The following is a 112223-nucleotide window of genomic DNA, read 5'->3' as shown; positions in this document are numbered from 1 at the left end:
TGACGTTAGCAATGATCAGGTGGTTGTTGGAGACGTAACTAACCCTCGTGGTCTCTACCAAGGCGGAGATTTTAAAGGGGTTACAGCTAAGTTGGACTACTTGAAAGAATTGGGTGTGGATTCTATCTGGTTGACACCAATTGTTGAAAATATTCCACAGAATGTTGGTAGCGCTACAGATGGAGAATACTACGCCTATCATGGCTACTGGGCATCAAATTTTGAAGAACTAAATCCACATTTGGGAAGTTTAGACGATTTCCACGAATTGATTGATGCCGCAGCCGAAAAAGGAATCAATATCATTGTTGACGTGGTGCTGAATCATGCTGGCTATGGCACAGAAGAAACCTTTGCGGGCATGGTACGGACCAAGGAAGAAGATAAGCAGGGAGATGACCAATTAGGCTCATTATCTGGATTACCAGACTTCAAGACAGAAGAAGCTACAGTACGCAATCAGTTGGTTGCTTGGCAGGCATCTTGGTTGGAACGCTCAACAACTGCTAAAGGTAATTCAATCTATGGTTTCCGTGTCGATACAGTCAAACATGTTGATGACACCACATGGCAACATTTCAAAAATGAATTGGTGGATAGAGATCCTGACTTCCACTTAATTGGAGAAACATGGGGAGCTAACTATAAAGATACTAAGGGTGACTTGGGTATCGGTACTATGGACAGCTTGTTGGACTTTGGCTTCAAGGATATCGCGAAGTATTTGGTCAATGGTCAACTGAAAGCAGCTGGAAAAGAGCTAGAAGAGCGTAGCAAGGTTCTGACTAGCGCAGCTTCTCTGGGTCAATTCTTGGGCAGTCATGACTAAGATGGTTTCCTTTACAGTCTCGGTGGCGCAGAAAAAGAAGGAAATCTGGATAAACTGAAATTGGCTGCTAGTCTCTTGATTACTGCTAAAGGTCAGCCTGTCATCTACTACGGTGAAGAATTAGGCCAATCTGGACAAAACAACTGGCCTGTTTATGACAACCGGTACGATTTCGATTGGAGTAAGGTAGAGACAAGTGACATAGAGGACCATTACCAAAAATTGTTGGCTTTCCGTAATGGAAATTCAACAATGCTCTCACGTGGTGATACAACAACACTTGCTGGAAATGATAGCCAAGGTTGGCTTATCAGCAAACGCAGTTACCAAGATCAAGCTGCCTATCTTGTCTTCTCAACCAATACCGAGAGCAAGGAAATGGCGATTGAAGTATCTGGGAAAGATGTGGTTGTAACAGATGCATACACAGGAAAATCTTATCAAGCTATCGAGAAAGACGGTAAATGGGTCGTTCAAGTAGAACTTCCAACTATCGGTCAAGGTGGTACCATGCTCCTTCAGACAGAAGCAGGTGACATCGTCAATGCAAGTGTGCAAGGAGAAACTGAAGAACCAATTGAAGCAGGCTACTTCCGTGTTCACTTTAAAACTCTACCATCTGATAATTTATCTAGCTTAGGTTTATGGACATGGGATGATGTCGAAAAACCATCACCAGAAGTTGGTGCATGGCCAACAGGAGCGACTAATTTCAGTACTGCTAAGCAGGATGATTATGGCTATTATCTTGATATCAAGATGAAAGATGAAACAGCCAGCAAAATCAGTCTTCTGATTAATAATACATCTGGGGAAAATATAACCGGCGATAAAGTTATTGAGCGAATTAGCACCAAGATGAATGAAGCTTGGTTTGATGAGAATTATCAACTCAGCCTCTATCAACCACTTAAAGAAGGATATATTCGGATTAATTATTTCCGTACAGATGGCGATTATGACCAAAAAGGCCTCTGGATCTGGGGTGATGTGACTGACGTTACCTTGGGTGATTGGCCAGATGGTATTGATTTTGAAAACCAAGGTAAATATGGTGCCTATATCGATGTCAAATTGACAGATTTACCAAGTTCAATTGGCTTCCTGCTACTGGATGAAAGCAAGTCAGGAGATGATGCAAAGATTCAGCAGAAAGATTATAGCTTTACAGATTTGAAAAATCAGACACAAATCTTCCTTAAAGATGATGATCCAACAATCTACACAAATCCTTATTTTGTGAACAACGTCCGTGTAACAGGCGTTTCCCATGTTAGCCTAACAGCTCTAGAAGCAGCATTTACAACGCTTGAAGGCGCTGATAAGGAAAGTATTTTAGAGAAATTATCTGTCACAGATAAAAATGGCCAGACAGTGACTGTGACGGACCTTGTCTTGGATGCCACCAGCAACAAGGTGCGAGTCCTCGGGGATTTCAACCAAGAAAATGCTGGCTACACCCTCAAATATGGCAATGATAGCTTCACAACAACTATGAGCTGGCAATTGAAGGATGAGCTCTATGCTTATGATGGAGAACTTGGTGCGCGTGTGAGTCAGGCTGGTAGTGTCGTTGATATGACTCTCTGGTCTCCAAGTGCAGACGTTGTAGCAGTTGTTCTTTATGATAAGGATGATCAGTCTAAAGTGGTCGGTAAATTAGCCATGACCAAGGGCGATAAAGGACAATGGGATCTTGAATTGAACAGTCAATCAGATCTTGGTATCACAGATTATCGTGGTTACTATTACCATTATGAAATTACTCGTGGGGATCAATCTGTTCTTGTTTTAGATCCATATGCTAAGTCTTTAGCGGAGTGGAATAGTGATTTAGCAGATACTGATCCATCTTATCGTATTGCCAAAGCGGCGATTGTGGATCCATCAGAAGTTGGTCCAAGCGATTTGGATTATGCTACTATTCCTAATTTCAATCAGCGTGAAGATGCGATTATATATGAAGCACATGTTCGTGACTTCACATCAGATCCTGCAATTTCGGATGAATTGACTGCTCAGTTTGGTACCTTTGCAGCCTTTGCAGAGCGTCTCAGCTACCTCAAGGAATTGGGTGTGACTCATATTCAATTATTGCCTGTTATGAGCTACTATTTTGTCAATGAATTGATAAATGGAAAGAGGATGGATGAGTACGCGTCAAGCAACAGTAACTACAACTGGGGTTATGATCCACAGAGCTACTTTGCCTTTACAGGTATGTATTCTACAGATCCGACAGATCCAATGAAACGCATCGAAGAGTTCAAAAACCTGGTCAATGAAATTCACAAACAAGGCATGGGTGTGATTTTGGATGTGGTGTATAACCACACTTCTAAGACTTTCTTATTTGAAGATTTAGAGCCAAACTATTATCACTTCATGGAGGCAGATGGTACAGCTAAATCTAGCTTTGGTGGGGGTCGTCTCGGAACCACTCACTACATGAGCCGTCGTGTCCTTGTTGATTCTATCAAGTATCTTGTGGACGAGTTTAAGGTAGATGGTTTCCGTTTCGATATGATGGGGGACCATGATGCCGAAGCAATTGAGCTAGCCTTTACTGAAGCTCAAAAACTCAATCCAAACATCATTATGCTTGGTGAAGGTTGGAGAACCTTTACAGGTGATGCCAATCAGCCTGTTCAGCCAGCAGACCAAGACTGGATGAGTTCAACAGATACTGTTGCGGTATTCTCAGATGAAATTCGCAATACACTTAAATCTGGTTATCCAAACGAAGGTCAGCCAGCCTTTATTACAGGCGGTGCTAAGAGTGTAGAATCTGTCTTTAATAACATCAAGGCACAACCAGGAAACTTCTTGGCAGATGATCCAGGTGATGTGATCCAATATATTGCTGCGCATGATAACTTGACCCTCTTTGATATCATTGCTCAGTCCATCAAGAAGGACCCATCAATCGCTGAAAATTACACTGAAATTCACCAACGTCAACGTTTGGGTAATTTGCTAGTTTTGACTTCTCAAGGGACACCGTTTATCCATTCTGGTCAGGAGTATGGACGGACCAAACAGTTCCGTCACCCTGATTATCAGTACCCTGTAGCAGAAGATCAAGTGCCGAACAAAGCTCATTTGTTGACAAATGCTGATGGTACACCATTTGATTACCCATACTACATTCATGATTCTTATGATTCATCTGATGCGGTCAATAAGTTTGACTGGACCAAAGCGACAGATGAGACCCTCTATCCAGAGAATACCCGTACTCAGGCCTTTACAAAAGGATTGATTGCCTTGCGTAAATCTACAGATGCCTTCCGTTTGGGAACAAAAGACCAAGTCGATCAAAAGGTTAGCTTGATTTCAATACCAGGTCAGAACGGTATTGCTACAAACGATGTGGTTATTGCCTATCAAACCATTGCAAGCAACGGTGATCGCTATGCTGTCTTTGTCAATGCTGACAGTAAGGAACGTAGTTTTGTTCTTTCAGATATTTACAAAGACTTACTGAAGGGTCAAGTACTGGTTGATGGTGAACGTGCAGGTGTAGAAGCATTGTCTGATTTAGTGGGTGTTGAATTGACTGATAGTGCAGTTGTTCTTGCACCTTTGACTGCAACCGTGATTCGTTTGCCTTATATCATCACAAAAGTTCCAGATACAGCACCTAAAGAACGTACAGAAGAATCTGTCCTTCCGATTGTAGAGGAAGTTCGCTATGATGCAACTCTTACAAAAGGTCAATCTTATGTGCTTCAAGAAGGTAAGGCAGGTAAGAGAGTCTTGGTTTATAAAGATGTCTTGGTTGACGGCAAGGTAGTAGCAACAAAACTGTTATCTGAAACAGTAGTAGATGGTGAGGCACGGATTGTTGTTAAGGGTAGTATGGAGGCTAATGATGTGGTAGAAAAACCAAGTCTTTCTACTCCAACAGCTCAAGCGTCTGAACAAACCACAAGTGCATCAAACAAAGAAAGCCTACCAGCTACAGGTGACCGACAAAGTGATTTGGCACTTCTAGGTCTCGGACTTGCTGGACTTGGTTTGACAATTGCTGCACAAGGAAGAAACAAAAAATCAGAAGAATAGTATTCTTCGGTCGTAACAATAGTTTTACACTTTTTGGGAAAAGTTCAAAATGTAGCAAAATTATTGAGATAGACCACATTATAAAACGCATAGAATCAAAGGTTCAAGTGACATACTGATTTTATGCGTTTTTTTATTGAAGAATTTACTTGGATTTTAGATTTCAAAAATTGTAATTTGTTTCATACATTTATTGATTCTGCTCCTCTCAAAAAATTTCGTCATATAGAAACAAGAATATTCTGACAGACATAGAAAACGCTTTATGGTATAATGAAAACATGACTTTATAAAAGGAGAAAAACATGTCAAATCTTTCAGTTAACGCCATCCGTTTCCTTGGTATTGATGCCATTGAGAAATCTAAATCAGGCCACCCAGGAATCGTTATGGGTGCAGCTCCTATGGCCTATAGCTTGTTTACAAAAGAACTTCATATCAACCCAGCACAACCTAACTGGATCAATCGCGACCGATTTATCTTGTCAGCAGGACATGGCTCTATGCTTCTTTACGGACTGCTTCATCTATCGGGATTTGAAGATGTTAGTATGGATGAGATCAAAAACTTCCGTCAATGGGGCTCTAAAACACCTGGTCACCCGGAATTTGGTCACACAGCCGGTGTAGATGCTACAACTGGTCCTTTGGGGCAAGGGATTGCTTCAGCAGTTGGTTTTGCTCAAGCAGAACGTTATCTCGCTGCTAAATATAACCGCGATGGCTTCCCAATCTTTGATCACTATACTTATGTGATTTGCGGTGATGGGGACTTGATGGAAGGTGTTTCCTCAGAGGCTGCTTCTTATGCTGGACTCCAAAAATTAGAAAAACTCATCGTTCTCTATGATTCAAATGACATCAACTTGGATGGTGAAACGAAGGATGCCTTTACAGAAAGTGTTCGTGCACGTTACGATGCATATGGTTGGCATACAGACCTCGTAACAGATGGTACAGATGTAGATGCCATCTTTGCAGCTATTGAAAAAGCAAAAGCTGCTGGTAAACCATCACTTATCGAAATCAAGACAGTTATTGGTTACGGTTCGCCAAGTAAAGCTGGAAGCAATGCGGCTCACGGTGCTCCTCTTGGTCCAGAAGAGGCAGAAGCAACTCGTAAGGCACTTGATTGGAACTATGCTCCATTTGAAATTCCAGCTGAAGTCTATGCGGACTTCAAAGCTAATGTAGCTGACCGTGGAGCAGCTGCGTATGATGCTTGGGCGAAATTGGTGGAAGACTACAAAGTAGCACATCCAGAATTGGCTGCAGAAGTAACAGCTATCTTGGAAGGTCGTGAATTGGCTGAGTTGACAGAATCAGATTTTCCTGTCTATGAAAATGGTTTCTCACAAGCAACTCGTAATTCATCACAAGATGCGATAAATGCAGCAGCGGCTGTATTACCAAATTTCTTTGGTGGTTCAGCTGACTTGGCACACTCAAATATGACTGTCATTAAAGGGGAAGGACTTCAAGACTCTGCTAATCCTCTGAATCGTAATATCCAATTCGGTGTGCGTGAATTTGCTATGGGTACTATCTTGAATGGTATGGCAGCACACGGTGGGCTTCGCGTTTTCGGTGGGACCTTCTTCGTTTTCTCAGACTATGTGAAGGCAGCAGTTCGTTTGTCAGCCCTTCAAGGTCTTCCTGTGACTTATGTCTTCACGCATGACTCAATTGCAGTTGGTGAAGATGGCCCAACTCACGAGCCAATCGAGCACTTGGCAGGGCTTCGTGCCATGCCAAACCTCAATGTCTTCCGCCCAGCAGATGCGCGTGAAACCCAAGCTGCTTGGTACTTGGCCTTGACTAGCAAGTCCACTCCGACAGCCCTTGTTCTCACTCGTCAAAACTTGACAGTTGAAGAAGGAACAGCCTTTGACAAGGTTGCCAAAGGTGCTTACGTGGTCTATGAAGCAGCAGGCTTTGATACCATCCTTCTTGCATCTGGTTCAGAAGTGAACTTGGCTGTAAAAGCTGCCAAAGAACTAGAAGCAGCAGGCACTAAGGTTCGTGTGGTTTCTGTGCCATCTACTGAGCTCTTCGATGCACAAGATGCAGCTTATAAGGAAGAAATTCTTCCAAATACCATCCGTCGTCGCTTGGCCATTGAAATGGGTGCAACTCAAAGTTGGTACAAGTATGTCGGTCTTGATGGTAAAGTTCTTGGAATCGACACCTTCGGTGCATCAGCTCCAGCCCAAACAGTTATTGACAACTATGGCTTCACAGTAGAAAATGTTGTGAAATTGGTTGGCGAATTGTAATAAACAGTGTAGAGACAGCCTTTCAGGGCTGTTTTCTGTTATAATAATTTTATGAACTATACCTTAGAAGAAAAAGAATATTTTATGAAACAGGCCTTTGCAGAGGCTGAAAAATCACTGGAAAAGGATGAAATTCCTATTGGCTGTGTCATCGTTAAGGATGGACAGATTATTGGTCGTGGGCACAATGCGCGTGAGGAACTCAATCAAGCCATCATGCACGCCGAAGTCATGGCCATCCAAGAAGCCAATCGAGTGGAAGGCAATTGGCGACTGCTGGATACGACCCTTTTTGTTACAATAGAACCCTGTGTCATGTGTAGTGGTGCTATTGGTCTCGCACGCATTCCAAGGGTGATTTATGGAGCCACCAATCAAAAGTTTGGTGCTGCTGGGAGTCTTTATGATATTTTAGCGGACGTCCGTCTGAATCATCGAGTAGAGGTGGAAAAGGGAATATTAGAAGAGGAGTGTGCCCAAATGATGCAAGATTTTTTCAGACAACGTAGGGAGAAGCAACAAGCTGATAAGCTGGCTACTAAATCCCAAGTGGATCAATCCTAATCGACTCTCCACTTGCACTCTAGCCAAATTGTGTTATAATAATATTCGGAGCAACATTCGTGCGTGAAGCGGGTCAGGGGAGGAATCCAGCAGCCCTAAGCGAATTCGAGTGTGTGCTCTTTTTGCGTATAGTCTAAAAACCCTTTGAAATCAAGCTTTTGGAGGGTTTTCTTTGGCTTATTTTTAGAAATAGGGGCAAAATAGGAGCAGTCAAATCAAACCACGTACGAAAGTGGCCAAGCTACAATAACCCAACCCATAACAAAAAGAATAAAAGTCAGGTACTGTCAGGGGGTAGGCGGTTTGAAGTATTCTTTGGCCCTTATTGTTCGAATTCTTTTTCATGGTCACATAACATGTTGTGTTTGAATTAATAACAGATGGCTCTGTTTTTCGAATATTATTAAGAAAACTTTTGGACTGCTCTGCTATTCTATTGAAAAAGAAGGAGGAAAGTCTATGTTTGTATTTGCCTTTCCAGGTATGGGGAAAACGACTCTTGCTAAGAAATATAGCAGAGTGGTGGACTTAGAGATGTCCGATATAAAATACGATAATAGTAGTGTACAGCATTTGAGTAAGGAAGAACAAAAATCAACGAAGCGTCCTTTAAAGGATAAGCGCTATAAAACAATCTATGTGGATAAAGCATTTAGTCTCCACGAGGATGGAAAAGTTGTTTTAGTAGCACTGAATTTTTTAGCCAGAATGCTAGTTGCAATGATAGTACGTGGTGGGGTCTTGTTTCATATTTTCATTCCACATCCGTTTTTAAAAGAGGAATATCGGCAACGCTATATTTCTAGAGGAAACAACCAACGCTTTATCTTTGAGGTTATGTTTATTTGGTACATCGCTTTGATTCCACTGTATATGCTAGCTAAGCTATTTCCCTACTGGATTACTGTAACACACGCTGGAGAGACCCTAGAGGATTATTGTAAACGCGAAAATTTCATAGAATTTTTAAGAAAACCCAAAATTACGCAAACCATTTCATGAAAATGAATGAAAATTGATAAATTCCTTGAAAAATACCTGATAAAGCGTTATCATATTATGGTATACAAATGGAGGAAAAACATGACACATATTACATTTGATTATTCAAAAGTCTTAGGCCAATTTGTTGGTGCACAAGAAGTTGACTATATGCAACCACAGGTTACATTGGCTGACCAAATGCTTCGTCAAGGTACAGGTCCTGGTAGCGACTTTATTGGCTGGTTGGATTTGCCAGAAAACTATGACAAAGAAGAATTTGCTCGTATCAAGAAAGCAGCAACTAAGATCCAAAATGAAAGTGAAGTTTTGGTGGTTATTGGTATCGGTGGTTCATACCTTGGTGCCAAAGCAGCGATTGACTTTTTAAGCAATTCTTTTGCTAATTTGCAAACTCGTGAAGAACGCAAAGCGCCACAAATCCTTTACGCTGGAAATTCTATCTCATCAAGCTACCTTGCTGACTTGGTTGACTACGTGGCGGATAAAGATTTCTCTGTTAACGTGATTTCTAAATCAGGTACAACAACAGAGCCTGCGATTGCTTTCCGTGTCTTTAAAGAATTGCTTGTGAAAAAATACGGTCAAGAAGAAGCTAATAACCGTATCTATGCTACAACAGATAAAGCCAAAGGTGCTGTAAAAGTGGAAGCAGATGCAAATGGTTGGGAAACTTTTGTTGTTCCAGATAACGTCGGTGGACGCTTCTCAGTATTGACAGCAGTTGGACTTTTGCCAATCGCAGCATCTGGTGCAGATATTGATGCTCTTATGGAAGGTGCAAATGCTGCCCGTACGACATTCACATCTGATAAAATTGCTGAAAACCAAGCATATCAATATGCTGCAGTGCGTAACATTCTTTACAGAAAAGGTTATGTAACAGAAATCTTAGCTAACTACGAACCATCGCTTCAATACTTCAGTGAATGGTGGAAACAGTTGGCTGGTGAATCAGAAGGTAAGGATCAAAAAGGTATCAATCCAACATCTGCTAACTTCTCAACAGACTTGCACTCTCTTGGACAATTTATCCAAGAAGGAAACCGCAACATCTTTGAAACAGTTGTTCGTGTTGACAAACCTAGAAAAAATATTCTTATCCCTGAAATGGAAGAAGACCTTGATGGTCTTGGCTACTTGCAAGGAAAAGACGTTGACTTTGTAAACAAAAAAGCAACAGATGGTGTGCTTCTTGCTCACACAGATGGTGGCGTACCAAACATGTTTGTGACTCTTCCACAACAAGATGAGTTCACACTTGGTTACACCTTCTACTTCTTTGAATTGGCTATTGCTATCTCTGGTTACCTCAATGCTATCAACCCATTTGACCAACCAGGTGTAGAAGCCTACAAGAAAAATATGTTTGCTCTTCTTGGTAAACCAGGATTTGAAGAACTTGGTGCAGAATTGAACGCACGTTTGTAAGAAAACCGAACTGATCGGAAACGGTCAGTTTTTCTTTACTTATTAAATGTGGTAGAATAGAGTCTATGAAAAATGAATTTTTTGTAGTGGGTGATGTCCATGGAGAGTTTGAGCTCCTACTAGATATTTTAAAGAAATGGGATGAAGAGCGACAAACGCTAATTTTTCTGGGAGATTTGATTGACCGTGGAGAAAATTCAAAGGCCTGTTTAGAACTGGTTTGGCAGTTGGTTCGCGAAAAGGAAGCTATCTGTCTGACAGGTAACCATGAACGTATGTTTTTAGCTTGGTTGCGGGATCCCTTGGAACGCTATGATCATTACCGGAGGAATGGTGGCGATACGACCATTAATTCTCTTCTTGGGCGTCCCTTGGATACACCTGTGGATGGCTTAATCGATGCCAATGCGGTGATGGAACAATACGAAGAATTGATCAACTTTGTCAAAACATGCCCTTACCATGTAGAAACCGAGCACTATATTTTCGTTCATGCGGGTGTGGATCTGACCTTGCCTGATTGGCGAAAAACTAGTAATCATGATAAGGTTTGGTTACGCACCCCTTTCCATGAGGCTGAAAATACCACAGGAAAAATGATTGTCTTTGGACATACACCTGTGTATAACCTCTTTCAAACTCAACTTCGCATTAGTCAAATTTGGACTAGCCCAGATGGTAAAATTGGGATTGATGGCGGAGCTGTTTACGGCGGAGTTCTCCATGGAATTGTACTGGATGATACTGGTCTGGTAAAAGATAATATTATAGGTGCTATATATCCAAGGAAACATACGAGTGATTAAGAAAACAAAATTTCCCCAAATTTTCTGAAAATTTTGATATAATAGAAAAAATATTATTTTTAGATTGGAATCATTATGACTGCACAAAAAATGACTGCACAAGAAATCATTGCCTTTATCGCTAATGCGGTGAAAAAAACAACTGTGAAAGTAACTTTTGAAGGGGAATTGGCTGGTCCTGTTCCTGCAGAAGTGACAAAACTTGGCAATGTCCTCTTCGGTGACTGGAAAGACGTCGAGCCACTTTTGACAAACTTGACTGAAAATGTAGACTACGTGGTTGAGCAAGACGGCCGCAATTCAGCTGTGCCCTTGTTGGACAAACGGAACATCAATGCTCGTATTGAACCAGGTGCAATTATTCGCGACCAAGTGACGATTGGCGATAATGCCGTTATCATGATGGGTGCCATTATCAACATCGGTGCAGAAATCGGTCCAGGAACTATGATTGATATGGGTGCTATTCTCGGTGGCCGTGCAACGGTTGGTAAGAACAGCCACATCGGTGCAGGTGCGGTCCTTGCTGGTGTCATCGAGCCAGCTTCTGCAGATCCAGTTCGTGTTGGTGACAATGTCTTGGTTGGTGCCAATGCTGTTGTTATCGAAGGTGTGCAAATCGGTAGTGGCTCTGTTGTCGCAGCGGGTGCCATTGTGACCCAAGATGTACCTGAAAACGTTGTGGTTGCAGGTGTACCAGCCCGCATCATCAAGGAAATCGATGAGCAAACCCAACAAAAAACAGCCTTGGAAGAGGCTTTGCGGACACTCTAAGAGGTAGCTATGCTAGATTTAATTGCAACACGGCGGGCCCTCCACCAGATTCCAGAGCTGGGCATGGAGGAGTTCAAGACCCATGCCTTTCTTATGGAAACTATAGAGGGGTTGCTTCAAGACTGCTCTTTTTCCCAAGTTCGCACGTGGGAGACGGGTATCTTGGTTTATCTGACAGGATCTGCTCCTCAAAAAACGATTGGTTGGCGGACGGATATTGACGGTCTGCCAATTGTGGAGGAAACGGGCCTGGACTTCAAGTCCCTCCAACCAGACCGGATGCACGCCTGCGGACATGATTTCCACATGACCATTGCCTTGGGGCTTTTGGAGAAAATGGCAGAGCAGCAACCGAAAAATAACCTACTCTTCTTGTTTCAGCCTGCAGAGGAAAATCTAGCAGGTGGCATGCTTATGTATGAAGCGGGAGCTTTTGGGGATTGGTTACCAGATGAATTTTATGGGCTCCATGTCCGACCAGATCTCAAAGTTGGTCAAATGGCCACCAACCGTGCGACCCTCTTTGCTGGGACCTGTGAGGTCAAGATACGGTTTACAGGAAAGGGTGGTCACGCAGCATTTCCCCATACCGCCAATGACGCCTTGGTGGCAGCCAGCTACTTTGTGACCCAAGTTCAGTCAGTGGTGAGTCGAAATGTCGACCCAATCGAGGGAGCTGTGGTGACCTTCGGCTCCATGCACGCGGGAACGACCAACAACGTTATTACCGAAACAGCCTTTTTGCATGGCACCATTCGGGCCTTGACCCAGAGTATGAGCCTCTTGGTGCAAAAACGAGTGCGTGAAATAGCAGAAGGAATTGCTCTGTCCTTTGGAGTAGACTTGGAGATCGAACTTAATCCTAGCGGTTATCTGCCTGTGGAGAACAATCCTCAGTTGGCGGATGAACTAATGACTTATTTTGAACAGGTTGATGGTGTGGAAATGATTGACTGTCCACCTGCCATGACGGGTGAAGACTTTGGCTACCTGCTCAACAAGGTTCCAGGTGTTATGTTCTGGCTGGGTGTGGATACGCCTTATCCCCTTCACAATCCTCGTCTCAGTCCCAAAGAGGAAGTGCTTCCCTTTGCTGTGGATAAGTTGAGCGATTTTTTGAAAACGAAAGCAAATTAGACTGGGTTTTCCAGTCTTTTTCTGAAAGAAAAGGAGTTTCTGTGGATAAAAAAGAAATTCGGAAAGAAGTGCTAGGGACTTTGCAAGGACTAACGAGTAGTCAACGAGCAAGATGGAGTCAGCAACTAACAGAAAGGCTCCTTTCTTCTGACACCTATAAGTGCTCAAAGTCGCTTGGGACCTACCTTTCTATGGGACATGAGTTCGATACTAGTTACTTGATTGAACAGGCTCAAAAGGATGGAAAATGCATTTTCATTCCTAAAACCTATTCACAAGGACGCATGGATTTTGTAGAATATAATCCTGATGATTTGGTTAAAACAAGGTTTGGAGTTTGGGAACCTGGGACTTATTCACAATCTGTGGATAAGTCTGTGATTAACTGGATTCATGTCCCTGGATTGGCATGGAATCAAGTAGGGTTTCGGGTTGGCTATGGGGCAGGGTTTTATGACCGCTACTTGTCAGATTATCAGGGGGAGACGGTATCGACCTTGAGCTCTTTCCAGTTATATGATTTTGAACACCAGACATTTGATATCCCAGTAAAGGAGTTGTTGATTTTTGAAGAATCTTTTTGATAAGCGCTACCCTGTGACCAATGGCTTGTTGGCAGTTACGGCTCTTGTTTTTCTATTTATACAAATATTTCGCTTTGGGCAGACCACTACAGCCTATACGATTTTTGAATTCGGTGGTATGTATGGTGAAGTAGTGCGTTATGATCCGACTCAGTTGTGGCGCTTGGTTTCACCTGTTTTTGTCCACATTGGTTGGGAGCATTTTCTATTCAATGGTATTACTTTACTTGGTTTAGGTTATCAATTAGAAGGGCTTTTTGGGTCCCGGAGGTTCTTTCTTCTCTATCTATTATCTGGTATTATGGGGAACCTTTTTGTTCTCTTCTTTACACCAGATGTGGTTGGCGCAGGTGCGTCGACCTCGCTCTTTGGCTTATTTGCAGCCATGGCCCTTTTGAGAAAATTTAGCCGTAGCCCTTATTTACAAGTTCTTGGCCAACGTTACATGCTTCTTCTAGGACTGAACTTGGTATTAGGCCTTTTTACCCCATCCATTAGCATGGCGGGACATATTGGAGGAGCGATTGGTGGTTGTTTAGTCGTTATTTTTTTACCGCCGCTTACAGAGAAAAATTTATTTACTGGGAAACAGGTTTTTTACAGTTTCATTGGTTATTTGGGTTTGTTTGCTTTGCTACTGGGCGTATTCTATTTCATGTAAAAAAAACTAGCGGATGCTAGTTTTTAAGAGAAGTCGTTAGAATTGTTTTCTGACGGCTTTTTCATTTGAAGATAAAGAATTGTAACTATCCAATCTTTTTCAGGAATTTTTGCTGAGCTGTTGGAATAGATTAATGAAGAAGAAGTAGATAATGACGACTAAGAATAGCTGTAGAGAGAAGACACGTTGGACTCCTTCGGTCAAATTTTGGCTACTATTTGCAAGGACAGAAGCAATAGCTGTTCCTAAAGCACCTGCAAATTGTTGCATCATTTGAAAAATAGCTGTGGCATCTGCTTTCTTTTCTTGAGGCAATGTGGATACTGAAACGACCAGGGTATTGTTAAATGCCATGTTTCTTCCAAAGGTGAATACAATATAGGTTGCTGCCAAACTGAAGAGTGTCAATGTTACAGTGAATAAGGCCATGATAGAAAGAGCTATGGTAAATAATTTATTCCCAATATATAGTGAAGGTTTTGGTCCTTTTAAATCATAGAATGTGCCAAAAACAGGGGCTAGGATGGCTCCCAAAAGAGTACCTGGCAGTAATGAGAATCCTGCTAGAGTGGAACTTGCCCCTTCGCTACAATTAAAAAGTTTGGGATAATAAAGTTTGAACCTAAATTAGCAAATTGATAAATAAAGAAGGGAATTAAACCAAGCCAAACGGTTGGTACTTTCAAGACACGAATATCAAGAAATGGTTTAGGGATAGTCAGACTTCGATGGATAAATGCGGCCAAGCTAAGGATGAATACAGTTAAATATATCCAATTTATTTTACCTTCTTCTAGACTTGTAATTGCTAGAAGCGACGTAATTAGCGCAAGAGCTAACAGTATGAAGGACGAAATATCAAAAGGACGTTTCTCACTTTTTTGGCTATTTTCTATGTAGAGATGGTTTAGAACAAAACAGATAAGAGGGACGGGTAGGATAAAGATGAAAATCTATTGCCAGGGAAGGCGTGCAATCATAAAACCGCCATAGGTAGGGCCGAAAGCAGGTGCTAAACTCATAATCAGACCGCCGATCCCCATATAGGTTCCAATTTTTTGAGGAGGAATTCGGTCTAAAATGAGAATGAACATCAATGCCATTCCAATCCCAGTTCCTAATCCTTGTAAGGCGCGTCCTACGATCATGATGGAGAAGCTAGGGGTTGCAAATGCCAAGATTGTGTCCGATGTGAACAGAATGAGAGAGGCATTTAAAATAGTTTTTTCTTTAACATTTTGCTGCAAAGTAGCACTGACAGTCATTGATATTGCAACAGCTAAAAGGTAGATGGTTGTAATCCATTGGAGACTTGACAGTGGCAAGTGATAAACTTTTTGTTTGGTAGGAATGTCACATTCATACTCGTTTCTGAAAGAATACCTGAAAATCCTAGCAGAGCGGTGGCAACAATGGACATGGTTGTGTTTCTGGAAACAGTGTCATTCATTGGGAGAATCCTTCCGTTTCTATTCATTAAAAAAGGGTAGCACGAAGTTGGCTACCACCTTTGCAATCCAATAGTGTTGACTATTTGGAATTTGACGTTATTTTTTTGGTTTATCTAACTGTTTACCTAATTCAATGAGGTATTGTTTCAAGTCATCTTTAACCTGAGGATGTTGCAAAGCATAATCGATAGTTGTTTTGATGAAACCGAACTTGTCACCAACATCGTATCGGTTACCTTTAAATTCGCGGGCAAATACACGTTGCGTTTTGTTTAGTGTATCAATGGCATCAGTCAGTTGAATCTCATTACCTGCACCTGGTTTTTGGTTTTCTAAAATTCCAAAAATTTCAGGTGTAAGTAAGTAACGACCGATGATAGCAAGATCAGAAGGAGCATCTTCAGGTTTTGGTTTTTCCACAAATGTATCTACGCTGTATAGACCATTGATGCCTTCTCCTTGAGGGGCAATGACACCGTAGGCAGAAACTTCTTCATGAGGGACACGCATAACAGCAATCGTTGAAGCATGTATTTGTTCGTAGTCGTTCATCAATTGCTTGGTCAATGGTACAGCTTTTGTATCTGTGATGTCCATTACGTCATCACCCAGCATAACGACAAATGGTTCGTTCCCTACAAATGCTTTGGCTTGAAGAACTGCATCTCCGAGTCCACGTGGGTGGCTTTGACGAATGAAGTGGAGACGAATCCCTGTTGTTTCATCAACAAGTTTCAACAAATCATTCTTACCTTTTTCTTTAAGGTTGAATTCCAATTCAAAATTTGAATCGAAATGATCCTCGATAGAACGTTTTGATTTACCAGTTACAACTAAGATATCTTCAATACCAGAACGAAGTGCTTCTTCAACGATAAATTGAATAGTAGGTTTGTCCACAATCGGTAGCATTTCTTTGGCGAGTGCTTTTGTTGCTGGAAGGAAACGTGTTCCCAATCCTGCAGCAGGGATGACTGCTTTTCTAACTTTTTTCATAGTTCATATATTCCTTTGTGCAATTATTTTCAACTAAAAGAATTAGTGCCATTCATTTTCATGGCGGAACTCACCGGTCATGATTTCCTTAATGGCATCCTCAATATTAGCTCCTTGGTAGATGACCTTGTAGATCGCTTGAGTTATTGGCATATAGACACCTAGTTCTTGTGCTAATTCATAGGCAGCTTTGGTTGTCGAAATTCCTTCGATAACCATCCCCATATTGCGCTCAACGTCCTCCAGTTTTTCGCCACGACCGAGCTGGTCACCGGCTCTCCAGTTACGTGAATGGACAGATGTACCGGTAACAATTAAATCACCGACACCAGAAAGGCCACTATAAGTTAAAGGATTAGCCCCCATAGCAACGCCAAGACGTGTGATTTCAGTTAAACCACGGGCGATAATGGCTGCCTTGGCATTGTCTCCATAGCCCAAACCATGTAAGGCACCCGCACCAACTGCGATAATGTTTTTCAGAGCACCTGCTGTTTCTACACCAATGACATCATTATTAGTATAAAGGCGGAAGTAACGATTACTAAATAGGTTTTGAACGTAGGTTGCTACCTTCATATCTTTTGATGCGGCAGAAATCAGTGTTAAATCACGAACGATTGTTTCTTCTGCATGGCTAGGACCTGATACAACTACGATTTCGGAACGAAGTTGTGCTGGAATTTCTTCTTCTAAAACCTCAGACAAACGTTTGTGACTATCAGGTTCCAATCCTTTAGAGGCATGCATGATAACGACTTTGTGTTTGAGCACTTGCGCAACTTGTTTCGCCACCAGTCGAGTTACCTTGGTTGGGACAACAAAAAGAACAGCATCAACTCCGTCAAGAGTCTCTGATAGGTCTTTGTATGCCTTAATTTTTTCATCTAGAACAATATTTTTAAAATATCGAGTATTCGTATGTTTTTCATTGATTTCATCAATTTGTTCGGAAATATTTCCCCAAATACGTACCTCATGTCCATTATCGTTTAAGACTTGAGAGAGAGCTGTTCCCCATGATCCAGGACCAAGAACGGCAATTTTTTGTTTTTCCATGACCTCTCCTTGCATAGATTGTTACTAATATTATATCACAAGTAGGTATATTCTCACAGAAAAATCATTGGCTGACTTTAATTCAATTGTTGTGCAATTATGGTGGTTCATTTGGGAGAGCCTCAAACAGGAGGGATGGTAATATGAGGTGGAAGAGAGTGAGGAATGTACGGAAAATGAAGAACGAATTACTTCTAGAAAGTCAAATTGTATTGCAATAAATTGGAATTAGAGGAAGACATAACCGAGTCCTATTTTAAACGTAGTATAAAAAATAGATTTTGATAAAGGTTGTTAAAGCCAGTATAAACGAAATGGAAGAATATAAAATATAAATCTTTTTTTTGCTGTTTTTCAGTTCTATGGGATCACTTTTTCAAATTAATGAAAAAAAGAGAGCAGTAGACTTGACATTAGTTCTCTTAGGAACTATAATAATCAGCGTGCTAACAAAAAAAGGAGGGTTCTTGATGTCACATATGGCAGACTTACGACATGTTTTTCATCAGTTAGAATACTTGAGTGAAAAGATTGCAAAACACTATGGTGTTGAGCATTTGGCTGGTCCGCAGGGTCATGTCTTACACTTTTTAGGTGATCATATGGATAAGGAAATTTTTGTAAAGGATATTGAAACTGAATTGAAAATATCTAAGTCTGTCGCCAGTAACTTGGTTAAGCGTATGGAAAAAAATGGCTTTGTTCAAATCATTCCATCTGTGGTAGATAAGCGTTTTAAGCAAGTTGTTTTGACACCATTGGGTCAAGAGAAGTTGCAACCATTAAGGGACTGGCACCAAGAAATGTCGGAATCACTTTTTACGGGAATCCCTCGGGAAGATTTCCAATCAATGATTCGGCTGATTCATCAGCTGAAGGAGAATATTAAACAGTATAAGGAGAATAATGATGTTTAAAAATGCAATTCTACGCTACAAGTGGCATGCATTGACATCGCTTGTGCTAACATCCATTGTTGTTATTACAACACTTTTGCAACCAAGTTATCTCAAAGATGTCTTGACGGCAGTTTTGTTAAATGATCAAGATGAGATTTTTCGGGTTGGGAAAATTCTTTTAGTGATTGCCGGAATTGGTTTGCTTGCTGGACTCGCAAATACAATTATTGCAGCAAAAATTGCCCAAGGAGTATCTGCGGATATTCGAGAAAATACCTTCCGAAAAATTCAAAGTTTTTCATATGCAAATATCGAAGAGTTTAATGCTGGTAATTTAGTTGTCCGAATGACAAATGATGTTACGCAAATTCAAAACCTGACCATGATGCTTTTCACTATTTTATTACGCGTGCCGTTGCTATTTATCGGGGCATTTATTATGGCTGTAAGAACCCTACCAGAACTTTGGTGGATGATCATTGTCATGGTGATTTTGATTGTAGCCATTATGGCCATTGTGATGGGACAAATGGGACCACGTTTTGGAAAATTTCAAACTTTGATGGATCGTATGAATAGCATTGTCAAGGAAAATCTTCGTGGTATTCGGGTGGTAAAATCATTTGTTCAAGAAAAAAATCAATACGATAAATTCAAAGAAGTTTCTAATGAACTTCTGGATTTAAATATTTTTATTGGATATGGTTTTTCAATTCTACAACCATTGATGATGTTTATTTCCTACATGGCTATCTTTGCATCTCTCTATCTTGTTTCAGGGATGGTAGATACAAATTTAGAAGTGGTTGGGGGATTCACTTCATTTATGAGTTACCTGATGCAAATCATGTTCGCAATCGTTATGACGAGCTTTATGGGAATGCAGGCATCTCGTGCAGCTATTTCGATTAAACGGATTGCGGAAGTCTTAAATACCGAACCAGCTATGACCTTTGTAGATGTTCCAGACGAAGAATTAAATGGAAGTATTGTTTTTGATAATGTAACATTTACGTATCCACATGATACAGAGCCGACATTAAAAAATATTTCATTTGAGATTGAGCCAGGACAGATGGTTGGCGTCGTTGGTGCTACAGGTGCAGGTAAATCAACTTTAGCACAACTGATTGCTCGTCTCTTTGATCCACAAGAAGGGAGAATCTTTATTGGTGGTCGTGATGTTAAGGAAGTCAATAAAAATACCCTTCGCAATACGGTCTCGATTGTATTACAAAAGGCTATTCTTTTCTCTGGAACAATTGCGGACAACCTGCGACAGGGTGCTCCAGGAGCAGACTTACTCCGCTTAGAACGCGCAGCGGGGATTGCTCAAGCAAAAGAATTTATAGATCGCCTAGATGAAACCTATGAAAGTAAAGTCGAGGAACGGGGGAATAACTTCTCTGGGGGTCAAAAACAAAGGATTTCGATTGCACGTGGTGTGATTGGTGAGCCGAAGGTACTTGTTTTGGATGATTCGACTTCAGCCTTAGACGCCAAATCTGAGAAGTTGGTTCAAGAGGCTTTAAACCATGAATTAAAAGCGACAACAACGGTCATTGTTGCACAGAAAATTTCATCAGTGATTAAAGCAGATAAAATCCTTGTACTTGACGAAGGACGTCTAATTGGGGAAGGGACCCACGCTGAACTGGTAGCAAATAATGCTGTTTACCGCGAAATATATGAAACTCAGAAAGGGAGAGAAGAATAGATGAAGACTTTACGTTTTTTCTGGTTTTATTTTAAACGCTATAAATTGTCTTTTGCTGTTATTTTTCTGGCAATCGTGGCAGCTACTTATTTACAAGTAAAAAGTCCGGTTTTGCTTGGGGATGCGATTGCAGAGATGGGCAAAATAGGTCAAAGCTATGCTGTTGCTAAGCAAATGGGACAAATTGGTTTTGAAGCGGACTACTCAGATTTTAATAGTATTATGTCCAAACTCTTTCTAGCCTATGCTATGACAGTTATTGCCAACTTAATTTACAGTTTGCTCTTTACTCGTATTATTGCCGACTCTACTAGCCGTATGAGAAAGGGTCTTTTTGGAAAATTAGAACGATTGACTATTGCGTTTTTTGATCGCCATAAAGATGGTGATATCCTTTCTCGCTTTACCTCTGATTTGGATAATATTCAAAATACTTTCAACCAATCATTGACACAGGTTATGACCAACGTAGCCTTATACATTGGTTTGATTATCATGATGTTCCGACAGGATGTTCGATTGGCTTTAGTGACGATAGCTTCAACACCAGTTGCCTTACTTGCTTTAATAGTAATCATTCGTTTGGCACGAAAATATACCAATCTTCAGCAAGTTGCAGTTTCCAAATTAAATGCCTACATGGATGAAAAAATTTCTGGTCAAAAAGCGATTATCGTCCAAGGTGTCCAAGAAGAAACCATTGATGGCTTTTTAGAGCTTAATGAGGAAGTTCGTCGTACCACCTTTAAAGGTAGATTATTTGGGGGTATCTTATTCCCATTTATGAACGGGATGAGCTTGGTTAACACTGCGATTGTTATTTTTGTAGGTTCAACTATAGTCCTTAATGATAGTTCGTTAGAGGCGGCCGCTGCACTAGGTTTGGTTGTTACCTTTGTTCAATATTCTCAACAGTATTATCAACCAATGTTGCAGATTGCTTCAAGTTGGGCAGAGCTACAGTTGGCTTTCACTGGTGCTCACCGGGTTCAAGAAATGTTTGATGAGACCGAAGAGGTTCGCCCTCAAAATGCACCCTTGTTTACCGAATTAAAGGAAGGTGTTGAGATTAAGAATATCGATTTTGGTTATTTACCAGGTCAAAAAGTGCTCAATAAAGTTTCTATCTCGGCACCTAAAGGGAAAATGATAGCCGTTGTTGGTCCAACAGGGTCAGGTAAGACAACAATCATGAACCTTATTAATCGTTTTTATGATGTAAATAGTGGAAGCGTAGAGTTTGACGGCCGTGATATTCGTGAATATGATTTGGATAGTTTGCGAAATAAAGTCGGTATTGTATTGCAGGAATCAGTGCTTTTCTCTGGTACTATTGCGGATAATATTCGATTTGGTAATGATGATATTTCACAAGAAATGGTTGAAACTGCCGCACGTGCTACCCACATTCATGATTTCATTATGAGTTTGCCAGAAGGGTATGACACTTATGTAACGGATGATGAAAATGTATTTTCAACAGGTCAGAAACAGTTGATTTCCATTGCCCGTACATTGTTGACAGATCCACAAGTATTGATTCTGGATGAAGCAACGTCTAACGTTGATACCGTGACTGAAGCTAAAATTCAAAAAGCTATGGAGGCCATTATTGCAGGACGGACCAGCTTCGTCATTGCCCACCGTCTTAAAACCATTCTAAATGCAGATGAAATCATTGTATTAAAAGATGGTCAAGTCATTGAACAAGGAAACCATAGTGAGTTACTCAAACTCAATGGCTTCTATGCTGAACTCTATCATAACCAGTTTGTGTTTGAATAATATATAGAAAAATAAACAGCCAAGATAAGCAGACCACAATCCTTAAACGTTTAGGACGTGGTTTATCTTGGCTGTTTTTGTGGTAGGCTTACTGCTCAATATGGTTGGTTTTGGTTTGATTGAGCCAAGCGTAGGCGATACCGATAAAGAGACCGGCTCCGAGCCAATTTCCAAAAAAGACCACAATCCATTGACGAAGGATATTGCTCATATTGAAAGCTTCGACATTGCTTCGAGTAGCGTTAAAAGCTAGGAGCATGAAAGATGCGAAATTGGCGACCAGATGCTCATTGATGAGGAAAACGAACATAAAAATGGAGGAAATGATGACAAAGAACTTAGCAGACTGTTCTTTGATGAGCATGAAACCAAGGATTGCCATATTTACAAACATATTAGCCGTGATTCCTTCAATAAAATTGCTCCAGTCAGATTTTCCAAGTTTGATGGTAACGGCATTGACGACAAAGCTCTTATCAGAGAGATTGAGGTAGGAGAAGGACTGATTGAAGAGCCAGGCTAGAATAGTAGCGCCTACAAAGTTAAAGAAAGTACAGTATAGCAGCATCTGTGTCACTTTTTTCCAGGTAATTTGCTTATAGTAGGTACCAGTTGTGAGATACATCATGTTAGATGTGGCTAATTCACCACCAAAAATAAGAACAAAAACCAGCCCAATAGCAAAGATGAAGGTAAAGACAAAGCGCGACAAACTTGGAAATTGACTGGCAATAACGTCTGCTCCGATAATACCGACAGCTGTTGACATAGTCAGGTAGGCTCCTGCATACATAGAACGCAAGGCATAGCGGCCTAGACTTTCGTCAAAAAGGGCTTCTTTTTTTGAAACTGCAGCTGAAATTTTTTCTTGAAACGGTGACATAGGAACTCCTTGTGAAATAATTGTCAATGTTTTGTTTGAAAAATATAGTGGGAAGAGTTCTTCCCACTATATGTGAACGATTAGTGAGCGGATGCACCAGAATCTGCATCTGTCGTTGTGGAAGTAGCAGAGGTACTACCAGCATCTGATGCACCAGAGGTTGCGTCAACATGTGCAGGAGCTGCGGCAGTTCCCGAACCACCAACCAAGCGTTGACCAGTAGCTTCAAGATACCAATCTAGCCATGGTTTGAAATTAAAGATAATTTCATTGATACCAGCGTAGGATCCGTCAGGATAGTACATAGCTTGGTAGTTGTGGGTGTTGATAATTTCAGCAGGGGTACCGGGTACAATGGTACGAACATATTCCTGGTTACCATTACGCAAGGTACCGACAACCCATTCAACATTCTTCATGCGGGCAGGAGGTAGCGTACCGTGGACAGTTGACAGGCGATTTCCTACTTGAGCAGGTACCCGTTTACCCAACATGGTATCAGGTTCTTGGTGCTTATTGTTGTAGTAGAGGAACTGGTTATTATCATCTGCATAGGTCAATTCAAATGGCATCGCATTGAGGAACATATTGAGCTGGTTAACAGTCAACAGACCTTTGTCCAGTTTAACATAGGTGTCTCCCTCAACTGCGTTAACCAATTTAGAAGCCTTTTCTAGCCAATCTGGATCATCGGGATCCACACCAGTGATGGTTGTTGCGATTGGTTTGGTACAGTCTAAATCTTCTGGTGCGATTGGTTTTGGTTTTTTCAATTTAGATACAACACCGACATACTTGTTTAGATACAACACCGACATACTTGATAAAGTTGTCTAGACAGCTTTCTAAGAATTTCACGGTGCCTTCATTGATGATATTGCCCTTATCGTCAAAAGCTTCTTTGGCCTTACCAAGGAGGAATTCATTACCTGGTAGTGTGTAAGCATTGACGCCTGGTGCATCTAAAATTTTCCGTAGGTGAACTTGGGCACGAGAAGTTCCTTGATCGTAGTAAGATGCCCCGACAATCATAACTGGTTTATTTTCGAATGGGTGCAAATTAAAGCTGAACCATTCCAGAGTACTCTTAAGGGCAGGGGTAATGGTATGATTGTGCTCAGGGGTAGCAATAATGACCCCGTCAGCACGGGTGATTTTGTTGTAAAGGTATTGAATTGCAAAACAATCAGACTGGTCTTCGTCCTGATTGAACATTGGAACATCTTTGATTTCCAAAAGTTCTAGTTCAAACTTCACTTTAAAGTGGCGTTGAATGAATTGCAATAGCATGCGGTTATAAGATTGTTCTGCATTTGATCCAACAATTCCGACAAATTTCATAGTATATTCCTCTCTTACAGGTTTTCCCAATCGAAGTTTTCAGCTTCTTTTTGGAGTATTTTTTTTGCGTTAGACAGCTTGTTAGTCATAGTGACAAAGAGGCGGAAGTCATCAAAGATGGCATCCAGTTTTTGACTAGTTTCTAAATCAATGAGCTCCCCATTGGCATCAAAGGCTTGCAAGGAATGTGACAATAAAAATTCATCTGGTAAGACAGTGGCCTTGAGTTCAGGAGCGTTGAGAATTTGACGTAACTGTAGTTGGGCACGAGAGGAACCAAGTGTTCCATAAGAAGCACCAGTTATCATAACTGGTTTGTTTAAGAGTGGATAGACACCGTATGATACCCAAGCAAGGGCATTCATAAGGACAGCTGGAATAGAGTGGTCATATTCGGGAGTTCCGATGATGACTCCGTCAGCAGCCTCAATTTTTGCGACCAATTCTTTGACAATTTCTGGTAATTCTCGATTGGCTGGTTTATTGAAGATTGGGAGTTCCTTGATTTCAACCAGTTCGATATCTGCCTTATCAGCGAAGTGTTGTTCAATGTACTGCAAGAGTTTGCGGTTGGTTGAGCGAGCGGAGTTTGTTCCGACCAGTCCTAGAAGTTTCATAGCGTCTTTTCTCTTTCCTAAATTTGGTATCTTTATCATACCCATTTATCCAATAAAATGCAAGCGTTCTCTGAAAATGTGATAAAATTTATTAAAAAATTCACGAGTTCTTTTGGTATAATATTAGTATGCAGAAAATATTCTATCTAGTATTTGGTTTTGTTAGTTTGATGGTTGGTGTTATTGGGATTGTTTTGCCGATAGTTCCGACAACCCCTCTTTTACTTTTAGCTGGTTTTTGCTTTGCGAGAAGTTCAAAAAGGTTTGAAAAATGGCTACGTAATACAAAAATTTATCAATTTTACGTATCTGATTACGTTGAGACCAAATCCATTTCCCGCAAACGAAAAAAGAAAATCATCTGGCAAATTTACTTACTCATGGCAATTTCTATCTGGCTGGCTCCTATTTTATTGGTCAAAATGGGACTGGGACTATTAACAATCTTCATCACTTACTATTTGTTTTGGGTCATACCGGAGAAATAAAGTCAGATTTGAGGGTTGAACATCGTCCTCAAGGATGGAAAAGTGATTGTGCAAGGCAACCATAGCCAGCTTCTCAAGCTCAACGGCCTCTACGCCGAACTCTACCACAACCAGTTTGTGTTTGAATAAAGTTGAAAACCCCAGCCACTAGGTTGGAGTTTTGCTTTTAGCCTGCGAATAAATTATAATAGAGAGCGTATTATGCATGAAGAAATTGAAGGGAAACTACTATGAAAATCCGTGGATTCGAACTGGTCAGCCAGTTTACAGATGAAAACTTATTGCCAAAACGTGAGACAGCTCATGCAGCAGGTTATGACCTGAAAGCTGCGGAGAGGGTCAGCTTGGAGCCAGGCGAGATTAAGCTGGTTCCAACAGGTGTAAAGGCCTATATGCAGGCCAACGAGGTCCTCTATCTCTACGACCGCTCGTCCAATCCTCGCAAGAAAGGCTTGGTTCTGATTAACTCGGTTGGAGTTATCGACGGCGACTACTACGGCAATCCAGCCAATGAAGGTCATATCTTTGCCCAGATGCGAAACATCACAGAAGAAACCGTTGTGGTGGAAGCTGGCGAGCGAATCGTACAGGCTGTTTTTGCCCCCTTCCTTTTGGCTGACGGCGACCAGGCCGACGGCGTTCGGACAGGTGGATTTGGCTCGACAGGGAAATAGACTACTATGCAGATTCTCTTTGTGCGGCATTCCGAGCCCAATTACAGTATGTTTGACTAGCATGATAATCTCCGGCTGTATGCAGGTTTTGGATGGGATTTGGCTCCTTTAACTGAAAAGGGGCGGACTTTAGCTCAGGAAATTGCTAGTAATCCTATCTTTTCCCAAGCTCAAGTAGTCGTCGCTTCAAGCGTCACAAGGGCCTTGGAAACTGCGACCTACGTTGCTCAAGCCCAGCAACTACCTCTTCGGTCGAACCCTTTTTTCATGAGTGGCGACCAGATATGACGGGGCAAAATGCCAGTCAAGATGAGGCTGTCTTGGCTCATCGATTATTTTTGGAAAATGGCGGAGCGGTTCCCGAGTCTTCTCCTGCTCGCTATGAGACTGCTGCGGAAATGAAAGAGCGATTTTTACAGGCCCCTGAAAAATACCAAGCCTATGACCGACTTGTTATCGTCTGTCACGATATGCTGACACGCCAGTTTGTTCCCAAAGTAACTTTAGCCTACTGCGAAATCCTAGAATACACTCTATAGGAGGAAATCATCATCGCTAAGAAAAAAACAACCTTTGTCTGCCAAAATTGTGAATACCATTCGCCCAAGTATCTGGGCCGTTGCCCCAACTGTGGCTCCTGGTCTAGCTTTGTCGAGGAAGTTGAAGTCGCTGAAGTCAAGAACGAGCGGGTTAGCCTGACAGGTGAGAAGACCCGTCCCATGAAACTCAATGAAGTTTCCTCCATTCAAGTGGCTCGCACTAAGACCAACATGGAGGAGTTCAACCGAGTCCTCGGTGGCGGTGTGGTGCCAGGGAGTCTGGTCCTGATCGGAGGCGATCCAGGGATTGGCAAATCCACCCTACTCTTGCAGGTTTCGACCCAGCTTTCGACCATTGGTACCGTCCTCTATGTGTCCGGGGAAGAGTCTGCCCAGCAGATTAAGTTGCGGGCGGAACGTTTGGGCGACATCGACAGCGAGTTCTATCTCTATGCGGAGACCAATATGCAGAGCATTCGGACCGAGATTGAAAAGATTAAGCCAGATTTCCTGATTATCGACTCTATCCAAACCATTATGAGTCCTGACATTTCTAGCGTACAAGGTTCTGTCAGTCAGGTCCGTGAAGTGACCAATGAACTTATGCAAATTGCCAAGACCAACAACATCGCAACCTTTATCGTGGGTCACATGACCAAGGAAGGAACCCTGGCTGGACCTCGGACCTTGGAGCATATGGTAGACACCGTTCTTTATTTTGAAGGCGAGCGGCAGCATACCTTTCGTATCTTGCGGGCGGTCAAAAACCGCTTTGGCTCCACCAACGAAATCGGCATTTTTGAAATGCAGTCACAGGGTTTGGTCGAAGTCCTCAATCCTAGTGAGGTCTTTCTGGAAGAGCGTTTGGACGGGGCGACAGGCTCTGCTATTGTCGTGACCATGGAGGGCACCCGCCCTATCCTTGCCGAAGTGCAGGCTCTGGTGACCCCGAGCATGTTTGGCAATGCCAAGCGGACCACGACAGGCTTGGACTTCAACCGTGCCAGCTTAATTATGGCGGTTTTGGAAAAACGGGCAGGCCTGCTCCTCCAAAACCAAGATGCCTACCTTAAGTCAGCTGGCGGTGTCAAACTGGATGAGCCAGCTATTGACCTGGCGGTCGCAGTTGCCCTTGCCTCCAGTTACAAAGATAAGCCAACCAACCCACAAGAGTGCTTTATAGGGGAGATTGGCCTGACAGGTGAAATCCGCCGTGTCAATCGGATTGAGCAACGGATTAACGAAGCCGCTAAATTGGGCTTTACCAAGGTCTATGCTCCTAAAAATTCCCTGACCGGTATCAAGGTGCCCAAGGAAATTACGGTTATCGGCGTGACAACAATTGGCGAAGTTCTGCAAAAAGTGTTTAACTAATAAAAATATTCGGGAGTAACAGATTGTCGCTCCTTTTTTTGCGACAAATACAAAAGAATGTGTTAAGCTAGAAGTAGTTATTGTCTGAAGATTTTAGAAATTCTCATTGATATAGGAGGAATTATGTCATATTTTGAACATTTTATGCAAGCTAATAAAGCGTATGTTGATTTACATGGAGATTATCACTTACCATTGCGTCCAAAGACTAGTGTGGCCATTGTAACTTGTATGGATTCACGTTTGCACGTAGCGCAGGCACTTGGTTTGGCACTAGGGGACGCGCACATTCTGCGGAATGCGGGTGGGCGAGTGACGGATGACATGATTCGTTCTTTAGTCATTTCCCAGCAACAAATGGGAACGCGTGAGATTGTTGTCCTACATCATACGGATTGTGGAGCTCAGACCTTTACGAATGAAGACTTTGCACGCCATATTCATAAGGAATTAGGTGTAGATGTAACTGGACAGGATTTCTTACCATTTACAGATGTAGAAGACAGCGTTCGTGAGGATATGGAATTGCTTCGTAAATCTCCACTAATTCCAGAGGATGTTGTTATCAACGGTGCTGTATATAACGTGGATACAGGTGTGATGACAGAAGTTAAATAATGCAGAGGGAATCTGGTTGCTCGGATTCCTTTATTTTTTTGTAAATATACTTGACACTTCTCCTGTTTAGCTGTAGAATTGTGTTACAGAAATAATACAACTGGAGTTAAAAATGATTTGGTTTGTTTTAGCTTGTTTTTGGTTTATTATAGCTATCTTGTGGTTAACAGGAACTTTTCGTAAAAAATAGGAGGCAACTATGTCAGACAATCGAATGAAATACACTATTGATAGTAATATGCAATTTCCTTTAGTAGAGATCGCTTTGGAAGCTGGTGAGTCAGCTTATATCCAGCAGGGAAGTATGGTTTACCACACGCCAAGCGTAACACTGAATACTAAGCTCAATGCGCGCAGTGGTTCTGGTTTTGGTAAACTCATGGGAGCTATCGGTCGTTCCATGGTATCAGGGGAATCCATGTTTATCACCCAAGCAGTTTCGAATAGTAATGACGGAAAAATAGCTTTGGCTCCTTCTACTCCTGGACAGGTCATTGCCTTAGAACTTGGAGCTCAACAATATCGCCTAAATGATGGTGCATTTCTTGCTCTTGATGGTTCTGCTCAGTATAAGATGGAACGTCAAAGTGTAGGTAAAGCTTTCTTTGGTGGTCAGGGTGGTCTCTTTGTTATGACCACTGACGGTTACGGTACTCTTTTAGCAAATGCCTTTGGTTCAATTAAGAAAATTGAGTTAACAGGTGGTAGTATTACAATTGATAATGCGCATGTCGTTGCTTGGAGCCGAGAGCTAGATTACAATATCCATATGGAAAATGGTTTCTTGCAATCAATTGGTACAGGTGAAGGGATTGTCAATACATTCTCGGGTTACGGTGAAATCTATGTACAAAGTTTGAATATTGAAACCTTTGCTCAAATTATCGGTAACCATATTGTCCGTACAGGTGGCGACGGTGGTGGTGGTAGCACATCACTTCTTGATGCGATTTTTTAAGAAGTTAATACTGAAATATCCAACATAAAAGTAAGTCCCTCGTGTAAAGCAAGGGATTTTTCTTTATTCATTTCTACCACTTACCTCCAATTTGTAACCACTTACTGAAATGTCCTTGTATTCCCCGAATTGCCTGTTATAATAGGAGTATCAAAAGTAAAGGAGGGTTTATGAAAGTTAGGATTGAATTTGATGACAGCTTAGATCAGGTTGAAGTAATCATTAGAGCGAGTCAACTTGCACCTGAAATAGAGCAAATCCAACAAGTTTTAGGACGATTGAATCGCCCCAGCTTAGTATTTTATAAGGGAACGAGTGAATTTTTCTTAAAACTGGAAGACCTGCTCTTTTTTGAAACGGATGGAAATAAGACGATTGGTCATACCAGAGATGATGCCTATGAAGTCAAGATGAAACTACATGAATTGGAAGACTGCCTTCCAGCGTATTTTTGTCGGGTTGCTAAATCAACGATTGCCAATGCTAGAGCTGTGTATTCATTGGATAAGTCTTTTTCAGGAACAAGTCGAATTTCCTTTCATAAAACCCATAAGGAAGTTCATGTGTCACGGCATTATTATCATTTGTTAAAAGAAAAATTACAAGAAGTGAGGTAGGGAGATGAAACGTCTTATTATAGGATACTTGGTTATAGGTTTGGCAGTCTTAGTACTGATAAGAGATACTTTAGGCTTTAATCTATCAATGCCTTTCTGGACAACTGTTTGGTATGTCATTACAGTTGTTACTGGATTTCATCGTCTGGTAAAATTGGATTGGCGTTCAAGTATTTTTTGCTTCGGCCTAGCATTTATCGCAGCAAATTCAGTTTATGAATGGGTTGGTTTTGGTACTTGGAATATGGTTCTTTCTCTAGGGTTGCTCTGCTTGGGATTGAACTTGATTTTTAAGCCAAAGAAAAAAAGAGCAATGAATGATGGACAAGAATTTGGTTCAGGAGTGATTGACGATAAGGGGCGTGATAAAGCTTTTGGTTCCTCGACTCGTTATATCCATGAGGAGAATTTTATTCATGACAGTGTTGATGTAGCTTTTGGCTCTAGTACTATTTATTTTGACCAAGCAGTGATTTTAGGAGATAAAGCCAGTTTTGAAATTAATGCAGCCTTCTCTTCACTGACATTATATTTGCCAGCTAACTGGCAAGCAATTGTGAAATTAGATAGTGCCTTATCAACCACCAATAATTATGCAAGCGAACCGGGTGAGAAAATCCTTCACATTACAGGTGATTTGGCTTTTTCAACCCTAACGATTTACTCAACGAAAGGTTAAGATGCTAGAGGAAAGTCAAATTTGGCTTCTCTGCAGAATAAATAGTCGGAATATTCTGGAAAATATTCAAAAAAAAGGGATTATCATGAAAAAGATTTTGAAAAACTCAACCTACTTATGGATATTGGCATCAGACATGTTGTCCAACTTTGGGGACGTGGTCTATTATCTGGCCTTTATGAACTATATTGCTCGTCCCAAACAGCCGGCTAGCGATGGCTATCGTAACCTTTTCGGAAACCTTCCCTAGCTTTATGGGGCTCTTTACAGGCTATCTGGCAGACTAAACGGTCAACAAGATTGGCACTATTAAGCTGACCCTCCTCTTCCGTGTCCTTCTTTACCTCATCCTTGGATTCTGTATGGGTTTTGAGCCGGCCCTTTGGATTGTCGTGGTGGCATCGGTTTTCAATGTTATTGCAGACTTTGCTGGCTTTTATGAAAACGGCCTCTATACACCTCTGGGATTGCGTGTAGCGCCAAAAGAAGAGAGGGAACAAGAGAGTATTCTGCTTTTCGTCAAACTGTAACGAATACGCTCAATATGGCCTTTCAAGCGCTCTCTGCCATTCTAGTTGGCCTACTTTCCTATCAGCATCTTGCCTTCTTAAACGCCGGCACATTTTTGGTGGCATTTCTTATCATGCAGTTTCTAACACCGATTTTTCGCAATCTTCTGACGGAGCAACCATCGAAAATAGCAGAGCTGCCAAGCCAGACAGAGAAGAAAGCGAAAGGGCCGGGGATTTTTGCTTCTTTCAAACAAGCGGTTTGGGAGCTGCGCAAGATACCTGAGTTTCGCCTGGTCTTGATTACCAGCCCTATTATCAATGCCTGTGGGGCAATACTTTATCCAATGTTAGTCTTGTTAATTAGCGAGGATCCTAACTTGGTAGTAATAAATATTGAAACAAGCCTTGCAACCATTTTATTTATCTTCTTTGCGGGAAATATTTTGGGGTCCTCTTTGGTCTTTACCTTGTTCAAAAAGACCAGCATGGTTACGCTTGAAGTGGCAGCTACTTTTTCTCTATTGGGGGTATTTGTAGGGATGTTGACTCACCAATTGCCTCTCAACCTATTCTTTTTAGCGACTATGGGAATTGGTTCCGGAGCAAGTGGTCCAAAATTTAATGCAAAATTTGTCAATTCCATGCCAGAGGAGCAGTTGGGAACTATAGGAGGTGGTGTTTCCACCTACTTTATGTCGGGTCAAGCTCTATTTCGGCTGGTTGTATCTGGTTTAGTCTTGCTATTATCAGTTGATCAGATTAGCTGGATTTTCTTGAGTGTAAGTGGCTTTTTAGCCTTATATGTTATCTACTGGCTTATCAGAAATCAAAAAACACCTCAAAATCAGTCTGTATAGGCCGATTTTTCTGTTTTCTTACTCAGATCTGTGCTATAATGTTCTTGATTGTTACTCTGCGAAAATCAAATTCAGGCATAGTTGACTTGATGAGGGACAAGCCCTAGTTGAGCTTGTCAGACTGCTACTTGAAAAGAAAAAGTAGCGGGTTAATCTACACCATGGTTGACAGAGTGGGAAAGAATTCGACTAGAAGCAGTCTCTTGACTCCCAATTGTAAGTTTGGGCTTCTATGATCGTTTACTTGTTTATAGGTGACCGGCTGAACCAGTTCCCTGAGCTGCTTTACTCCACTGGATTATTTTATTCCCACCTTTAACTATCACCCAGATAGTTGAAGTTCGTTTGATTTTGATTTTTTTGAGTATGAAATTTTACAGGAGAGAATCATGACTAAACCAATTCGTGTGCGTTATGCACCAAGTCCAACTGGGCTTTTACATATCGGAAATGCCCGTACGGCATTGTTTAACTATCTTTTTGCCCGCCATCACGGCGGTACTTTCATTATTCGTATTGAAGACACTGACCGTAAACGTCATGTGGAAGACGGAGAGCGCTCTCAGCTTGAAAACCTGCGTTGGTTGGGTATTGATTGGGATGAGAGTCCAGAAACTCATGAGCAATACCGTCAATCAGAGCGTTTGGATATTTACCAAAAGTATGTTGATCAGCTCTTGGCAGAAGGCAAGGCCTACAAGTCTTACGTGACAGAAGAAGAATTGGCGGCAGAGCGTGAGCGTCAAGAAGCTGCGGGCGAAACACCTCGCTACATCAATGAATACCTGGGTATGTCTGAAGATGAAAAAACAGCCTACATCGCAGAGCGTGAGGCGGCTGGCATTGTCCCGACTGTTCGCTTGGCTGTCAACGAAGCTGGTATTTACAAGTGGAATGACATGGTTAAGGGCGAAATCGAGTTCGAAGGTGGTAATATCGGTGGTGACTGGGTTATCCAGAAACGCGACGGTTACCCAACCTATAACTTTGCCGTTGTCATTGACGATCATCTCATGGAAATCTCGCACGTTATCCGTGGGGATGACCACATTGCCAATACACCTAAGCAGCTCATGGTCTACGAAGCACTTGGTTGGGAAGCGCCAGAATTTGGTCACATGACTTTGATTATCAACTCTGAGACTGGTAAAAAACTGTCCAAACGTGATACCAATACTCTTCAGTTTATCGAAGATTACCGTCGTAAGGGTTACATGCCTGAAGCTGTCTTCAACTTTATCGGTCTCTTGGGTTGGAACCCGGGTGGTGAAGAGGAAATCTTCTCTCGTGAGCAATTTATCCAACTCTTCGATGAAAAACGCCTCAGCAAGTCACCAGCAGCCTTTGACCAAAAGAAAATGGACTGGATGAGCAATGAGTACATCAAAAATGCTGATTTAGAAACTATTTTCAACCTTGCCAAACCATTCTTGGAAGAAGCGGGTCGCTTGACAGATAAGGCAGAGAAATTAGTGGAACTTTACAAGCCACAATTAACTTCTGCAGATGAAATTGTGGGTTTGACAGACCTTTTCTTCTCCGATTTCCCAGAATTGACAGAGGAAGAAAGAGAAGTGATGGCGGGAGAAACTGTTCCGACTGTTTTAAATGCCTTCAAGGAAAAATTGGAAGCCATGACAGACGAAGATTTCCAACCAGACAATATTTTCCTACAAATCAAGGCAGTCCAAAAAGAAACAGGTATCAAGGGCAAAAACCTCTTCATGCCAATCCGTATCGCCGTTTCGGGTGAAATGCATGGACCAGAGTTGCCAAATACTATTTACCTGCTCGGCCGTGAGAAATCTATCCAGCATATTGAGAATATGTTGAAATCTTTGTAAGATAAATAATCCCCGATGTCCTGTGACAGCGGGGATTTTGCTATAACTGATAACTATAACAGTTGCGTTGAAAAGGATATAACCAGTTTCTGAAAATCCATGATATGATAGAATAATCACAAGAATTTAGGAGAGTGTATGGAAAATCATAATTTTGAAAATCAAGGCACCTTTAACCGCGAGATGAACAGTCGTCATTTGCAGATGTTGTCTATAGGAGGGGTCATCGGGACAGGTTTGTTCCTGAGTTCAGGCTATACCATTGCACAGGCTGGGCCTTTTGGAGCTATTGCGGCCTATCTATTTGGAGCTGTCATGGTCTATTTGGTCATGTTCTCTTTGGGAGAATTGTCGGTTGCTATGCCTGTGACAGGTTCTTTCCATACCTATGCGACCAAGTTCATCAGTCCTGGGACAGGTTTTATGGTGGCTTGGATGTATTGGCTTTGTTGGGTGGTTGCCCTTGCTTCACAATTTGTTGGAGCAGCTCAACTCATGCAACGCTGGTTCTCTAGTGTACCTTTATGGATTTTTGCGACGATTTTTGCCATCGTTGTCTTCGCTTTAAATACACTTTCGGTTGGCTGGTTTGCCAAGGCGGAGGATGCGTTGTCGTCAATCAAGGTTTATGCTATTGCAGCTTTTATCGTACTAGGGACATTAGCCATTTTTGGAATCTTACCTTTTGAAGGAACCAATGCAGCGCCGTTATTTAACAACATCACAAGTAATGGATTGCTCCCTAACGGATTAGTAGGTTTTATCTCGGTCATGTTATCAGTAAACTATGCCTTTTCAGGTGTGGAAATGATCGGAATTGCGGCAGGTGAAACAGATAATCCCAAGAAAGCTGTACCGCAAGCCATTAAGTCAACTATCGGTCTATTGGTTATCTTCTTTGTCTTGACAATTGTAGTTTTGGCAGCTCTCCTTCCTATGTCAGAAGCAGGTGTGACAGAGGCACCATTCGTACTTGTATTGGACAAGATTGGCTTCCCTTATGCTGCTGATATTATGAACTTCATCATCTTGACTGCTATCTTATCTGCATCGACTTCAGGGCTCTATGCTTCAAGCCGTATGCTTTGGTCTTTGGCCAATGAAGGCATGATTAGTAAGGAATTAGTCAAGATTAACAAGCATGGTGTGCCTACGCGGGGCATGATTTTGTCCATGATTGGTGTTGTAATCGCCTTGATCGCGTCAATTTATGCAGAAGATACCATCTTCTTGGCCCTGGTTTCTATTGCTGGTTTTGCGGTTGTCATCGCTTGGTTGGCTATTCCTCTGGCACAAATCGGTTTTCGTCGTGAATTTTTGAAAACTCACAGTGAAGATGAACTGGAATACAAGACGCCGTTCTCACCGACCTTGCCATGGATTACGGTTGTTCTGTTGGTTATTTCTATCATCGGAATCGGTTGGGATCCTTCACAGCGTGCCGGTCTTTACTTCGGTGTTCCTTTCATGATTGGGTGCTATATTTATCATTACATTCGCTTTAAAAAGTGGTAGGAGGGTTCAAGTATGGGACGTTTTAAAGAACTACTAGAACAAAAGGAATATATCATTTTGCACGGTGCTCTTGGAACAGAGTTGGAGTTTCGAGGGTATGATGTATCGGGTAAGCTTTGGTCTGCCAAGTATCTTTTGGAGAATCCCCAGTACATCAAGAATATTCACAAGGATTATATTCGTGCCGGGGCAGACTTGGTGACAACCTCCACCTATCAGGCAACCTTTGAAGGATTAGCAGAAGTTGGCTTGTCACAAGCAGAGGCTGAGGACCTCATTCGCTTGACCGTTGATTTGGCGAAGGAAGCGCGTGATGAGGTCTGGGCAGAATTGTCTGAAGCTGAAAAAGTACATCGAACCTATCCTCTTATTTCAGGCGATGTTGGCCCTTACGCGGCCTATTTGGCGAATGGTGCTGAATATTCGGGTGACTATAGTAACATTAGTCTAGCAGCGCTAAAAGACTTTCACCGTCGCCGAATTGAACTCCTATTAGAACAGGGGGCAGAGCTGTTGGCTTTAGAAACCATCCCCAATTTTCTTGAGGCACAAGCATTAGTAGAGCTGTTGGCAGAGGATTTTCCTGAGGTTGAAGCCTATATTAGCTTCACCTCTCAGGACGGTCAGTCAATCTCTGATGGTACGTCTATTGAAAAAATAGCAGAGCTGGTTAACGGCAGTGAGCAGATTTTAGCAGTTGGTCTCAACTGTACAGCACCGTCTCTTTACCCAGCCTTTCTCAGCCAGTTGAGAGAGAAAACGAATAAACCATTTGTCACCTACCCAAATTCTGGAGAGATATATGATGGAGCTACTCAGACCTGGAAAGAAGAAGCTGACCATAGCCATAGCCTTTTGGACAATACTCTTGCATGGCATAAACTGGGTGCTAAGGTAGTTGGAGGTTGTTGTAGGACTAGGCCGAATGATATAGCTGGTCTGACCCAAGGGTTGAAATAAATGAATTCCCGCTGTCGCGTGACGGCGGGGATTTTGTTATAAATTCTGTAATTTTTTCTCAATCTGCTGGAGTAAATTTTCTAGATTTTCCTTCTATTCTTGGAGCAGGAGGATTTGTTTTTCACGGTCGGCAATTTCATCCAGTATGACCTGTTTGTTTTCTTTTAGCTGTTCGAGACTGCAGCATTTGGTGTCGTGAAGTTCTTTGATACGGATAATAGCTTTCACAGATAGGCCTAACTGGCGAAGTCCTAGTATATTTTCTAGGTTGTTGATTTCTTCTTCGTTCCAGTAGTAGTTACCGTTAACCAGCTGAGGTTGTAGCAATCCCTGTTCGGTGTAGAAACGAAGCGTATCGCGTTTGATACCAAATTGTTGCATAACTTGTCCTGTTTTCATAATGTCCTCTTGACAGTGCCTTACCCCCTCATGTTACATTGATGGGGAAAAGGAGTTCTATATGATTATTGTTGTTAAATGGTTGATTGTGCTTTATTTGGGGCTATTACCGCTATCTGCTTGGGTATATCGCAAGCAACTTCCTAGCTGGTTACTGATTTTATATGCCTGCCCAGTGTTGCTCAGTTTGTTGGGCTGGCAGACAGTTTTGGGATGTATCTTAGGTCTAATCTTGGCTTGCGGTGTACGGATTTTAGGTGGTCGCATTCTTTTTGGGAGAAATCGACTCAGTCACTTTTTGTCTCATGTTGTACTGAGTTTCATTTTCGCTCTTGCTCTGTTTTTGTTCTAAAAACAACCTCTCCACATAAACCTTCTGCCTTGGGATAACCAGTTCTGTTTCTAAAAAGTCTTTTAAATCTTCCTGTGGGACCCAGATATAATTGCTAGTTTCGTCGGCTTGGAGTTGGATAGCAGCTTTGTCCCAATTGGTTTCGGCCCAGTAGCAGTGGAAAATGCACTGGTCGTCATGGGCGATAAAGTGTGTATGGTGGCGGAGTTGGTCAGCTGTCAGCTCAATGCCTGTCTCTTCGCGGACTTCGCGTAATATGGCCTGCTCTGCTATTTCCCCAAACAAGGCCGAGCCTCCTGCTGTCGCTTCATAATAGTCAGGGTAGGAGAGTTTGGCGCTGTCGCGCTTCATGAAGAGGGTGCTGCCGTCGCGGTGGCGGATGATGCACTCGACGACTAGGTGGTAGAGGCCGTGGGGAATAGGTTCTCCGCGTGTGAGGGTGTGGTCGGTCAAGTGACCGTCGGTTGTGTAGGCGTTCCAGATTTCCATTTCATTCTTCTGTCAATTTTGTAGTTATTCAGTATAGCACATCTATAAGTGCAAAAGCAACATGTTTTGTTTTTTGTACGGACTAATGCTATACTAAGCCTAGTAATTCAAAGGAGAAATCGATACAAACTATTATTCCTCATCTCTGGTACGATACAGAGGCAAAAGAAGCTGCGGAGTTGTATGTGGACCTTTTCGGAGGCAAGATTGACTGGAACTATACCATTACGGATATGCCTTCTGGCGATGCTGGCTTGATCCAATTCCAACTGGGAGACATGACCCTGGCAGCGATTAGTGCGGGGCCATATTTTAAACTCAACGAGTCTATGTCGCTCATGGTAAATGTAGCTAGTAAGGATGACGTAAGCCATCTTTATGAGGCGCTATCAGACGGTGGGCGTGTGCTTATGCCATTGGCAGAATATCCCTTCAGCCCTTACTATGTCTGGTTGGAAGACCGCTTCGGTCTGTCTTGGCAGCCTTCGTATGAACCCGATTGGGATGTGCCCTATAGCTTCGACATCTGCCTGCTCTTCTCGCAGGACCAGGTTGGTTTAGCCCAACCTATGCTAGATTATTACAAGGATAAGCTGCCTCAAGCTCGTCTTGGTCGCTTGTCTTACTATGGCGGAGGTGAGGCTGCGGTTGCTGCTGCCAAGTTGAATTATGCGGAGCTTTTTATCGGAGACCAAAAAATGATTGCTATGGACCATGGATATGGTGGTGTGGCCTCTTTTAACGAAGCCTTTTCGCTAATGGTCTATGTGGATAGTCAGGAAGAAGCGGATAGTTGGTATGAAACAGTGTCGGCAGCTCCAGAAGCAGAAATTTGTGGTTGGGCCAAGGATCAGTTTGGGATTTCTTGGCAGATTGTGCCACGTATCTTGATGGAGGCATACGATTCGGCTAGCCCAGAACAGATTAAGGCTGTGAATGCTGCAGTAATGACAATGAAGCGTCTAGATATCGCATCTATTCAAGCCTTATTAGATTAATAAGATGTAAAAGGGACTGAGTTGCAGTTTCTGTTTTTTCTATTAGACAAGAATGAATTGGCTCGGTTTTTGGTATAATGAAAGAAAGTAGAGGGGAGACCACATGAAAGCAATAGAAAGACGAAAGCACATTTTATCACTTTTACAGGAAACATCTCAACCACTTTCAGCGAATTACCTAGCAAAAGAATTTGGAGTGAGCCGTCAGGTGATTGTGGGAGATATAGCCTTGCTTCGAGCAGAGGGTGATCTGGTTTTGGCGACTCCAAGAGGCTACCTACTGCAGTCTTCTCTGGCGCCTCTTGAAGGAGCTTATATTCGTAAAATAGCTTGTCAACATGGACCAGAAGATGTTGAAAAAGAGTTGACTATCCTATTAGAGGGAGGAGCTCAAATCCTTGATGTCGAAATTGAACATCCTATTTACGGTCTCTTATCTGGCAAACTAAATATTACCAGTTTTGAAGATCGGGACCGTTTTTTAAATGATTTGAGTCATTATAAAGGAGTGCTATTGAGTAATTTAACAGAAGGAGTTCATACTCATACTGTCTCATTTCCCTCGGTTCAAGCCTATCAAGAACTTTCTTTGGTATTAAAGGCTGCAGGAATTTTGCTAGAAAATCAATAAAACATTACAGGTGTCTTGACACCTGTAATGTTTTGGTTTATAATCGAACCTATAGAAAGAGAGGTTCCTTATGTCCCAATTAACACTATCATCTAAAAGTTCCGTCAAGCAGCTTTCCATTAGTGCGATTCTTACTGCATTTGCTATTTTGATTCCATTGATGATGCCGATTAAAATTGTTATTGGTCCAGCATCCTACACACTTGCTAGTCATATTCCGTTGTTTATTGCAATGTTTATTTCACCAGCAACGGCCATATTGGTAGCACTGGGCTCCAGTCTAGGCTTCTTTTTAGCGGGATTTCCTATTGTCATCGTATTTCGTGCATTAACCCACTTGATTTTTCTTACTCTGGGAGCTTTTTTAATAAAACGATTTCCAAGTTTTATGGACACTAAACATTTTTTCCTATTAGGGATTGGTCTCAATCTACTTCATGGCTTAGGGGAGTATATTGTGGTCATGGCCCTGACTTCGGGCGGGCAGACTTCAGATACTTATTGGATGACTATGCTTGGCTTAGTTGGTCTAGGTTCTGCACTTCATGGATTGCTCGATTTTAGTTTGGCATATTATTTTTGGAAAATCTTGAAAGAACGGAAAATTTATCAACCTTAATATGAGTTGAGATAAAATATAGTCTAGAAGTCGGAGAAAATTCTCTGGCTTTTTCTTGTTTTTTCTGTAAATGTACGAGGTTTATTCAATTTTTTAAAAAAATGTGTATAAATATGTTGCAAAAAGTATAAATATACACTATAATAGTCACTAGGTTTTATTTGCTAATTTAAATAGAAATGAGAATGTTTATGACGAAAGAAAAATTAATCCTAGCTTATTCAGGTGGTCTGGATACTTCAGTTGCGATTGCATGGTTGAAAAAAGACTATGATGTCATTGCGGTTTGTATGGATGTTGGTGAAGGGAAAAATCTCCAATTTATTCATGACAAGGCCCTTTCCATCGGTGCAATTGAATCGCATGTTTTGGATGTGAAAGAAGAATTTGCTCAAGAATACGTTTTGCCTGCCCTACAAGCTCATGCATATTATGAACAAAAATATCCACTAGTATCAGCACTTAGTCGCCCACTGATTTCTAAAAAGTTAGTGGAGATGGCGCACAAGACTGGTGCAACGACCATCGCTCATGGTTGTACAGGGAAGGGAAATGACCAGGTACGGTTTGAAGTAGCGATTGCGGCTTTGGATCCAACTTTGAAAGTTGTAGCACCTGTTCGTGAATGGAAGTGGGCGCGTGAAGAGGAAATCCTATTTGCCAAGGAAAATGGTGTTCCAGTTCCAGCAGATTTGGATAGCCCTTATTCAGTTGACCAAAATCTTTGGGGCCGGGCTAATGAATGTGGTGTATTAGAAAATCCATGGAATGAAGCACCAGAAGATGCTTTTGGAATCACTACTTCTCCAGAAAATGCACCAGATCTTCCTGAGTATGTAGAAATCGAATTTAAGGCTGGAGTCCCAGTTGCTATTAATGGAGAAACGCTCAGCCTTGCCAATCTCATTCAACAACTCAATGAGATTGCTGGTAAGCATGGTGTTGGACGAATTGACCATGTTGAAAACCGGTTAGTTGGGATCAAATCACGTGAAATTTATGAGTGTCCCGGAGCCATTACTCTTTTAACAGCTCATAAGGAAATTGAAGATTTGACCCTAGTGCGTGAAGTATCTCATTTCAAGCCAATTGTATCTAATGAACTCTCGAATCTGATTTACAATGGTTTGTGGTTCAACCCTGCAACACAGGCATTGAAAGCTTATCTGCAAGCAACTCAATCAGTCGTGAATGGAACCGCAAAAGTGAAATTGTATAAAGGATCAGCGAAAGTAGTTGCCAGAAAATCACCAAATTCTCTATATGATGAAGATTTGGCAACTTATACAAGTGCTGATACATTTGATCAAGATGCTGCAGTTGGTTTCATCAAGCTTTGGGGATTACCAACCAAAGTTAATGCAGAAATTCATAAAAAGAACTAGAAAGTAGGAGCTTATGGAAGCAAAGAAGCTATGGGGTGGTCGTTTTGAGGCCAGTCTTGAGGAATGGGTTGAAGAATTCGGTGCCTCCATTCGCTTTGATCAAAAACTGGCTAAGTATGATATTCAAGGGTCATTAGCTCATGTACAAATGCTTGGGGCAACAGGTGTTATTAGTCTTGAAGAAGCTCAGTCTATACAGGCTGGTCTGGAAGAGCTTCTGAATGACTATGAAGCTGGAAAGCTAGTATTTGATATTCAAAACGAAGATATTCACATGAATATCGAAAGTCTCCTGACTGAGAAGATCGGGTCAGTGGCAGGGAAATTGCATACGGCACGTTCTCGTAATGATCAAGTTGCAACAGATATGCATCTCTATTTGAAGGATACCTTGTTTCAAGTAGTAGATAAATTGACCAATCTACGCCAGACATTGGTTAATCTTGCACAAGAGCATATCGAGACGGTTATGCCGGGCTATACCCACTTACAGCATGCTCAGCCAATTAGTTTTGCTCAGCATATGTTGGCCTATTACAATATGTTCAGCCGTGACAGTGAGCGTTTTGCATTCAACATTCAGCATACAGATATATCTCCACTTGGTGCGGCAGCATTGGCAGGAACTACATTTCCAATCGACCGTCAACTAACTTCGGATTTAATGGGGTTTTCTCATCCCTATACAAATTCCTTAGATGCTGTATCAGATAGGGATTTTATCTTGGAATTCTTATCAAATGCGAGCATTTTGATGATGCATATGTCTCGTCTCTGTGAGGAAATCATTAATTGGTGCTCACATGAATACAAATTCGTTACTTTATCGGATACCTTTTCAACAGGTTCTTCCATTATGCCTCAGAAGAAAAATCCAGATATGGCTGAGCTGATTCGAGGGAAAACAGGTAGAGTTTATGGAAATTTGGTCGGAATGTTGACAGTCATGAAATCCTTACCGTTGACCTATAACAAGGATTTGCAGGAAGACAAAGAGGGAATGTTTGATAGCGCGGAAACCATTTTGGTATCTATTGATATTTTGGCAGGAATGCTACAATCTATGACAGTTCATAAGGAAAGAATGGCTCAATCAACTGAGAAGGACTTTTCGAATGCTACAGAGTTGGCGGATTACTTGGCTAGCAAGGGTCTACCGTTTCGTCAGGCGCATGAGATTGTTGGAAAACTGGTCTTGGAATGTAGTAAAGCTGGGTACTATTTACAGGATGTTCCTTTAGAACGTTATCAGGAAATTTCATCGATTATTGGACCGGATATATATACAGCTTTAGAGTCTCAAACGGCAGTTTCACGAAGGAATTCGCTTGGAGGAACCGGTTTTGAATCCATTCGCTGGCAAATTCAGCAAGCAAAAGAGCAATTATCAGCTTCAAAAGGCCTCTAAACGTGATGTTTATTGGCTTTTTTGAATTTTATGGTATAATAGTAGTAATTTTGAAAGATGGAGTGAGAGTTTGAGAAAAAGCTATCGTGTCAAGCGTGAACGAGATTTTAATGACATTTTCACCAAAGGAAATAATGTGGCAAATCGTCGATTTGTAGTCTATTGGCTAGCGAAAGAACAACCGCATTTCCGAGTAGGGCTTTCTGTCAGTAAAAAATTAGGAAACGCTGTCACGCGGAATAAGATTAAGAGAAAAATTCGACATGTTCTTATTGAGCATCAGGAACAACTTGTAACGAATGACTTTGTTGTCATTGCTCGCAAGGGTGTTGAAGAATTAAACTATCAGGAAATTAAGAAAAATCTTCTCCATGTTTTAAAACTTGCCAAACTTTATCAGGAAGGTGTTGAGATTGAAAAAGAAAGCTAAGTGGGTTGGTTTACTCGCCACGTCCCTGTTTGTATTGACAGCCTGTGGGACAGGTCCAGTAACTAGCCAGTCGTCTGGTGCATGGGACCAGTTAATCTATTGGTTCGCTAGTGTCATCCAATTCTTGTCCATCAACGGTCAAATTGGAATAGGGATTATCCTATTTACTATTTTGATTAGGACCCTGTTATTGCCTTTGTTCCAAATACAGATTAAATCTTCGCGAAAGATGCAAGAGTTGCAGCCAAAGTTGAAAGCGCTACAGGCTGAATATCCAGGAACAGATATGGAGAGTCGCCAACAACTTTATGAAGCAACACAGGCACTCTATAAAGAAAACGGCGTTAGTATGAGATCGTCTATGATTCCGCTTCTCATTCAAATGCCAATCTTATTGGCTCTTTTCCAAGCTCTAACACGCGTTGAAGTCTTGAAAGTTGGTCATTTTCTTTGGTTAAATCTCGGGGAACCGGATCCGATTTTTGTCTTGCCTGTTCTGGCTGCTGGTTTCACATTCCTCAGCACATGGTTGACCAACAAGTCTGCAATTGAAAAAAATATGGCTATGACAGTTATGACTTTTGCCATGCCAGTCATGATTTTTCTCTTTGCTTTGCCGGCTGCGAGCGGGGTATCCTTGTACTGGACTGTATCAAATGCTTATCAAGTGGTTCAAACTTTAGTATTTAATAATCCGTTCAAAATAATAGCGGAGCGTCAAGCCAAAATTGATTTGGAGAAAGAACTTCAGTCTAAGAAGCGAAAGGCTCAAAAAAAGGCCAAGAAAAAGAAATAGGATTCTAGGAGATAGAAAATGAAATTTACAGGATCAAGTGTTGAAGAAGCTATTCAAAATGGCTTGGTAGAGTTAAATATTCCTCGGAAGAGAGCACATATTACTGTAGTTGCGCGTGAGAAAAAAGGTTTCCTCGGTTTTGGGAAAAAGCCAGCTATTGTTGACATTTATGTAATCAATGAGACAACGGTAGTGAAAGCTAATCAAAAAGCTGTTCGTGGAGTTCCAACTGAAATTAATGAGTTGAATGAGCCGGTTAAAAGTATCTCAGAAGCGACAATTGACCTAGGAAAAGTTGTTGCAGCTGTTAAAGAATTTGAAAAATCTGGCCAAACGCTTGAAGATGATATCAAGGCTCAGATTTTGAAAAATGAAAAAGAGGCAACTACAATTCTGGAAGAGACAGGTCGTATTGAGATTTTACCAGAAGAGCTGCTTCATCCATCATCTGCGGATCAGCTTGTCGATGAAACAATTCAAGACCAACCTGCTACCACAAATCAAAGTGAATCAACTTCTGAATTTGCTGATATTGATATTAAGGTGGAATCACAGTATGACATTGAACAAGTTGTAGCTGAAGTGTCAGAATATGTTCAAGAAATCTTGGATGATATGGATGTAGAGGCTCGCATCGAGACAAGCCACAATAGACGAACCATTAACATTCAAGTCGACACAAACGAACCTGGACGTATCATTGGATATCATGGAAAAGTATTAAAAGCTTTGCAACTTTTGGCACAAAACTTCTTATATAATCGATATGAGCGTAATTTTTATATTACAATTAACGTTAATGACTATGTAGAGCACCGTGCAGAGGTACTACAGGGATATGCTCAAAAACTGGCAGAGCGTGTGATAACCGAGCAAGAAGCTTATCATACAGATCCTATGTCTAGTAATGAGCGCAAAATAATCCATCGCATCATTTCAAAAATGGATGGAGTGACAAGCTATTCAGAAGGTAGCGAGCCTAACCGATACGTTGTCGTAGATATCGAAGGAAATCGTGATTAATTATCAGATGTTTAAAGAGAGGATGAAGTGTTCCTCTCTTTTTTATTAAATATGAAGAAAAATATTTGTTTGGATTGGCTGATTTTTGGATTCTTGGTAAAAAGTCAGTCAGAACACCTTGACAAATGGTTTGATTTCTTATAAAATGGATTGGTATGTTTAGTAACTGATCAAAACTAGCCGGCTAAACGAATACGAAAATCTAGAGGAGGTATTCATCGTGAAACGTACTTTTCAACCAAGTAAAATCCGTCGCGCACGTAAACACGGTTTCCGTAACCGTATGGCAACAAAAAATGGCCGTCGTGTGTTAGCAGCTCGTCGCCGTAAGGGACGTAAAGTGCTTGCTGTAGCGTAATTGATGAACAAGAAACCAGCAGAAACTCGAGTCTGCTGGTTTTTCTTTCTTAATAGTAAATGGAAATGTGAGAAGGGAGTACTTTGACATGAATAGGAAGATGGTCTCCTTCGTCACCGTCAATATTGATTTGCAAATCACCATCAATGACTGAAATTTTCCCTTCTGTGAAGGTTTCATAACCAAGACTTGTTGTGTCTTCCGTGACACCTTTCATTAATTGAGGGATGGCGGATACTGTATCCAGAAAATGACTATCTTTTAGATAAAGTAAGTGAAGTAAGCCATCATCTACCTTGGCATTCGGTAGGAGTGTCTCGAATCCACCTATTGAATTGGTTAATCCGATTATCAGCGTTGAAGAAGTGATAATTTTTGAAACGTTATTCACTTCTACTTCAAATTGGTAACTTTTGTTATTAACTAATTCTTTTACCCCATTGATAAAATATGCCAACTTACCAAATCGTGTCTTTTCTTCTGGGGCTACATCGTTGATTCCTTGTGGGATGGCTCCAATTGCGGCGACATTCATAAAGTAACTATCATTGACCTGGCCTATATCGAGGAGGCGCTTCCGAGAAGGATCAAATTGAGCAATGGCTGATGTTGGATCTAAAGGAATACCTAATGCTCTGGCTAAATCATTTACTGTACCAAGCGGGAAAAATCCAAAATGTGGTCGGTGTGGTTCATTGGCGATTCCGCTAATTCCCTCATTCACAGTGCCATCACCACCCATAACAATCACGCTATCGAACTGTTTCTGGGCAGCCTCTTTAGTAAAGCGAGTCGCATCGCCAGCTTTTTTGGTTTCTTTTACCTCAACATAATCGAAATAGGCTTTTAATTTCTCAAGGGCCTGTTTTTGGAACTCTGGTGCTTTTTCACCACCAGAACTAGGATTAACAACTAACAAGGCGTTTTTCATAGCGATTCTCCTACTGATTTTTATGATATTATTTATTATACAATTTTTTACATAGCAGATGCAACTAACCGCTTCCTTATTAGTTAACGTACAGGTGGAAAAATGGTATACTACTTAGTAGTTTGAAAGAGGAGCTTATAAAAAAGAGAATGGTAACTATTTTTGATACACACACACATCTCAATGTTGAACAGTATGACGGACGGGTCCAAGAAGAGCTAGACTTTGCCAAGGAGATGGGGGTTACCCTCCACAATGTGGTTGGTTTTGACCGAGCAACCATTGTCAAGGCTATGGAGCTAGCTGACCAGTACCCTGAAATTTATCTAACATTGGGATGGCATCCGACAGAGGCTGGCACCTATGATGAAGAAGTTGAACGTTATCTACTCAAGGCTCTTAAACATTCCAAGGTCATTGCCCTGGGGGAAATTGGACTGGATTACTACTGGATGACGGCTGACAAGGAAACCCAGGCACGCGTCTTTAAACGTCAGATGGAGTTGGCCAAGCAGTTGGATTTACCCTTTGTGGTTCATACTCGTGATGCTTTGGAAGATACTTACCAGATCATTAAGGAAGTCGGCGTCGGTCCGCGTGGAGGGATCATGCATTCCTTCTCTGGCACGCTGGAGGAGGCTCAAGCTTTCATAGACCTAGGGATGCACATCTCCTTCTCGGGAGTCGTGACCTTCAAAAAAGCTGTCGAACTCCAGGAAGCGGCGCAAGCATTGCCCCTAGAAAAAATCCTGGTCGAAACAGATGCACCTTACCTGGCCCCAGTTCCAAAGCGGGGTCGGGAAAATCGCACTGGCTACACCCGCTATGTGGTGGAAATGCTGGCCCAGCTTCGCAACCAGTCGGTCGAAGAAGTGGCGAAAGCGACTTACGAGAATGCAAGGAGCTTGTTCAGAATTGACTCAGAAAATTAAGATACAAGAAGTCATAGTTGTCGAGGGCAAGGACGACACAGCAAACCTCAAACGGTTTTACGAGGTGGATACCTACGAAACTAGAGGTTCTGCCATATCAGACGATGACTTGGAACGCATAGAGAAACTCCATGACCTGCGTGGTGTCATTGTCTTTACTGACCCAGACTACAATGGCGAGCGGATTCGAAAAATCATTATGCAGGCTATTCCCACGGTCAAACACGCCTTTTTACAGCGGGACGAGGCTCGGCCCCAATCCAAAACAAAAGGGCGGTCCTTGGGCATTGAACACGCCAGCTTTGAGGACTTGGAAAAAGCTCTCACAAGCGTGCGTGGTTACTACGATGATGAACATAACTTTGACATCACCAAGTCCGATTTGATGCGCCTAGGTTTGCTTATGGGCAGCGACAGTCGCAAGCGGAGGGAATATCTGGGAGATAAGCTCCGCATCGGCTATTGCAACGGCAAGCAACTGCTCAAACGCCTAAACTTGTTCGGGATAAGTTTGGCGGATGTCGAGGAGGCGATGGGGGAGTATGAGTGATTATGTCAAGTTGTTGAAGTAAGAGAGTATGAGCAGGACAGAGCAAGTCATCCAACCAATATGTGTATGATTACAGACGGTCGGCGGGTATTGGTCCAGGATAGAAAATCTGAAAAGTGGCCTGGTGTGACTTTCCCTGGGGGCCATGTCGAATGTGGAGAGAGTATTATTTCCTCCATCATTCGCGAAATCAAGGAAGAAACGGGTTTGACGGTATCTAATCTCGAGCTTTGTGGCATTCAAAACTGGACGGATCCAACAGATCACTATCGCTATCTGAAGTTTGCCTAGAAATAAAAAAACAAGAAAGAACACACATGAGAATCGCAGACAAAAACGTTACTCGTGCCGTCCTTGAACGCCACGGGTTTACCTTTAAGAAATCCTTCGGTCAGAACTTTTTGACCGATACCAATATTTTACAGAAGATTGTGGACACGGCAGAGATTGACCAGAATGTCAATGTTATCGAGATTGGTCCTGGAATCGGAGCACTGACTGAATTTTTGGCAGAGAGTGCCGCTGAGGTCATGGCCTTTGAGATTGACGACCGCCTGATTCCGATTTTGGCGGATACCTTGGGTCGCTTTGACAATGTGACCGTGGTCAATCAAGATATCCTCAAGACCGACCTGCAGACCCAGATTCAGAATTTCAAGAATCCTGACCTGCCCATCAAGGTCGTGGCCAACCTGCCCTACTACATCACCACCCCTATCCTCATGCACCTGATTGAGAGCAAGATTCCCTTTAGCGAGTTCGTGGTCATGATGCAGCGGGAGGTGGCCGACCGCATTTCTGCCGAGCCAAACACTAAGGCTTACGGCAGCCTGTCCATTGCGGTCCAGTACTACCTGACTGCCAAGGTGGCCTTCATCGTGCCTCGCACCGTCTTTGTACCCGCACCAAACGTGGACTCCGCCATTCTCAAAATGGTCCGCCGCGAGCAACCCCTGGTGAACGTCAAGGACGAAGATTTCTTCTTCCGAGTGTCCAAGGCCAGCTTTGTGCACCGTCGTAAGACCCTGTGGAACAACCTGACCAACCATTTCGGAAAGTCTGAAGAAGTCAAGGACAAGCTGACGCAGGCACTTGGCATGGCAGAGCTGGAAGCCAGTGTCCGTGGAGAAGCACTTTCTATAGTTGACTTCGCACGCTTGTCTGATAGCCTCCAGGAAGTTGGCTTATCATGATACTAGCGCAGGCAGTTAATCAATAAGCCCAATGTTGTGGACCGCGGGATCTGTCCTCCTTGTCAATACAAGCTCTCCAAACAGAGCAAGGACTAGAACAAGTAGATGTTCTAGCCTTTTTTGGTGGTTCCATTCTAGCTGGTGGTGAACAACTGGCAGAAACTATTCGAAACTAGCTCGCCAAGACCTACCTCATCGTAGGTGGAGCAGGTCATGTTTTTGATTTTCGTTGAATAGTAGAGTAAAAACAAAAAGCTCGTCAATAACAAATATCCATTGGTATCCTTTGAAATGTAAAGTTTCAAGGAAAAGAGATATGGAATATGCCTTGATTGAGCTTTAAAAATAATGATTATAGGCTATCTAAAATTTGTTGGGTAGATAAAATAGTGGCAAACTCTTCGTTCAGACTAGCCAAAGTAGAGTCTTGGATTTCTTGGGCACTAAATGTTCTGCCGTTATGGTCATGTAGTGGGAATGATGCAGTAGCGTCTTCTGCTAATGTGACCGAAAAACCTAAATTTGTTGCCATACGGATGGTGGTGGATACACAATGAGGGGTTGTCAAACCGGTAATAATTAAACGACTGACACTTTGTTCTCTGAGAATTGCTTCTAAACTTGTTCCGATAAAAGCACTGTTAACGGTCTTGGTTATGACTAATTCATCTTCCAACGGTTTCACCATATCAATAGCAGAGAACCCGTTTGATTTAAAATAGAAACGAGAATCTGGATGCTGGCTCCAATGATGGATATGAAAAATAGGTAGTTGGTTTTGTCTAAAATGTTTTAGTAACTTAGCTGCCTGGACTTCGGCCTGATCATTACTAGAAGTACCCCAAGACCCATCTCGAAATGTTTGTTGAAAGTCAATTAGTACTAATGCCGTTTTCATTTTAACTCCTAAAAAATAAATTTATGGTATTCTAACACAGATAAAAGTTGTAGTAAAGTAATATGGTTATGCTGGCTCGCTTTTCATACTTCGCGCTTACATAATGAAATTGAATTCGTTTACTTAGTTGATATGAGGTGGAACTTCTGTGTTATTCATTGACTGACTCACGAAAGCTTGTTATACTAAAAGGAACTGAGGCTGGGCAATATTGTTCCAGCCTTATCCTTTGAGGTAGGGTGCTAGATACTCGTTTATACTCAATGAAAAATAAAAATAGCTTAGTTCCAAAGGTTTGATTTACCTTTGAAGGTTGGAAATAAATCGATTTGTGTTTGCGTCTCCAAGCCGAAGGTAGAACTCTATTTCGTTCTTAACTCAAGTTTATTGGTCAAAAACCTCCACTGAATATGTTATTCATTAAGTCTCTGGCCAAGGCATATTTTTGATTTTCGGAGAGTAATAGACATTATTTTGGTGTTCCGTTAGTAGATTCTTGTTTAGAGGTAGCACCCACAACTGTATAAGTAGATAATTTTGTATATAGGTAACAAAATGGAAGGAAATTTTTCTTCACATGAAGGTATAAATATGTTTAAAAAGTTACAAAAAAAACATCCCCACCTTGTGGCAATTAGCCTATTTGTGGGCTTTTCTATTTTATTATTAGTTCCACATTTAGTGACTAAGGGGATGGTAACAGGAGCAGATTTGATTTTCCATTACAATCATTTTTATGATGGAGCAATGCAACTGAAGGAGGGAAATTTCTCTTATATTATCAGTTTGTATGGCTATCAACAGTCTGGTCGAATTGTTAATGCTCTCTATGGCCCATATTTTGCATACTTGCAAAGCGTCTTGGTATTGTTGAGTGGCACTTGGTACCGCTATCAGATTGTTTCTAATTTATTTTTGGGAACACTGAGCGCAACTTCTTTATATGTTCTCTTCCGCGAGGTTAAGGTCAAATACTCACTCTCTCTTTTACTATCAATGTTTTTCGTGACAACTTATTCTATTCAATATTGGTGGGTATCCCAAGGTTTCACTAGCTGGGGAGTGGCACTGTTTCCGCTTTGTCTTATTCCAGCAGTTCGTTTCTTGCAAACCAAGAAAGTTCCTATTTTCCTTATGGCAGGAGCAGTAGGGTTGATGTTGCAGGTTCACATGTTGTCAACGTTATTCTTAGTTATCGCTTATGGAATCATCTTTCTTTTTGGTTGGTTAAAATCAGAACAAAAGTTTAAGATTGTTGGAGAAGTTGCCAAATCAATACTTGTTTTCCTACTGCTAACAATGAATATTTGGTTACCACTCATTAATATTGAGGTGACAAATACTTTGATACCCCCATTTGTGAATAAGAAGTTTGTATTATCAACAGTCACTCACCTCAAAATCCGATTCTTGTACTATCCGTATTCCTTGCCACTCTACTTTGGACTTTTTCTTTTCTTTTTGGTAAAAAATTGGAAAAAGCATTCTCGGGTTCTTGCAGGATTATCTATAACCTATACGATATATCTAATTTTATCAACTAATCTATTTCCTTGGCAATTAGTAGCAGGGAAGGGAATTGCCATTATTGAGTTGATTCAATTTCCTTCTCGATTTTTCCTTTACGCTAATGTCTTTTTACTAGTTGTCGTTGGATTGCAAATAACACGCCTATCCGAGAAGTTGCAAAAAGTTTTTTCTAAGATAGTTTTAATGTCTCTTTTTATCGGAGTTGGGTTTATATGGTATCAAAATGGTAAAGACATCCAAGAGGACTACTATAGTGATACCTTTATGCAACACCGGATCTATACTTCTCTTTATGGTTCGGCTGATGAATTGCGTGATTCTCTCCATTCATCAGACTTGAGTGAATTTATTTATCTTGCTCAGAAATCAACTCCAGACTACTTACCAAATTTAGAAGAAAAATCCGGACCTGCAACAAATGAAGAGACACGTAAGGCCTATCATGCTTACCATGACCAGATTATTCTTCCAAATAATAATTTTGAAAAGCAGGTTAAAGGGAATCAGTTAGTGATTACATGGACAGCAAAAGAAGCAGAAGAAACGGCGGTTCCGATTATTGTTTACCAAGATAGCCAGCTGGTCCTAAACCATCAAGTGTTAAATAGAGAAGATATAAAACTTTCCACTATCGGAGTTCCAACAGTCACAAGCCAAAAAGGGCAGAATACCCTTGTCTTATCCTATAAACAACAGTGGTGGTTGTTACCGGTGATTGCGATTAGCTTGATGGGATGGGGATTATGGCTTTGTTACTATATGGCTTTCTATCGCAAATCAAAAACTTTCTACTTATGAAAAGAGAGACATCAGATTTTTGTGGCCCATATCTTGCATTCAAAGCTAATCTGGTTAAAATTACTTAAATGATTTGAAGCCAAATGATCAGAATAAAGAATAACCCCAAGTCATCAACTTTGACTTGGGGTTATCCTTTATAAATAATGCGGAGGAAGGGATTTGAACCCTCACACCCGATGGGCACATGCGCCTGAAGCATGCGTGTCTGCCGTTCCACCACCTCCGCTTGCTTTTTATTATACAATTTTTCAATTGAAATGACTAGAGTAAAATGCAAAATCGAAACCGCTTGCGGTTTTTTCTTAGGAAATTTGGTATAATAGGAACAAGTACACACAAAGGAGTCTTCATTGCAAGGAAGAATTATCAAGGCCTTGGCAGGTTTTTACTATGTCGAGGCAGATGGACAGATTTATCAAACCAGAGCCAGAGGGAATTTTCGTAAGAAGGGACAAACGCCCTACGTGGGTGATTTTGTGGACTTTTCTGCGGAGGAAAACTCAGAAGGCTACATTTTAAAGATTCATGAGCGGAAAAATAGTCTGGTTCGACCTCCTATCGTCAATATCGATCAGGCGGTGGTTATCATGTCGGCCAAGGAACCTGATTTTAATGCCAATTTACTAGACCGTTTCCTAGTGCTTTTGGAACAGAAGGACATGGATCCCATTATTTATATCTCTAAGATGGACTTGGTAGAAGAACGGGCGGAGATGGATGCCTTCAAGGCTATCTATGAGAAAATTGGCTATCCTTTTGTCTATAGTTTGGAGGAATTGACGCCATTATTGCAGGATAAGGTGACGGTCTTTATGGGGCAGACAGGGGTTGGCAAATCGACTCTTCTCAATCGCATTGCGCCAGAATTAGCCTTGGAAACAGGTGCGATTTCAGATAGTCTGGGGCGTGGTCGCCATACCACTCGTGCGGTCAGTTTCTACAATGTCTTCGGTGGGAAAATTGCGGATACGCCAGGTTTTTCATCTCTAGACTATGAAGTCAAGGAGGCTGAGGCACTGACAGATTGTTTCCCAGAGATTGCAGAAGCCAGCCAGAACTGCAAATTTAGGACCTGTACCCACACCCATGAGCCGGATTGTGCAGTCAAAGAAGCTGTTGTCAGCTCTGCCATTTCCCAAAGTCGCTTTGACAATTATCTCCAATTCCTCAGCGAAATCCAAAATCAGCGTGAAACCTATGCCAAGGTTAGTAAGAAATTCAAATAGAAAGTTGGTTCTGTATGTCACATTATAAGATTGCACCGTCTATTTTGGCGGCAGATTATGCAAATTTTGAAAAAGAGCTCAAACGTTTAGAAAAGACAGGTGTGGAGTATGTGCACATTGATGTCATGGATGGTCATTTCGTGCCAAATATCAGCTTTGGGGCGGATGTGGTTGCGGCTATGCGTCCTCATAGCAAGCTGGTTTTTGATTGCCATCTCATGGTGTCCAATCCTGAAAATCATATCGAGACCTTTGCACGTGCGGGTGCAGATATTTTAACCATTCATGCAGAAGCAACGGTTCACCTGCATGGAACCCTGCAAAAAATTCGTGCCGCTGGTATGAAGGTGGGTGTGGTCATCAATCCAGGGACACCTCTTGTGACCATTGAGCCTGTGCTCAACTTAGTGGATCAGGTGCTTCTCATGACGGTCAACCCAGGTTTTGGTGGTCAGGCCTACATTCCAGAAGTAGCTGAGAAGATTGAGGCCTTGGTCAAACTCCGTGAAGCCAAAGGCTTGAACTTTGACATCGAAGTGGACGGCGGAATTGACGATAAGACCATTCATTCAGCCAAAAATGCGGGTGCCAATGTCTTTGTGGCAGGTTCCTACCTCTTCAAAGGCGATTTGGATGTCAACGTTGCCAAATTGAAAGCAGCCCTCCATGATTAAGATTGCCCTAATAGCAGGTGGTTCATTTGACTGCCTTCCTGAGCCTGCAGACCTCTATGTAGGGGTAGACGCAGGCTCACTTCGTCTATTGGAACATTCCCTACCTCTTGACTGGGCTATCGGTGATTTTGACTCGGTGACACCTGAAGAATTAGGGCGGATAAAGGATCTAGCAGAGCGGTTCCTACAAGCACCTGCTGAAAAAGATGACACAGACTTAGAGTTAGCGTTAAAGGAAGTGTTCAAAGTTTATCCGCAGGCTCAGGTTCACATATACGGAGCCTTGGGTGGACGCATGGATCATATGATGGCCAATCTCTTTCTAGCTGCAGAGCCTGACTTGGCACCCTACATGGAGCAAATTGAATTAGTGGACAGTCAGAACATCGTTCGTTTTCGACCTGCAGGAAGGCATATCATTCAACCTATTCAAGGAATGACCTATATTTCCTTTATGCCGTCAGATGGCAGTCGCCTGACCATTCGTCATGCCAAGTATCCGCTGGATGCCAGCAATTATTTTTTCAAAAAATGCTATTCCTCTAACGAATTTATAGATAGAGATATATACATTCAACTGGATAAGGGCTATGTGGTCCTAATCTACAGTAAGGATAAGAATTAGATGGATATTGTACTACTTATTTTACTGATACTGGTCTTGCTCGCCTTGGTTTTTCTTTATGGAAAATGGCAGAGCTTGGCCCTGCTTTTGCAAGATCAGGCAGAAGACACAGCAGACAGCTTGTCTGATCAGCTCAGCTATCAACTAGAAAATGCAACTCTCAAACAGCAGCAAGCCATTCATCAGGAAGTGGAAAGACTCCGCACGGAACTTTACCAACAGCTAACGGACATCCGTCAAGAGCTGAATAAGAGCCACTTGGAAACGCGAGATGCCACCGACCGCCGTTTGCAGGCCATTCAGGAGTCCAATGAAAAACGCCTGGAAGAAATGCGGCAGACGGTTGAGGAAAAGCTGGAGAAAACCCTGCAAACCCGCCTACAAGCCTCCTTTGAAACAGTGTCTAAGCAATTGGAATCGGTCAATCGTGGTCTGGGCGAAATGCAGACGGTGGCGCGTGATGTGGGTAGTCTTAACAAGGTCCTGTCTGGCACCAAAACCCGTGGCATCATGGGTGAATTGCAGCTGGGACAGATTATCGAGGATATTTTGACACCTAGCCAATATGAGCGAGAGTTTGCCACGGTTTCAGGCTCTAGTGAGCGCGTGGAGTATGCGGTCAAGTTACCAGGACAGACGGAAGGCGACTATATCTACTTGCCAATCGATTCCAAGTTTCCGCTGGCGGATTACTACCGCTTGGAAGATGCTTACGAAAGTGGGGATAAGGACCAGATTGACCTCCATCGGAAAAATCTCTTGGCTGCTATTAAACGTTTTGCCAAGGACATTCAGAGCAAGTACCTCAATCCACCTGAAACGACTAATTTTGGTGTGTTGTTCTTGCCAACCGAAGGGCTTTATTCAGAAGTGGTCCGCAATCCGATTTTCTTTGATGACCTTCGCCGTCAGGAAAATATCGTGATAGCAGGACCGACCACGCTTTCTGCCCTGCTTAATTCGCTCTCTGTCGGCTTTAAAACCCTCAATATTCAACGGTCGGCCGATGATATTTCCAAGGTCTTGGGCAATGTCAAGCTGGAATTTGGCAAGTTTTCTGACCTCTTGCTTAAGGCTCAGAAACAACTCAATCAGGCCAGCAGCAATATTGACAAACTCCTAACGACTCGAACCAACGCTATCGAGCGTAGTCTTCGAGCCATCGACCTGTACGAAGATGATCAAACTAAGGGACTGCTTGGCTTGTCCCCATTAGATGAGGAAGATAATGAAAATTAACCAAATGAAAAAAGATGAATTCTTCGAAGGATTCTATTTGATCAAAACAGCAGAAGTCCGTCAAACACGGGCTGGCAAAGACTACTTGGCTCTGACCTTCCAAGATGAGACTGGTGAGATTGAGGGCAAGCTCTGGGACGCCCAACCAGGGAAAATCAAGGATTTTACTGCTGGAACTGTAGTTCATATGCAGGGACGCCGTGAAGTCTACAATAATACACCCCAAGTCAATCAGTTGGTTCTTCGTTTGCCAAAAGCTGGTGAACCCAACGACCCTGCTGATTTCAAGGAAAAACCACCTGTGGATGTCAAGGACACCAAGGACTACCTAAATCAGATGATTTTCCTCATAGAAAATGCCACTTGGCAGCGGATTGTCCGTGCTCTTTACGGTAAATATGAAAAGGAATTTTATTCCTATCCAGCGGCCAAGACCAATCACCATGCCTTTTATTCAGGCTTGTCCTTCCATACCGCGACCATGGTACGCTTGGCGGATAAAATTGGTGATATTTATCCTCAGCTCAATAAGAGCCTGCTCTTTGCAGGAATCATGCTTCATGACCTAGCCAAGGTGATTGAACTGACAGGCCCTGATAACACAGGCTACACTGTCCGTGGCAATCTGATTGGGCACATTTCCTTGATTGATGAAGAGATTACCAAGGTCTTGATGGAATTGGGCATCGATGACAGTCTGGAGGAAGTGACTGTTCTGCGCCACGTTATCCTCAGCCACCACGGCCTCTTGGAGTATGGAAGCCCTGTCCGTCCGCAGATTATGGAGGCGGAAATCCTCCACATGATTGACAATATCGATGCGGAAATGATGATGATGCTGTCGGCCTTGGATAAGGTTGGCCCAGGCGAGATGACCAACCGTATCTTTGCCATGGAGAACCGCGCCTTCTATAAGCCCAACCTAGACTGATGGCAGTTAGGATAGTGTCTCGACAGCCCCTCACCAAAGGCTGGTCCACGGACCAAAAGTACAAGGTTGAGCTAGAAGATGGTCGCTTTGGTCTGTTGAGAATAGCAGAGCGGACAGCTATTGAGGTCAAGAAATTCGAATTTCAATTAGTTGAAAACCTGTTTGGTCTAGGTTTGCCTGTGGCAGAGCCACTAAGCTGTTGGGCGGATGACTTGTCTGTTTACACTCTCTATGAATGGGTGGAAGGTCAGGATATGAATAAAGTGGCTTCCGATCTGCCGGATTCTGTCTTGTATGAACTGGGCTGTCAGGCTGGAAAGTTTTTACGAGCCCTGCATGGTCTGCCTATTGATCAAAGTCTGCGCGACTGGAACAGTTTTTATCAGGCAAAGATTGACAGTAAATTAGCTGCCTACCAAGCAACTAGTCATTCCTATCCAAATGATCAAGCCATGATAGACTTTGTCCAAGCCAACCGTCATTTGCTTGAAAGGAGACCGATTGCCTATCATCATGGAGATTTTCATACAGGTAATTTTCTACTGGGAAGAGATGGAAAACTCAAAATCTTAGACTTTGATCGCTACGATATAGGAGACCCCTGGGAAGAATTCAACCGTTTGATTTTCACGGCAGATTTGTCTCCAGCCTTTGCGCGTGGTCAGGTGGATGCCTATTTTGAAGGATGCATTGCAGAGGAATTTTGGAGACTCACTGCTCTTTATATCACAGTAAATAGTCTAGGAGCTCTTTCTTGGGCAGAACAAGTAGATCCCGAACAAATCCCCTTGATGCAGGCGCAAGCTGAGAGAATAGTTGGTTGGTATGAACACTATAGGCTTTATTCCCCTTCATGGTATCGGTAGTATTTCTATAAAATGCGAAAAAAGACGGACTTTTTATATAAAAAGTTCGCTTTTTGTTGTTTTTGTGATATAATAGAAAAAATAAATTTAGAGGATGATTATATGAAGTTAAGAAGAAGCGAACGGATGGTAGTGATTTCCAATTATCTCATCAACCACCCTTATGAATTGACAAGTTTGAATACCTTTGCTGAAAAGTATGAATCAGCTAAATCTTCCATTTCCGAAGATATTGCCATCATTAAAAAGGCTTTTGAGGAAAGCTCCATTGGGAAAATTGAAACCATCACTGGTGCTAGTGGAGGTGTTGTGTTCACACCGTCTATCTCAAAAGAAGAGTCGTTGCAAATCGCAGAGACACTGCGCAGTCAGATGGCTGAAAGTAGCCGTATCTTACCTGGCGGTTATATTTATTCCTCAGACCTCTTATCAACGCCTCACATCCTAAAAAATGTGGGTCGCATTATTGCAAATGCATTTAAAGATGAAAAAATCGATGCTGTCATGACAGTTGCAACAAAAGGTGTTCCATTAGCGAATGCGGTTGCCAATGTTCTTAATGTACCATTTGTCATTGTTCGCCGTGATTTGAAAATTACGGAAGGGTCAACTGTTTCTGTCAACTATGTGTCAGGATCTAGCGACCGTATCGAAAAGATGTTCCTGTCTAAACGTAGTTTGAAGGCGGGAAGTCGTGTCTTAATCGTCGATGACTTCTTGAAAAATGGTGGAACTATCAATGGTATGATTAGCCTCTTGTCTGAGTTTGACTCGACCTTGGTAGGCGTGGCTGTCTTTGCGGAAAACCAAAAAGGGGACCGCAGCGTAGCGAATTACAAATCCCTGCTGGCTGTGACGGATATCAATGTCAAGGAAAACCGCGTTGACGTCGAATTGGGGAATATTTTTGAATAATCTGTAGCCTCTCTAACGAGAGGTTTTTTTGTATCCGAGAATATCCTGTTATAATGATGCACAAATTTACTGTTGAAATAATGCTAAGAGGGATTTATTGGTGCGATGTTAGGGGGTGAGTCCAATATAATTGTAATAAAAAATAGCAAAAATTATTGACTGAAAATAAATGCGTTGTTATAATACAAATATAAACGAGCTTTGGTAAATATATAGTTCTGTGAAGAATCCCAGTTACGAGTGATGTAAAGTTATTAAAAAATTTCCTTGTTCAATCGTGTAACCAATCTGATTATCATGCTGTCAAAAATCATCTGTATTCTATAGCTATCAAAAAATGTCAGGGTAATGAAATAATGAAAATTGAAAAAATATTTGTACTTGTCTTTTTTGGCTGTTTACTAATCTCATCCATCACATTTCTAACATATGATCATGTCAACGAAGAAATAAAGAAATACATTATTTGGGTCAATACTCTATTCTTTATAATAGTCCTGATCATGATTCTCTATGCAAAATTGATTTTAAAAAAATAATAGTTACACTTGCAAAAGTGGGTGCTACTGTCGTTGTTGGTGTGGTTGTGTAGTACAAAGGGAGACGTTGTAAATTCTGGTGATGAAACTTCAAAGTGAAAAAGAAATTTCAATGGTTGTTATACTACTTATTGCTTTCACTATTCTAAGCATTTTAAGTGTAACGAATAAAATTATTTTAAACAGACACATTCGTAAAGAACTAAGAATAAGTGATGATTTACATACGATTTTTCAACAGTTCTGTGAGAGGGAAGTTGTAGATCCCCCTAAAATTGTCGAATCAAAGGCTTATTGGTATCGCCCGATAGCACATACTGTCGGAGTGAAAAATTTAGAAAGTGATTATTTGGTTGATGCCTTTGCTTTTTTACATGAACTCTATCATTCTAAGGACAGAAATAGATTGCTAAAGCTACAATCCTTTACATCTCTTTATTTTAATCTGATTTCGGTATCTCTGAAGCTATTAGCTACGTATTCATTATTGTTTCAAAAATACATTCCTTTTTTGAAGTGGCTATTGCTAATTGATTCGGTCATGTTATTGGTTTGTATACCCATCACACTATCTATAGAAACATACGCTTCTAAAGGAGCTCTCTCCTTTTTAGAAGAAAAGCAGTACATAGAGCAAAATAGACTTGTGAAATGTCTCTCGCTCCAAGCAATACTTAGTCATGTCTTTCAATTCATCATTTATTCTATATTGTCAATGATTGTATTCTATCTAGTGGAGTAAAAATAATGACTTTGGTGAAGTTGGTATATATAGTCTTGTTTTATCTGCTATGGACGGGATCTCATGTGACTCTGTATGCAGGGGTGCTAGTTTTTTCAAATTTCCTAATTCCCTTTTTAAAACAGAGGGAATACAAGTTAAGTAGGCAAGGTTTTGGTGAAGAAGCGGATTTTCAAGATTTATAATGAGACAGTTTAGGGCTATTGTAGACTCTTGTTTCTGGAGATACTATGGAAAAAATAAAATTTGTCAAAGAAATAGGTTACGTTATTCTGGTAGCAATATTGTTGATAGCCCTTATCTATCGATTGGGCTTGTCCAATGTCGGGAAGCTTGAATTGATGATCAATGTTATGTTTTTCAGTCTTGCCCTTGTGCATCTGTTGAAACGAAATAAGAAAAAATAATTTAAGATTTAATCAAAGGAGCAAATCTATGCCAATCCATCTACTATTTGTTACCCTATCGCTAAATGTAGTTGTGCTGAATCAACTCTATCACTTTTACAAGAAGAAGGAAGACTTGAATAGTACAGTTGCTTTTCTGGTGTGCTTACTTGTGCTAGCTCTTCCCAATGCACAGGACTTTCATGGACTTCTTGGCTTGATTGCAGGAGCTTTTGTTATCGTCTATCTGGGAAGTTTTGTTTACTCCAGATTGGATCCTAAGAGAAGAAGTGTCAAATAGATATTATTGATATAGAAAAACTCACTATTTCCATTGTTGAAATAGTGAGTTTTCTTTACATTTTCAATACTTCCTCAAAACTCTCCGACCTTGCTTCTACGCTGATTTTTTCCAGAGTTAGCGGATGGGTTAGGCTGAGTTTTTGGGCGTGGAGCATGAGTCGGGGGGCGGCTACATAACTATAAAGAGGGTCACCGATTAGGGCATGACCGTTGTGGGCTAGATGAACCCGAATCTGGTGGGTCCGACCTGTCTGGAGGCGACAGGCGACCAAACTATTTTTGCCAATGGTCTTCAAGAGATGGACTTGAGTGAAGGCTGCTTGTCCTTTTTGGTTGTCAACGACTCGCTTTCTGCGATCGTGCCGGTCCCGTCCAATCTTATCGGTAATGGTCCAATCGGTCTTTTTTAACTGCCCTTGGCAGAGGGCGAGATAGTCACGGTAGATGACCTTGTCTTCCAAAAGCCGATTGAGAATGGGTAGGATAAAAGGATTTTTAGCAAAGAGAATGGCTCCGCTGGTTTCCATATCCAGCCTGTGGACTACATAGCAGGTCTGGCCGACATAGGCAGATACATGGTTAAGCAGGGCGATCTCCGTCGGCTCGTTACCGTGGGTCTTCATACCTTCGGGCTTGTTGACTATAATTAGGTGCTCATCTTGATAGAGTTCCTCCACCAAGTCCGCCTGTCCCAGAGGAATGCTTTTTTCAGGATAATCTTCCTGGTCAAAGGTCAATTCTAACAAGTCGCCTGCGGTAATCGGGCTCTGCCAGTTAATCAGCTCACCGTTGACACGGACGTGCTTCTTGGTGCGGAGGAAATGGCGGATTTTTCTAGGAATAAGAAAATAATCTTCCAAGACTTCCTTAACAGTGAGTTGTGGAAAGGCTTGTGGAATGCGAATGTCAATTTTCATCTTACAGACTGGTTGAGTGCTTAGGTTGCACTTTTTCATTTGGATTGAGATAGTTCATGGCATTGTTGACGGCGGTTGGGGCTTCGCCAAAACCAGTTGCAATCAGGTCAATCTTGCCTTCATAGAAACAACAGTCACCGATGGCATAAATACCTGGAACAGAAGTTTCTTGTTTGCTGTTGACGACGATGCGGTGGCGATTGAGCTCCAAACCCCATTCTTTCAGCGTTCCGACGGATGATTTAAAACCGTAGTTGACAAAGAGGTGGTCGAAAGGCAGGGTAAGTTTGTCCTCGCTCTTAACCTTGTCGAAATGAATGGCAGAAGCTCTGCCATTTTCCCCAGAAAGCCCTTTAGGGACAAGTGGTGTATGGATGGTGACGCTAGACTGCTTGAGTTCCTCTACGCTGTGTTCAAGGGCGCGGAAGTTGTCGCGACGGTGGACAATGTGAGTAGTCTTGGCGATTTTCTCAAAAGCTAATGACCAATCAACCGCGGAGTCTCCTCCACCTAAGATGACTACATCTTTGTCAGCATATTGTTGGATATTGGATACATGATAGTGAACGTTTTCAAAGCTGTCTGCTCCCTCGATTTCCAGTGGACGAGGCTTAAAGGCGCCACCTCCCATGGCGATAAGGAGAGTTTTTGTCTGGTGGATGCCTTTGGTGGTTGTCAAGGAAATAACTTCTCCTGGTTCAATGGCAGTCAGAGTTTCATTGAGGCAAATGGTTGTCTCAAAAGTTGAGAGTTGGGCAAGGAGGTTATCGGTTAATTCTTGTCCTGTTAAGCTAGGGAAGGCTGGAATATCCAAAATTGTTTTTTCTGGATAGAGAATAGCCGGTTGGCCCCCAAGCTGTGGTAAGGAGTCAATGATTTTGACTTTAGCTTGGCGGAGATGGGCATAGAAGGCGGCAAATAGACCAACGGGTCCGCCACCAATAATGGTAATATCATATATTTGTGTCATTGGAAATCCTTTTCTGATTCAGAATCTCCCTATTTTATCATATTTTGACAAAAAATTCCGCTGTTCGGCTGTGACAGGTTTGCAGTGGTGTTTTTCTCAGCTAGCTGAAAGAAAATATTGTATAATGGTACAAAATCACTAGAAAGAGGTGTTCTATGGACGATTTGCAACACCAGCCGATTGAAGTTCCAGATGATTTTCAATCTGACAATGATGACAGACCTAGCCGTAGTCGCAGGGGAAATCGTGGTCATTCAGACAAACCAAAGAAAAAGTCTCGCATTCCAGAGCCGGTGCGTAAATTTTGGCGGCGCTATCAACTGACAAAAATAGTTTTGATCTTGATAGGGATAATGGTTCTTACGGTAGGTGGTTACCTATTCTTTCTTGCAAAGACTGCGAATGTTGGGGATTTGCAGGAAGCATTAAAGGCTACAACGATTATTTATGATAAGGACGGTGCTGAAGCAGGTACCTTATCTGGTCAAAAAGGGACTTATGTAGAATTAGATGCTATTTCTGATAATCTTGAGAATGCGGTGATTGCTACAGAAGACAGAAGTTTTTATAAAAACTCAGGGATAAACTATCAACGAACCATCTTAGCTGTTTTGACCTTGGGGCGTTCAGGTGGTGGTTCAACGATTACCCAGCAGTTAGCTAAAAATGCATTTTTGACACAAGAGCAGACCATTAGTCGAAAGGCTAGAGAGTTCTTCCTAGCCCTTGAAATCAATAAAAAATACAGTAAGCAAGAAATACTTACAATGTATCTCAACAATGCCTATTTTGGTAATGGGGTTTGGGGAGTTGAAGATGCTAGTCAAAAATATTTTGGTATTTCTGCTAGTGACTTGACGATTGAACAATCAGCTGTTTTAGCAGGGATGCTTAAAGGTCCAGAAATTTATAATCCCTATTATTCCTTAGAAAATGCAATCAATCGCCGAGATACAGTCTTGCAAAATATGGTCAACGCTGGCTATATTGATCAGGCAACTGCCAATGCAGGTTTTCAAGTCGATTTAGCGAGCCAGTTAGCAGATACCTATACTGGTAAACAAGATAACTATTCTTATCCATCTTACTTTGATGCAGTTATTGCTGAAGCGATTGATCGCTATGGCCTTAAAGAATCAGATGTCATTAATAACGGCTATCGAATATATACCGAAATGGACCAAAATTCTCAAGCGAGTATGCAGGTTATCTTCAATGATGAAACTATGTTCCCGACTTCAATTTATGATGGAACCTCGGCTCAAGCTGCTAGTGTAGCTTTGGATCCTACAAGTGGTGGTGTTCGAGCCTTGGTTGGGCGCGTGAATAGTTCGGAAGATGCTGTGTTTCGAACATTCAACTTTGCGACTCAAGCTAAGCGTAGTCCCGGTTCAACTATTAAGCCGCTTGTTGCCTATGCGCCTGCGGTAGCAGCGGGTTGGGCAATTGATACACCTTTGGATAACCATACAGAAACCTATGGAGATTATACCTTACACAACTATGACTATTCAACTTCGGATACCATCCCAATGTACCAAGCTTTAGCTTTATCTTACAATCTGCCAGTTGCATATATTGTAAATACCTTGGGGATTGACAAGGCTTTTGAATTTGGTCAAAAGTTTGGTCTTGATATGGAAAATGTTGAAAAGGTACTTGGTGCGTCAATCGGATCAGGGGTGGAAACGAACCCCTTGCAAATGGCTCAGGCCTATAGTGCTTTTGCAAATGATGGTGTAATGAAGGATGCTCATCTAATTACACGTATTGAGACAGCGGGTGGAAAGGTATTGGCTCAGCATCGCGAGACAAGTACAAAAGTAATTGACCGATCGGTTGCAGATAAAATGACCTCTATGATGCTTGGGACCTATACGAATGGTACAGGTGTATCTGCAGATGCTACCAATTACTATCTTGCAGGAAAAACGGGAACAACCGAAACAAGTTTTGATGTAAATCTTGTTAATGACCAGTGGTATATTGCTTATACACCTGATTTGGTTATCAGTCAGTGGGTTGGCTTTGAACAGACGGATGAGAATCATTACATTGATAGCAGTAGCTACTGGATGGCTCCAACAGTCTTCCGTACAGTAGCTGATGCGATTTTGCCAAATACAGCAGGGACTGCCTTTGATGTGGAGAATGCCTATGTTCAAAATGGTATTGTAGCGATTCAAGAAGAGGATACAAGTGCTTCAGATTCGGTCGTTACCTCTGATCAAGTGCAAGATATTACTACTCAAGCACAGGATTTGATTGAAAAGACAAAACAACAAATCCTAGATGCCAATATTCCAGAACGGGCGAAAACGTTATGGGATACGGTAAGAAGTTGGTTTGAGTAGTTGTCAAACTGAATAAAACATGTTAGAATAGTAAAGATGGAGGGCTATGATGGCACTAAAAAAAGCAAGTTTAGCCTGTACGGTTTGTGGCTCTCGAAATTATTCGATAAACCTTTCGAGCAATCCCAAACCAACACGGTTAGAAGTAAATAAATTTTGTAAACATTGTGGTCAGTACACTGTTCACAAGGAAACCCGATAGGAGTTGCATATGAAATTCGTTTCAGATATTTTTGGCATTTTAAAAGAGACTGCTTGGCCTACTGGAAAACAAAGCTGGAAAGACTTTGCTTCAGTGATTCAGTATTCCGCATTCTTTGTTGCTCTCATTTACCTATTTGACCTTATTTTGTCAAAAGGAATTATGAGTTTAATTAATATTTTCTAGAAAATGCTTGCCATATTCAAAATGGAAGTGATATAATAGAGAAAAGCGAAAGCCTTCGGGCTTTTTTTTAGCGTCTTCAAATGACATACCGTAGTTTTTGAATGAATCTTTCATTAAAGAATACGAGGCACAGGTTCCAGAGAAAGGAAAGAAAATGTACGATAGTTTTGATAAAGGTTGGTTTGTTTTGCAAACTTATTCTGGTTATGAAAATAAAGTAAAAGAAAACTTACTCCAACGTGCGCATACTTACAATATGCTGGAGAATATTCTTCGTGTAGAAATTCCGACTCAAACAGTACAAGTTGAGAAAAATGGCGAAGTTAAGGAAGTGGAAGAAAATCGCTTCCCGGGCTATGTATTGGTTGAAATGGTCATGACTGATGAAGCTTGGTTTGTGGTGCGTAATACTCCAAACGTAACTGGTTTCGTGGGCTCGCACGGGAACCGTTCAAAACCAACGCCACTTTTGGAAGAAGAAATCCGTCAAATCTTGGTATCAATGGGTCAAACTGTAAAAGAATTTGATACTGATGTGAAAGTTGGTGACACTGTTCGCATTATTGACGGAGCCTTCACAGACTACACCGGTAAAATCACCGAGATTGATAACAATAAGGTCAAAATGGTTATCTCTATGTTTGGTAATGATACCATTGCCGAAGTTAACTTGAGCCAGATTGCTGAGTTGTAAGAAAAAAATATTAAGGGGCGAGAAATCGCTCTTTTTTGTTTCAAATTTTTGATTAGTACGATCGCTCCTAATGAGCATGAATCTAACGAAATTGGCTAAGAAAATAGTCTAAGATAATAGAGATAAAAAGAAAAACACAGACAGTTCGGCAGGATTTCATCATACTCAGCTTGACTCTATCTGTGTTTTTTATTTACTGGCTAGTTTTGCCCAGTCACTTTCTCTTGTGATAGAATTTATTTTTTCAAACTTTCATAGTATGCAGTAATCTTTATCACTTTATCAAAAGACATGCCACCAATATCAGTCCGACTTTTGACATAGTCTGCCAAGGTCTGCTCTGATATGCCCGTGGCTTGTGCAATTTGATAGCGTGAATGCGTCTGGAAGAAGTTCATCATTTCTTCCTTTGATAATACTTGGATCATAGATACTCCTTATCCGAAAACCAACCAGAGTATCAATGCAAAGAGCAATGACCACACTAGGAAAGCTTTCCAGTCAAAACCGTGTTTATTTACTTTGTATTTTACCTTCATAGTATTTTTTGATAACATTTAAGTACACCCCCGAGGGGGTTGATAGTGATTACTCACTATTCAATTCGATGTGCCACTCAATGGTTAGGATGATAAGGTTTAGTTTGATGACCAGCTTATTAGTTCTAATCTTGAATGGCTTTTTAAGTACTTAAACATTTATTACTCCTTCCTGTTAGTTTCCTTGTTTAAGGTAATCTCGCCTTACCTTATGTATCTATAAAATATTATTTATAATAGTAGTGAGGTATTTTTACAAACTTTTTTCGATTTTTTTTAAAATTTTATCGCTTTATAGTTAGTAGCCCCAAATTCGCCCCAAATTATTTTCAAAGTTTGCCAAATTTAACCAGACGGAAAATCAAAAAAGCCCGAAAAATCGGGCTTTGCGTTTTGTTAATTCCTGTTAATACAGGTACTGAAAGGCGGTAGACGGATTTTAGACCCTTGATGTATCAAGGGTTTTCGGCTATTCGTCCGAAATTCGTCCGAAGTTATCAAAGATGTTCCGAATTTTGTCGTTGTTCTTCTCTTTCAGCTTTTCCAGCTGGTGAGCGTATATTTTAAGTGTAATATTGAGATTTTCATGCCCTAGAATTTGAGAGACAGATATCAAGTCCACACCTTGAGCAATCAGGAAACTCGCATAAGTGTGTCGGAGCGAGTGGATAGTGACGGGTCTGCCCACAATCTTCTTAATCGTTTTATTGACTGCCGCATTGCTGATATTGGGAATCAGTCTGTTGTCCTTATTTGGTTCTTTTTGATTTTTTAGATACGCTCGAATAAGTTTTAGAGTATGCTGATCAATAGGGACAGAACGTTGTGAACTTTTGGACTTTAGGGGTATAAAATCCATAGTAAAGGTATAATCAAAAGCTTGCTTGAGATGCAGCATTTGTCCTTTTTTGTCAATATCTTCTAGCCGTAAACCAAGAAGCTCCCCATAACGCAAACCAGTCACTGCTGCAAGGTAGATTGTAAAATAGGAATGGTATTGGATATTGTCTTTACACATGTCAATCAAGTGTAGATACTCATGCTCTTCCAGATACTTGTCTTCAACGGACTTTCTATTTAGATTCGATTTGACGATAGCCCCCTCACAGAAATTGGTATCGATAATTTTTTCACGGACAGCAACCTTGACAGCCGATTGGATATGGTAGTGGAAATTGTCAGCCGTTTCCTGTGAATATTTTTGTGTAAACTTGTTAGCAATACTTTGGTAGTGGGTAGGTGTGATGTCTTTGAGAAGTGTATTTCCAAAATACTGCTTTATATGTTTTTCGGTCTGCTGGTACTTCTTCCAGGTTCTTTCAGCAACGTGAGGCTTTTTATAGATTTTAGCCCATTTTTCGTAGTATTCTAAGAGACTCTGGTCTTTGTTGATGAATGTATTTTTCTTTAAGAACAGTTCTAATTCCATGGCAGCCGCTTGAGCTTGTGATTTAGTCTTAAAACCTTTTTTAGACTTCTCACGGTATTTTCCATTGGCATCTTTATAGGAAACACGATACTGCCAACCAGATGAGAGCTTTTTATAGAATGCCATTTGTTTTTTACCTCATTTTCTGATAAAATAGGTATAGTAAAGAGACCTACTGCAAAGCAGGTTTTCACTATACACGATTCGCCCTACGCTCTCCTCGACCAAAATTTGAGCGTAGGGCTTTTTTATTTTTTGAATAGTTTAATAAGCTTATAGATACTCCAGACAGTCAAAGGTATAGCAAGTAGCGGGAAAATAGGGATACCACTCAAGCCAAATAGGGCTAAGAAACCATACAGTAAAGCAAACAATATTTTTTGTCTTGCTTTCTTTTGATTCTCTAGCATTTCAAAATAGGCTGTGTGATCGATTGTTTCAGTTGCTTTTCCGATATTATCATCGTTACTCTCAATTTGTTCATCTGTCTTGTTTTCTTCTGTATTCACAGAGCTTGAGATATTATCTGTAGACTGTTCTTGAACTTGTGTTTGCTCGACTAAAACAGGCGTTTCTGTTTGCGTAGAATCTGAAATAGTAGGGGCTATCTCAAATCCGATATCTAAGTCATTGTTGGGAACAACTTTATCTTCAATACAGTCAAATTCCTCACTCACAACGCTTGAGATATTATCTGTAGACTGTTCTTGAACTTGTGTTTGCTCGACTAAAACATGCGTTTCTGTTTGCGTAGAATCGTAAATAATAAGGGCTATCTCAAATCCGATATCTAAGTTATTAATGGTAACAACTTTATCCTCAATATAGTCAAATTCCTTGTAAGGCCCACCTACTATCTCCGCAGAAGCAGTATTAAAGTATTTGTCATCAACTAAGTATTTATTGATTTTTTTAGCTATTTTTGCAGGTACATAGCCCACAAAGTTATTCGATATCAAGATTTTTATAGCATTCGGATCATACTGATTATCAGGTTCCATTATTAACTCAACATCGGAAGTAGACATATCTTCATATTTGAAAATTTTATTAGAGAGTCCTTCTAATTCCTCGCGTATTTCGGACGATGATAGATTTCTATAGTATTTTGTCACTTCAGGGATTCCGTATTCTTCGGCAATATCATTACATGTAGCCTTTACTGCTTTCTTGTAATTTGTAACCCCTGCAACTCTAAAAACAAACGATTCAACAGCTTTCGGCATTTTCTCCTCCTAATACCAACTTACTAAATTATAGTATTCTTCCTTTACCATAGCCTCATCAGCTATGGTTTTCAGTTTATACTTCTCCATAAAGACTAGATAGTTAAAATGTGAATAATCTTCACAATTTTCCATTTCTGCTTTGAGTAGATGATGAATCATATTTCTATTTGCTTGCATTTCGTATTTCTCACGAAATATTTCGTAGAGATGTGGTAAATGCCCTTTGTGACCCAATTCATGCAAGGCCACTTTTACTCGTTCGTCTTCAGCGATACTGCTACTGATGAACATAGTTTGTAGTCCAGGTATATAGAAAGCTTCATCCTCGTATTCATCATCTTTAAAGATATGTAGTCTAATCTGGAACTTTTGACAAAGTTCTCTAACTGTCATAGGAAATTACTCCTCTTTAGATAATAAGAAACCTTCAATGATTCGCTGAATAGCTCTCTTGTCCTTGTCGGTCACTGGTTTACCGTTGAAACGCATAGCAGTGCCAGCTAGTTCTTCAACATCCACTTCTTGTCCCTCAAAGTAGAACTTCTGGTCATCTGCAATTCGTGGGTTATCCGTTCTACCAAGTAAGTAGTCTGTAGATACACCAAAGAAGTCCGCAATTTCTGAAATTCTTTCAGCATTCGGTTTTTGCGTTTTCAACTTATAAAGTGTATTCCGACTATAACCAAGCTTTTCTTCCAATTGAATAAGAGTCAATCCTCGTTTTTTGGTAAGCTCTTTTATTCTTTCAAACGTTGGGAACATTGTTTTATCAACCTTTCTAAGGCATGACAAAAAATAATTCAACTTTTTGGGAGAAAAGTGTTGACAATTCAACCAATAAGGTGTATTATTATTTTGTAAGCTAAAGAGTTAGCGAATAAGACAACTAAAAAATAAAGCCTAATGAAACTGATTGGCGTCTGTTTTTTCTAGGTAATACCTTACTTTTCAGTAAGTCTTTTCTCTATGTTTTGATTTTAACCTATTGGGTGATAAAAGTCAAGAAATTCGCTAACTTTTTAGTTAAAAATAATAAAAAAGGAGGAAATGCTATGGCATTCGGGTCAATGACTGTAACTGTCAAAATTGCAAATATTGATCGTTTTATTGAACTGAGCGATGAGTTCAATAAAAAAGCCCGCGAGCTTGAACAACTGGCTCACGAGCTAAAAACATTCGACTTTGAAGGCGAAGTTGTATCAACCGATAGCAACTAGCTCAAAGTTGTCATTATCTGAAAAAAGATAGATTGGATAGTTTTCTTTGGTTTCGAAGTTGTAGAAATCGTATCCGAAATTATCTTTTTTCAAGACAGAATACTTGGAAGATAGCACTTCAAGATTGATTTGGGTCAGCAATTTGACGATCTGGATTCGAGCTTGGTCGGCATCAGATATTCTCTGTAAAGCCCGTAAATGCTCTTCGCTAGGGAAGATGTCAACCAATTCCTGCCTATTGTTAATATAGCTGTTTTCTCCGTGTAAGCGACCGTGCTGCAAATAGTAATCTGTGAATGTCAGATTGCTATATTCCTGATAGGTCTCAAACGTAATTCGTTGACCTCGGTACAGATAGACAAGAGTATCATCTTGAAGTGCGTCTTTGCTAGAAGTAATGCCAATCAAAAATTTATGGCACGCTTCCAATATGCGAACTTGATTTATATCCATGACTTGACCTCCTTTCTATAAAGATTTCAAGTCTATTATACCAAATTTAAGAAAGGAAAAATATGAGCAAAGAGTTAAAAGAAATCAAAGCTATGATTAAAACTCGCTTGATTGAGCTAGATATGAAACAGTATGAATTAGCTCAAAGTGTTAACGTGTCTAGTACGGTCATTTCTGAGTTGTTAAGCTACGGAAAAGGTAGTGATATTGTAAAGCAAAATGTTGCTACTGTCTTGGGAATTGAAAATCCTTGGGAGAAGTTTTGAGGAGGAGTAGAAAGGAGAATAACGTGAGACCAAAACGTTATCCATATAGCGGAAAAATAAAAGCCTCAACTACTGATATAGTCAAGGATTGGGAAAAAGCTTATTCAGATTTTGTTGCTGAAATGCAAAGTGAGCAAGATCAATCTGAACAGAAGTTATTAAACGCTACCGAGAGAGTCGATCAACTTGAGTCTCAAGTTCATCAATTTGTTTTGACAAAATGTCAATTTTCTGATTAGTGAACGTATTTTCTAAGTCATCTGCTTGAGCTTGTAATAGTGTTTCAATCATATTTATGACCACGTCAACGTCACCAGAAATCATTTTTTTCAAAGAATTGTATGTAGCTTCTTTGAATGTATCAAAATGTACACTCATATTGTTATCCTCCTTTCTGTATCTATAGCTAAATTATAGCATGGATAGGAGGGGGAAACAAATATAGAAAGGAGAAGGAAATGGAATATAAAACACTTGATGAAGTAGTAGCTCAATATGTAGCGGATGTTATTAAAGAAACAGATAAAAAAGACCCAGCAACTATTGTGGAAGTGCAGAATGTGGCGGGAGATGATGACTAGCAAGCTGATTACCAACTGGCAAAAGAAAAACCATCAGCTCAGTCAACTGATAGTTGATAGCCTTGAGGGGCTAGATGTTTGGGAAACAATTTTAGCACTTGGAGAAATAAGGAGGGGTATGGTGTGAATAATTATATTACAAACGAGGAGCTTGAAAATGCTAAGCAAGATATTATTCAATTATTAGCTAAAAAAGAGTTCACAAGCGGAAAGGCAATTTTTGTACTTAATGAGACGATTGAACATATAAAAAACCATTCAATATTGAGTATTTAGTGGTTATTTCAAAACCTTAATAAAGGCCTCGGCAGCGTTTTTCATGAATTTTAATTGCTTATCTTGATCATTACTGCCAATCCAAAACAGTTTTTCAGTAGCATTTAGCTTGACTTGATAAACTTCATCAAAATTCTGTCCGGTCACAGTCTGATAGATGATGTTTATTATGACAGTTCCTTTTAGGTCGTTATCGATGACATGCATAAATTTTTGTGATGGAGCAATAGTGTAACCAATCAATGAGGACATATTAAAATCATATTCGTCAATGCTTTGCATGAATTTCAAATCTAGGATGGTTGCAGGAGTATTCCCAAAATTCTTTATAACCATGTATTTATGAAAACTTTCAATTTCTACGGTTTCGAGATAGGCTACGACTACAGGTCTATTCGTCTCTGCGGTGATTTCTGCCGTTAGTTTGTTTGCATTGCTAGCAATTTTGATGGCTTTGTTGGAGTAATAGATTGAGATTAGTCCTATGATAGTTGAGGTAATGATTGATAACACTTCAATAATGTCAGAAGTAGTCATGCTAGTCTCCTAATAGTTTTTGATTTTATTATATCAAATTAGAAAGGAATTTTATGAACGAAATTTTTGTTTTCCACGGGCAGGAAGTCCGTACTGTTACCATTAACAACGAGCCTTGGTTTGTTGGGAAAGATGTGGCAGATATTTTAGGTTATCTAAAACCACTTGATGCAATTTCTCGACATGTTGATGATGATGACTCCGTGAAACACGGACTCATCGATAGTTTGGGGCGCATCCAAAATACAATCATCATAAACGAATCTGGTCTTTATTCACTTATTTTATCCAGTAAGTTACCACAGGCAAAAGAATTCAAACGTTGGGTAACTAGCGAGGTATTACCACAGATTCGTCAGCAGGGAGCTTACGTGCCAGAGAATTTATCTGATGAAGCTTTCATTGCTCTATTTACTGGTCAGAAGAAACTGAAAGAGCAGCAGTTGGTATTGGCTCAAGATGTTGATTATCTCAAAAATGAACAACCAATTCATCCAAGCTTTGCTCAATCCTTGCTGAAGAAGAGAAAAGCACGTGTCGTTGCTTGTCTAGGTGGGATGGACAGTCCAGCCTATGCTGACAAAATCTTTGCACAGTCGGTCTTTCGACAAGCTGAGGTTGATTTCAAAGACCATTTCAACATCAATCGCTATGATATGTTGCCAAAGAAATTCGCTGAAGCGGCATTGTCTTACTGGATGACGTGGGAACCAAGCACAAATACCAAAATGAAAATTTCGGAGATGAACGCTTATGAACTGTGAAACGCAAAAAAGCCTGACAGCAATCAGGCTCAAATATAAAGATACAAGAGGATTATACCATGAATGATCTAATGATTCAAATGTTGGAACAGTTTGAAGCTGGGTTAATGGATAGAGCGTTAAAGGTCATGCACGTTGTTATAGACGAAAAGAGACGATTTCCAATGGAACTCAACAAATCTCAGTGTGCTGAAATGCTCTTAGGAACGAAAGACACAGGGACTTTTGACTCGAGATTTAATTGTCATAAAGATTTCCCGAGAATACCAAATGCTCGTGAAAAATACCCTCGTGATGCGGTAATTGAATGGTACCACAATAATTGGCAAAGGACAGTGATATGACAGAAGAACTACTACTAACAACGGAACAGGCATTGCTTGCTATTGCTATTTTGACCACAATCTTAATCTGGCTTATCCGTAAGCCTGTTGAGATTGATGTTAAAGAGCCTGCGATTGAAGAAAAGCAACCAGAGCGGAATTTGAGATACTTGCAGATTGGGACTTATTACGGAGGATAAGATTATATGAAATTTTGGAATATGATTAAAAAGTTTTTGAGTGTTGAGGAAGAGAATTCTGCTAATAAAGTTAACCCTCTGAAAAGTTCAGAAGAGAAGTGGAAAGCTCTTGCTTTAGAATTAAATAAAGAGCTTCAACGCACTCGTGAACAGCACAAGTTCGCTATACAAGAATGTGTCAGATTGCAGGCTATCTGCGATTGTCAGGCAGAGTTGTTGGCAGATCGTGAGGTCTAGCTATGGTCTGGATTGTTGCAAAAATAAATAAAAAAGTCCGTGGTCGGAAGTATTATTTTAAAAAGACTTTCGAAATATGGCAAAATGCTAGAATTTACCAACAGGACCTTTGGAATAAGGGCATTATGGCTGAGATGTGGGAGGAGAGGGATGGTTCGCAGACATGAATTCGCCCACAAAGTACCCAAACGAGTAGGTGATTTGAAGTCTAATACAGGGGTGGATTACGCTATTTGGGTACAAAATTGTGAGCTGACTAATGATGAACTAGCGGTATTGCTCGTTATAGATGTGAGATATGTAACGAGAATGCGGAAACTTGACTGGATTCCCGATACATCTGTCCGAGAGCGCATTGATCACTTAATTTTGACAAGGAGAACATGATGGCTAGCGAGATTAAATGGATTAAGATTGTCACTGATATCTTTGACGATGAAAAAATTCTGCTGATTGAGTCTTTGCCAGAAGCCGACACGATTATCGTGGTTTGGTTTAAGCTTCTTACTCTTGCCGGCAAGCAGAATTACAGCGGTGTCCTGATGATGAATGACCGTGTGCATTACACGGATGAAATGTTGTCAACTTTGTTTCGCAGGCCATTGAATACGGTTCAGGCTGCACTTCAAACTTTTGAGCAGTTTGGGATGATTGAGATTATTAATAATGCCATTACTATTCCAAACTGGGAGAAACATCAGAGTGTAGAGGGGATGGAAAAGGCTAGGGAACAAGCTCGGAAGCGTATCGCAAAGTATCGGGAGAAGCAGAAACAACTGGCAAATAGTAACGTTACATGTAACGTTACAGTAACGCATGGTAACGCACTAGATAAAGAAGAAGAAATAGATAAAGAAGAAGATATATATAATATATGTCCGATTAAGGAAATCATTGAATACTTAAATTCAGCAACTGGAAAGTCTTATCGTTATCAGTCAAGTAGCAACAAGAAAATTATTCAGGCTAGGTGGAACGAGGGGTACAAGTTGGATGCTTTCAAAAAGGTCATTGACAACATGGTAGCTAACTGGACCGGTACAGAATGGGAGAAATATCTCCAACCGTCAACTTTGTTCAGAGAGTCGAATTTTGATAAGTATCTGAACATGGTGCCTAGAGTTCAAAAAACTACACAAACAAATGTTCCTGATTGGGCAAGTGAAGAAGTTAAGAATGAGCATACTGAAGAGGGTCAAGCTAGATTGGCTGAATTATATGCTGAACTGGAGGCTATGGAAAATGGTGAAACGGGTCATACTTAAAAACTCAGCGAAACAAGATAAGCCATATATTCGAGAGATAAGGCATCTAACTACTGGATTTGATATATTCTATGGGAATGATCAACAGGCATTCCGATATGCAACTTGGGCAGTTGGAGTTGATATGGCAAGGTCATTGTACTTGCGTGGTGATTTTAAAATTATTGAGGTAGATGATTGATGTTTAAGGTTATGCATATGATTAACGGCTTCTATCCTATTCATTTAGGTTACTATTCAAACATTAAAGAAGCGGTTGAGTCTATCAAGGAACATGTGAGAGCTAATTCTGCTATTAGTAATCCTAGATATTCAAAGTGCTGGAAAAATAATCATATTCGCATTGATTATGGCGCTAAGGATTGCTACTTCTTAATAATTTTGGAAGAACAATGGATAGATTAGAAATGCTAGTATATTGGCAAGAAGCAAACGAGCCACTTCGTATGTCTGAGAAGGCCCGCTTGATGGCTTTGCCTGGAGATGATTTTGTAGCCGAATTGAATCGTATGGTCGAGGAGTATCATCGTACCAGATATGGAGGTAGTTGATGGTAGCCCATGAAAAAGAGTACGCTCTCTACAAAGGCGACAAGCTACTAGCAATTGGAACAGCGAAGGAGTTGGAAGATAAGTTTGGCGTGAAGGTATCAACGATACACTTTTACAAGTCGCCAGCGTATATAAAAAGGACGAGCGATGTGAGAGGGAGGAGATTAGTTGAAATTTGAGTTATTTAATGACCATTTCGAGAATGCGAAACGGTACAACATCCCACGAGCCCAGTTGATTATTGCTGATATACCCTACAATCTTGGAAATAATGCCTATGCTAGTGACCCGAGGTGGTACAAGGACGGCGATAACGCAAATGGGGAGAGCAAGTTGGCTGGAAAGTCATTCTTTGATACGGATAATGATTTTAAGATTAATAATTTCTTTGATTTCTGTTCTCGGCTTTTGAAGAAGGAGCCGAGAGAAAAAGGTAAGGCACCAGCTATGATTGTTTTTCATGCATGGCAACAGCGAGATATGGTTATCGAGTGTGGGAAGAAGCACGGTTTTAATAATGCTTATCCGCTTTATTTTACTAAGAAATCCAGTCCTCAGGTATTGAAAGCGAACATGAAGATTGTGGGTGCCGTGGAAGAAGCCACTGTATTATATCGTGATAAGTTGCCGAAATTTAACAATAACGGATCTATGGTACTCAATCATGCACCGTGGGAGAAGGATAGTTCTTATCCAACTATCCACCCGACACAAAAACCTATTCCTGTGCTGAAACGGCTGATTGAGATTTTTACGGACGAGGGCGACGTAGTGATTGACCCTGTGGCAGGAAGTGGGTCAACACTGAGGGCAGCGATTGAGATGAACCGCTCAGCATATGGTTTTGAAATTAAAAAGGATTTTTACAAGAAGGCAAAAGAGCAGATGTTGTCTAGTTATCAGCCCAGTTTATTTTGAGAGGGTGGAGCAGATGACTATATATGATTTTTTGGATGGTAGTGAATGTTGACAAAAAATGAATTTTTAGAGAAATTGGAAAAAGCAAGAGCTAGTCAATTGGTGATTGAGGAATGTTTGTATGAAATCTTTGAAGGCTATAACTTAGTAGAAGTGCCTTTTAAAGCTGTTAATACTAATAACTTAGAAGAAGCAATTCAGTGCTACATCCATTATGGAGAACTACCACTCTCTGGTAACATAGATGATTTTTGGAAAAGTTACAAGAAATATGTGCAAGAGGAGGGGAAAGATGAATAAATTTGTTCACGCAGACTGTATGGACGTGATGCATGAGTATCCTGACAATTATTTTGACCTTGCAATTGTAGACCCACCGTATTTTAGCGGACCTGAAAAGCGGAGGTTCTATGGACGGAAAATCAGTCCAATTGGCGTTCAACGTTTGTATGGACAGACGAGTGAATGGGGTGTTCCCGGCAAGGATTATTTCGACGAACTAATCAGAGTTTCCAAAAATCAGATTATCTGGGGCGTAAATTATTACCAATATGATTTCGGTCCAGGTCGCATTGTCTGGGATAAGGTCAATGGACAGTCGAGCTTTTCAGATTGTGAGATTGCTTACTGCAGTATGCATGATAGTGTGAGATTGTTTCGTTATATGTGGAATGGCATGATGCAGGGGAAATCCATCGCAGAGGGTCATGTCCAGCAAGGGAACAAGCGATTGAACGAGAAAAGGATACACCCTACACAGAAACCTATTAATCTATATCGTTGGTTAATCCTAAAATATGCCACAGAAGGCGACAAAATCTTAGATACACATGTTGGCTCAGCCAGCAGTTTAATTGCTTTTGAAGAGGCTGGGCTGGAATACGTCGGCTGTGAGAAAGACGGACAAATTTTCCAATCAGCTCTGGCCAGACTTGAAGAATATAAATCACAGATTAAATTATTTTAGGAGGAGAAAGATGAATAAACAAGAAGCGATTGAATTGTTACGGGATGTGGCACAAAGAGCATTTTATCGTACAGGAAGACGTTCGGTGCCTATTGATAAGATTGTAGAACTCGTAAACCAAATACACGAACCTCAGAAAGTCGTAATACCGAAGTTCGTAGCGGAGTGGTACGAAAGAAATAAAGATGGCCTCTACCCCGCAATATATAGCACAATCACTGGAACGTATAGAAAACTAGACGGGGAGAACAATGATTTACTGGGTACGTTCGAAGGATGGCTTCTTTACGAATATAATTCAATTTTGACCCTTGTTCAGATGCATTTATTCGGCTACGAGATTGAGCAGGAGCAGTTGTACACGGTGGAATTATTTAATGGGCAACCGCTTGTGGAAGTGAATAATGTTTTGTATTTCAGTTCGGACTTAGCTGCTTCAAACGTTCATGTGAGCAAAGACAAGCTTGAATCAGCAGGCTTTGGTTGGGTGTTTGAGTGCGATAGTGTGAAGGTCGTGGAGTGGAGGTCGTAGATGAATGAAGAAGTAATGACTGAACTAAAAAAAATAATGAGTATTTTTCCAGATTCATTTTTGAATCGTAATTTTGAATTGATTTTGATACCAAAAACAAATACTTATTTTTTGACAGAAGATTGTCTAAGTAAACGGGATATTATTGCGAAGCTGTTGATGTGGTGTAGTCGAGATGCTTCTAAAGGTGCACCATTCAAAAACCGAACCAAAAATCTCTGCTTCCAAGAAGACAATCGAAGTTATCTAAACTACTACTTAGGAACCGAGTTTTCCAGAGAGGATATAGAGTTAATCTATCAAAAACTAGGGAATGGGGTCCGTCCTGCAATGACTTATGAGTTTATTGACGGTGGTTTTGATATGAAAATTTTGAAAGAGGTAGAGTGATGGGAAAATTCTTTATCGGGAGCTTTGAAAATAGATTGCATGATTTTCACAAAGGGCTTATTTCTGGGAATATATATAGCCGTCTACCAGGGAAAAATGAGGAGACATTAGCCATGATAAGTCTGTACCGTCATGGAGCGCCGTGGGCAAAACTAGAAGCTAAAATGTGGTTGCAAAAGGTAATGGAGGGGGTTTGAGTGATGAAAATTGAAGAAGTCAGAAAAACATTGATTGAAGTCATCAAGCATCTAGACGCTTATAGCGATAGAGAATTGGTGGAAATTAAAGGTGTTGCCGATAAGATGAAAGAGATGGCTATGTACGAAGAATTTTGTAGAGAAAATGAGTTAACGGATGGAAGGTATCATGAAAGGCATTAAAGTAATTGATGTTGGTAGCAACCCAGAAGAAACTCAATTTGGAACATGTGAACTTTGTTTCAGCTACGGAGTGGCAGACAATCCATACATGGTCTTAGAGTTTCCAGATGGAACGCAAGTTACATACGAGACGTATCATTGGGATTGGGGAGACTGTTTTGAGTACCGTGTAGCCAATATCGTTGATTTTTCTGCTTGGTTAAGCGAGCAAGATTTGGCAGACGAAGAAGTTGAAGATTTAAAAGGTGATGGCAAGCATGTGCTGATTCGCCTGATAGATGAGTATAACTGGCATTTGGAGGAAACAGATGAATAAACAAGAAGCGATTGAATTGCTACGGGATGTGGCACAAAGAGTATTTTATCGTACGGGAAGCCGTGCGGTGCATATTGATAAGATTGTAGAACTCGTAAACGAGATAGACGAGCCTCAAAAAGTCGTAATACCGAAATTTGTAGCGGAGTGGTTAGAGTATTGTAAATCTAATAAATTGACATTGTTGGGTGCTTTTGACCCAGTATCAGAACATGGTATTGGACTTGCTAACACCTTTACAGGGGAAGTATGGAAAGGTATAGATTGGGCAAAACGAAACCAAGACACATTCGCTCGTGCGTGGTTGGACGGTTACACAGTCGAACAAGAGAAACTGTACACGGTGGAGATACCGAATAATGGTGGAACATTGGTATTAGCGTGCATCAATCAAGCAATTAAATTAGTAGATGGTAACAAACACTTTCCCGGAAAATTTACCAAAGAATTGATAGAAAATGCCGGTTTTGACTGGGCGTTAAAATGGGCTAAGCCTGTGGAGGAGAATAATGGCGAATAAATATATCGAGTTACACATCATGAAGCATGCTTTGGAACATTATATCAATCGTGACGGTGCTTCAGACAAAGACATCAGACAAGAGAGAAAAGTATTAGATGATGTTGTTGAAAAACTTAAAAATTTTAAAGAGTATATCAAGTCGGGATGCACAGGAGGCTGCTAGATGGAATTGTTGGAGAAATAGAAATGAATAAACAAAAGGATTTTACAGACACAATAAACAGTTTAATACTACTTGCTAAACGCCAAGGGGTATCAACAAAAGATATATCAGATAAATGGCACACGTTCGGTGAGCTATATTATCACAGAATGATTCTGACATTGGCGCTCATGCGACAAAACAAGGATAAAGCATGGAAGTCGAAACAGCACCATGATGGCACAATGTTTGAAGATAGTTTTATTTGTGGAATCGATACACCAAAAGGGCAATATAGTTATCATTATGATTTAGAACATTGGGACTTATTCAATATTAAAGAATTAGAAAAAGCACCAGAATATGACGGACACAAACCAAAAGATGTCACAAGATTATTATCGTTGGAGGAAGAAAAATGACTGAAAAATTAGGAGTGTTACTGGTTGATGTTCCAGAGCCGAGTATGTGGGAGTATACCTATGTCGAATTAGATGAAGACAGAGGTATATTTAGTGTTGAAGACACCGTAGCAGTAGGCGTAGTATCTCAATTCGGATTTAAATGCACCCAAGAAGAAGCACAAAAATACCCACAATTCAGATGGGTAGCATTGGAGGAATTGAAATGATCAATAATGTTGTTTTAGTAGGTAGATTGACAAGAGACGTAGAGCTACGTTATACACCGTCTAATCAAGCCGTTGCGACTTTTACTTTGGCGGTTAATCGTAATTTTAAGAATGCAGCTGGAGACCGTGAGGCTGACTTTATCAATTGCGTGTTGTGGCGTCAGCAGGCCGAAAACTTGGCAAAATGGACCAAGAAAGGTCACTTGATTGGTATTACTGGTCGAATCCAGACACGGAGCTACGACAATCAGCAAGGGCAACGTGTCTATGTGACCGAAGTTGTCGCTGAGAGTTTCCAAATACTTGAAAATCGTGATTATGCAGCTAATCAAGCAAGCATGAAAGACCAAATGCCACCGAATTTCAGTGGTCCGACAATGGATATCGATGATGACGGATTGCCGTTTTAGGAGGGATTGAATGAGCCATGTTGAAATATTGTCGTCCGGCGAAAAAATCAGAAAGCGTGATGTTGTTGATGATTTGAAGGAGTTTATCAAGCGCTATGAGTTTTATGATGATGAATGCCATCGACCAAGAAAAGAGCTAATACCAGAAAATGGAGGGCGAAACAATGAATGGATACGAGTTCATGGCACAGCATCCATTTCTGACAGCATTTATTGTGTGGGTAACCTGCGCCTATTTCGCAGAGTGTATCAAGTATCTATCTGGTTACAAGGAGCAAAAAGGTGAACAAAAGAATCAAGAAGAAAAAAGCTAAGCAGGCACGACAACAAGAACTAGAACAGTTGGCACAAAATCCTGAACAGATCCGACAAGTTTTTAAGTCGGTAGGTACTGCCATTAGTAATGTATTTACAACCTTATCAGTAGCCTTTTGTAATGCAGCTGAACAATGGAAAAAATGGGGAGAGTAGTTTGACAAAGAAGACAGCAAGTAAGACAAGACGTGATTTCCTTGAGTTTGAGCTTGAGGCTAAGTATCTAAAAATTGATAAACTTATTGGCCAGCGCCGTCATGAACTGGAAAGAGCCTATGCAGTCAAAAACCTGACCATGCCAGGCATTGATGATTCAGGAGCTAGTCGCAGTGGAACTTCAACTAATACTTCTGAAGATCTAGTTGTTGCTTATGCCAATGATCCAATGATTTCGAAACTGGAAGAGTTCCAAAATGCGATATCAGAATTGTTAAAGGTACTTGAACCAGATGATAAGAAAATTTTCCATCTGAGGTGGGGAGAACATACTGGATATGACTGGATTCAAGTTTGGCACATTATGGAAAATGGTGAGACTGGCTATCTTTATAAGCATCGAAAGCAAATTTATAGACGACGCGAAGTTATATTGGACACTTTAGCAAAAATCCTTTTAATGTAATCTTGTCACAAAAACGTATAGAAGTGACAAAAACAATGTGTTATATTTGTATCATGAATAAAACTAACAAATAAATATAAAGTCACACAAATACGTGTGGCTTTTATGTTATTCTGGAAAGGAGGAACATGTGAACTTAGTTGAGCCAATAAGAGATAAAGATGACATTCAAGCAATGAAAGATTATTTGATTCATGATAGTGCCGAAAATCCAGATAGGCGTAGACGTAATTACATGCTCTTCCTTACTGGGATAAGCTCAGGTCTTAGGATAGGAGACATTGTTAATCTCAAAGTAAAAGATGTTCAAGGCTGGCATATTAGAGTCAAAGAACGCAAGACAAAGAAAATCAGAACATTTAGAATGACGAAGACTCTCAAAAGGGAAATGAGAGAATTCGTCAAAGATAAACCACATCATTACTATATTTTCCAAAGCAGAGAAGGAAATAACAAACCACTATCACCAGAACAGTGCTGGAACATCATAAAAGAAGCTGCTGAGTTTTTGGGAATTGATAACATCGGGACCCATTCTATGAGAAAGACTTACGGCTATCATCATTACAAACAATTTAAAGATGTAGCAGCATTGATGGAAACTTTTAATCACGCAAGTCCAATGATTACGCTTAGGTATATTGGTATCAAACAAGACCAATTAGATGATCTAATGCGTAAATTTGACTTGTGATTTTTATTTTTAGAGTGCTAATTTGATATATCGTGGAAATACTAAACTGATAAAATGATAACTATTAAAACACTTGATTTAATAATGTTTTAGAAAGTGTAGTGAATTTGAGAGAATATAAGATATATCAAATTAAGAGAAGGGAGTGACGAAAAATGATTAACAAAGTTGCAGAAAAAAAAATCTCAGACTATCTGAATCAAAATAAGCAGTCGCTAGACGAAATCAATCAGCACTTCTATGATGTCATCACAATCAACCGGCTAACCAATTCAGAAGTCGCAGCATTATTTACCGGTCTCATGCGTCAAGTGTTGTCTTCAGAACACAACGTGAAGCTATTGGACAATCTTGGAATACAGGTTGGACAACTCAATCCGGAGCTTACAACTAAGATCCAACAGATACTCACAGAGGAATGGCTTGCAAATCAAGGGCTAATCAAATGAATCTGATGACTCCTGAAATACTCGACAGGTTAGTCGAGCTAATCAGAACTGACAAAGTCAAAGAGTTTTATTGGACCAAGGAATGGCGAATCATTCGAAAGGTACGTAGGCAGAGGGACAACAACGAATGCCAACGTTGTATGCGAGCAGGTCGATACACACCAGCAGATATGGTGCATCACAAGAAGGAAGTGCGACAGCATCCAGAGTTAGCATTAGAACTAGACAACACAGAATGTTTATGCAATCCATGCCACAACCGAGAACATCCGGAAAAGTTGAATGGCTATCATCGTCGAAAATTCGACAACGATGAACAGTGGTAAGCCCCCCGGGTCAAACCAAATGGCTTTTCTAAAGGGGAAACGTGCAACGGGAAGGGGTACCTCGGAAAAGATATCTAGCGAAATTTTATCAAGAACAAAAAAAACTCTCATGAAAGGAGAAATATGGCTGGTTTTTTAGAATACCCAGAATTTGACTGGGAACGCCCTTTGGTTGCTCAGAAACAATATGTTAAGTCTCGTGACGATTTACGAATCAAGCTGATTCGCATTTTGCAGGAGCGAAAAAAATATGAGGAGCCATTTAAAGATTTAGTTGAGCAGTATATTTCCCTGTGGGAGACATCTCAACTTTTAAGACAGGATATAAAGTTGAATGGCATACGTATTGGTGGTAAGAAAAATGATTCCGTATCTCTCCAAGTCAACGTCAATAAGCAGATGATGGTCATGCTTGAAAAATTAGGAATCGAAGCTAAAGAATTGAAGTCTGAGGATGGCGAAGACATTTAATTTTACTAGCGGAACTTCCCACATTGACGACTGGTTGAGAGATATTGTTACAGAGAAATATCCTGTCTGTAAGGAAATTAAGCAGATGGCGGATTTGGTAATTGCTGCCATTTCTGATCCGGAAATTTATGTTGATGTAAAAAAGGCTGATAGTGTTGTTGATTTTATCAACAAATATCGACCATATAAGCTACAGCCTCCGCAACGATTTATTCATGCGGCAGTTAATGCTATCCGTTGGAAGAGCGATGACAGTTTGGTATTTCCCGAGCTGTTTTTATTATGTGCTCGTGGATTTGGTAAGAACAGTATTGCTTCGGATGAGGCTTTTTTTAAAACTAGCAATCGAAACGGCATTCGCGAGTACAATGTGGATATTGTTGCCAATAGCGAGGCTCAGGCTAAGACCTCATTTGATGATGTTTATAACACGATCAAAGATCATGCTGTTCTGCAGAAGGCTTACAAGTTTTCCCAGACCTTAATTACTTTTATCAAATCTAGGTCTAAGATTAAGTACCATACCTCAAATGCACGGACCAAGGACGGTCTTCGTCCTGGTTTGGTTATCTTTGATGAGTTGCATGAGTATTTGAATTACGACAACATCAATGTCTATATCAACGCTCTTGGTAAGGTTGCGGATGCTTCTGTGATGTATCTAACGACGGATGGTAAGGTTCGTGGTGCGGTACTGGATGATTACAAGCAGACTGCTAGGGATATTCTTTCAACTTGTGACTATCGTGCTGGCATGTTACCGATTTTGGCTAAGATTGATGCGTTTGAGGAATGGGAAGATGAGCTTGCTTGGATAAAGGCTAATCCGATGTTACCGTACTTGCCAACATTGCTGAAAGAGTACAAGAAAGCCTACAAGCGTGCTTTACGTAGCAAGGAGTTATTCCTAGACTTTATTACTAAGCGATGTAATTTCCCTTTGGAAGACACGACGCATGCTGTTGCTGAGTGGGATGATATTGTGGCAGCAAGCAGACCGTTACCAGATGATTTGGAGGGAATGGAGTGTGTGGGTGCAATTGACTATGCGGATGTTCGGGACTTTATCGGTGTAGGTCTCTTATTTAGACGAGGGAAGATGCGGTATTGGTTACATCATACTTTTATTGTCTCAGAGGCTTTGAAAATCCAAGATTTTAAGATGGATTTTACAATTCCACAACATGAGGGATTGATTACAATAGTTCCTGGAAAGGTTATGGATCCTAAGTATGTGGCTGATTGGTTTGTGAAGATGGCTGAGAAGTACAAGATTGTCAATATAGCGATGGATGATTTCCGAAAGGCACCAGTCAAAGAAGCGTTTGAAAATGCTGGATTGCCTATAGAAGTGGTTCGTAGTGGAGCTATTACTCACTCAAGGCTTGCCCCTACGGTTGACATGATGTTTGCGAATCATGAGATTGTGTTTGGTGAAGACCGTATGATGCGGTGGTACACAAATAATGTCTATGTTGATGTTGATGGTAAAGGGAACAAGACTTACAAAAAGATTGATCCAGAGAGGAGGAAGACAGATGGTTTTATGGCTTTGATTCATGCGATGTCAATTGAGGAGCAGTTGGAACAGTTGGAGAAGAAGACTGTAAAAATCAATCGCAGATTGCGAAGTTTTACACGATAGGAGGTTTATATGTCTAAGCGAACTAAGAAAAAATATCGTCCCTTTGTTTTGATTGGGAAGACGCTTGATTATCTTAATGGGAAAGTGGAGCGGTTGTTTGAGCTTCAGTTTCGTACTGATAAGCGTTTTGAAGGGTTGGAGAAGCGTTGTTGCAAGAATGCTGAAAGCACTAACGCTGAATTTTCAGCTCATACGAAACGGATTGAGATGTTAGAAAAAGAAGTAGAACGATTGAAGCGTCCCTGTTTCAAGCGTAAGTAAGTCACTGATTAGAAAAGGAGGTGATCCAGTTGGGGTGGTTAAATAATTTCTTTGGTTTTTTCGCTCGCGATGGTACTGTGCAGAAAGTTAGTCGTAAGGAGTTGGAAGCAGCGGTTCGTCGGTCTGGTCAGCGGGTTCAGTTTATGGAATTTGCTCTGCAGATGTGTATTGACAAGATAGCCAATGCTTTGTCTTTGGCCAACTATGAGACTTACAACAAAGGTAAGATTCAGAAGGGTGATATTTGGTATCGGTTTAATTATGAGCCAAACCAAAATCAGACTCAGAATGAATTTCTTGCTGCTTTGATAGGTCAGATGGTCAAGAATTCTGACGGTGCTTTGGTTTTGATGCACAATGGTGAGTTCATTCTTGCGGAGAGTTTTGAAATTGATAAGAAAGCCTTTCGTCCAAATGTCTACAAGAACATTACTGTTGCTGGTGGACTACAGTTGAATGCGGTCTATCAGGAAGAGGATGTTCTGCACTTTACCATGAATGATTCTAAGGTAAAAGGTTACTTGGATGACCTGTACTCAGAATATGGGAAGTTGATTGGTGGAGCGATTCGCAATTACAACAGGGGAAACGCTTTGAAACTTGGTCTGAATATTGGTACCTTATTTGACCAGAAATACGGAAAGGCTGTTGTTGAGGTAGATGACGAAGGTAACGAGACAACGGAATATGATCTTATCATGGATGAGATGTATGAGAAGCGGTTTGCTGCTGTACTTTCTGATGAAGACTCAATCACTCCGTTAGAAGAAGGGCTTGAAATATCTAGCCTCGTTAAGACAAGTGCCAATACTAAGAGTGGTGCGGTAACTACTCGTGATATTTCCGATGTCATTATGGATGTTGTCCACTATGCTGCTGACGCTTTCTCGATTCCTCGTGGAATAATGAAAGGTGATGTGGCAGATGCAGAGGCAATTCGTGATAACTTTGTCAATTTCGGTGTACGTCCGTGGGCTGACGCAATTGAAACGGAAATTAATCGCAAGCTGTACGGCAAGAAACATCTGGCTGTTGGCTCAAAATTTAAGATACAGACGAACACAATCCTAGTTTACAGCGCAGAGAAATTTGCGTCGGCTGGTGAGGCTTTATTCAGAATCGGTGCTCTCAGTACAAACGAATTGAGGGATAAACTGGGAGAAGAGCCGATTGATGAACCATGGGCTGATCAATATTTTGTATCGTTAAACTATGCTAGGGCTGATGGCTCTGGTGGTAATCAAAAGAAAGGAGAAGTGGAAGCTAGTGACGAAACACATTCCGTTTAAGTTTGAGGCTTCTGTCTCAGATGATGATAAGGCTACGCTTTATTTGCATGGTACAGTTGGCGACTACTTGGAAGGGATTAACTTTAATGATGTCCGAAATGCTTTAGCAAGTTTCCAAGGAAATGAAATTGAAGTACATATCAATTCTTACGGTGGTGATATGTTTGAGGGAATTGCAATCAAGAATTTCTTTAGTCAGCGTAAAGAGACTGTGACGGTGATTATTGATGGTTTGGCTGCAAGTGCCGCATCTATCATTGCTATGGGTGCGGATAAGATTCTGATGCCCAAAGATACGCAGTTGATGATTCACAATCCATGGACATTCGCCTACGGTAATGCTAAGGAGTTGCGTAAGGTAGCTGATGATTTGGAAAAGGCCCAGGTATCTGTTGAAGAGACCTACCTTAAGCGTTTTAAGGGAGACAGAGAGGAGTTGAAAGCTCTTCTTGATGAGGAGACTTTTCTCACGGCTGATGAGGCACTCACATTGGGGCTTGCTGATGGTATTTATGGCGAAGATGAACCAGAAGAAGCGTCAAATAATGCTGAAACCAATGTCTTAGATAGCCTTATGGTTAAGTATGGGACTGATGAACATGAGGATAAGGGAAAGCGAAATATTGAACGCTTTGCCTTTTTATTTACACAAAAAAGAGGAGAACAATAATTATGTCATTGATTAACAACGATTTGAAGACAAACTTTGCTGAAGCTCGTGAACAATTGTTTGCTGCTTTGCGAACAGATAACGAACAGGAGCAGAAACAAGCCTTTGAAAACTTTGTTACAGGTTTGGAGGCTAATGTGTCTGAACAAGTTAAGGCTGCTGCTGCAGAGTTCCAAGAAGGGGTGCAAGATGAGTCTATCCTTGCCGAACGTGGACTTCGTCGGAAATTGACATCCGATGAACGTAAATTTTTCAGTGAAGCAGCTAAAAAACAAAAAATCACTGGTTTAGATCAGATGTTCCCAGAAACTATCATTGAAGATGTGTATCGAAATTTGGTACAAGAACACCCTCTGTTGTCTTTGATTGATATGCAGGTTGGCGATGTGAAAACTGCATTCATTTACGGTGACTCGACCAAGAAACGTGCCTTCTGGGGAACCATTCCTGCGGATATTCAACAAATTCTTTTGGATTCGTTCAAACGATTGGATATTTCTCAATCACAACTTTCTGGGTATATTGCAGTTCCGAAGGGGTACTACAAACTTGGACCATCTTGGTTAGCTAGTTATGTCATCACATTCTTGCAAGAAGTAATGGCAGCATCTCTTGAAGAGGCTGTTGTAAATGGTGATGGTAAAGAAAAACCTTTAGGCATGATGCGAAAACTATCTGGAGATTCTGGTGGTGTCTATCCGGAAAAACAGGCGATCGTATTAGCTGATTTGACACCGTCAACTCTTGCTGGTATTCGTGCCGCACTTGCCAAAGCTAAAACAGACAATGGCCAAGTAGCTGTGCTTGTTAATCCGATGACATATTGGGCAAAAGTCTTTCCAAAACTTGCATTCCGAACTGATGCTGGGGTATGGGTAACAACTCAGCTTCCAACAGGTGAAGCAATCATTCCGTTGCATGCTGTTACAGAGAACAAGCTTGTTTTTGGTGTGCCATATAACTACTTGCTAGTTGTCTCTGGCAGTGTTGAAATCCAAGAATACCGTGAGACTCTAGCACTTCAAAACCTTGATTTGCACATTGCTCAATTCTTTGGTAAAGGGATTGCCAAGAATGAAAATGCGTTCTTTGTGGCAGATATTTCTAGCGTTGAAGGTGCAATTATTCCAAGCTTGGAAGGTCCAGCTGCTATCGTCAAAGAAGATACTATTAATCCTAATGTGTCTATTTAGTGAAAGGGGAATAAAACATGGAATTGATTAAGGTTGAAGTAACGGAAGAATTTTTCGATAAGGTTGCTAAGATTGACCGTGCTGTTGGGGATGTCTTAGAGGTGGACGCCGAACGCCTCGAAACTCTCTTAGGAGAAAATAGCGAAAAGCGTGCATTTGTCAAGGTATTGGAAGAAAGTGAAGCTGAAACAGACTATAGTAAGTTGAAGACGGATGATATCAAGGCTTTACTGACAGAGAAAGGTATTGAATTTGACAAGGCAGCTAAGAAGTCTGATTTGATTGCTTTATTGACTGTTGCAGAGTAGCTGGAGGTATGTAGGTGAGCGAAGATTTGAGTAGTGTGCTTCTTGGACCAATAAAGTTGCACTTACGTGTGACTTGGGGAAGTCAAGATAGCGAGATTAAGGAATACATCGAAGAAGGGATAGCCTATATTGATGGTATCTGCGGTGAGTCAGACTACTCTGTATCTGGCTTGCCAAGGGTGCTGTTGAAAGCGTACTGTCGTCGGGCTTGGTCTGGGAATACTTCCATGTTCGAGGAAGATTACAGAAGACAGTTATTGCGTCTCCAACATGAAAATGGTGTGAGGCGATTGAGAGGAGAAGAGATATGAGTAAGCGAAGCGATTATCAACCTCTCAATGATGGACTGCTTGAGTATGGAGATTTGACCACTAAGCGGGATAAGGAAACAGCCAAGAAAATCGGCGAAGAGTTGACGACTAGGGGGAGATTGTACTTTGGTTACAAGTCTATTGTAGCCAAATATGATAGCTACCTGGTGTCAAATCTATCTGCAGTAGATATCAAGGTCCAATGCTATTGTGTGCAGGACTTCCAGAAGTCGCATAAGGTTCGGATAAAGGATGAACTTTTCGCGGTTGAGTCGGTGGATGTTGATAATAGGCAGGAGTTTATGTATCTATTTCTGAGAAAGGTAGGGTACTGGGATGGCGGAAATTATATCCAGACCTCTGGATCTAAGTAGGATTGTTGAGGTGATACGTGGGACTGGTTTTCCTTGTTTTGGGTTAAATATGGGGAGGGATGAGGTGGCAGAAAACCCGTCCTTCTTTCTGTACTCTGACGACGGTGGGTTGATCCCTGGTACCCATGCCAATCAATACAAGCGGGCTTTCACAGTCATGTTTGTTACTCGTGAGAGGGCTAGCTTTGATGATGTTGGTCTGATTGAGCGGTTGAAAGACTGTCGGTTGATTTTCGATAGCTCTGAAATTGACAAGGGTAACTTGGTTAATACAGATGAGCAGGTGACGGCTACGACGCTTAATTTTCACCAATTGATTCGGATAGAGAGGTAGTTATGGCTAACAAAGCTACTCTTGATTTTTCTGGTTCTACTAAGCTGGCTGAGGCTATGGCAAAGATTCCGAGTAAGTCGGAGGAGGTTGTCAATCGTGTCTTGCTTGTTAGGGGAACCAAGGAAGTGATGCAGGCTATCATTGGTTTTATGCCAATCAGCAAAAGAGAGAAGAAGCATGCTAAGTATTCTAATCCACTTAAAGAACGGATGTTTAATCTGGGATTTGACATTGTAGCTAAAGGTGGTGCTGCTAAGAATAAGGGGTCATTCGGTTATTTGGTCTTTCCCAACGAGGGAAGAGGGCCTCACAATCCAGTAGCTCAAGAGTTTTTTGAGCGTGGTCTAGCATCTCGGGAAGAAATCATCTTGGACTATGTGATTGATGAACTAGTCCGAGCACAACAAGAACTATTAACGATATAAGGAGAAATAAATGTCACAAACATTTGATGTATTGCAAGATTTTGAGCAATTTGAAATTACCAATGGTCAGTTTCGTCCCCTAACGAGTGGACAACTTGGTACAGCTGAGCGGTTGGGATGTACGGGTTCTATTTCGGTAGAAGCTGAAAGTAAGACTGTCACTAAGAAGTGTGAGGGGAATGTTACCAAGGAAGTCACAATTATTCAAAAATTGAACGCAACTGTCTCAATGCACATGCCTGTAGATATTTTGCGGAAGGTGTTTGGCTTGATCAATGATAAGTTGAAGCCTGGTGTCTATGGTCTTACGAGCAAGCCGAAGGTTTCTTCTGGGGCTCTGACGTGGGACATGTACGATTTGGGGCGTGAGAACCATAAATTGATTGCTTTTCCTAATATCTCTTGGACTAGTCCTTTCAAGATTAATGTGACAAATGGTGAGGAAGAGATTGCGGAAATTGAAACAACCTTCTCTGCTTTTGCGGATGAAAATGGCTTCTTCTACTACGAAGCAATTGAAGGAGATGGTGTTGCTACGGATGTGGTAAGCGGTTGGAACAAAACCTTCACACCAACATTAGTCAAGAAAGCAGATATTTAGGAGGGATAAGTAATGTCTGAAAAAATTACTGAATTGAAATTGTTGAATGGGGAGTCTGTCAAGATTCAGACTCCTATTAGTTTGTATGAATGGAAGAAGGCTAAAAAAGAGGGTCTGCTTACTCAAAATGCATTTGCTTCCGCAATGAAAAATGGTGGAGGAAATCCAAATATCAATGACAAAGATTTGGAAAATGCCCCATTTGTTGCCTATCGTGCAGCTGGCGGTTCTATGACAAAGGTTGAATTTGAGAAAGCTGTGGTCTTCGATTTACAAATTGCTGGACGTATTTATCAGCAAATTGTGCAGGGGAATGATCAGCCAAAAAAGGAGAAATCCAACTAGCGTTTGAAAAGAAGACGAAAAAAGGGAAGAGTAATGGTCGTGCACCTCGCATAAACTGGGAAAAGGTTGAGGTGGATGAGGTTATCGGCTATTACTCTTTTGTCTTTGGGATTGATATGCAGTTAGTGCTAGGTATGTCTATCCAGGAAGCTGAGGAGATGGCAAGTCTGAAAGTGGCTATCGAGGCTTGGAAGCATAGTGAGTAGAAAGGAGGTCAAATGGCAAAACAAAGCGAAGTAAAGGTGACCTATAAGGTCTTAAATTCTGAATTTAACAAGGGAATATCAGAAATGAATTCTAAGATAACGTCGTTGAATAAAGAATTTAGACTGCAACAGGAGCAAATGCGTCTGACTGGTAGCGAGACTGATAAGCTAGAATCAAAGCTGAATAAATTGACCTCTGAGTACTCAATCGCCCAAGAGAAGACTAGGTTAGTTGAGCAAGGACTAAAAGAAGTCACGAAGGCTACTGGCGAAAACTCTAAGGAAACTCAGACGTGGACCAATAAGCTACTGGATGCTAAGCGGAACGAAGAGTATCTGAAAAATGCGATTGAACAGACTAAGCAGGCTTTGGATAAAGAACGTGAGGCTACAAGTCAATCTGCTCGTGCTTCTCAAGAACGAAAGGAGAAGTTATCTGCACTAAAGTCTGAGCAGGACCGACTGGCCGATTCCGCGGATAAAATAAAAGCCAAGTATGATTTGGAGCGGTCAGCTCTTGGGAACAATGCCAAGGAATCTGAATTGCTTAAAATCAAGAAAAAAGAACTTGCTGAACAGATGAAAAATACTGGCCAGCAGGTTGAAAATCTTGAAAGGCAATTAGAACTAGCTAAGGCTGAGTATGGTGAAAGCAGTAGAGAAGTAGATAAACTTGAGAAGGAACTACTTGAATCAAAGAAGGCTTTTCAAGATTATGCTAATGAGGCTAAGAAGGCTGACGACTCTATCGGTCGTTTTGCTGATAAGGCAAAGAGTTTAGGTAGTAAATTAACCTCTGTTGGTCAAGGATTGACAATGGGGCTGACTGTCCCAATCGTAGCAGGTGCTGGTATAGCTATTAAGGCTGCGAGTGATTTTGAATCTGCATTTGCAGGCGTTATGAAGACCAATGATGAGGTTGTGGATGCTAACGGCAAGGTCGTCATCAGCTATGACGATTTGCGCACTGGCATTCGCAACATGGCCAAGGAAATTCCTGCGAGTACTACGGAAATCTCCGCGGTTGCAGAAGCTGCAGGGCAATTAGGGATTAAGACGGAGAATGTCTTAGACTTTACTCGTGTTATGATTGATATGGGGCAGTCGACCAACTTGTCAGCCGAAGAGGCAGCCAACTCCATGGCTCGATTAGCCAATATCACTCAAATGCCTCAAGATAAATTTGATGAATTGGGTTCCACCATTGTATCTCTTGGTAACAACTTTGCGACTACTGAATCAGAGATTTTGGAGATGGGCTTACGTCTAGCTGGTACTGGTAATCTTGTAGGTCTGACTGAAGCTCAAATCATGGGTTTAGCTGCCGCTATGTCATCTGTTGGTATCAATGCAGAGGCTGGTGGTTCTGCAATGAGTCGTATCATGCAAAAAGTCAATACGGCGGTTCTTGAGGGTGGTGAGTCGGTCGAGAGCTTCGCTGCTATTGCCGGCACAAGCGCGGAGGAATTTGCACAGATGTGGAAAGAACGCCCTCAAGACGCTATTGTTGCCTTGGTCAAAGGTCTTGGTCGTGTTAAAGACGAAGGAGGAAATGTCACAGGTACTTTGAAAGACCTTGGACTTGAATCCGTTAACGAAATTGATGCGATGCAGCGGTTAGCAGGCGCAGGCGAACTACTTGAAACTGCATTTAGAAAATCTGGTGAAGCGTGGGCAGAAAATACTGCTTTGTCAGAAGAAGCTCAGAAACGCTATGAAACTTTTGAAAGTAAGCTCCAGATTGTCAAAAATAAACTAACTGATATTGCTATCGAATTTGGTGGACCTTTAATGGAGGCAGCTGCGGATGTGTTAGATGCCTTGGAGCCGCTGTTTAACTTCTTAGGTGATTTGGCCACTGGCTTTGCAAATCTTCCGCAACCAATGCAGCAAGTCATTATGGTTATTGGTGGCATTATGGCTGCGCTTGGTCCGTTATTGATCTTTATTGGTCAGGTTGCAACGGGTATTGGCTCTATAGCAGGCTTATTTGCTCAAGGGGGAATTTTCGCTGGTGTCATTCCTTGGATAACGGGAACGCTATTGCCTGCATTGGGTAGTATAGTTACTGCGATTGTATCGTGGCCAGTGCTGATAGGTGCTGCATTAGTAGCTTTAGTGGCAGTTGTCGTCATATATTGGGATGAGATTGTCGCATGGGTTGGACAAGCTTGGGAAAAGATTAAAGAATTTTTCGCTCCAATCGGAGAATGGTTTGCGGAGAAGTGGGCAAGCGTAAAAGAGGCTACAGTTCAGTTATGGACAGAATTAACTACATGGTTATCGGAAACGTGGACATCTTTTATGGAGGGGTCTAAAGTACTGTGGGATGGATTAGTTAACATCTTTACATTTGCGTGGCTGTTGGTAAAAGAGGCTTTTAACATCGCATGGCTTGCTATTGAAACACCTCTACGATTGGCATGGGAGATATTCTGGGCATTTACTCAGGAATTTTGGACAGGGATTGCTACATGGTTTTCTCAACTATGGGACACCATCAAAAATGCTGTTTCAAGTGTTTGGGATGCTATTAGTAGCTATCTTACTAGTGTCTGGACAACTATTTCAAACAAGGCCACAGAAGTTTGGTCTGCTATCAAAAAATGGATGGAAGACACCTGGACAGCCGTTTCTAGTAAAGTCATCGAAATTTGGACTCAAATTTCAGGATACCTAACCGGCGTATGGACTGCTATTTCTGGTAAAGTTGCCGAAATTTGGAATAGCATTAGGTCTAAAATCTCAGAAGCTTGGTCTGCTGTATCAAGTACGACTGCTCAAATTTGGAGCAATATAAGCTCTCAAATTTCTAGTATTTGGAATGGTATCAAAACAAACATTGCCCAAGTCGTCGATAATATTTGTAATTCGATTGCCAACGGATTTAATGCTGCCAAGAATAGTGCTGTTAATATTTTCAACGGCATACGAGACTCCATTAGTCGTGCCATTAATGGTGCTAAGGATGCTGTCGGAAATGCTATTAATACCATGAAGAGTTTCTTCAACTTTTCTTGGAGTTTACCTAAAATCCAACTTCCGCACTTAAGAGTTAGCGGTAGTTTTAGTCTTAATCCGCCTAGAGTGCCTAACTTTGACATTAAATGGTACAAATCTGGTGGTATTATGACTGATCCTGTTGCGTTTGGTCGAAACGGAAACAATCTAATGGTTGGAGGAGAAGCTGGACCAGAGGCTATTTTGCCGTTAACTGATAAAGTGCTAGGTAAAATTGGTCAAGCACAAGCGAAGGCGAGTGGCATGGCTGGCAATACTGTCCATGTCACTAACTATGTGACAATGAATGCCACTGTTGATAGTGATTATGGTACAGACCACTTTTTTGATAAGGTGGATAAGTGGATTGCTGACAAGAGCGATATCCATAATTTCTCTACGGGAGGTGTTGCTTAAAAATGAAGTGCTGAGAGGATGAATCTGAGCACTTCTATTTTTTTTGAAAGGAGACTTATGCTTAAAACGTTATTAGACGGCTCATTTCCAGATAGTTTGAAGTGTTGTTTAGCAACTCGACCTGTTATTCCTAGCCCGGAAATGGAGTATGAAGATATTTCTATTCCAGGTAGGGATGGTTCGTTGACGAGGGAGTTGGGGTACAAGAATATTCCTATTGAATGTGAATACAATATGCTGGAAGAGGTCAATATCAAGAGTCTAGTAAGGGCTGTCAAGGGTTTCATTGTCGGGAAAAAGACTTTGCGTTTTTCGGATGATGATGTGTATTACAAAATCAAAAAAATCCAGTTTTCAGACATTGAGAACGAGGTGGCAGAGTATGGTCGGTTCACAGTTACGTTTGAGTGTGATCCGTTTCAATACGCTTTGAACAGTAGTGTTTCATTGGTAAATGGTCAATCTTTTCAAAATATAGGGACTTATCGTTCCAAGCCTTATCTGCAGGTATTTGGTTCTGGTACGTTGACGGTGAATGGCAAGTCCATTATTTTGCGTGATGTTGGTGACTATATCGAACTTGATAGCGATTTACAGAATGCTTATAGAGGGAATGTAGATATGAATCAAAATATGGTTGGAGAATTTCCCGAATTTGTGCCCGGTACCAACAGGGTGTCTTGGTCAGGAAATATCACTAAGGTTATTTGTGAAGGGAGGTGGCGGTATATATGATTTGTTTGTATGCGGCTGATGAAAGTCTTTTTGAACATAATGGATTAGGGATATTAGATAATGACTTGAAAAAGTGTCATGTTGAAGAGGTGTTAAACAATCTGTATACTTTGACAGCTCAATATCCACTTTGGGCAAAATTTGGCAAGTCGATTCGCAATGGGATGATCATCAAGGCTCCCACTCCAAATGGTGACCAGTTGTTTCGAATTTATCAGTCTAAGCCGTCAATGGGAATGCTAGAAATACATGCTTTTCATATTTTCTATGACTTAGCTTTCAACTTTGTAGAGGATACCAATATTGTATCTAAGAGTGGTCAAGCATGGTTACAACAATTGTCTCAGAATACACAGTACAGTCATCCTTTTACTTTTTTTAGTGATATTTCCGCGGTAGCAGGGTCTAGGGTAGTTCGTAAGAACTGTGTAGAGATTTTGCTGAATACGTCGTTGGATAATTCCTTTGTCAACCGATTTGGCGGTGAGATTCTTCGTGATAATTTTAATGTCTATTTTAATCGAGCAATTGGAGAAAATAGAGGTTTTAAAATCCGTCACAAGAAGAACCTCAAAGGCTATACTGCTAACATTGATGACAAATCGGTCATCACTCGGATCATGCCTATTGGTTTTGATGGACTTTTGTTGCCAGAAAAATATGTTGATAGTCCTCGGATTAGTGACTATCCTTTTCCAAGAATTGGAAAAGTTGAGGTTGATGTAAAGGCTGCAGTTGGTGAAAATACAGATGCAAAAGATGCTATTCCTCTGAATGAAGCCTATACCAAAATGCGCGCATTAATCAAAGAGCAATTTGGTGTTATTGATGTTCCCACCTGTTCCTATGAGGTCGACTTTGTTGAATTGTCAACAACTAAGGAATATGCTGATTTCCAAAACCTTGAAACTGTTCGAATTGGCGATACGGTAACGGTCAGTCATGATGAGGATGGGTTCTATGTAGAAGCTAAGGTAATCCGTTATGAGTATGACAGTTTGGCAGGTAGATTGTTGAGGATTGAGGCTGGACAGTTTGAGTCTAGAAGTAGTAACAACTCTATCAACCAACAGAGAAGCATCGAGCAACAACTCGAAGACGTAAAGATAGAAACTAGCAACATGGTGCAGGTCGCTGCAAACGGAAAGAACACGATTTATCGTGGAGTAGACAGACCTACAAATGCTAATGTAGGTGATTTGTGGTATGAGCCCCTTGAAAACTCCGTTGTATTGAAACAATGGTCCGGTGTAGATTGGGAGTTGATTCCAATTAGCGATCAGAATTTAGGAAATGTCAACGTAAACAATTTGAGTGGTAACCATATTGATGTTCGTCGTTTTCGCATCTCATCTGGAGATAGGGACATTTTGTACGTTAATGAGGCTGGCGAGGTTATATTAAACGCTAAGCGGATTCAGATAGATTTTACGGATGTTGCCACTAAAACTGATTTGCAAGAAATTGAATTGACTCCTGGTCCGCAAGGAGCACCTGGAGTCGGGATTACTTCTACAGTAATTACTTATGCTCGTTCAACTTCAGGAACTTCAGCTCCTACTTCAGGATGGACTTCAGAGGTTCCGAGCGTTCCAGCAGGAGAATTTCTTTGGACTAAAACTATTTGGAATTATAGCGACTCTACTAGCGAGACTGGATATTCTGTAGCTAGAATGGGAGCAGACGGTACAGGTCTTTTAACTACTTGGACTTTTTATAAGTTATCCAATTCAACTTCGGCTCCTCAAGTCGTTCCTATCGGCCCCTCTACTAACTTAGGTCATTTAGGGCCTAATAATGCTTGGGCTCCTTATAAGGAGTTGAGCGGAGGAGCGGAAGGATGGAGTACGATTGATTTTGATAAAATTGCAAAATCAGATATTATTCCCGATAGACCTTTTACTTGGTATTTAGAGGCGAGTTTTGATGGAGTTTCAAACTTCAATGGCTCAACTGATTTTAATATCAGGTTTGAAAACTGGTATGTCAACTCATCTGGAGCAGCTGTTTATAACTCATTAGGCATTCGTGATTTTATCGCTTCCAATTTTTCGGCGACAAATGATACTACTGTCAATAACTATTTCAGTCAATCCATTACTTGGACGGTTCCTAGAGAAGTTTATGATGCTATCCCTGAAGGAGGCTTCCTCAACCTTCGTATTAGGATTGACCGATTCACTAAACTCTCATATCGTGCTAAAAATTCCTACGTCACTTATGGAACAGTTCCTAGTGACTTTACTCAAAGAGGATTAGGGAACTATTCAACATATGGATGGAAAGCTAGTCCTGAAGCAGTGACTCAAGCATTGCCTTACTTATGGATATATCAAATTCATTTCTACGATAATGGCAGAGAGGTAGCGATTCCTCCTACACTTATTGGGACGCAAGGAGCAGATGGGCGTACATCGTACATTCATTGGGCTTATTCTGATAATGCTGATGGTACAGGCTTGACTTCATCTGACAATGGTCAGCGATATATTGGGCACTATTCTGACTATATGCAAGAAGATAGTACAGATAAAACTAAGTATCGTTGGGCGGATAGATGGGCTAAGATTGAGGCAGGAAATGGAAACTTACTGAGATGGACAACAGTGAGTTCCGAAAATCTTAAATACTTTATAAAATCTGATAGTGCTACATTATCTATCGAACATAAAGAAGGTAAAAATGCCTACAAGATAGCTATTGCAAACTCAGTTCCCAACACAGGCAACGGCGCATTTTTTAACTCTAATGAAAATCCTGATGGTCAAGGACCTACTTTTAACTTATATCCAAATTGTAGATATACTTTTACTTTTTCTGTTTGGAGTTCAGTATCTATCCCATTTAACTATGGTTCTTTAGGACATCATCAAGTGATTGGGAGTTCGAATGTCTCAGGTGATATAGCCCATCAACATAGAGACGCAAGCTGGAGTGTAAGTTCTATCAAGCAGGGAGAATGGCAAAGAGTATCTTATTCATTTACGGCTATATCCCTTTCCTACTTCCGTCCATTCTTCGGGACGAAAGATAATGTTTCGCAGATTCGAATTACCTATGACCGAATTGCTATGTATTCTGCGGGTAAAGAAGTCATGTATATAAGCCAAGGTGTCATCCATATTGACAATGGTGTATTTACAAAATCACTTCAAATTGGAAGATTTAGAACTGAACAGCATCAAACTAACCTTGACATAAATGTATGTCGCTATGTAGGATAGAAAGGAAAGTATCAAATGGCAAAATTTAGTGGTGCAAGCGGTTCGCTATATTTAAATGTATATATTGAACCAGGAGCACCGAATTACGCAAATAATACTACTGTCGTCAATTGGCGAATAACTGTAAGTCGTACAGGTGCATATTATACATATAACCATCAAGGAGATAGTACCCTCAGCCTAGACCTAAACGGTGGTAGAGTACATACGTCAAACCCGACATGGCAAACGTCGGGTGAAGAATTTCAAATGGCTAGTGGTTCAACTACGGTTGGACATAATGCAGACGGTACTAAGAGCTTCGGGTTTTCAGCGACGTTCAATCCTAACAACGGTTTGCATGGAGTTATCACAGTATCAGGAAATATTACTCTACAAACTATTCCTCGTTCAAGCTCAATTTCATTTTCAACAGGTACAATTGGAAGCCCTCTTGCTATTACCGTAAATAGAGCTGCTAGTTCATTCACTCATACTTTGAGATGGGCATGGGGAAATCGTTCAGGGACGATAGCTTCCGGAGTGACTACTTCAGCTTCGTGGACTATTCCCATGGATTTCTGTAATGAAATTCCTAATAATATTTCAGGAAGCGGAACTATATTCGTTGATACTTATTCAGGCTCAACTTTAATAGGTACTCAGTCTAAGCAATTCACTGCAGATGTTCCAAGTTCAGTCATTCCCTCATTTATGGGAATTACACTAGAAGACCAAAATTCAACTGCTAAATCATTGCTAACTGGAAATACTTTCGTCCAAATCATGTCAAATATTAAAGTAACTTTTAATGGCGCAGCAGGTGCTTATGGGTCAACCATAAAAGGATTTAGGGCGGAAGTTTTGAACAAGGATATAATTCTTACATCAAATGGCGGAACTCTAGGTCCAATGGATTTCAATGGAACTGCCACTATTAGAGCATCCGTTACTGATAGCCGAGGAAGAGTTAGTGCTACAAAAGATGTAACTATTACATTGCTTGAATATTATGCTCCAGCGGTATCCATTCAAGTTCTAAGAACTCGGGAAAATCCTAATAAACTTCAAGTCCTGCGAACAATTAAGGTTGCTCCTTTGACTTTTAATAACTTAAATAAAAATAGTACGAAATTAGTATTTGAAGTTGCTCCATTAGGAAGTACCTCATTCGTAGTTGATAATGGGGCAGCAGGAGGAGAATGGACTACTATATTCACTTTGACTAATAGCGAGGCGAATTTAGGCGGAACTTATGACTCAACTACATCCTGGATTGTACAAGCTAAAATCAGTGATAAGTTCACTGCTTCTAATCCTACTATTGCTTCAGCTACTGTAGGAACTGAGAAAGTGATTAATGCCTGCGATAAGGACGGAAGATTTGGAGTAGGAAAAATTCCTGAATTAGGTCCAGCAGGCTCATTGGATGTAGCAGGGAATATTTATGCTGGTGGTAAGCAGATACAGCAACATCAGTTGACTAGTAATACAGGCCGTTCGCCTTACAACTCGGCACTTGATTTAAATACTAAAACCATAAATGAGTTTTTTTCATGTAACAATCCTAAAAATGGACCTACTATAGGAAGTGGAAATGATGGATTTTATATTGCAGTGTACTCGGAATCAGATAATTATCTATCGCAAACAGCAATCCAAAAAAACTCTGGTCGTATGTTTACTCGTACTCGCGACACCGGTACTTGGACTCCTTGGATAGAATATGCAACAACTGACCATCCCATGCTACAAGAAAAGCCTATCAAGACTATTACGCAAGATATGCCATACGGACTGAATGCCACCTTAACAAGGAAAGACAATCTAGTTACAGTCACACTTAATAGACGAATTACAAATATTGATGTATTCGAATATCGTGAGATGGTGGAAACTATCCCGAGTGGATATAGACCTACGGCAGAAGTTCATATGGTTATTGTTCCAAATGCAGGGATATATTCAAAAGTACCATCTATATTGCATTTTGCAACTGATGGAAAAATTATGTTTACCAACGGAACTGGTGGAAATCATGTGTGGACTGGAACAGTTACATATATCACTAATGACCCTTACCCAAGTTAACATTTAATTTAAAGGAGAAAAAATATGTTAAAAATCAATAAAACAAGACAAACTGTAGCTGAATTTTTTGTTATCGAAGATGGAGTTGAAAAATTAGTCAAAACGACTACCATCAATACAGATAACAATGCAGTATCTACTATATACGAGTCATTATATAATGCAGAATTATATGCTAAACATCGTACGGCTATGCGAGCAGATGAAAATGCACTTCGGGAATTACGATATAAAATTGAAGACGATATTTTAGCCGACTCAGTTGCGGAGGCTAGCAATGTTGTAAATGAATAAAGAGGTATAAATATATGCCCGCTGAGCCAAATTCATTCGTTGATTTAATTCGTGCCGTAGCTCCCGTAGCAGGAACATTCCTGACGACTGTAGGCGGGATTGCTATTGCTAAAATTGGGTCAAATAATAATAAAGAATTAACTACCATGAATAATCGTTTAGATGTTTTACAGAATACCGCCGAAGAAATTAAAGAAGTAAGAACTGAACTGGATACTTTAAAAAATAGCAGTCGCTCAAGTCGGCGATATACTCTATTTAAAGATTTAGAACACGCTATCGGTAGAGGCTACACTACTTTAGAAGAACGTAGGGAGATTGCCAAACTATTTGAATGTTATCAAGTTTTAGGCGGAAATGGAGAAATCCAAACGATGTATGAAATTTTCACTCAATTACCTATTAAGGAGGTATAATTATGAATATCCAAGAAATGCTTTTAACTACACTAACTTCATTTACAGGAATTATCATTCTTGTAATCGTGAGAACGGTCAAGGAATATCTTTTGCGAAAAGGAGGAGCAGCAGCAGTAAGGACTCTTGAAATTGTAGCAAATCATGCAGTTCAAGCAGTTGAACAACTTGCTAAAGACCCTGAGGTCGAATTACATGGAGAGCAGAAATTAGAATTGGCTAAAGAAAAAGTTCGGGATGAACTAGCTAAGTATAATTTTTATTTCACTGATGAGCAGTTGAATACCTTCCTCGAGGCAGCAGTTCATTCTATGAACTCAGCTTGGAAGGGAGAATAATTATGGCTCTAAATATGGAACAAGCTATCGCCTGGATGGAAGCTAGACGAGGAAAAGTTACTTACTCAATGGATTATCGCAATGGTCCAAATAGCTACGACTGTTCAAGCGCAGTTTATTATGCACTTTTGTCGGCTGGAGCTATCTCAGCAGGATGGGCAGTAAATACTGAATATGAGCATGACTGGCTACTAAAAAATGGCTTTAAACTCATTGCAGAAAATTCAGTTTTTGCTGCTCAGCGAGGAGATATTTTTATATGGGGCAAGCGAGGTCAATCAGCGGGAGCTGGAGGACATACAGGAATATTTGTAGATTCTAACAATATTATCCATTGTAATTGGGCAAGAAATGGAATTACAGTTGACGGCTATTTAGATATTGCTCGCTCATCTGGTAGTAAATATTACTACATCTACCGACCCTCTGGACAATCAGCAGTATCTAGCTCAACTGCAGGGAAATCCATTGACCAATTGGTACAGGAAACTCTTGCTGGGAAATACGGAAACGGAGATCAGCGGAAAGCAAGTCTTGGCAATCAATATGAGGCTGTTATGGCAGTCATCAATGGCAAAACTACGGCAAGTCAAAAGACTGTTGACCAACTGGCTCAAGAGGTAATCGCTGGCAATCATGGCAACGGTGAGGCTCGTAAAAAGTCGCTCGGTAGTCAATATGAGGCAGTTCAAAAACGAGTGACGGAATTGCTCAAAAAACAGCCCTCTGAGCCATCTAAGGTTCAAGAGGTAAAACAGACCGTCACGGATGTCGGTCAGTCTGACAAAATCGAAGTCAACATTGATGGGATTGAAATTTCGATCAATGGAATCAAGTATACAATTTCCAAAAAACCAGTTTAAGATAAGACGCAGAAAGCCTTTAGGAGAAAATCCTATGGGCTTTTTTTGTTGCCTTCGTGACGGATATTTTGTAAAATTGCCGTTTTTGCGGATATAAACAAGACCCTATTTGCATTTAGGGTCTGACTATACATTTTTTATTAGATAAGGTCTTGTTTAAAAGGCATTCGTCCGAAATTCGTCCGAAATTATTTTCAAACTTAACCGAAATTATCATGACGGAAAATCAAAAAAGCCCGAAAAATCGGGCTTTGCGTTTGGTTAATTCCTGTTAATACAGGTACTGAAAGGCGGTAGACGGATTTGAACCGACGATCAAGCTTTTGCAGAGCCGTGCCTTACCACTTGGCTATACCGCCATAACAGAAACTATTTTACCGAAAAAAATGCCATACGTCAAGTGGAAATCCTTGTCAAAAGTGAAAAAATTTGGTATGATAATAGAGTTGCTGTAGCAACAAATACTCATCTCGAACCAATTGTGACCCTGTTGCCGTAAGGTTGGGTTGCAAGTCGAAGTTTGGGAGAGGAGAAAAAACAAAAAGGAGAAATACTCATGGCAGTAATTTCAATGAAACAACTTCTTGAGGCTGGTGTACACTTCGGTCACCAAACTCGTCGCTGGAATCCTAAGATGGCTAAGTACATCTTCACAGAACGTAACGGTATCCACGTTATCGACTTGCAACAAACTGTAAAATTGGCTGACCAAGCATACGACTTCATTCGTGATGCTGCAGCAAACGACGCAGTTATCTTGTTCGTAGGTACTAAAAAACAAGCTGCTGAAGCTGTTAAAGACGAAGCTATCCGCGCTGGTCAATACTACATCAACCACCGTTGGTTGGGTGGAACTCTTACAAACTGGGGTACAATCCAAAAACGTATCGCTCGTTTGAAAGAAATCAACCGCATGGAAGAAGATGGAACTTTCGAAGTCCTTCCTAAGAAAGAAGTAGTATTGTTGAACAAACAACGTGCACGTCTTGAAAAATTCTTGGGCGGTATCGCTGACATGCCACGCATTCCAGATGTAATGTTCGTTGTTGACCCACATAAAGAGCAAATCGCTGTTAAAGAAGCTAAGAAATTGGGTATCCCAGTTGTAGCGATGGTTGACACAAACACAGATCCAGATGATATTGATGTAATCATCCCAGCTAACGATGACGCTATCCGTGCTGTTAAATTGATCACAGCTAAAATGGCTGACGCAATCATCGAAGGCAACCAAGGTGAAGACAGCGTTGTAGCAGTTGAAGCTGAATTGGCAGCTGAGCCAGCATCTACAGAATCAATCGAAGAATTGGTTGAAGTTGTAGAAGGTAAATAAGTAACGAAGGCATTAAGAAAAGTGTTAGATTTATCTAAATTTTAGCTTTTTAGTCTGAGTACACTCTACATCATTTATCAAACACAAAAACAATCCTAGAGGGGCAGGGCTAAGCCCGCTCCTCTATTTTATAAATACAAACAAGGAGAATAGACATGGCAGAAATTACAGCAGCTCTCGTTAAAGAATTGCGTGAAAAATCAGGTGCTGGCGTTATGGACGCTAAAAAAGCATTGGTTGAAACTGAAGGTGATATCGAAAAAGCGATTGAATTGCTTCGTGAAAAAGGTATGGCTAAGGCAGCTAAGAAAGCTGACCGTGTAGCAGCTGAAGGTTTGACAGGTGTTTACGTTGACGGTAACGTTGCAGCAGTTATTGAAGTGAATGCTGAAACTGACTTTGTTGCGAAAAACGCTCAATTCGTTGAATTGGTAAACACTACTGCTAAAGTAATTGCAGAAGGTAAACCAGCTGACAACGAAGCAGCTCTTAAATTGACTATGCCTTCAGGTGAAACCCTTGAAGAAGCATACGTAAATGCAACTGCAACAATCGGTGAGAAAATCTCATTCCGTCGCTTTGCTTTGGTTGAAAAAACAGATGCTCAAGCATTTGGTGCATACCAACACAATGGTGGCCGTATCGGTGTTATCTCAGTTGTTGATGGTGGTGACGAAACTCTTGCAAAACAAATCTCAATGCACATTGCTGCAATGAAACCAACTGTTCTTTCTTACACTGAATTGGATGAGCAATTTGTTAAAGATGAGTTGGCAAAAATCAACCACAAGATCGAACAAGACAACGAAAGCCGTGCAATGGTTGACAAACCAGCATTGCCATTGTTGAAATACGGTTCAAAAGCTGAATTGACTGACGAAGTGATTGCAGCAGCTGAAGAAGCTATCAAAGCAGAATTGACAGCTGAAGGCAAACCAGAAAAAATCTGGGACAAAATCATCCCAGGTAAAATGGATCGCTTTATGTTGGACAATACTCAAGTTGACCAAGCTTACACACTTCTTGCTCAAGTTTACATCATGGACGACAGCAAAACAGTTGAAGCTTACTTGAACTCAGTGAACGCTTCTGTTGTAGAATTTGCTCGTTTCGAAGTGGGTGAAGGTATCGAGAAAGCTTCAAACGACTTTGAAGCAGAAGTTGCAGCTACTATGGCAGCAGCTCTTGGTAAATAATCATATATAGAAGAACTTCCGACAGGGAGTTCTTTTTGTAAAATCGGTCTTAGGGCTGATGAATGAATAGGTTGAATGTGCTATACTAATATCAATCCTTAATATTTTTCACATCTCCTTACAAAAGCACCGGTCGTCTGGCCGGTGCTTTTGTCGTTCTTTTAATCTTGTATAAACGCTGTAATTTCTTTTTCTGTCATACTAGAGTCGCAACGGACTTGGACACCGTCTGCTTTTGCGACGAGGAGTCCAGGGACCGTAGGAACTTGGTAGTGGTCGCGTAGGGCTTGGAGTTCAGGGCTGGCTTGACTAGAGTCGAGGAAGTGAATAGGTACTTGCTCCTCTTTGGCTACCTTATGTAGTTTTGGCGCGAACCGATTGCAGTAAGGGCAGGTTGCGCGTCCGATAAAGAGGATGGCTCCCTCTTTTGCTGAAAGCAAAGTTTGGGCCTGCTCCACGTCAATTGTAATAAAATCTTGAATATACGTTTTGAAATCCATTGTCTGCTCCTTTTTCTTTCTATTATAAAGAATTTTAGGATTAATTTCAAAAATCGACTACGATCGACACTGTTGCTTTTACTTTAAAAAAATCTATTTTTACGGTATAATGGTCAAAGAATGTCAAAGAAAATCAAAGAAAGAGGCGATACTATGGTGATGAAAAATACATCGGATTATATCGAGGAACATATCAAGGCCATTCTAGATCAAGTCAGTGTTGCTGTATTGCGTCGGAGTGAATTGGCCAGTCGATTTGAAGTGGTTCCGAGTCAGATTAACTATGTTATCAAAACACGATTTACTGCAAGCCGTGGCTACATTGTAGAAAGTAAGCGTGGCGGAGGAGGGTATATTCGTATTGGTAGGATTACCTTCTCGGACAAACATGAATTGGTACATGACCTAATAAAAAATATGGGTGAGCAATTATCAACAACGGTATTTGCTGATATATTACAATTGTTGTTTGATGAAGGCTTGATGACAGAACGCGAAGGAAATTTGTTTTTAGCAACGGGTTCCGACGATGTCTTGGGGAAAGATGCGGATAAAATTCGAGCGCGAATGATGCTGCAACTACTCCGTCATTTAGATAGGAAAGAGGATTAATTTTCATGAAAATTTCAACAGGCTTACAACGGGTTTTTGAAGATGCTCAGTTGATTGCCCAACGATATGCATGCGATCATTTAGAAACGTGGCATATTTTGCTAGCATTTGTCATCAATCACGATACGGTAGCTGGTGCTGTTTTGGCAGAATACCCAATGAGTATTTCAGATTTCGAACATGCTACTTTTGTTGTTACAGAAAAAGTATACCGTGAAGAATTGGATAAATTTAATATTCTACCCTCCTCAAAGAGATTAGACGATACAGCTCAGTTCGCTAGAAAGATTGCAGAAGTCGTTAAGGCAAAAGAATTAGGAAGCGAGCATTTGTTTCAGGCAATGCTGTTAGACAAACGTTCAACCGCAAGTCAAATTCTAGATAAAGTAGGTTTTCATTTTGAAGAGATAGAAGATGAATTCCGTTTTGTTGATTTACGTAAAAACTTAGAGTATCGTGCAGGGTTCACCAAAGAGGATTTGAAAGCTATCCGTAGCGTGATGAAAGGTGGAAAGGCTAAAACAGCAAGTGTAGGTCAAATGATGGGCATGCCACCAACTGCTCAAAGTGGTGGATTGGAGGATTATACACGAGATTTGACAGCCTTAGCTCGCGAGGGGAAAATTGAACCTGTTATTGGTCGCGATGCTGAAATTTCACGGATGATTCAAATTCTATCACGTAAAACGAAGAACAATCCTGTTTTGGTTGGCGATGCAGGTGTTGGAAAAACAGCACTAGCATTAGGTCTTGCTCAGCGTGTTGCAGAAGGAAATGTTCCTGTCAGTTTAGCAAAGATGCGTGTTTTGGAACTTGATTTGATGAATGTTATTGCAGGAACTCGTTTCCGTGGTGACTTTGAAGAGCGGATGAATAATATCATCAATGATATTGAAGAAGATGGTCAGGTTATCCTCTTTATCGATGAATTACATACTATTATGGGGTCGGGTTCGGGAATTGATTCAACCTTAGATGCTGCCAATATTCTCAAACCGGCCTTGGCTCGAGGGACCCTACGCACTGTTGGTGCAACGACACAGGATGAATACCAAAAGCATATTGAAAAAGATGCTGCCCTGGTCCGTCGTTTTGCCAAAGTGACCATTGAAGAGCCGACAGTTGAGGACAGTATTGCCATTTTGACCGGGCTTAAAGGGACTTTTGAAAAATACCATAGGGTCCGTATTGGAGATGCGACTGTTGAGACAGCTGTGACTTACGCCAAGAGGTATCTGACTAGTAAAAACTTGCCAGACTCAGCAATTGACTTGTTAGATGAAGCCAGTGCAACGGTACAAAATAGAGTGAAAGGGCAGGTTGAAGAAACAGGTCTTTCAACTATTGATAAAGCTTTGATGGCTGGAAAATACAAGACTGTCAGTAAGCTCTTAATCAAGACTACAGAAAAGAATCTGTTGAGTCAAAACGATGACTTAGAAGTGACAGAAGATGACATTTTGGAAACACTTAGTCGCTTATCAGGTATCCCAGTAGCCAAGCTCAGCCAATCAGATACTAAGAAGTACCTGAATCTGGAAAAAGAATTGCACAAACGTGTGATTGGGCAGGAAGAAGCTATTTCTGCCGTTAGTAGAGCTATCCGCCGTAATCAGTCGGGGATTCGGACAGGTCGCAGACCGATTGGTTCCTTTATGTTCTTAGGACCAACTGGTGTCGGTAAGACTGAGCTTGCTAAAGCCTTGGCAGAGGTTCTCTTTGATGATGAATCTGCTCTTATCCGTTTTGATATGTCTGAGTATATGGAGAAATTTGCGGCCAGCCGTCTCAATGGAGCGCCTCCAGGCTATGTTGGCTATGAAGAAGGTGGCGAATTAACAGAAAAAGTTCGTAATAAACCTTATTCTGTTCTTCTTTTTGACGAGGTTGAAAAGGCTCATCCAGATATTTTCAATGTTCTCTTGCAGGTCTTGGATGACGGTGTCTTGACCGATAGTAAGGGTCGTAAGGTTGATTTCTCCAATACAGTCATTATCATGACATCAAACTTGGGGGCAACAGCTCTTCGCGATGACAAGACCGTTGGGTTTGGTGCGGCTGATCTGTCCAAAGACCACAAGGAAGTGGAGAAACGCATTTTTGAAGAATTGAAAAAGACCTATCGTCCTGAATTTATCAACCGTATCGATGAAAAGGTAGTCTTCCACAGCTTGACAGAATCCGATATGTTGGATGTTGTCAAAGTGATGGTGAAGCCATTGATTGTGGTTGCCGCGAGCAAGGGAATCCTCCTAAAATTCCAACCATCAGCCCTCAAATTGTTGGCCAAAGAAGGCTACGATCCAGAAATGGGTGCTCGCCCTCTTCGTCGGTTGCTCCAAACAAAATTGGAAGACCCGATGGCAGAAATGCTTTTGCGTGAAGATCTTGGAGCAGGTATGGTTCTGAAAGTGGGTGTCAAAGGTAACCAACTCAAATTTGAGAGTGTGAATGAATAGTTAGTAAAGAAACGGGGTAACCTGTTTCTTTTTATAAAACCTTTTTATAAAAAACTATAAAAACATCTTGACAGCTTGTGTGGGAAGAGGTATGATAGAAAATATAAAAAAATATAAAAAGGTTGTCTATGAAAAAAACAGTTGCAGTTGTCTTTGGAACTTTTGCACCCATGCATAAGGGTCATATTGATTTGATTCAGCGGGCCAAGCGAGAAAATGATCGAGCGGTGGTTATCGTTTCTGGTTATGACCAGGACCGAGGACATCAGATTGGCCTCGGTTTGCAGAAGCGTTTCCGCTATATCCGTGAAACCTTCAACGACGAGCCTTTAGTATCCGTCTTTAAGTTGGATGAGACAGGTATGCCCCCTTATCCAGAAGGGTGGACACCTTGGTTAGAAGCCCTGCAGGCCTTGGTGGCGATTAAGGAGGATGAAGAGCTCGTTTTCTACGTTTCAGAAAAAGAGTATGCAGAGGAATTGCGGTCACGGGGCTATCTGGCTTCCTTCACGGAGCGAAATTTTGGGATTTCTGCGACTCTGATTCGAGAAAATCCTGCCAAGTACTGGAATTCCATCGCCAAGCCCTTCCGACGTCATTTTTCTAAGAATGTCTTGGTGGTCGGCTCTGCTTCAAATGGAAAAACCACGCTGGTGCGGGATTTGGGTCGTTATTATTCCTGTCCTGTTTCGCTGGAATATGCTCGCTACTACCAACAACGCTTTAATGTGCGTGATGATGAGTTGACAGGCAAGGACTACAACTATCTCTTGACGGGCCAGTATCGCCAGACCTCAGATCTGATTGACTCGGATACCAATCGTGGTCTGGTCATTGCGGATACCAATGCGACCGTGACAGAAGCCTACTACGACTACTACATCGGCGAAACTTCCAGTTCTTTCCACTCGCTCTGTGGTGATACAGTTAAGAATGAAAAATGGGATCTGATTATCTTTGTTCTACCGACAGGCTCTTATGTGGATGACGGTTTTCGGGATATGACCATGGCTGACGCTGACATTCGCAATGCCTTCACCGAACATTTGAAAGAACTGGTTGTTAAAAATCACCCGCAAACCCAGTTGACTTATATCGGTGGGGATTATGCAGAAAATTATGCCAAGGCCATTCAGTTGATCGATGGCATCTATCAGGAATATTAGGAGGAAGATATGAATCAATTGTTCCAACGATTCGAAGGAATGAAGACAGCTGTGAAGCAGGTGCCGGAAAATATGGCTGCAATTGCAAATAGGGCAAGGAAACTGGGCCTACTTGGGGTCCTGCAGGCAATTATGGCGGACCTGTTTCAAGGGCGGACGCTCTTTCAATGGTGCTACTTACTGGCCCTGTCTAGTGTGCCGATTGTATTAGAATTTACCAATGGTGCTGCCAATCATGACTGGGTTGGACTTTTTACCTCCTGGACGGGTATTGTCTGCGTGATTATGGTGGCGGAAGGTCGTGCTAGTAACTACTTTTTTGGTCTTCTAAATAGTGTGATTTACTTTGCCCTCTCCTATCAAAATATGTTTTATGGAGAAGTGATGACAGCTATCTTTTTCATTGTCATGCAGCCAGTTGGACTTTATGTTTGGTTGACTGCCCGTGTTAATGGAGTAGCGGAAGAGGAGGATACGGAATTTGAGGCACGTAAGTTGGACTGGAAGGGCTGGATCAAATGGCTGGGCTTCACTCTACTGGTTTGGGCAAGTTTTGGCTTGATTTATCAATCGGTTGGTTCGGCTCGTCCATTCCGTGACTCCATCACAGACGGGACCAACTGGACGGGTCAATTTTTGATGACCTATCTTTATCGTGAACAGTGGATTTTCTGGATTGCGACCAATCTCTTCTCTATCTATCTCTGGTGGGGGACTTCTCTTCACATGCAAGCCATGTACTGGGTTTATGCCTTGAACAGTGCGGTCGGTTGGTACCAATGGTCTAAGTCTATAAAAGAGGGGCAGGTGGCTCAAAATGGCTAGGCCTGCTGGTCTATCAGACAAGGAATATTATGAAAAATATGCGACGGAAGAAGAGTTCTTAATCTGGTATATGCAACAAGATTTGCCACGTTTTGAAAAGCCGAGTGTTACGGCTGATATGGTGGTCTATAGTTTTGTCCAGGGTCGAATAAAGCTCCTCTTGATTCGGCGGGCTACTCATCCTTGTCAACACAAACTCTCCTTGGTCGGTGGTTTTATTGCCAGAGGCGAGGATGCCTACCAGACCTGCCAGCGTGAGATAAAAAAAGAAGCAGGATTGGATTTGCCCCGTAGCCATATAGAGCAACTCGTAACAGTCTCCAACCCTGAGCGGGATCCTAGGGGCTGGATGATGACCATTGCCCACTTGGTTTACCTGCCTAGCCAAGCTTTGGACCTGGTCAAGCCAGGGCCAGATGGCAGGGAGCCGATTGTGATCGATGTGGATTTCAAGACTTCGCAGTGTTCTTATGAGGGTCAGGTCTTGACGGCAGAGGATTTTGCCTTTGACCATTACGAGATTGTCATGACTTCTATCCAGCGGATTCAGGGACGGATGAAGTGGAATCCAACCTTTCTCAATCTCCTGCAGCAGCCCTTTAACATCTACGCTGCGACAGACTTGGTCAATCTTATCTCACCCGACAAAAAAATCCTCCACAATAATTTCCTAGCTAAGTATGGCGACTTTGTGGAAGAAGTTGGAGTGGAACGCTTGCCCAAGCGCAAACCTAGAAAAACCTACCGTTTGAAAGAAAGTTCATCAAATAGATAAAGAAGAGGCTGGGCAAAAACTAGCCAGTAAATAAAAAACACAGATAGATTCAAGCTGATTTTGATGAAATTCAGCCGAACT

132 protein-coding genes, 2 tRNA genes, 1 other RNA gene and 6 pseudogenes (1 of these 141 running past the window's edge) are annotated in these 112223 nt (G+C 41.1%); 118 read left to right on the top strand and 23 right to left on the bottom strand.

Annotation, left to right across the window (positions count from 1 at the left end; genetic code table 11):
- The 11 genes and pseudogenes from ACPC58_RS02320 to ACPC58_RS02270 all read left to right on the top strand — a co-directional run.
- Positions 1-4894: pseudogene (locus tag ACPC58_RS02320) on the top strand (pullulanase); it begins 1511 nt to the left of the window's first position.
- 305 nt (positions 4895-5199) lie between these two features.
- Positions 5200-7170, top strand: coding sequence for a transketolase (gene tkt, locus ACPC58_RS02315; RefSeq protein WP_434065115.1), 1971 nt, complete (start codon positions 5200-5202; stop codon positions 7168-7170).
- Positions 7171-7221: 51 nt separating this feature from the next.
- The gene (tadA, locus tag ACPC58_RS02310; protein ID WP_434065114.1) at positions 7222-7734 is read left to right on the top strand and encodes a tRNA adenosine(34) deaminase TadA; all 513 of its coding nucleotides are present in this window, start codon (positions 7222-7224) and stop codon (positions 7732-7734) included.
- 39 nt (positions 7735-7773) lie between these two features.
- Positions 7774-7869: signal recognition particle sRNA small type (gene ffs, locus ACPC58_RS02305), an RNA gene on the top strand.
- Between the two features lie 324 nt (positions 7870-8193).
- On the top strand, positions 8194-8736 hold the full coding sequence (locus tag ACPC58_RS02300) for a hypothetical protein (RefSeq protein ID WP_434065113.1): 543 nt from the start codon (positions 8194-8196) through the stop codon (positions 8734-8736).
- 81 nt (positions 8737-8817) lie between these two features.
- Positions 8818-10167, top strand: coding sequence for a glucose-6-phosphate isomerase (locus ACPC58_RS02295; RefSeq protein WP_130554236.1), 1350 nt, complete (start codon positions 8818-8820; stop codon positions 10165-10167).
- Between the two features lie 65 nt (positions 10168-10232).
- Positions 10233-10973: a metallophosphoesterase gene (locus tag ACPC58_RS02290; RefSeq protein WP_434065112.1), complete on the top strand. Its 741-nt coding sequence runs from the start codon at positions 10233-10235 to the stop codon at positions 10971-10973.
- Positions 10974-11048: 75 nt separating this feature from the next.
- Complete coding sequence (gene dapD / locus ACPC58_RS02285) at positions 11049-11747, top strand: 2,3,4,5-tetrahydropyridine-2,6-dicarboxylate N-acetyltransferase (RefSeq protein ID WP_217375128.1); 699 nt, start codon at positions 11049-11051, stop codon at positions 11745-11747.
- Positions 11748-11756: 9 nt separating this feature from the next.
- Entirely contained in the window at positions 11757-12884 is a 1128-nt protein-coding gene (locus ACPC58_RS02280; RefSeq protein WP_171988986.1) for an N-acetyldiaminopimelate deacetylase, read from the top strand.
- Positions 12885-12925: 41 nt separating this feature from the next.
- Entirely contained in the window at positions 12926-13468 is a 543-nt protein-coding gene (locus ACPC58_RS02275) for a 5-formyltetrahydrofolate cyclo-ligase (RefSeq protein ID WP_277837274.1), read from the top strand.
- A complete protein-coding gene (locus ACPC58_RS02270) occupies positions 13452-14129 on the top strand; it encodes a rhomboid family intramembrane serine protease (protein WP_277844243.1) in 678 nt (225 codons plus the stop codon). Before ACPC58_RS02275 ends, ACPC58_RS02270 begins: the two co-directional genes overlap by 17 nt.
- Positions 14130-14228: 99 nt before the next feature.
- On the opposite strand, the pseudogene ACPC58_RS02265 reads toward ACPC58_RS02270, so the two are convergent.
- The 3 genes and pseudogenes from ACPC58_RS02265 to ACPC58_RS02255 form a co-directional block, all read right to left on the bottom strand.
- Positions 14229-15579 (bottom strand): annotated as a pseudogene (locus ACPC58_RS02265) (MFS transporter).
- 97 nt (positions 15580-15676) lie between these two features.
- The gene (gene galU / locus ACPC58_RS02260; RefSeq protein ID WP_130554229.1) at positions 15677-16576 is read right to left on the bottom strand and encodes a UTP--glucose-1-phosphate uridylyltransferase GalU; all 900 of its coding nucleotides are present in this window, start codon (positions 16574-16576) and stop codon (positions 15677-15679) included.
- A gap of 42 nt (positions 16577-16618) precedes the next feature.
- Entirely contained in the window at positions 16619-17635 is a 1017-nt protein-coding gene (locus ACPC58_RS02255; RefSeq protein WP_217374523.1) for an NAD(P)H-dependent glycerol-3-phosphate dehydrogenase, read from the bottom strand.
- A 470-nt stretch (positions 17636-18105) separates the two neighbouring features.
- Between ACPC58_RS02255 and ACPC58_RS02250 the strand changes: the two genes are divergently transcribed.
- The 3 genes from ACPC58_RS02250 to ACPC58_RS02240 are packed head-to-tail and all read left to right on the top strand — an operon-like array spanning position 18106 to position 22036.
- Positions 18106-18552 carry a MarR family winged helix-turn-helix transcriptional regulator gene (locus ACPC58_RS02250; protein WP_434065111.1) on the top strand — a complete coding sequence of 149 codons (447 nt, stop codon included), beginning with the start codon at positions 18106-18108 and terminating at the stop codon, positions 18550-18552.
- A complete protein-coding gene (locus tag ACPC58_RS02245) occupies positions 18545-20251 on the top strand; it encodes an ABC transporter ATP-binding protein (protein ID WP_277837412.1) in 1707 nt (568 codons plus the stop codon). Before ACPC58_RS02250 ends, ACPC58_RS02245 begins: the two co-directional genes overlap by 8 nt.
- Positions 20252-22036 (top strand): ABC transporter ATP-binding protein, encoded by a 1785-nt coding sequence (locus tag ACPC58_RS02240; RefSeq protein WP_217374525.1) that lies wholly within the window; start codon positions 20252-20254, stop codon positions 22034-22036.
- An 88-nt stretch (positions 22037-22124) separates the two neighbouring features.
- Here the strand turns inward: ACPC58_RS02240 and ACPC58_RS02235 are convergent, their stop codons facing one another.
- The 3 genes and pseudogenes from ACPC58_RS02235 to ACPC58_RS02225 form a co-directional block, all read right to left on the bottom strand.
- Positions 22125-22919: a formate/nitrite transporter family protein gene (locus tag ACPC58_RS02235; RefSeq protein WP_130554224.1), complete on the bottom strand. Its 795-nt coding sequence runs from the start codon at positions 22917-22919 to the stop codon at positions 22125-22127.
- Positions 22920-22999: 80 nt separating this feature from the next.
- Positions 23000-24260, bottom strand: a pseudogene (locus ACPC58_RS02230) (NAD(P)H-dependent oxidoreductase).
- Positions 24261-24274: 14 nt separating this feature from the next.
- Positions 24275-24877, bottom strand: a complete 603-nt coding sequence (locus ACPC58_RS02225) for an NADPH-dependent FMN reductase (RefSeq protein ID WP_434065110.1) — start codon at positions 24875-24877, stop codon at positions 24275-24277.
- Positions 24878-25005: 128 nt separating this feature from the next.
- Here ACPC58_RS02225 and ACPC58_RS02220 point away from each other — a divergent pair, with 128 nt between their 5' ends.
- The 14 genes and pseudogenes from ACPC58_RS02220 to mmuM all read left to right on the top strand — a co-directional run bounded on the left by ACPC58_RS02220 (position 25006) and on the right by mmuM (position 36512).
- On the top strand, positions 25006-25365 hold the full coding sequence (locus tag ACPC58_RS02220) for a YbaN family protein (protein WP_434065109.1): 360 nt from the start codon (positions 25006-25008) through the stop codon (positions 25363-25365).
- A gap of 230 nt (positions 25366-25595) precedes the next feature.
- Complete coding sequence (locus ACPC58_RS02215) at positions 25596-26039, top strand: dUTP diphosphatase (RefSeq protein ID WP_024388517.1); 444 nt, start codon at positions 25596-25598, stop codon at positions 26037-26039.
- A 75-nt stretch (positions 26040-26114) separates the two neighbouring features.
- A pseudogene (locus tag ACPC58_RS02210) lies at positions 26115-26578 on the top strand (histidine phosphatase family protein).
- A 6-nt stretch (positions 26579-26584) separates the two neighbouring features.
- A complete protein-coding gene (gene radA, locus ACPC58_RS02205; protein ID WP_130554220.1) occupies positions 26585-27952 on the top strand; it encodes a DNA repair protein RadA in 1368 nt (455 codons plus the stop codon).
- 123 nt (positions 27953-28075) lie between these two features.
- Entirely contained in the window at positions 28076-28570 is a 495-nt protein-coding gene (locus tag ACPC58_RS02200) for a beta-class carbonic anhydrase (protein WP_130554219.1), read from the top strand.
- A 199-nt stretch (positions 28571-28769) separates the two neighbouring features.
- Positions 28770-29528: a TIGR00266 family protein gene (locus ACPC58_RS02195; protein WP_434065108.1), complete on the top strand. Its 759-nt coding sequence runs from the start codon at positions 28770-28772 to the stop codon at positions 29526-29528.
- A 170-nt stretch (positions 29529-29698) separates the two neighbouring features.
- Positions 29699-30145: a LytTR family DNA-binding domain-containing protein gene (locus ACPC58_RS02190; RefSeq protein WP_434065107.1), complete on the top strand. Its 447-nt coding sequence runs from the start codon at positions 29699-29701 to the stop codon at positions 30143-30145.
- 4 nt (positions 30146-30149) lie between these two features.
- A complete protein-coding gene (locus tag ACPC58_RS02185) occupies positions 30150-30824 on the top strand; it encodes a LiaF transmembrane domain-containing protein (protein WP_434065106.1) in 675 nt (224 codons plus the stop codon).
- An 85-nt stretch (positions 30825-30909) separates the two neighbouring features.
- Entirely contained in the window at positions 30910-31074 is a 165-nt protein-coding gene (locus tag ACPC58_RS02180) for a hypothetical protein (RefSeq protein ID WP_242616080.1), read from the top strand.
- A gap of 112 nt (positions 31075-31186) precedes the next feature.
- The gene (locus ACPC58_RS02175) at positions 31187-31354 is read left to right on the top strand and encodes a hypothetical protein (protein WP_434065105.1); all 168 of its coding nucleotides are present in this window, start codon (positions 31187-31189) and stop codon (positions 31352-31354) included.
- A 14-nt stretch (positions 31355-31368) separates the two neighbouring features.
- Positions 31369-32193, top strand: a complete 825-nt coding sequence (locus ACPC58_RS02170) for an MFS transporter (protein WP_434065104.1) — start codon at positions 31369-31371, stop codon at positions 32191-32193.
- A 389-nt stretch (positions 32194-32582) separates the two neighbouring features.
- Positions 32583-34037, top strand: a complete 1455-nt coding sequence (gene gltX / locus ACPC58_RS02165) for a glutamate--tRNA ligase (RefSeq protein ID WP_130554215.1) — start codon at positions 32583-32585, stop codon at positions 34035-34037.
- A 138-nt stretch (positions 34038-34175) separates the two neighbouring features.
- Positions 34176-35552, top strand: a complete 1377-nt coding sequence (locus ACPC58_RS02160; protein WP_217374529.1) for an amino acid permease — start codon at positions 34176-34178, stop codon at positions 35550-35552.
- A gap of 12 nt (positions 35553-35564) precedes the next feature.
- Positions 35565-36512, top strand: a complete 948-nt coding sequence (gene mmuM, locus ACPC58_RS02155) for a homocysteine S-methyltransferase (protein WP_289646129.1) — start codon at positions 35565-35567, stop codon at positions 36510-36512.
- A 93-nt stretch (positions 36513-36605) separates the two neighbouring features.
- Here mmuM and ACPC58_RS02150 read toward each other — a convergent pair whose 3' ends face one another.
- The gene (locus ACPC58_RS02150; RefSeq protein ID WP_434065103.1) at positions 36606-36911 is read right to left on the bottom strand and encodes a MerR family transcriptional regulator; all 306 of its coding nucleotides are present in this window, start codon (positions 36909-36911) and stop codon (positions 36606-36608) included.
- 253 nt (positions 36912-37164) lie between these two features.
- Positions 37165-37752 (bottom strand): NUDIX hydrolase, encoded by a 588-nt coding sequence (locus tag ACPC58_RS02145; protein ID WP_434065102.1) that lies wholly within the window; start codon positions 37750-37752, stop codon positions 37165-37167.
- 122 nt (positions 37753-37874) lie between these two features.
- Between ACPC58_RS02145 and ACPC58_RS02140 the strand changes: the two genes are divergently transcribed.
- From ACPC58_RS02140 to rpmH, 9 genes are all read left to right on the top strand, one after another.
- A complete protein-coding gene (locus tag ACPC58_RS02140; RefSeq protein WP_434065123.1) occupies positions 37875-38750 on the top strand; it encodes a VOC family protein in 876 nt (291 codons plus the stop codon).
- Between the two features lie 103 nt (positions 38751-38853).
- Positions 38854-39381, top strand: coding sequence for a transcription repressor NadR (locus ACPC58_RS02135; protein WP_434065101.1), 528 nt, complete (start codon positions 38854-38856; stop codon positions 39379-39381).
- Positions 39382-39451: 70 nt separating this feature from the next.
- The gene (locus ACPC58_RS02130) at positions 39452-40000 is read left to right on the top strand and encodes a hypothetical protein (RefSeq protein ID WP_289646121.1); all 549 of its coding nucleotides are present in this window, start codon (positions 39452-39454) and stop codon (positions 39998-40000) included.
- A gap of 191 nt (positions 40001-40191) precedes the next feature.
- A complete protein-coding gene (locus ACPC58_RS02125; RefSeq protein ID WP_171988968.1) occupies positions 40192-41385 on the top strand; it encodes an argininosuccinate synthase in 1194 nt (397 codons plus the stop codon).
- Between the two features lie 13 nt (positions 41386-41398).
- Complete coding sequence (gene argH, locus ACPC58_RS02120) at positions 41399-42793, top strand: argininosuccinate lyase (protein WP_434065100.1); 1395 nt, start codon at positions 41399-41401, stop codon at positions 42791-42793.
- A 70-nt stretch (positions 42794-42863) separates the two neighbouring features.
- Entirely contained in the window at positions 42864-43223 is a 360-nt protein-coding gene (gene rnpA, locus ACPC58_RS02115; RefSeq protein WP_024391601.1) for a ribonuclease P protein component, read from the top strand.
- Entirely contained in the window at positions 43207-44019 is an 813-nt protein-coding gene (locus tag ACPC58_RS02110) for a YidC/Oxa1 family membrane protein insertase (RefSeq protein WP_434065099.1), read from the top strand. Before rnpA ends, ACPC58_RS02110 begins: the two co-directional genes overlap by 17 nt.
- 18 nt (positions 44020-44037) lie before the next feature.
- Positions 44038-45042 (top strand): RNA-binding cell elongation regulator Jag/EloR, encoded by a 1005-nt coding sequence (gene jag, locus ACPC58_RS02105; protein ID WP_434065098.1) that lies wholly within the window; start codon positions 44038-44040, stop codon positions 45040-45042.
- Positions 45043-45262: 220 nt separating this feature from the next.
- Entirely contained in the window at positions 45263-45400 is a 138-nt protein-coding gene (rpmH, locus tag ACPC58_RS02100; RefSeq protein ID WP_049618373.1) for a 50S ribosomal protein L34, read from the top strand.
- A gap of 49 nt (positions 45401-45449) precedes the next feature.
- Here the strand turns inward: rpmH and ACPC58_RS02095 are convergent, their stop codons facing one another.
- Positions 45450-46331, bottom strand: coding sequence for a diacylglycerol/lipid kinase family protein (locus ACPC58_RS02095; RefSeq protein WP_217374538.1), 882 nt, complete (start codon positions 46329-46331; stop codon positions 45450-45452).
- Between the two features lie 149 nt (positions 46332-46480).
- On the opposite strand from ACPC58_RS02095, the gene ACPC58_RS02090 reads away from it, so the two are divergent.
- The 4 genes and pseudogenes from ACPC58_RS02090 to rsmA all read left to right on the top strand — a co-directional run bounded on the left by ACPC58_RS02090 (position 46481) and on the right by rsmA (position 49006).
- A complete protein-coding gene (locus ACPC58_RS02090; RefSeq protein ID WP_434065097.1) occupies positions 46481-47263 on the top strand; it encodes a TatD family hydrolase in 783 nt (260 codons plus the stop codon).
- The gene (gene rnmV / locus ACPC58_RS02085; protein WP_434065096.1) at positions 47247-47813 is read left to right on the top strand and encodes a ribonuclease M5; all 567 of its coding nucleotides are present in this window, start codon (positions 47247-47249) and stop codon (positions 47811-47813) included. Before ACPC58_RS02090 ends, rnmV begins: the two co-directional genes overlap by 17 nt.
- Positions 47814-47841: 28 nt before the next feature.
- Positions 47842-48092 (top strand): annotated as a pseudogene (locus ACPC58_RS02080) (NUDIX domain-containing protein); the annotation flags it as partial.
- A gap of 38 nt (positions 48093-48130) precedes the next feature.
- On the top strand, positions 48131-49006 hold the full coding sequence (gene rsmA / locus ACPC58_RS02075; protein ID WP_217374541.1) for a 16S rRNA (adenine(1518)-N(6)/adenine(1519)-N(6))-dimethyltransferase RsmA: 876 nt from the start codon (positions 48131-48133) through the stop codon (positions 49004-49006).
- Positions 49007-49358: 352 nt separating this feature from the next.
- Here the strand turns inward: rsmA and ACPC58_RS02070 are convergent, their stop codons facing one another.
- On the bottom strand, positions 49359-49904 hold the full coding sequence (locus ACPC58_RS02070; RefSeq protein WP_434065095.1) for a cysteine hydrolase family protein: 546 nt from the start codon (positions 49902-49904) through the stop codon (positions 49359-49361).
- A 591-nt stretch (positions 49905-50495) separates the two neighbouring features.
- Between ACPC58_RS02070 and ACPC58_RS02065 the strand changes: the two genes are divergently transcribed.
- Positions 50496-52232 carry a hypothetical protein gene (locus ACPC58_RS02065; protein WP_434065094.1) on the top strand — a complete coding sequence of 579 codons (1737 nt, stop codon included), beginning with the start codon at positions 50496-50498 and terminating at the stop codon, positions 52230-52232.
- 147 nt (positions 52233-52379) lie between these two features.
- Here ACPC58_RS02065 and ACPC58_RS02060 read toward each other — a convergent pair.
- Positions 52380-52461 (bottom strand) — tRNA-Leu (locus tag ACPC58_RS02060).
- A gap of 124 nt (positions 52462-52585) precedes the next feature.
- On the opposite strand from ACPC58_RS02060, the gene rsgA reads away from it, so the two are divergent.
- The 10 genes from rsgA (at position 52586) to ACPC58_RS02010 (ending at position 60679) form a co-directional block, all read left to right on the top strand.
- On the top strand, positions 52586-53461 hold the full coding sequence (rsgA, locus tag ACPC58_RS02055) for a ribosome small subunit-dependent GTPase A (RefSeq protein ID WP_172036513.1): 876 nt from the start codon (positions 52586-52588) through the stop codon (positions 53459-53461).
- A 14-nt stretch (positions 53462-53475) separates the two neighbouring features.
- Positions 53476-54135, top strand: a complete 660-nt coding sequence (gene rpe, locus ACPC58_RS02050; protein WP_130554196.1) for a ribulose-phosphate 3-epimerase — start codon at positions 53476-53478, stop codon at positions 54133-54135.
- Positions 54128-54760 (top strand): thiamine diphosphokinase, encoded by a 633-nt coding sequence (locus ACPC58_RS02045; protein WP_434065093.1) that lies wholly within the window; start codon positions 54128-54130, stop codon positions 54758-54760. The genes rpe and ACPC58_RS02045 overlap by 8 nt, the downstream gene beginning before the upstream one ends.
- A complete protein-coding gene (locus ACPC58_RS02040; protein ID WP_217374546.1) occupies positions 54761-55999 on the top strand; it encodes a DNA recombination protein RmuC in 1239 nt (412 codons plus the stop codon).
- On the top strand, positions 55989-56930 hold the full coding sequence (locus ACPC58_RS02035) for a 3'-5' exoribonuclease YhaM family protein (RefSeq protein WP_434065092.1): 942 nt from the start codon (positions 55989-55991) through the stop codon (positions 56928-56930). Before ACPC58_RS02040 ends, ACPC58_RS02035 begins: the two co-directional genes overlap by 11 nt.
- Positions 56930-57796 (top strand): aminoglycoside phosphotransferase family protein, encoded by an 867-nt coding sequence (locus tag ACPC58_RS02030; protein ID WP_434065091.1) that lies wholly within the window; start codon positions 56930-56932, stop codon positions 57794-57796. Before ACPC58_RS02035 ends, ACPC58_RS02030 begins: the two co-directional genes overlap by 1 nt.
- Positions 57797-57898: 102 nt before the next feature.
- Complete coding sequence (purR, locus tag ACPC58_RS02025) at positions 57899-58711, top strand: pur operon repressor (RefSeq protein ID WP_024391625.1); 813 nt, start codon at positions 57899-57901, stop codon at positions 58709-58711.
- A 618-nt stretch (positions 58712-59329) separates the two neighbouring features.
- Complete coding sequence (locus ACPC58_RS02020; RefSeq protein ID WP_277844288.1) at positions 59330-59992, top strand: hypothetical protein; 663 nt, start codon at positions 59330-59332, stop codon at positions 59990-59992.
- 230 nt (positions 59993-60222) lie between these two features.
- Positions 60223-60399 (top strand): hypothetical protein, encoded by a 177-nt coding sequence (locus ACPC58_RS02015; RefSeq protein WP_172041245.1) that lies wholly within the window; start codon positions 60223-60225, stop codon positions 60397-60399.
- 28 nt (positions 60400-60427) lie between these two features.
- Positions 60428-60679, top strand: a complete 252-nt coding sequence (locus tag ACPC58_RS02010) for a hypothetical protein (protein ID WP_277837297.1) — start codon at positions 60428-60430, stop codon at positions 60677-60679.
- Between the two features lie 55 nt (positions 60680-60734).
- Here the strand turns inward: ACPC58_RS02010 and ACPC58_RS02005 are convergent, their stop codons facing one another.
- Positions 60735-61598, bottom strand: a complete 864-nt coding sequence (locus ACPC58_RS02005) for an RluA family pseudouridine synthase (RefSeq protein WP_434065090.1) — start codon at positions 61596-61598, stop codon at positions 60735-60737.
- 1 nt (position 61599) lies between these two features.
- Complete coding sequence (locus ACPC58_RS02000) at positions 61600-62568, bottom strand: NAD(P)/FAD-dependent oxidoreductase (RefSeq protein ID WP_434065089.1); 969 nt, start codon at positions 62566-62568, stop codon at positions 61600-61602.
- Between the two features lie 155 nt (positions 62569-62723).
- Here ACPC58_RS02000 and pbp2a point away from each other — a divergent pair, with 155 nt between their 5' ends.
- The 4 genes from pbp2a to nusG all read left to right on the top strand — a co-directional run bounded on the left by pbp2a (position 62724) and on the right by nusG (position 66004).
- Positions 62724-64922, top strand: coding sequence for a penicillin-binding protein PBP2A (gene pbp2a / locus ACPC58_RS01995; RefSeq protein WP_434065088.1), 2199 nt, complete (start codon positions 62724-62726; stop codon positions 64920-64922).
- Positions 64923-64971: 49 nt separating this feature from the next.
- Entirely contained in the window at positions 64972-65124 is a 153-nt protein-coding gene (rpmG, locus tag ACPC58_RS01990) for a 50S ribosomal protein L33 (protein WP_032512074.1), read from the top strand.
- A 9-nt stretch (positions 65125-65133) separates the two neighbouring features.
- Positions 65134-65310 (top strand): preprotein translocase subunit SecE, encoded by a 177-nt coding sequence (secE, locus tag ACPC58_RS01985; protein ID WP_217374554.1) that lies wholly within the window; start codon positions 65134-65136, stop codon positions 65308-65310.
- Between the two features lie 154 nt (positions 65311-65464).
- Positions 65465-66004, top strand: coding sequence for a transcription termination/antitermination protein NusG (nusG, locus tag ACPC58_RS01980; RefSeq protein WP_277837301.1), 540 nt, complete (start codon positions 65465-65467; stop codon positions 66002-66004).
- A 236-nt stretch (positions 66005-66240) separates the two neighbouring features.
- Here nusG and ACPC58_RS01975 read toward each other — a convergent pair whose 3' ends face one another.
- From ACPC58_RS01975 to ACPC58_RS01955, 5 genes are all read right to left on the bottom strand, one after another.
- Positions 66241-66432 carry a helix-turn-helix transcriptional regulator gene (locus ACPC58_RS01975; RefSeq protein WP_217374555.1) on the bottom strand — a complete coding sequence of 64 codons (192 nt, stop codon included), beginning with the start codon at positions 66430-66432 and terminating at the stop codon, positions 66241-66243.
- A gap of 580 nt (positions 66433-67012) precedes the next feature.
- On the bottom strand, positions 67013-68098 hold the full coding sequence (locus ACPC58_RS01970; RefSeq protein ID WP_434065087.1) for a tyrosine-type recombinase/integrase: 1086 nt from the start codon (positions 68096-68098) through the stop codon (positions 67013-67015).
- 122 nt (positions 68099-68220) lie between these two features.
- Complete coding sequence (locus ACPC58_RS01965; protein WP_434065086.1) at positions 68221-69198, bottom strand: HIRAN domain-containing protein; 978 nt, start codon at positions 69196-69198, stop codon at positions 68221-68223.
- A gap of 9 nt (positions 69199-69207) precedes the next feature.
- Positions 69208-69594, bottom strand: a complete 387-nt coding sequence (locus ACPC58_RS01960) for an ImmA/IrrE family metallo-endopeptidase (protein WP_434065085.1) — start codon at positions 69592-69594, stop codon at positions 69208-69210.
- Positions 69595-69600: 6 nt separating this feature from the next.
- Positions 69601-69963, bottom strand: coding sequence for a helix-turn-helix domain-containing protein (locus ACPC58_RS01955; RefSeq protein WP_434065084.1), 363 nt, complete (start codon positions 69961-69963; stop codon positions 69601-69603).
- Positions 69964-70253: 290 nt separating this feature from the next.
- Between ACPC58_RS01955 and ACPC58_RS01950 the strand changes: the two genes are divergently transcribed.
- A complete protein-coding gene (locus ACPC58_RS01950) occupies positions 70254-70418 on the top strand; it encodes a hypothetical protein (RefSeq protein WP_277837306.1) in 165 nt (54 codons plus the stop codon).
- Here ACPC58_RS01950 and ACPC58_RS01945 read toward each other — a convergent pair.
- Complete coding sequence (locus ACPC58_RS01945) at positions 70401-70871, bottom strand: hypothetical protein (protein WP_434065083.1); 471 nt, start codon at positions 70869-70871, stop codon at positions 70401-70403. The genes ACPC58_RS01950 and ACPC58_RS01945 overlap by 18 nt on opposite strands.
- Before the next feature lie 62 nt (positions 70872-70933).
- Between ACPC58_RS01945 and ACPC58_RS01940 the strand changes: the two genes are divergently transcribed.
- Positions 70934-71137 (top strand): XRE family transcriptional regulator, encoded by a 204-nt coding sequence (locus ACPC58_RS01940; RefSeq protein ID WP_434065082.1) that lies wholly within the window; start codon positions 70934-70936, stop codon positions 71135-71137.
- A 165-nt stretch (positions 71138-71302) separates the two neighbouring features.
- Here the strand turns inward: ACPC58_RS01940 and ACPC58_RS01935 are convergent, their stop codons facing one another.
- Positions 71303-71515 carry a hypothetical protein gene (locus tag ACPC58_RS01935; RefSeq protein ID WP_277837309.1) on the bottom strand — a complete coding sequence of 71 codons (213 nt, stop codon included), beginning with the start codon at positions 71513-71515 and terminating at the stop codon, positions 71303-71305.
- Between the two features lie 80 nt (positions 71516-71595).
- Here ACPC58_RS01935 and ACPC58_RS01930 point away from each other — a divergent pair, with 80 nt between their 5' ends.
- The 3 genes from ACPC58_RS01930 to ACPC58_RS01920 are packed head-to-tail and all read left to right on the top strand — an operon-like array spanning position 71596 to position 71994.
- The gene (locus ACPC58_RS01930; RefSeq protein ID WP_277837310.1) at positions 71596-71718 is read left to right on the top strand and encodes a hypothetical protein; all 123 of its coding nucleotides are present in this window, start codon (positions 71596-71598) and stop codon (positions 71716-71718) included.
- On the top strand, positions 71696-71845 hold the full coding sequence (locus tag ACPC58_RS01925) for a hypothetical protein (RefSeq protein WP_434065124.1): 150 nt from the start codon (positions 71696-71698) through the stop codon (positions 71843-71845). The genes ACPC58_RS01930 and ACPC58_RS01925 overlap by 23 nt, the downstream gene beginning before the upstream one ends.
- Positions 71842-71994: a hypothetical protein gene (locus ACPC58_RS01920; protein ID WP_257384655.1), complete on the top strand. Its 153-nt coding sequence runs from the start codon at positions 71842-71844 to the stop codon at positions 71992-71994. Before ACPC58_RS01925 ends, ACPC58_RS01920 begins: the two co-directional genes overlap by 4 nt.
- Before the next feature lie 3 nt (positions 71995-71997).
- On the opposite strand, the gene ACPC58_RS01915 is transcribed toward ACPC58_RS01920, so the two are convergent.
- The gene (locus tag ACPC58_RS01915) at positions 71998-72531 is read right to left on the bottom strand and encodes a hypothetical protein (protein WP_277837312.1); all 534 of its coding nucleotides are present in this window, start codon (positions 72529-72531) and stop codon (positions 71998-72000) included.
- Between the two features lie 53 nt (positions 72532-72584).
- Between ACPC58_RS01915 and ACPC58_RS01910 the strand changes: the two genes are divergently transcribed.
- The 50 genes and pseudogenes from ACPC58_RS01910 to ACPC58_RS01665 form a co-directional block, all read left to right on the top strand.
- A complete protein-coding gene (locus tag ACPC58_RS01910; RefSeq protein ID WP_434065081.1) occupies positions 72585-73295 on the top strand; it encodes an ORF6C domain-containing protein in 711 nt (236 codons plus the stop codon).
- A 59-nt stretch (positions 73296-73354) separates the two neighbouring features.
- On the top strand, positions 73355-73639 hold the full coding sequence (locus ACPC58_RS01905; protein ID WP_277837315.1) for a DNA-binding protein: 285 nt from the start codon (positions 73355-73357) through the stop codon (positions 73637-73639).
- Positions 73636-73818 (top strand): hypothetical protein, encoded by a 183-nt coding sequence (locus tag ACPC58_RS01900; protein WP_277837316.1) that lies wholly within the window; start codon positions 73636-73638, stop codon positions 73816-73818. The genes ACPC58_RS01905 and ACPC58_RS01900 overlap by 4 nt, the downstream gene beginning before the upstream one ends.
- Before the next feature lie 6 nt (positions 73819-73824).
- The gene (locus ACPC58_RS01895; RefSeq protein ID WP_434065080.1) at positions 73825-74055 is read left to right on the top strand and encodes a hypothetical protein; all 231 of its coding nucleotides are present in this window, start codon (positions 73825-73827) and stop codon (positions 74053-74055) included.
- A 150-nt stretch (positions 74056-74205) separates the two neighbouring features.
- The gene (locus tag ACPC58_RS01890; protein WP_434065079.1) at positions 74206-74442 is read left to right on the top strand and encodes a hypothetical protein; all 237 of its coding nucleotides are present in this window, start codon (positions 74206-74208) and stop codon (positions 74440-74442) included.
- Positions 74439-75320 (top strand): phage replisome organizer N-terminal domain-containing protein, encoded by an 882-nt coding sequence (locus ACPC58_RS01885; protein WP_434065078.1) that lies wholly within the window; start codon positions 74439-74441, stop codon positions 75318-75320. Before ACPC58_RS01890 ends, ACPC58_RS01885 begins: the two co-directional genes overlap by 4 nt.
- 180 nt (positions 75321-75500) lie before the next feature.
- Positions 75501-75725 (top strand): hypothetical protein, encoded by a 225-nt coding sequence (locus tag ACPC58_RS01880; protein ID WP_434065077.1) that lies wholly within the window; start codon positions 75501-75503, stop codon positions 75723-75725.
- Positions 75713-75871, top strand: a complete 159-nt coding sequence (locus tag ACPC58_RS01875; protein WP_434065076.1) for a hypothetical protein — start codon at positions 75713-75715, stop codon at positions 75869-75871. The genes ACPC58_RS01880 and ACPC58_RS01875 overlap by 13 nt, the downstream gene beginning before the upstream one ends.
- Positions 75871-76050, top strand: coding sequence for a hypothetical protein (locus tag ACPC58_RS01870; protein WP_434065075.1), 180 nt, complete (start codon positions 75871-75873; stop codon positions 76048-76050). Before ACPC58_RS01875 ends, ACPC58_RS01870 begins: the two co-directional genes overlap by 1 nt.
- Entirely contained in the window at positions 76040-76789 is a 750-nt protein-coding gene (locus tag ACPC58_RS01865) for a DNA-methyltransferase (RefSeq protein ID WP_434065074.1), read from the top strand. The genes ACPC58_RS01870 and ACPC58_RS01865 overlap by 11 nt, the downstream gene beginning before the upstream one ends.
- Positions 76790-76834: 45 nt before the next feature.
- Positions 76835-77089 carry a hypothetical protein gene (locus tag ACPC58_RS01860; protein ID WP_434065073.1) on the top strand — a complete coding sequence of 85 codons (255 nt, stop codon included), beginning with the start codon at positions 76835-76837 and terminating at the stop codon, positions 77087-77089.
- Positions 77082-77756, top strand: a complete 675-nt coding sequence (locus tag ACPC58_RS01855) for a DNA methyltransferase (RefSeq protein WP_434065072.1) — start codon at positions 77082-77084, stop codon at positions 77754-77756. Before ACPC58_RS01860 ends, ACPC58_RS01855 begins: the two co-directional genes overlap by 8 nt.
- A 10-nt stretch (positions 77757-77766) precedes the next feature.
- The gene (locus ACPC58_RS01850; protein ID WP_434065071.1) at positions 77767-78288 is read left to right on the top strand and encodes a DUF1642 domain-containing protein; all 522 of its coding nucleotides are present in this window, start codon (positions 77767-77769) and stop codon (positions 78286-78288) included.
- On the top strand, positions 78289-78678 hold the full coding sequence (locus ACPC58_RS01845) for a hypothetical protein (RefSeq protein WP_434065070.1): 390 nt from the start codon (positions 78289-78291) through the stop codon (positions 78676-78678).
- Entirely contained in the window at positions 78675-78875 is a 201-nt protein-coding gene (locus ACPC58_RS01840) for a hypothetical protein (RefSeq protein ID WP_434065069.1), read from the top strand. The genes ACPC58_RS01845 and ACPC58_RS01840 overlap by 4 nt, the downstream gene beginning before the upstream one ends.
- A gap of 3 nt (positions 78876-78878) precedes the next feature.
- Positions 78879-79058: a hypothetical protein gene (locus ACPC58_RS01835; protein WP_434065068.1), complete on the top strand. Its 180-nt coding sequence runs from the start codon at positions 78879-78881 to the stop codon at positions 79056-79058.
- Positions 79045-79374 (top strand): hypothetical protein, encoded by a 330-nt coding sequence (locus ACPC58_RS01830; RefSeq protein WP_434065067.1) that lies wholly within the window; start codon positions 79045-79047, stop codon positions 79372-79374. Before ACPC58_RS01835 ends, ACPC58_RS01830 begins: the two co-directional genes overlap by 14 nt.
- Positions 79337-79894 carry a DUF1642 domain-containing protein gene (locus ACPC58_RS01825; RefSeq protein WP_434065066.1) on the top strand — a complete coding sequence of 186 codons (558 nt, stop codon included), beginning with the start codon at positions 79337-79339 and terminating at the stop codon, positions 79892-79894. The genes ACPC58_RS01830 and ACPC58_RS01825 overlap by 38 nt, the downstream gene beginning before the upstream one ends.
- Positions 79884-80060 (top strand): hypothetical protein, encoded by a 177-nt coding sequence (locus ACPC58_RS01820; RefSeq protein ID WP_434065065.1) that lies wholly within the window; start codon positions 79884-79886, stop codon positions 80058-80060. The genes ACPC58_RS01825 and ACPC58_RS01820 overlap by 11 nt, the downstream gene beginning before the upstream one ends.
- 23 nt (positions 80061-80083) lie before the next feature.
- A complete protein-coding gene (locus ACPC58_RS01815; RefSeq protein WP_434065064.1) occupies positions 80084-80461 on the top strand; it encodes a hypothetical protein in 378 nt (125 codons plus the stop codon).
- Positions 80458-80670, top strand: coding sequence for a hypothetical protein (locus ACPC58_RS01810; protein WP_434065063.1), 213 nt, complete (start codon positions 80458-80460; stop codon positions 80668-80670). The genes ACPC58_RS01815 and ACPC58_RS01810 overlap by 4 nt, the downstream gene beginning before the upstream one ends.
- On the top strand, positions 80667-81080 hold the full coding sequence (gene ssb / locus ACPC58_RS01805) for a single-stranded DNA-binding protein (RefSeq protein WP_434065062.1): 414 nt from the start codon (positions 80667-80669) through the stop codon (positions 81078-81080). The genes ACPC58_RS01810 and ssb overlap by 4 nt, the downstream gene beginning before the upstream one ends.
- Positions 81081-81090: 10 nt before the next feature.
- Positions 81091-81366 carry a hypothetical protein gene (locus ACPC58_RS01800; protein WP_434065061.1) on the top strand — a complete coding sequence of 92 codons (276 nt, stop codon included), beginning with the start codon at positions 81091-81093 and terminating at the stop codon, positions 81364-81366.
- Complete coding sequence (locus tag ACPC58_RS01795) at positions 81363-81551, top strand: hypothetical protein (protein ID WP_434065060.1); 189 nt, start codon at positions 81363-81365, stop codon at positions 81549-81551. Before ACPC58_RS01800 ends, ACPC58_RS01795 begins: the two co-directional genes overlap by 4 nt.
- Position 81552: 1 nt before the next feature.
- Complete coding sequence (locus ACPC58_RS01790) at positions 81553-82017, top strand: hypothetical protein (protein ID WP_277837332.1); 465 nt, start codon at positions 81553-81555, stop codon at positions 82015-82017.
- Positions 82018-82147: 130 nt separating this feature from the next.
- Positions 82148-82711, top strand: coding sequence for a site-specific integrase (locus ACPC58_RS01785; RefSeq protein ID WP_434065059.1), 564 nt, complete (start codon positions 82148-82150; stop codon positions 82709-82711).
- A gap of 155 nt (positions 82712-82866) precedes the next feature.
- Positions 82867-83160: a hypothetical protein gene (locus ACPC58_RS01780; protein WP_228380146.1), complete on the top strand. Its 294-nt coding sequence runs from the start codon at positions 82867-82869 to the stop codon at positions 83158-83160.
- Positions 83161-83300: 140 nt separating this feature from the next.
- Positions 83301-83486, top strand: a complete 186-nt coding sequence (locus ACPC58_RS01775) for an HNH endonuclease (RefSeq protein ID WP_277837337.1) — start codon at positions 83301-83303, stop codon at positions 83484-83486.
- Between the two features lie 123 nt (positions 83487-83609).
- Positions 83610-83957 carry a terminase gene (locus ACPC58_RS01770; RefSeq protein ID WP_312248528.1) on the top strand — a complete coding sequence of 116 codons (348 nt, stop codon included), beginning with the start codon at positions 83610-83612 and terminating at the stop codon, positions 83955-83957.
- Positions 83941-85602 carry a terminase TerL endonuclease subunit gene (locus ACPC58_RS01765; RefSeq protein WP_434065058.1) on the top strand — a complete coding sequence of 554 codons (1662 nt, stop codon included), beginning with the start codon at positions 83941-83943 and terminating at the stop codon, positions 85600-85602. The genes ACPC58_RS01770 and ACPC58_RS01765 overlap by 17 nt, the downstream gene beginning before the upstream one ends.
- 9 nt (positions 85603-85611) lie before the next feature.
- On the top strand, positions 85612-85863 hold the full coding sequence (locus ACPC58_RS01760; RefSeq protein WP_434065057.1) for a hypothetical protein: 252 nt from the start codon (positions 85612-85614) through the stop codon (positions 85861-85863).
- A gap of 29 nt (positions 85864-85892) precedes the next feature.
- Positions 85893-87152, top strand: coding sequence for a phage portal protein (locus tag ACPC58_RS01755; protein ID WP_434065056.1), 1260 nt, complete (start codon positions 85893-85895; stop codon positions 87150-87152).
- On the top strand, positions 87130-87822 hold the full coding sequence (locus ACPC58_RS01750; RefSeq protein WP_434065055.1) for a head maturation protease, ClpP-related: 693 nt from the start codon (positions 87130-87132) through the stop codon (positions 87820-87822). Before ACPC58_RS01755 ends, ACPC58_RS01750 begins: the two co-directional genes overlap by 23 nt.
- A 2-nt stretch (positions 87823-87824) precedes the next feature.
- Positions 87825-89015, top strand: coding sequence for a phage major capsid protein (locus ACPC58_RS01745; RefSeq protein WP_434065054.1), 1191 nt, complete (start codon positions 87825-87827; stop codon positions 89013-89015).
- A gap of 17 nt (positions 89016-89032) precedes the next feature.
- Entirely contained in the window at positions 89033-89323 is a 291-nt protein-coding gene (locus ACPC58_RS01740; RefSeq protein ID WP_277837345.1) for a HeH/LEM domain-containing protein, read from the top strand.
- A 14-nt stretch (positions 89324-89337) separates the two neighbouring features.
- A complete protein-coding gene (locus ACPC58_RS01735) occupies positions 89338-89634 on the top strand; it encodes a phage gp6-like head-tail connector protein (protein WP_277837346.1) in 297 nt (98 codons plus the stop codon).
- Positions 89631-90008, top strand: coding sequence for a phage head-tail adapter protein (locus ACPC58_RS01730; RefSeq protein ID WP_277837347.1), 378 nt, complete (start codon positions 89631-89633; stop codon positions 90006-90008). Before ACPC58_RS01735 ends, ACPC58_RS01730 begins: the two co-directional genes overlap by 4 nt.
- 64 nt (positions 90009-90072) lie before the next feature.
- Positions 90073-90342 (top strand): hypothetical protein, encoded by a 270-nt coding sequence (locus ACPC58_RS01725; RefSeq protein WP_313166726.1) that lies wholly within the window; start codon positions 90073-90075, stop codon positions 90340-90342.
- A 2-nt stretch (positions 90343-90344) separates the two neighbouring features.
- A complete protein-coding gene (locus ACPC58_RS01720; protein ID WP_313166728.1) occupies positions 90345-90767 on the top strand; it encodes a hypothetical protein in 423 nt (140 codons plus the stop codon).
- Positions 90768-90777: 10 nt separating this feature from the next.
- The gene (locus tag ACPC58_RS01715; protein ID WP_434065053.1) at positions 90778-91368 is read left to right on the top strand and encodes a phage tail protein; all 591 of its coding nucleotides are present in this window, start codon (positions 90778-90780) and stop codon (positions 91366-91368) included.
- A 12-nt stretch (positions 91369-91380) separates the two neighbouring features.
- A complete protein-coding gene (locus tag ACPC58_RS01710) occupies positions 91381-91713 on the top strand; it encodes a hypothetical protein (RefSeq protein WP_434065052.1) in 333 nt (110 codons plus the stop codon).
- 71 nt (positions 91714-91784) lie between these two features.
- Complete coding sequence (locus ACPC58_RS01705) at positions 91785-91919, top strand: hypothetical protein (protein ID WP_256787638.1); 135 nt, start codon at positions 91785-91787, stop codon at positions 91917-91919.
- A gap of 12 nt (positions 91920-91931) precedes the next feature.
- Positions 91932-95336 carry a phage tail tape measure protein gene (locus ACPC58_RS01700; RefSeq protein WP_434065051.1) on the top strand — a complete coding sequence of 1135 codons (3405 nt, stop codon included), beginning with the start codon at positions 91932-91934 and terminating at the stop codon, positions 95334-95336.
- A 57-nt stretch (positions 95337-95393) separates the two neighbouring features.
- Positions 95394-96071 carry a phage tail domain-containing protein gene (locus tag ACPC58_RS01695; RefSeq protein WP_434065050.1) on the top strand — a complete coding sequence of 226 codons (678 nt, stop codon included), beginning with the start codon at positions 95394-95396 and terminating at the stop codon, positions 96069-96071.
- Positions 96068-99295, top strand: a complete 3228-nt coding sequence (locus tag ACPC58_RS01690; protein WP_434065049.1) for a phage tail spike protein — start codon at positions 96068-96070, stop codon at positions 99293-99295. Before ACPC58_RS01695 ends, ACPC58_RS01690 begins: the two co-directional genes overlap by 4 nt.
- A 15-nt stretch (positions 99296-99310) precedes the next feature.
- Entirely contained in the window at positions 99311-101365 is a 2055-nt protein-coding gene (locus tag ACPC58_RS01685; RefSeq protein WP_434065048.1) for a DUF859 family phage minor structural protein, read from the top strand.
- A 24-nt stretch (positions 101366-101389) separates the two neighbouring features.
- Positions 101390-101659: a hypothetical protein gene (locus ACPC58_RS01680; RefSeq protein WP_434065047.1), complete on the top strand. Its 270-nt coding sequence runs from the start codon at positions 101390-101392 to the stop codon at positions 101657-101659.
- A 14-nt stretch (positions 101660-101673) separates the two neighbouring features.
- The gene (locus ACPC58_RS01675; protein WP_434065046.1) at positions 101674-102075 is read left to right on the top strand and encodes a hypothetical protein; all 402 of its coding nucleotides are present in this window, start codon (positions 101674-101676) and stop codon (positions 102073-102075) included.
- 2 nt (positions 102076-102077) lie between these two features.
- On the top strand, positions 102078-102413 hold the full coding sequence (locus ACPC58_RS01670) for a phage holin (RefSeq protein WP_434065045.1): 336 nt from the start codon (positions 102078-102080) through the stop codon (positions 102411-102413).
- Between the two features lie 2 nt (positions 102414-102415).
- Positions 102416-103273, top strand: a pseudogene (locus ACPC58_RS01665) (peptidoglycan amidohydrolase family protein); the annotation flags it as partial.
- A gap of 291 nt (positions 103274-103564) precedes the next feature.
- Here the strand turns inward: ACPC58_RS01665 and ACPC58_RS01660 are convergent.
- Positions 103565-103635, bottom strand: a tRNA-Cys gene (locus tag ACPC58_RS01660).
- A 197-nt stretch (positions 103636-103832) separates the two neighbouring features.
- Here ACPC58_RS01660 and rpsB point away from each other — a divergent pair.
- Entirely contained in the window at positions 103833-104609 is a 777-nt protein-coding gene (gene rpsB, locus ACPC58_RS01655; RefSeq protein WP_171989595.1) for a 30S ribosomal protein S2, read from the top strand.
- Positions 104610-104764: 155 nt separating this feature from the next.
- Positions 104765-105805, top strand: a complete 1041-nt coding sequence (tsf, locus tag ACPC58_RS01650; RefSeq protein ID WP_217374556.1) for a translation elongation factor Ts — start codon at positions 104765-104767, stop codon at positions 105803-105805.
- A 161-nt stretch (positions 105806-105966) separates the two neighbouring features.
- Here the strand turns inward: tsf and ACPC58_RS01645 are convergent, their stop codons facing one another.
- Complete coding sequence (locus ACPC58_RS01645; protein ID WP_130554180.1) at positions 105967-106305, bottom strand: thioredoxin domain-containing protein; 339 nt, start codon at positions 106303-106305, stop codon at positions 105967-105969.
- A 153-nt stretch (positions 106306-106458) separates the two neighbouring features.
- Between ACPC58_RS01645 and ACPC58_RS01640 the strand changes: the two genes are divergently transcribed.
- From ACPC58_RS01640 to ACPC58_RS01620, 5 genes are all read left to right on the top strand, one after another.
- Positions 106459-106917, top strand: a complete 459-nt coding sequence (locus tag ACPC58_RS01640; protein WP_277844352.1) for a CtsR family transcriptional regulator — start codon at positions 106459-106461, stop codon at positions 106915-106917.
- 5 nt (positions 106918-106922) lie between these two features.
- A complete protein-coding gene (locus ACPC58_RS01635; RefSeq protein WP_434065044.1) occupies positions 106923-109376 on the top strand; it encodes an ATP-dependent Clp protease ATP-binding subunit in 2454 nt (817 codons plus the stop codon).
- A 128-nt stretch (positions 109377-109504) separates the two neighbouring features.
- The gene (locus ACPC58_RS01630; RefSeq protein WP_434065043.1) at positions 109505-110542 is read left to right on the top strand and encodes an AAA family ATPase; all 1038 of its coding nucleotides are present in this window, start codon (positions 109505-109507) and stop codon (positions 110540-110542) included.
- Between the two features lie 9 nt (positions 110543-110551).
- Complete coding sequence (gene pnuC, locus ACPC58_RS01625) at positions 110552-111367, top strand: nicotinamide riboside transporter PnuC (RefSeq protein WP_434065042.1); 816 nt, start codon at positions 110552-110554, stop codon at positions 111365-111367.
- Positions 111360-112142, top strand: coding sequence for an NUDIX domain-containing protein (locus ACPC58_RS01620; protein WP_434065041.1), 783 nt, complete (start codon positions 111360-111362; stop codon positions 112140-112142). The genes pnuC and ACPC58_RS01620 overlap by 8 nt, the downstream gene beginning before the upstream one ends.
- The last annotated feature ends 81 nt before the right edge of the window (positions 112143-112223 follow it).

The organism is Streptococcus sp. VTCC 12905 (assembly GCF_049893385.1).
Lineage (GTDB): Bacteria > Bacillota > Bacilli > Lactobacillales > Streptococcaceae > Streptococcus > Streptococcus suis_AA.
Note: the sequence above shows the minus strand (reverse complement) of the source record. Positions and strands in the feature narration are given on the sequence as shown.

Excerpts from the sequence above, each read along its gene's own strand:
- ACPC58_RS01715 (WP_434065053.1), top strand. The coding sequence starts at position 90,778 with ATGTCACAAACATTTGATGTATTGCAAGATTTTGAGCAATTTGAAATT.
- ACPC58_RS02040 (WP_217374546.1), top strand. The coding sequence starts at position 54,761 with ATGGATATTGTACTACTTATTTTACTGATACTGGTCTTGCTCGCCTTG.
- ACPC58_RS01905 (WP_277837315.1), top strand. The coding sequence starts at position 73,355 with ATGAATGATCTAATGATTCAAATGTTGGAACAGTTTGAAGCTGGGTTA.
- ACPC58_RS01855 (WP_434065072.1), top strand. The coding sequence starts at position 77,082 with ATGAATAAATTTGTTCACGCAGACTGTATGGACGTGATGCATGAGTAT.
- ACPC58_RS02000 (WP_434065089.1), bottom strand. The coding sequence starts at position 62,568 with ATGACACAAATATATGATATTACCATTATTGGTGGCGGACCCGTTGGT.
- ACPC58_RS02280 (WP_171988986.1), top strand. The coding sequence starts at position 11,757 with ATGCTAGATTTAATTGCAACACGGCGGGCCCTCCACCAGATTCCAGAG.
- ACPC58_RS01860 (WP_434065073.1), top strand. The coding sequence starts at position 76,835 with ATGTTGACAAAAAATGAATTTTTAGAGAAATTGGAAAAAGCAAGAGCT.
- ACPC58_RS01930 (WP_277837310.1), top strand. The coding sequence starts at position 71,596 with ATGGAATATAAAACACTTGATGAAGTAGTAGCTCAATATGTAGCGGAT.
- ACPC58_RS02195 (WP_434065108.1), top strand. The coding sequence starts at position 28,770 with ATGTCAGACAATCGAATGAAATACACTATTGATAGTAATATGCAATTT.
- ACPC58_RS01875 (WP_434065076.1), top strand. The coding sequence starts at position 75,713 with ATGGATAGATTAGAAATGCTAGTATATTGGCAAGAAGCAAACGAGCCA.
- ACPC58_RS01945 (WP_434065083.1), bottom strand. The coding sequence starts at position 70,871 with ATGGATATAAATCAAGTTCGCATATTGGAAGCGTGCCATAAATTTTTG.
- tsf (WP_217374556.1), top strand. The coding sequence starts at position 104,765 with ATGGCAGAAATTACAGCAGCTCTCGTTAAAGAATTGCGTGAAAAATCA.
- ACPC58_RS02005 (WP_434065090.1), bottom strand. The coding sequence starts at position 61,598 with ATGAAAATTGACATTCGCATTCCACAAGCCTTTCCACAACTCACTGTT.
- ACPC58_RS01670 (WP_434065045.1), top strand. The coding sequence starts at position 102,078 with ATGAATATCCAAGAAATGCTTTTAACTACACTAACTTCATTTACAGGA.
- ACPC58_RS01775 (WP_277837337.1), top strand. The coding sequence starts at position 83,301 with ATGCGAGCAGGTCGATACACACCAGCAGATATGGTGCATCACAAGAAG.
- ACPC58_RS01850 (WP_434065071.1), top strand. The coding sequence starts at position 77,767 with ATGAATAAACAAGAAGCGATTGAATTGTTACGGGATGTGGCACAAAGA.
- rpe (WP_130554196.1), top strand. The coding sequence starts at position 53,476 with ATGTCACATTATAAGATTGCACCGTCTATTTTGGCGGCAGATTATGCA.
- ACPC58_RS02295 (WP_130554236.1), top strand. The coding sequence starts at position 8,818 with ATGACACATATTACATTTGATTATTCAAAAGTCTTAGGCCAATTTGTT.
- rpmG (WP_032512074.1), top strand. The coding sequence starts at position 64,972 with ATGGCACTAAAAAAAGCAAGTTTAGCCTGTACGGTTTGTGGCTCTCGA.
- ACPC58_RS01700 (WP_434065051.1), top strand. The coding sequence starts at position 91,932 with ATGGCAAAACAAAGCGAAGTAAAGGTGACCTATAAGGTCTTAAATTCT.
- ACPC58_RS01955 (WP_434065084.1), bottom strand. The coding sequence starts at position 69,963 with ATGTTCCCAACGTTTGAAAGAATAAAAGAGCTTACCAAAAAACGAGGA.
- ACPC58_RS02215 (WP_024388517.1), top strand. The coding sequence starts at position 25,596 with ATGAAAATCCGTGGATTCGAACTGGTCAGCCAGTTTACAGATGAAAAC.
- tkt (WP_434065115.1), top strand. The coding sequence starts at position 5,200 with ATGTCAAATCTTTCAGTTAACGCCATCCGTTTCCTTGGTATTGATGCC.
- ACPC58_RS01810 (WP_434065063.1), top strand. The coding sequence starts at position 80,458 with ATGACTGAAAAATTAGGAGTGTTACTGGTTGATGTTCCAGAGCCGAGT.
- ACPC58_RS01960 (WP_434065085.1), bottom strand. The coding sequence starts at position 69,594 with ATGACAGTTAGAGAACTTTGTCAAAAGTTCCAGATTAGACTACATATC.
- ACPC58_RS01800 (WP_434065061.1), top strand. The coding sequence starts at position 81,091 with ATGAGCCATGTTGAAATATTGTCGTCCGGCGAAAAAATCAGAAAGCGT.
- ACPC58_RS01690 (WP_434065049.1), top strand. The coding sequence starts at position 96,068 with ATGATTTGTTTGTATGCGGCTGATGAAAGTCTTTTTGAACATAATGGA.
- ACPC58_RS02090 (WP_434065097.1), top strand. The coding sequence starts at position 46,481 with ATGGTAACTATTTTTGATACACACACACATCTCAATGTTGAACAGTAT.
- nusG (WP_277837301.1), top strand. The coding sequence starts at position 65,465 with ATGTACGATAGTTTTGATAAAGGTTGGTTTGTTTTGCAAACTTATTCT.
- ACPC58_RS01940 (WP_434065082.1), top strand. The coding sequence starts at position 70,934 with ATGAGCAAAGAGTTAAAAGAAATCAAAGCTATGATTAAAACTCGCTTG.
- ACPC58_RS01740 (WP_277837345.1), top strand. The coding sequence starts at position 89,033 with ATGGAATTGATTAAGGTTGAAGTAACGGAAGAATTTTTCGATAAGGTT.
- ACPC58_RS01745 (WP_434065054.1), top strand. The coding sequence starts at position 87,825 with ATGTCATTGATTAACAACGATTTGAAGACAAACTTTGCTGAAGCTCGT.
- ACPC58_RS01675 (WP_434065046.1), top strand. The coding sequence starts at position 101,674 with ATGCCCGCTGAGCCAAATTCATTCGTTGATTTAATTCGTGCCGTAGCT.
- ACPC58_RS02150 (WP_434065103.1), bottom strand. The coding sequence starts at position 36,911 with ATGAAAACAGGACAAGTTATGCAACAATTTGGTATCAAACGCGATACG.
- argH (WP_434065100.1), top strand. The coding sequence starts at position 41,399 with ATGGAAGCAAAGAAGCTATGGGGTGGTCGTTTTGAGGCCAGTCTTGAG.
- ACPC58_RS01645 (WP_130554180.1), bottom strand. The coding sequence starts at position 106,305 with ATGGATTTCAAAACGTATATTCAAGATTTTATTACAATTGACGTGGAG.
- ACPC58_RS01685 (WP_434065048.1), top strand. The coding sequence starts at position 99,311 with ATGGCAAAATTTAGTGGTGCAAGCGGTTCGCTATATTTAAATGTATAT.
- ACPC58_RS02250 (WP_434065111.1), top strand. The coding sequence starts at position 18,106 with ATGTCACATATGGCAGACTTACGACATGTTTTTCATCAGTTAGAATAC.
- mmuM (WP_289646129.1), top strand. The coding sequence starts at position 35,565 with ATGGGACGTTTTAAAGAACTACTAGAACAAAAGGAATATATCATTTTG.
- ssb (WP_434065062.1), top strand. The coding sequence starts at position 80,667 with ATGATCAATAATGTTGTTTTAGTAGGTAGATTGACAAGAGACGTAGAG.
- ACPC58_RS01935 (WP_277837309.1), bottom strand. The coding sequence starts at position 71,515 with ATGAGTGTACATTTTGATACATTCAAAGAAGCTACATACAATTCTTTG.
- ACPC58_RS01760 (WP_434065057.1), top strand. The coding sequence starts at position 85,612 with ATGTCTAAGCGAACTAAGAAAAAATATCGTCCCTTTGTTTTGATTGGG.
- ACPC58_RS01900 (WP_277837316.1), top strand. The coding sequence starts at position 73,636 with ATGACAGAAGAACTACTACTAACAACGGAACAGGCATTGCTTGCTATT.
- ACPC58_RS02235 (WP_130554224.1), bottom strand. The coding sequence starts at position 22,919 with ATGTCACCGTTTCAAGAAAAAATTTCAGCTGCAGTTTCAAAAAAAGAA.
- ACPC58_RS02255 (WP_217374523.1), bottom strand. The coding sequence starts at position 17,635 with ATGGAAAAACAAAAAATTGCCGTTCTTGGTCCTGGATCATGGGGAACA.
- ACPC58_RS01780 (WP_228380146.1), top strand. The coding sequence starts at position 82,867 with ATGATTAACAAAGTTGCAGAAAAAAAAATCTCAGACTATCTGAATCAA.
- ACPC58_RS02240 (WP_217374525.1), top strand. The coding sequence starts at position 20,252 with ATGAAGACTTTACGTTTTTTCTGGTTTTATTTTAAACGCTATAAATTG.
- ACPC58_RS02220 (WP_434065109.1), top strand. The coding sequence starts at position 25,006 with ATGCAGAAAATATTCTATCTAGTATTTGGTTTTGTTAGTTTGATGGTT.
- ACPC58_RS01870 (WP_434065075.1), top strand. The coding sequence starts at position 75,871 with ATGGTAGCCCATGAAAAAGAGTACGCTCTCTACAAAGGCGACAAGCTA.
- ACPC58_RS02135 (WP_434065101.1), top strand. The coding sequence starts at position 38,854 with ATGAAAGCAATAGAAAGACGAAAGCACATTTTATCACTTTTACAGGAA.
- ACPC58_RS02200 (WP_130554219.1), top strand. The coding sequence starts at position 28,076 with ATGTCATATTTTGAACATTTTATGCAAGCTAATAAAGCGTATGTTGAT.
- ACPC58_RS01950 (WP_277837306.1), top strand. The coding sequence starts at position 70,254 with ATGGCATTCGGGTCAATGACTGTAACTGTCAAAATTGCAAATATTGAT.
- ACPC58_RS01640 (WP_277844352.1), top strand. The coding sequence starts at position 106,459 with ATGGTGATGAAAAATACATCGGATTATATCGAGGAACATATCAAGGCC.
- ACPC58_RS02065 (WP_434065094.1), top strand. The coding sequence starts at position 50,496 with ATGTTTAAAAAGTTACAAAAAAAACATCCCCACCTTGTGGCAATTAGC.
- ACPC58_RS01885 (WP_434065078.1), top strand. The coding sequence starts at position 74,439 with ATGATGGCTAGCGAGATTAAATGGATTAAGATTGTCACTGATATCTTT.
- ACPC58_RS01820 (WP_434065065.1), top strand. The coding sequence starts at position 79,884 with ATGGCGAATAAATATATCGAGTTACACATCATGAAGCATGCTTTGGAA.
- ACPC58_RS02300 (WP_434065113.1), top strand. The coding sequence starts at position 8,194 with ATGTTTGTATTTGCCTTTCCAGGTATGGGGAAAACGACTCTTGCTAAG.
- ACPC58_RS02170 (WP_434065104.1), top strand. The coding sequence starts at position 31,369 with ATGGCCTTTCAAGCGCTCTCTGCCATTCTAGTTGGCCTACTTTCCTAT.
- ACPC58_RS02125 (WP_171988968.1), top strand. The coding sequence starts at position 40,192 with ATGACGAAAGAAAAATTAATCCTAGCTTATTCAGGTGGTCTGGATACT.
- ACPC58_RS02145 (WP_434065102.1), bottom strand. The coding sequence starts at position 37,752 with ATGGAAATCTGGAACGCCTACACAACCGACGGTCACTTGACCGACCAC.
- ACPC58_RS02045 (WP_434065093.1), top strand. The coding sequence starts at position 54,128 with ATGATTAAGATTGCCCTAATAGCAGGTGGTTCATTTGACTGCCTTCCT.
- gltX (WP_130554215.1), top strand. The coding sequence starts at position 32,583 with ATGACTAAACCAATTCGTGTGCGTTATGCACCAAGTCCAACTGGGCTT.
- ACPC58_RS02030 (WP_434065091.1), top strand. The coding sequence starts at position 56,930 with ATGGCAGTTAGGATAGTGTCTCGACAGCCCCTCACCAAAGGCTGGTCC.
- ACPC58_RS01630 (WP_434065043.1), top strand. The coding sequence starts at position 109,505 with ATGAAAAAAACAGTTGCAGTTGTCTTTGGAACTTTTGCACCCATGCAT.
- ACPC58_RS01765 (WP_434065058.1), top strand. The coding sequence starts at position 83,941 with ATGGCGAAGACATTTAATTTTACTAGCGGAACTTCCCACATTGACGAC.
- ACPC58_RS02070 (WP_434065095.1), bottom strand. The coding sequence starts at position 49,904 with ATGAAAACGGCATTAGTACTAATTGACTTTCAACAAACATTTCGAGAT.
- ACPC58_RS01635 (WP_434065044.1), top strand. The coding sequence starts at position 106,923 with ATGAAAATTTCAACAGGCTTACAACGGGTTTTTGAAGATGCTCAGTTG.
- ACPC58_RS02190 (WP_434065107.1), top strand. The coding sequence starts at position 29,699 with ATGAAAGTTAGGATTGAATTTGATGACAGCTTAGATCAGGTTGAAGTA.
- rsmA (WP_217374541.1), top strand. The coding sequence starts at position 48,131 with ATGAGAATCGCAGACAAAAACGTTACTCGTGCCGTCCTTGAACGCCAC.
- purR (WP_024391625.1), top strand. The coding sequence starts at position 57,899 with ATGAAGTTAAGAAGAAGCGAACGGATGGTAGTGATTTCCAATTATCTC.
- ACPC58_RS02180 (WP_242616080.1), top strand. The coding sequence starts at position 30,910 with ATGAAAAAGATTTTGAAAAACTCAACCTACTTATGGATATTGGCATCA.
- ACPC58_RS01880 (WP_434065077.1), top strand. The coding sequence starts at position 75,501 with ATGTTTAAGGTTATGCATATGATTAACGGCTTCTATCCTATTCATTTA.
- rpsB (WP_171989595.1), top strand. The coding sequence starts at position 103,833 with ATGGCAGTAATTTCAATGAAACAACTTCTTGAGGCTGGTGTACACTTC.
- ACPC58_RS02290 (WP_434065112.1), top strand. The coding sequence starts at position 10,233 with ATGAAAAATGAATTTTTTGTAGTGGGTGATGTCCATGGAGAGTTTGAG.
- ACPC58_RS02185 (WP_434065106.1), top strand. The coding sequence starts at position 30,150 with ATGAAACGTCTTATTATAGGATACTTGGTTATAGGTTTGGCAGTCTTA.
- ACPC58_RS02160 (WP_217374529.1), top strand. The coding sequence starts at position 34,176 with ATGGAAAATCATAATTTTGAAAATCAAGGCACCTTTAACCGCGAGATG.
- ACPC58_RS01915 (WP_277837312.1), bottom strand. The coding sequence starts at position 72,531 with ATGACTACTTCTGACATTATTGAAGTGTTATCAATCATTACCTCAACT.
- ACPC58_RS01965 (WP_434065086.1), bottom strand. The coding sequence starts at position 69,198 with ATGCCGAAAGCTGTTGAATCGTTTGTTTTTAGAGTTGCAGGGGTTACA.
- ACPC58_RS01620 (WP_434065041.1), top strand. The coding sequence starts at position 111,360 with ATGGCTAGGCCTGCTGGTCTATCAGACAAGGAATATTATGAAAAATAT.
- galU (WP_130554229.1), bottom strand. The coding sequence starts at position 16,576 with ATGAAAAAAGTTAGAAAAGCAGTCATCCCTGCTGCAGGATTGGGAACA.
- ACPC58_RS01680 (WP_434065047.1), top strand. The coding sequence starts at position 101,390 with ATGTTAAAAATCAATAAAACAAGACAAACTGTAGCTGAATTTTTTGTT.
- ACPC58_RS01925 (WP_434065124.1), top strand. The coding sequence starts at position 71,696 with ATGTGGCGGGAGATGATGACTAGCAAGCTGATTACCAACTGGCAAAAG.
- ACPC58_RS01910 (WP_434065081.1), top strand. The coding sequence starts at position 72,585 with ATGAACGAAATTTTTGTTTTCCACGGGCAGGAAGTCCGTACTGTTACC.
- ACPC58_RS01975 (WP_217374555.1), bottom strand. The coding sequence starts at position 66,432 with ATGATCCAAGTATTATCAAAGGAAGAAATGATGAACTTCTTCCAGACG.
- pbp2a (WP_434065088.1), top strand. The coding sequence starts at position 62,724 with ATGGACGATTTGCAACACCAGCCGATTGAAGTTCCAGATGATTTTCAA.
- ACPC58_RS01825 (WP_434065066.1), top strand. The coding sequence starts at position 79,337 with ATGAGTATAACTGGCATTTGGAGGAAACAGATGAATAAACAAGAAGCG.
- tadA (WP_434065114.1), top strand. The coding sequence starts at position 7,222 with ATGAACTATACCTTAGAAGAAAAAGAATATTTTATGAAACAGGCCTTT.
- ACPC58_RS02245 (WP_277837412.1), top strand. The coding sequence starts at position 18,545 with ATGTTTAAAAATGCAATTCTACGCTACAAGTGGCATGCATTGACATCG.
- ACPC58_RS02015 (WP_172041245.1), top strand. The coding sequence starts at position 60,223 with ATGGAAAAAATAAAATTTGTCAAAGAAATAGGTTACGTTATTCTGGTA.
- ACPC58_RS01730 (WP_277837347.1), top strand. The coding sequence starts at position 89,631 with ATGAGTAAGCGAAGCGATTATCAACCTCTCAATGATGGACTGCTTGAG.
- ACPC58_RS02010 (WP_277837297.1), top strand. The coding sequence starts at position 60,428 with ATGCCAATCCATCTACTATTTGTTACCCTATCGCTAAATGTAGTTGTG.
- ACPC58_RS01770 (WP_312248528.1), top strand. The coding sequence starts at position 83,610 with ATGGCTGGTTTTTTAGAATACCCAGAATTTGACTGGGAACGCCCTTTG.
- ACPC58_RS02130 (WP_289646121.1), top strand. The coding sequence starts at position 39,452 with ATGTCCCAATTAACACTATCATCTAAAAGTTCCGTCAAGCAGCTTTCC.
- ACPC58_RS01890 (WP_434065079.1), top strand. The coding sequence starts at position 74,206 with ATGGTTCGCAGACATGAATTCGCCCACAAAGTACCCAAACGAGTAGGT.
- jag (WP_434065098.1), top strand. The coding sequence starts at position 44,038 with ATGAAATTTACAGGATCAAGTGTTGAAGAAGCTATTCAAAATGGCTTG.
- ACPC58_RS01895 (WP_434065080.1), top strand. The coding sequence starts at position 73,825 with ATGAAATTTTGGAATATGATTAAAAAGTTTTTGAGTGTTGAGGAAGAG.
- ACPC58_RS01695 (WP_434065050.1), top strand. The coding sequence starts at position 95,394 with ATGCTTAAAACGTTATTAGACGGCTCATTTCCAGATAGTTTGAAGTGT.
- ACPC58_RS02175 (WP_434065105.1), top strand. The coding sequence starts at position 31,187 with ATGGGTTTTGAGCCGGCCCTTTGGATTGTCGTGGTGGCATCGGTTTTC.
- ACPC58_RS01845 (WP_434065070.1), top strand. The coding sequence starts at position 78,289 with ATGAATGAAGAAGTAATGACTGAACTAAAAAAAATAATGAGTATTTTT.
- pnuC (WP_434065042.1), top strand. The coding sequence starts at position 110,552 with ATGAATCAATTGTTCCAACGATTCGAAGGAATGAAGACAGCTGTGAAG.
- ACPC58_RS02225 (WP_434065110.1), bottom strand. The coding sequence starts at position 24,877 with ATGAAACTTCTAGGACTGGTCGGAACAAACTCCGCTCGCTCAACCAAC.
- ACPC58_RS01830 (WP_434065067.1), top strand. The coding sequence starts at position 79,045 with ATGAAAGGCATTAAAGTAATTGATGTTGGTAGCAACCCAGAAGAAACT.
- ACPC58_RS01815 (WP_434065064.1), top strand. The coding sequence starts at position 80,084 with ATGAATAAACAAAAGGATTTTACAGACACAATAAACAGTTTAATACTA.
- ACPC58_RS02095 (WP_217374538.1), bottom strand. The coding sequence starts at position 46,331 with ATGAAAAACGCCTTGTTAGTTGTTAATCCTAGTTCTGGTGGTGAAAAA.
- ACPC58_RS02035 (WP_434065092.1), top strand. The coding sequence starts at position 55,989 with ATGAAAATTAACCAAATGAAAAAAGATGAATTCTTCGAAGGATTCTAT.
- ACPC58_RS01720 (WP_313166728.1), top strand. The coding sequence starts at position 90,345 with ATGGCTAACAAAGCTACTCTTGATTTTTCTGGTTCTACTAAGCTGGCT.
- secE (WP_217374554.1), top strand. The coding sequence starts at position 65,134 with ATGAAATTCGTTTCAGATATTTTTGGCATTTTAAAAGAGACTGCTTGG.
- ACPC58_RS01710 (WP_434065052.1), top strand. The coding sequence starts at position 91,381 with ATGTCTGAAAAAATTACTGAATTGAAATTGTTGAATGGGGAGTCTGTC.
- ACPC58_RS01970 (WP_434065087.1), bottom strand. The coding sequence starts at position 68,098 with ATGGCATTCTATAAAAAGCTCTCATCTGGTTGGCAGTATCGTGTTTCC.
- dapD (WP_217375128.1), top strand. The coding sequence starts at position 11,049 with ATGACTGCACAAAAAATGACTGCACAAGAAATCATTGCCTTTATCGCT.
- ACPC58_RS01835 (WP_434065068.1), top strand. The coding sequence starts at position 78,879 with ATGAAAATTGAAGAAGTCAGAAAAACATTGATTGAAGTCATCAAGCAT.